Genomic DNA, 113,161 nt, shown 5'->3' with positions numbered 1-113,161 from the left:
TTCCGGCGTGCCGGTGACGTCTCGCCGGGCGTCAGGTCAGGTGGGCGCGGATCTGCCTGATGTGCTCAGGCGTCGTACGGCAGCAGCCGCCGATCAGTGACGCCCCGGCGCGCTCCCACTCCTTGGCGGCCAGGCCGTACTCCACCGGGTCGGACAGGCCCAGCCAGCGGCGCCGCTCGGCGTCCCACGTCTCGCCCGAGTTCGGGTAGACCACGACGGGCAGTCCGCCGGACAGCCGGGCGACCAGCCCGGGGATGTGCCGCGGCGCCGTGCAGTTGACGCCGACCGCCACCACCTGCGGGTTTCCGGAGAACAGCGCGGCGGCCCGGTCGATCGGGGTGCCGTCGTTGATGTGCTCGGCGTCGCGGCAGGAGAAGCTCACCCACGCCTTGACCTCCGGCGTGGCGGCCAGCAGCCCGGCCAGCGCCCGCGCCTCGGCGTAGGACGGGATGGTCTCGCAGGCCAGCAGATCGGCGCCGGCGGCGGCCAGGATCTCCCAGCGCGGACGGTGCCAGGCCAGCAGGCCCTCTTCGTCGAGGTCGTAGTCGCCGGTGTACTCGGCGCCGTTGGCCAGATAGGCGCCGTAGGGGCCGACCGAGGCCGCCACCAGGCCGCGACCGGCCTCGTCGCGGGCCTGCCCGGCCAGCTCGACCGACAGCCTGATCAGCCGCTCGGCCTCGGACCGGTCGAGCCCGCGCCGCTGGAAGCCGGGGATGGTGGCCTGGTAGCTCGCCGTGGTCGCCACGTCGGCGCCCGCCGCGTAGTAGTCGGCGTGCACCCGCCTGATCAGCTCGGGCTGCTCCAGCAGCAGGCGCGCCGACCAGAGCTCGTCGCGCAGATCCGCGCCGAGCGACTCCAGATGGGTGGACAGGCCGCCGTCCAGGACGAGTGTGCTCACCCGTCCAGAATAGGAGGCCGCGGGGGATGGTGGCACATGGGAATGACACGCCTTTTCTTTGGGACGCCTGAATATCGCGGCTGAGATATCGCCGGGCGTGGAATTCATAATGGGTCGTGGGGGTGCGGGGATCATTCGTGCGCCGGTACGCGGGTGTGCCGGGTCGTTCGCGGCGCGGGGGCTCGTCCTGGGATGCCGCCGGCCTTCGGGTGCCCACCGCAAGGCCCGTCACGTCGGGGATCGCGGGTTGTCGGGATGATTAAGCAGTAAATCGGCGAAGAATCCGGATTTCCCGCCTTTGATGGAAACAGTGTTTTTTGGAAACACCGATGCCGTCAAGTCCGGTCCAGCCCAACCGGCCCCGCTGCCCGCCGATTCGCCACACCCCACCAGCGCACCGCCGGACCGCCGGACCGCTGGGCTGTTGGGCGGTTGAGCCGTTGGGGGGTGGGGCGCTGCGGTGCGCTTCCGCGTCGGGCCGTCTCTGGATGGTGGTGGCAGCGCTGCGGGGTGGCGCAGCGCTGCCGGGGTCAGCTGAGCGTCAGCTGCGTTTCCAGAAGGGGCGGCGGCGCTTGCCGGGGTCGGGGTCGGCTGCGGGAGAGGAGCCCGGGATGTCGGGAGGGGTCGGGTCGCCTGGGGCGAGCGGGCCGTCCTTGGGCAGCGGGTCGCCTGGGGCGATGGGGTCCTCCGGCGGGGTGGGCAGAGTGGGGTCGGCGGGGGTGCCGGTGAGGGTGGCCAGGGTTTGGACGGCGTGGTCGTGCAGGGCGCGGATGTCCGTGCCGGGGCGCTCGGCCGCTTCCAGGTCGCGGGCCAGCGCCGCCAGCACCTCGTTCCCGCCCAGGTACGCCGCCAGCGCCGCCAGACGCGAGCCCAGGTCGGCCAGGTACAGCGCGTCCGGTACGCCCATCGCCTTGAGCCGGTCCAGTTCGGCCTGCAGTTGCGGCCTGACCGACTCCAGCCGGTGCGCGGGGCGCGGCGACGACGGAGGCGCGAACTTGGGCGAAGCCCCGGACCCAGGGCCGCCACCGGAACCGGGCGCGGACGGCGTCCCGCCGCCGGGGGCGGGAGGCGGGGGACCGGCAGGACCGCCCGCGAGGGGCGGGGCCGGGAAGGGGGCGTCGGCCGGAGAAGGGACGCCGAGCGGAGGCGGCGCAGAGAAGCCCTGGTCGAAGGAGGACGGGGCCGGCGGCATCATGCGGGGAGCGCTCGCGGGCCGCGCCATCGTCATCGCCTGCGCCACGAACCCCCCGCCCATGGACGGGTTCGGCGGCAGCTCCCACCCGCTGGGCGGCTCGACCGGCTGGATGACCCGGTGCTCGGGCGCGCCCTCCGCGACCTGCCTGGTGTCGATCGCCACGTACGCCGTGAACCGGCACAGCACGCCGTTCTCCAGCGAGACCTCGACGATCCGCGACTCCAGGCCGTGCTCGCCCATGGCGTACCGGTCCTCCAGCTCACGCAGGTGGGCGCGGGCCCAGACGGCACGGAGGGCGGGACCGTCGGTGGTCACCCCCGTGACCCGCTCCTCCCACGGCCCCTCGGCCGACGTGCCGCGGACGGTGACGGCCTCGGCGCCCTCGCGGCACCGTCCGTACACACGGAGCGGCACCCCAGGGAAGATCGAGCCGAGGTGGGTCACCGTGCCGGGCTCGGTCTCCAGCCCCTTCAGGGACAGGTCCGTCACCAGCGGCGCGCCGATCCTGCGGTGGATCTGCTCCATCGCCGCGTCGAGCCGGTCCTCGGACTCGACCAGCTCGCACCGGCCGGCGCCCAGCCCGGCGAGCCGGCCGAGGAACCCGGCGTTCACCGCCCGGTCGATGCCGACCGTGTGCACCCGCATCGCCGACAGCGCGCCGCCGGCCTGCTCCAGGATCTGGTCCTCGTTGCCCACCTGGCCGTCGGTGACCAGCACCACCACCCGCTCCCTGCCGCCGGGCGCGCCGAGGAGCGCGATGGCGCGGCGCAGCGGTTCGAGCAGCTCGGTGCCGCCGCGCGCGTCGACCCGCGCGAGGTGCTCGACCGCGCGGTACCGGTTGCGGTCGGACGCCTCCACCAGCCCCTCGAACGCCGCCTCGACCACCGAGTCGAACGTCAGCACGTTGAAGCGGTCGTGGGCGGTCAGCGTGTCGACGATGCGCGCCGCCGCCCGCCGCGCCGCGACCATCTTCCAGCCGCCCATGCTGCCCGAACGGTCGAGCACCAGCACCACGTCCCGCGGCGCGCGGGCGGCCTGGAGGGCGGGTGGGACGACGGTGAGCGCGAACGTCCCCCGCCCGTCGAACTGCAGGGACGTGGACGCCTCGAACGACAGGCGCAGGATGAAGTCGCGGTCGAGGCGCTCGCCCGGACGCAGGCGCACGGTGTGGCCGTCCTCCTCGACCACGTGCAGGCTGGAGGCCAGCTCCCGCAGGTCGAGCCCGGAGGCGTCGACGCGGGCGGTGAGCGAGAGCCGCACGGGGCTGGGGAAGCCGGGCAGCAGCACCGGCGGCGTGATCCTCGACGCGTCGGGCACCGCGTCGGTGTCCGGCGCCACCCCGGAGCCCGCCGGTTCGCCGTCGAGCGGGGTGCCCGGGACGTACCGCGGGGCCACGACGAGCGGGAACCGGAACGTCGCCGCGCCGTCCTCGTAGGGGAGGGGCTGGCTCATCGTCAGCCGGACCGAGACGCGTTCGCCGGGCAGGATGTTGCCCACCCTGATGGTGAACACGTCGGGCCGGTCCTCCTCGGCGATGGCCGCCCGCCTGCCCTCGCGCAGCGCCTGGTCGTAGTCGGCCCTGGCCTGGCCGCGCTCCTTCAGCACGCCCTCCACGACCCGGTCGTCGGCCTCCATCCTGAACCCCGTCACCGCCGCCCGGTCGGGCAGCGGGAAGACGTAGGTCGCCTCCAGCGTGACGTCGAACGGGTTGCGGAACCCCTGCTCGACCTCGACCCCGGCGACGAGCCCGGCGATGTCGGCGTGCACGTCCACGCTGTCCAGCGGCAGGTTTCCGCGCTCGGTCAGCAGCGCGCCGAACCCGGCGTCCGGCACCGGCAGGCACCGTGCGGGCTCCAGCGAAGTGATCTTCACAGCAGTCTCCTCTCTACGAGCACCGCGAGCAGCGGCCCAGCCGCCGCCAGCACCGCCTGAACGTCGTCCTCGGACGGAGGCCGCCCCCGTCCCACATCACCCGCACACCGTCCGCGAGCACGACCCCCGCGACCGGCCCACCTCCGGCGCGCTCGCCTTCCGCGCCGGCGCCGCCGGGCCGTTCGCTCTCGGCCGGGGCGCGGCGGCCCGGCCGTTCGGCCCAGAAGCGCTCGCGGCCCGGTTCGCCTCCGGCCCGCCCGCCCGGCTGGCCGTCGAAGGTCCCGTTCGTCGTCGCGGTGACGGACGCGGGCCCCGCGAAGGCCGGGCCGTCCAGCGGAGGACGAGGAACCGCCCGACCCTCACCCGCGGACGGCCCGTCGGCGAGGCCGGCGGCCGCCGCCAGCGTGGCGTTCGTCGCGCCGGCCAGCGCCGTCTGGATCTCGGCGATCGAGTGCCCTTCCGCCTGCATGCGCTTGACGGCCACCAGTTGCAGCAGGTGCCGCCGGCCGTAGCGGGCGATCCTGCCGCGCCGGGTCAGGGGCGGGTCCACGAGGCCGATGGTGGTGTACCACCTGATCAGGCGTTCCCCTGGCACGTCGCGGACCCGGCCGTTGACCGGCTGGGCGCCCGCGCGCAGCGCCTGCGCCGCGTGCTCGGCCAGCTCGCCGATGGTCCAGGTGTCGCTCATACCTCCACAATGACACTGTCACTATTACACTGTCAATGATGGAAAGATCGGAAGAATCCAGCCGCGGATGACGTTGTAACCAGGCATAAGCACCACTGAAGGGGAGGAAATACGACATGGCTACGATCACCGGTCCGCTCTCGGGTGAAGCCAAGAACACTGTCGCCGAAGCCCTGCAGGGCGCCCTGGTCGATCTGATCGATCTGTCGCTGATCGCCAAGCAGGCGCACTGGAACCTCGTCGGCGCCCATTTCCGCCCGATTCACCTCCAGCTCGACGAGCTGACCGACCTGGCCCGTACCCACATGGACACCATCGCCGAGCGGGCGGTCGCCCTCGGCGTGAACCCCGACGGGCGTTCGGCGACCGTCGCCAAGTCCACCCAGCTCCAGCAGCCCGAGCGCGGCTGGCTTGAGGACGGCAAGGTCGTGGCGACCGTCACCGACATCCTCGACGGCATCAGCAAGCGCATGTACGAGCGCATCCGCGCCACCGACGAGGCCGACCCCGTCAGCCAGGACCTGCTCATCGCCGTGACGCAGGACATCGACAAGCAGCACTGGATGTTCCAGGCCCAGCGCTGACCGCGCGCGGCCGCCGGCCGCACCACCCGAAAAGCCCGGGCACGACCACAGTGCCCGGGCTTTCGCGTACCCGCCCCCAGGGGGGCGATCTTCGCCCCAGTGGGTACGGACTGTCACGCATCGTCCAGGGGCCGCCGGCGATCCCGCGCCACGACGGAGCGCGGGGTTTGCGCAGAGTTTGATGTCACGAGTCCTTGCCATTCATGTCGGTGCGGTCGACTAGCGTGGCACCTAGAGGGAGGCCCCACGATGTCCCACAAGACTCTCCTCCGCACGGGCCCGCTCTTGCAGGGCGGCATCAGCCCGTACGGGCCGCTCACGCCGGCGTCCGCCGACGGGCTCGCGCTCCCGCCGGGCTTCACCGGCCGGGTGGTGGCCCGGTCGGGTGACAAGGTGGCCGGGCTCACCTGGCACGCCGCGCCCGACGGCGGCGCCTGCTTCCCCGACGGCGCCGGCTGGATCTACGTCTCCAACTCCGAGCTGCCCCTGCTCGGCGGCGCCTCCGCGGTGCGTTTCCGCGCCGACGGCACGGTCGCCGACGCGTACCGCATCCTGTCCGGCACCGACCTCAACTGCGCGGGCGGCGCCACGCCGTGGCACACCTGGCTGTCGTGCGAGCTCGGCGACCGCGGCCGCGTCTTCGAGTGCGACCCCTACGGCGCCCGCGCGGCCCGCCCCCGCCTGGCCATGGGCCGCTTCCGGCACGAGGCCGCCGCCTGCGACCCCGAGCGGCGCGTCGTCTACATGACCGAGGACGAGCACGACGGCTGCTTCTACCGCTTCCGTCCCGGCGACTGGGGCGACCTGACGGAGGGCACGCTGGAGGTGTTGTGCGCCTCGGGTGGATGGCGGCCGGTGCCGTCCCCGGCCGCGCTGCTCACCGCGGCCCGCCACCAGGTCGAGGACGCCCGCCACTTCGACGGCGGCGACGGCTGCCACTACGCGGGCGGCGTCTGCTACTTCACCACCAAGGGCGACACCGGCCTGTGGGCCTACGACGCGCAGACCTCCACGCTCGACCGGCTGTGCGAGGGTGTGCGCGCCATCACCGCCGCCCCCTCGGGCGACCTCTACGTGGCCAGGGAGACGACGGAGATCGACGTCATCGCGCCCGACCGGGCCGTCACGCCGTTCCTGCGGCTCACCGGGCACGACGGGGCCGAGCTCACGGGGCTGGCGTTCTCGCCGAGGGGCGACCGGCTCTACTTCTCGGCCAGGCGCGGCCGCACCGAGGGCCACACCTTCGAGGTCCGCGGCCCCTTCCGCCCCTGACCACACCCTCTCGGGCGCAGACCGGGCCCCGGGCTCAGGTCAGGTAGCGGACCAGCATGAGCTTGAGCTCGGCCACGAGCTCCGCGCCGCGCTCCGGCGTCGCCGGTCCCAGCATGGGCAGCACCGCCTTGACCATGGCCAGCGCCATCGTCGCGTTGAGCAGCGCCCGCTCCTGCGGCAAGCCGGGCGAACGCCGCCGCAGCAGCGCCGCGATCCGCTGCGCCAGTGAGGCGTGCATACGCTGCGCGGCCGCCGCGAGCCGGTCGCCGGTGGCCGACCCGTACAGCAGCGACCAGTACGCCGGCGACTCGGCCTTGAACGCCACGCTCTCGTCCACGAGCTGCCCCACCAGTGCCTCCAGCGGGACGTCCGGGGTGACCGCGGCCAGCCGGGCCGCCCAGAACTCGTCCCGGTCGTCGGTGTAGCGGGACACCAGGCCGTCCAGGATCTCCTCCTTGTTCCGGAAGAACTGGTACAGCGACCCGGGGGAGAGCCCGGCCCGCGCGGCGACCTGGTTCGTCGTCATGTCCGGATAGCCGATCTCGGCGATCACCGACTCCGCGGCGTCGAGGATCTCGGCCATCCGCTTCAGGCCGCGCGCCTGCCTGCGGACCGCGCGTTCAGGCATGGGTCACCTCGTTGACAAATACGAGCATTTACTTGTATTTCTGGTCTCGACAGCGAAACACGAGCAGTTTACCGAGTTTCATCGGGAGATCCCATGCGAACCTGCCCATCGGGCCCTGCGCGGGCGGTGCCCGCGTGGCCGTGAACGTCGCCACCCGTGGCCCGCGCGTCGCCACCGAGCCGCCGCTGCGCAGGCTGGGCCACCTCCTCGTCCGCCGCCGCCGGATCGTGCTGGCGCTGGCCGCGCTCGTGCTCGTCGTCGCGGGCGTCCTGGCCGCCGGCACGGTGTCCCGTCTCTCCCTGGCCCGCTTCGAGGCGCCGGGCTCGGAGTCCGACAGGGCCCAGGCCGAGCTCGTCCGCCGGTTCGGCACCGGCAGCCCCGACCTGGTCTTCCTGGTCACCCCGAAGTCGGGCACCGTCGACGACCCCGCGGCCGAGGCGGCGGGCCGCGCCCTCACCGACCGGATCGGCCGCTCGGACGGCGTCGCGGAGTCCTCCTCGTACTGGACCAGGGGCAGGCCCGCCACCCTGCGCAGCCAGGACGGCCGGCACGCGCTGATCGTGGTGCGCGTCCCCGGCGACGCCGACCACGTGCGGACGCGGGTGCTGCCCGAGCTGGTGCCGCGGATCGTGGGCGAGCAGGGCCCGCTCCAGGTGCGGGCCGGCGGAGGGGAGGAGGTGTTCCGCGAGACCGTGCCGCTGGCCAGGCAGGACTTCGTCCGGGCCGAGCTGGTGATCTTCCCGCTGGCGTTCGTGCTGCTCTGGCTCTACCAGCGGCGCGTGATGGCCGCCCTGGCGCCGATCCTGGCCGGGGTGGTGGCCATGATGGTCGGCCTGGCCCTGCTGCGTGGCGTCCTGGTGTTCGCGGAGATCTCCACCTTCGCCCTGAACCTCACCCTCGCCATGGGCCTCGGGCTCGGCATCGACTACTGCCTGTTCGTCGTCCAGCGCTTCCGCGAGGAGGTGCGCGACGGACGCGACCGTGCGGCGGCCGTCGCCGGAGCCGTCGAGCACGCCGGGCGGACCGTGCTGTTCAGCGGCCTCACGGTGGCCGCCTCTCTGGCCGTGCTGTTCGCGCTGCCCTTCGACTTCCTGCGCTCGTTCGCCTACGCGGGCATCGCGGTCGTGGCCGGCGGCCTGTTCGCGGCGGTGGTCGTGCTGCCCGCCGTGCTGGCCTCGGCCGGCGGCACGATGCTGCCCAGGCCGGGGCGTCCCGGGCGCGGCGCGGGCGTCCGAAGCGGAGGACGGGCCGGCGGCGCCGGGTTCTGGCACGGCCTGGCCGTCCGGGTCATGCGCCGGCCGATGGTGTCCGGCGGCCTGGCGGCGGCGCTGCTGCTGGTGCTCGCCTCGCCCTTCCTCGGCCTGCGCTTCGGCACGGCCGACGACCGCATCCTGCCGCCGGAGGCGTCCTCGCGGCAGACCCAGGAGGTCATCCGGCGGACCTTCCCGGCGGAGGAGACCGACGCCATCCAGATCGTCTCGGCGGGGGCGGCGCGGGCCGCCGACGTCTCGGCGTACGCGATGCGGCTCTCGCAGGTTCCCGGGGTCGCCCAGGTCGACTCCGCCGCCGGCGCCCATGCGGCCGGGCGGCGGGTGGGCGACGGCGACCCGGCCCGCTTCCGCGGGCAGGGCGCCTGGCTGTCGGTGGTGCCCTCCGCCGCGGCGCTGGCCGGTGACCCCGTCCGGCTGGTGGAGGCGGTACGGGCGGTGCCGCCGCCCTTCGAGGTCCTGGTCGGCGGCTATCCCGCCGAGCTGGCCGACTACCGCGCCTCGGTCGTGGACCGCCTGCCGCTGGTGCTGGCGCTCATGCTGGGCGTCACGTTCGCCGTGCTGTTCCTGATGACCGGCAGCCTGGTGCTCCCGCTCAAGGCGACCCTGCTGAACGTCCTCAGCCTCGGCGTCATGTTCGGCGCCCTCGTCTGGGTCTTCCAGGAGGGCCACCTGGCGGGCCTGCTCGGCTTCACCCCGACCGGCACGCTCGACCCGAGCATCCCGATCCTCATGCTCTGCGTCGCCTACGGCCTGTCGATGGACTACGAGGTCTTCCTCCTGTCCAGGATCAAGGAGGAGTACGACAGGACGGGCGACACCGAGCAGGCCGTCGCCACCGGCATGCAGCGCGGCGCGCCGCTGATCACCGCGGCGGGCGGCATCCTGGCGCTCACCTTCGCCGCCTACGCCACGGCGCGCGTGGCGTTCGTGCAGATGCTCGGGGTCGGCATGGCCGTCGCGGTGCTGGCGGACGCCACCGTGATCAGGGCGGTGCTGGTGCCGAGCCTGATGCGCCTGGCCGGGCCGCTCAACTGGTGGCCGCGAGGTCGAGCGACCACATCTCCTCGGTGACCTCGGCGCCGTTCTCCACGCCCTGCTCCGCCGACTCCAGCTGGAACCCGGACGCCTGGTAGATACGCCGCGCGCTCACCAGGCAGTCGCGCGTCCACAACGTGATCCGCCGGTAGCCCCTGGCCCTGGCGTGGCGCAGGCACTCGGCCACCAGGCGCCGGCCGATCCCGAGGCCCCTCGCCGACGGCTCGACCAGCAGCATGCGCAGCTTGGCCGTCGTGTCGTCCTGGTGCACGCAGAACACGCATCCGGCGCGCTCGCCGTCGACCTCGGCGATCCAGCCGGCGTCGCGGGCGGGGTCGTAGGCGCCCACGATCCTGGCCACGAGCTGCTCGAACTCGGTGCCCCAGCCGTACTCCTCGCTGTAGAGGGCGCCGTGCCGGTAGGCGACCCAGCCCAGGTCGCCCGTCCGCGGGGGCCTGATCACGTACGACCGGGCGGCGGGCTCGCCGAGCAGCCGCCTGATCGTCGCCATGCTGCCGACCAGCAGCGCCCGGTCCGCCTCGGGCAGGCCGCCGAGCAGGCGTTCGATCTCCTCGGCCGAGCGGCGGTCGAGCCCGGCGAACGTGGCGGCGCCCGCCTCGGTCAGCCGGACGAGCTGCTTGCGGGCGTCGGCGGCCGACCGCTCGCGGGCGATCAGCCCGTCGCCCTCGAAACGGGCGAGGATCCGGCTCAGGTAGCCCGCGTCGAGGTCGAGCAGGCCGCGCAGCTCGCCGGTCTCCATGCTCTCGGCGTGCGCGAGCTCGAACAGCACCCTGACTTCCGTCAGCGAGTAGGGCGAGTCGAGCATGCCTGCCTGGAGGACGCCGATCACTTTCGTATAGAACCGGTTGAAGGCTCTGACCTCAGAAACCCTTGCCTCCGTCAACGAACTCATTGCCCCAGTCAACCATAAGAAGGATCCCGTTGTGAACCTCTACATAGGCGGCTACGGCCCCGGCATCGTCACGGTGGGCGGCGAGCTGACCCGCGTGGCCTCGCCGTCGTTCCTGGCCGCCCACCCCGCCCTGCCGGTGCTGTACGCGGCCGGCGAGCTGCAGCGCGGCTGGCTCACCGCCTTCACCACCGAGGGCGGCCTGTCCCCGCTGGACGAACGGTCCAGCGACGGCGACAGCCCCTGCCACGTCGCCGTCCACCCCTCGGGGAGCCTGCTGGCCGTGGCCAACTACGGCGACGGCACCGCCGGCCTGCACCACCTGGACGAGCGGGGCGCGTTCACCGGCGACCCCGTCGTCCTGCGGCACGAGGGCTCCGGCCCCGACCCCGACCGCCAGGCCGGATCGCACGCCCACATGTGCGTCTTCCACGGCGACGTCCTGCACGTCTCCGACCTGGGCACCGACGAGATCCGCCGCTACCGCCTGGACGGTTCCCCGCTCGACCCGATCACGCTGGCCCCCGGCACCGGCCCCCGCCACTTCGCCTTCGCCGGCGACCGCCTGTACGTGGCCGGCGAGCTGGACGGCACCGTGACCCTCGTCGAGGGCGAGCGCCGCACCGTCGTGCCCGCCTCGCGCGCCGGGGGCGACAACGCGCCAAGCCACCTGCAGCTCGACGGCGACCTGGTCTACGTCGCCAACCGCGGGCCCGACACGGTCTCGGTGCTGCGCGCCGCCGACCTGTCCCCGGTGGCCGAGGTGCCCTCGGGCGGCGCCTGGCCCCGGCACTTCGCCATCGCCGGCGACCGCCTGTACGTCGCCAACCAGAACTCCGGCGAGGTGACCGTGTTCGCGCTGGAGGACGGGGTGCCCGTGCCGGCCGGTCAGTCGTACGAGGTGCCCAGCCCGTCCTGCGTGCTGCCCGCGTAGGAACGCCGGGAAGGGCGCGGCCCGGTGTAAGGATCTGGCCAAGTCGTGGCCCGGCCCCGTGGCGGGCCACGACGATGGCCGGGTGCGCAAGCTCCTGCTGCTCCTCGCCCTGCTGATCGCCGTCCTGCCGGCCGCCGGATGCGGCGGCGGTCCCGTGCGGCCGGCGCCGTCCGCGTCGCCCGCGCCGCCCGTCCCGCAGCCCTCGGAGACGGGCCGGCCGTCGCCGCCGCCGGTGAACGCGGGGGAGTCCTGGCGGATCACCACCCGCGGGGCCGACCACGAGATCGAGGGCTACGCCGACCACGTGAGCGTCCTGCCCGGCCGGCCCTTCGCCCTGCACGTCTCCACCACCGCCCCGCGCTTCACCGCCGGCGCGTTCAGGATGGGGGCGCATCCCGCCAAGGTGTGGGAGTCCCCGCAGGTGGAGGGCGTGCGCCAGCCTCCGGCCAGGACCGTGGACGGCACGGTGACCGCCGCCCACTGGAAACCCTCGCTCACCGTGGACACCCGCGGCTGGACGGAGGGCGCGTACCTGATCAGGCTCGACGCCTCGACCGGCGCCCAGCGGTACGTGCCGATCACCGTCCGCTCGGCCTCCACCCGGGGCCGCGTGGTGATGGTGAACGCGGTCACCACCTGGCAGGCGTACAACCTGTGGGGCGGCCGCAGCCTGTACCTGGGCCCCGGCGGTTTCGCCGGCCGCTCGCGCGAGGTCACCTTCGACCGCCCGTACGACGGCGGCGGCGCCCGCCTGTTCCTCGACTTCGAGCAGTCGGCCCTGGCCGTGGCCGAGCGCAGCGGTGTGCCCCTGGCCTACCTCACCAGCCTTGACCTCGGCCCCGGCGTGCTGGACGGCGCGCGGGCCGTGGTCTCGCTCGGCCACGACGAGTACTGGTCGCCCGCCATGCGCACGGCCGTCACCAAGGCCAGGGACAGCGGGACGAACCTCGCCTTCCTCGGCGCGAACGCCGTCTACTGGCGCATCGCGATCAAGGGCAGGACGGTCGCCTGCGACAAGGAACGGCTCTGCCCGCTGTGGCGGGACTCCCGCCCGGAGAGCGCCCTGGTGGGCCAGATGTACGACTGCTTCCCCGCCCAGGGCGCCTACACGGTCCGCAGGCCGGGCCACTGGATCTTCGCGGGCACCCGGGGCCGGCGCTTCCCCGGCATGGTCGGCCCGGAGACCGACAAGGTCTCGCGCGGCTCGCCGAAGGGCGTGGAGGTGCTGGCCGACTCGCCGTTCTCGTGCGGGGGACGGGGGACGACGTCGCAGAGCACGTACTACACGGCGCCGAGCGGGGCGGGGGTGTTCGCGTCGGGCACGATGCGCTGGGTGTGCGCGATGCGGGGCAAGCGCTGCGGCCACGGCGTCCCGGAGTCCGCGGCCGCCTTCACCCGCCGCGCCACGGCGAACGTGCTCACCCGGTTCGCCGCCGGCCCGGCCGGGCTCTCCGAGCGCCCCGCCCACCCTCCGCAGGGCCGCGCGGGCCCGCCGGGGAACGCCGCGCCCGGAAGCGGCCCGAGGGCGGCTCGGGGGCGGCTATGAGTGGCGCTCGCGCAGGATCGCCGCCAGCCGGTCCCTGATCTCCCGCTCGGCCGCCTCCTTGTGCACGCCGAGGTCGGCGAGGGCCCGCACCACCGGGCCCTCCTCCAGGGAGAGCACGCCGAGCAGCAGGTGCTCGGTGCCGACGTAGTTGTGCCCGAGCCGCAGGGCCTCGCGCAGGGTCAGCTCCAGCGCCTTGGTGCTCTGCGCGGAGAACGGCAGGGTGACGGGCGACTGCCCGCCGCCGGGCCCCATGGCCGCCGTGACGGCCTCCCTGACCGCCTCGGGGGAGGCCCCGAGCGTGGCCATGGTCGAGGCCGCCAGCGCCTCGGGCACGTGCAGCAGCCCGAGCACCAGGTGCCCGACCTCGATGTGGTCGTGCCCCGCCAGGCGCGCCTCCTCCTGGGACTTGACCACCGCGACCCGGGCCTTGTCGGTGTAGCGGGCGTAGTTGCGCAGGTCGTCGGCCAGTGAGCCGCTCTCCTTGACCACGAACCGCTTCTGCGCGGCCTGCTTGGTCACGCCCATGCTGCGGCCGATGTCGGTCCAGGAGGCGCCGGAGTGGCGGGCGTGGTCCACGAAGTGGCCGATCAGGTGGTCGGCCACCTCTCCGAGGTGCTCGCCCAGCGTGACGGCGTCGGAGAGCTGGCCGAGCGGGTCGCCGTCCGGATGACGGCTCTTGATGGCGGCGATGAGGTCGTCGAGACGTACGGTTTCATCCATGCGTCAACCATAGGTTGACGGTGCTTCATCGTCAACCCTGGGTTGACGGCCTCTCCTGTCAGGAAATGATCGAGGGCCGGGCGTTTGGTCTAGACCACTGAGCGCCGCGGCAGGCACAATGCGAGCTGTCACCGAGCAATGGTTCGTGAACCCCATCGGGAGGAACCCGCCATGCGTATAGGAGTGCTCACCGGAGGCGGAGACTGTCCGGGTCTCAACGCCGTCATCAGGGCCGTGGTGCGTAAGGGGGTGAGCACGTACGGCCATGAGTTCGTGGGGTTTCGCGACGGCTGGCGCGGGCCCCTGGAAGGCGACACGATGCCGCTCGACATCCAGGCCGTACGAGGCATCCTGCCGCGGGGCGGCACCATTCTCGGATCCTCCCGCACCAACCCGATCAAGATCGAGGGCGGCGTCGACCGCATCAAGGAGAACCTCGCCGCCACCGGCGTCGACGCCCTGATCGCCATCGGCGGCGAGGACACGCTCGGCGTGGCCAAACAGCTCTACGACCGCGACGTCAAGGTCGTGGGCGTGCCCAAGACCATCGACAACGACCTGTCCGGCACCGACTACACCTTCGGCTTCGACACCGCGGTCAACATCGCGATGGAGGCCATCGACCGGCTGCACACCACCGCCGAGTCCCACCACCGCGCGCTGATCTGCGAGGTCATGGGCCGCCACGCGGGCTGGATCGCGCTGCACGCGGGCATGGCCGGCGGCGCGAACGTGATCCTCATCCCCGAGAAGCCGTTCGACATCGACCGGGTCTGCGAATACGTGGAGTCCCGCTTCCGCACCCGGTACTCGCCGATCATCGTCGTGGCCGAGGGCGCCCACCCGATCGAGGGCCAGATGGAGCTGCAGACCGGCACCCTCGACGCGTTCGGGCACGTCCGGCTCGGCGGCATCGGCGAGGTTCTGGCCAAGGAGATCGAGAAGCGCACCGGCAAGGAGGCCCGGACGACCGTGCTCGGCCACATCCAGCGCGGCGGCACCCCGACGGCCTACGACCGGGTGCTGGCCACCAGGTTCGGGCTGCAGGCGATCGACGCCGCGCACGAGGGCGACTACGGCACGATGGTCGCGCTGCGCGGCACCGACATCGTCCGGGTCGGGCTCGACGAGGCGACGGCCGAGCTGAAGACCGTGCCGGCGTCCCGGTACTCCGAGGCCGAGGTGTTCTTCGGCTGAGGTGTTCTTCGGGGTGAGGCTCGCTACGGCTGGCTGAAAGCGGCTTGCAAGCGCCGGGCCGTACCTTCTGGGCAGCGGGGTTACCGCTTACAACCCCCCTCGGGGTACGGCTTGGGGCGCAGCGAGTCGGCGGCCCACTTTGCGCCGCAAGCCGTACCCAGGAGATAGCTCGATCGCGGGGCGCGCCGAGGTGATCCACCTCCGGCGCGCCTTCGTCGTGTCCGGCCCCGTCCGGACGCTCCACGCCGAGCGCTACCTGCGGCGCGTGCGCATCATCTGCTGCTGTTGGGGGCGGGCGCCGGCCGGCGGCGTGGGGTAGGCCAGGCGCTGCTGCTGCTGGGCGGTGCGCCGGCGCAGCTCCAGGCGGGCGACCATCTCGGCGTCCTCGTGCAGCTCCTCCTCCGAGGGCGCGAGGATCACCATGAGCAGCATGGTCAGCGTGATCAGGCTGATCACGGTCATGAGCGGGACGAGGAAGTCGAGGGCGTCGGCGCCGGTGACCATGCCGGGCTCGGCGTCGACGGTGACCCGCATGGCGTACATGCCGGTGTAGTGCATGCCCGAGACGGCCACGCCCATCACCATCGCCGCGCCGGTGATCCAGACCGGCTTCTTGACCCGCAGCGTGAACCAGAGCGCGGCGGTGGCGGCCACGACGGCGATCACCACGGACCCGGCCACGATCGTGCGGTCGTAGGAGACGTGGGCGCTCATGTTCATGGCGTACATGCCGAGGTAGTGCATGCTGGCCACGCCGAGCCCGGTGAGCAGGCCGCCGCCGAGCAGCGCCAGCGCCCGGCCGCGGCCGTAGGAGACCAGGAACAGCCCGGTGCCGACCACCACGATGGCCACGGCGGCCGAGGCGACGGTGAGCGGCACGTCGTACTTGATCTGCGTGCCCTCCACCGCGAAGCCCATCATGCCGACGAAGTGCATGACCCAGATGCCGGTGCCGCCGATGGAGATGGCCGCGCCGATCAGCCAGCGCACCCGCGACGCGCCGCGGCTGGCGTGCGCCTGTGCGGTGAGCCGCAGTCCGAGCATCGAACCCAGGCACGACATCAGGTACGCCAGCAGCGGTGTGAGCGGTCCGTGGGTGAAATGATTAACAGCGGTCATATATCGACATTCCTTGTGATTAGGGGTTGACGGATTGTGTCATCCGATCCGTCCCTTCCGCATGGATAACGCAACTATCTGTCAACCGGCGTGTCGGAAACGTGAGAGGGTCTCATGAGCATCGAGGGGCCCTTCTGGCGCGCGATCGCGGTCTTCCGCGCCGCGTCGTTGCTGTACGCCGCCGTGCTGATGGCCCAGTCCCGCGGGTACGAGCAGCCGGTCGCCGGCTGGCTGGTGATCGCCCTGATGGCGTTGTGGACGGCCGCGGCCACCTACGCGTACGCGTCCGAAAAGCTGCGCGGGTGGCCGCTGCTGGCCGTCGACCTGCTGGTGGCCCTGACCTGCCTGCTGACCTCCCCGTACGTGGAGGGCGCCCGTCAGGGCATGGCGGGCACCATGCCCGTGCCCGCCACCTGGGTCGCCGCCCCCGTCCTGGCCTGGGCCGTGTACGGCGGCAGGCGCGCGGGCGCGGTGGCGGCGGCCCTGGTCGCCGCCGCGGACCTGTGGCTGCGCGTGCGCGCCCCGGACGCACCCGTGATGATCAACGGCGCGGTCCTGCTGTTCCTGTCAGGAGTGGTTGTCGGACACGTGGCCCGGCTGGCCAAGGAGGCCGAGGAGCGCATGCAGCGCGCGGCCGAGATGGAGGCCGCCCAGCGCGAACGCGACCGGCTGGCCCGCGACCTGCACGACTCCGTCCTCCAGGTGCTGGCCCTGGTCCAGCGGCGCGGCCGGCAGATCGGCGGCGAGGCGGCCGAGCTGGGCCGGCTGGCAGGTGAGCAGGAGGCCGCGCTGCGCGAGCTCATCGCCGCCCGTCCCGCCCCGACCGGCGCCACGGACCTGCGCTCCCTGCTCATGCGGCACGGCTCGCCGCTGGTGACGGTCTCCACCCCGGCCACCCCGCTCGTCCTGCCCACGCCGGCGGCCGAGGGCGTGGCGGCCGCGGTCGGGGCCGCCCTGGACAACGTGCGCGAGCACTGCGGCGCGGACGCGCGGGCCTGGGTGTTCGCCGAGTCCTGCGACGACGTGGTCATGGTGACCGTCCGCGACGAGGGCCCCGGCATCCCGGAGGGACGCCTGGAGCGGGCCGCCGCCGAGGGCCGTATGGGCGTCGCGCAGTCCATCCGCGGGCGCGTCGCCGACCTGGGCGGGACGGTCGCCGTCGCCTCCACGCCGTCCGGGACCGAGATCGAGATCAGTCTTCCCTGCGGATAGGCGCGGATAGGCGGGGACCGGCCCGGTTAGAGTGACGTCATGGTGCGGGTCATGGTGGTGGACGACCATCCCATGTGGCGCGACGGCGTGGCCAGGGATCTGTCCGAGGCGGGCTACGAGGTCGTGGCCGTGGTGGGGGAGGGGCGGCAGGCGATCAGGGCGGCCGCGGCCGTACGTCCCCAGGTCGTCGTGCTGGATCTGCACCTGCCCGACCTGTCCGGCGCCGAGGTGGCCGCGGGGCTGGCCGGGGCCGAGCCGGCGCCCAAGGTCCTGGTGTTGTCGGCCAGCGCCGAGCAGGACGACGTGCTGGCCGCCGTCAAGGCGGGCGCGTCCGGATATCTGGTGAAGTCGGCGAGCCGGGAGGAGTTCCTCGACGCCGTCCGCCGCACCGCCGAGGGCGACGCCGTCTTCACGCCGGGCCTGGCCGGGCTGGTGCTCGGGGAGTACCGGCGGCTGGCCGCGCGTCCCGCCGCCGGACGTGCCGCCGACGACGGCCCGAGGCTGACCGAGCGCGAGACGGAGGTGCTCAGGCTGGTCGCCAAGGGCCTGACCTACCGGCAGGTCGCCGACCGCCTGGTGCTCTCGCACCGCACGGTCCAGAACCACGTGCAGAACACGCTGAGCAAGCTCCAGCTGCACAACCGGGTGGAACTGGTCCGATATGCGATCGAGCAGGGCCTCGACGCGGACTAAACTCGACAGGTCGCGGCGTTGCCTTCCTACGGCCGCGCTTTTCCCCGTCTTCCCCGGAGGTTCCACCATGACGATGTCCGCCCTGGGCGAGCCATGCGTTCTGCTCAAGCTGGGCGAGATCGTTCTCAAGGGCAAGAACCGTGAGCTGTTCGAGCGCCGTCTGATCGACAACATCCGCTTCGCGCTCCAGGATCTCGACCTCAAGACGGACGTGCGCAGGCGCCACGGCGTCGTCGCGATCTTCCTGCCCGAGGGGTCGGACGTCGAGCAGGCCGACGCGGTCGCCCAGCGGGTCGCCGACGTGCCCGGCCTGGTGTGGATCCACCGCGCCTGGCGGGTGGCCAAAGACCCCGACAGCGTGCTCAAGGCCGGCCTGGAACTGATCCGCGACCGCGAGGAGGTCGCGCGCGGGGCCCGCTTCGCGGTGCGCTCCCGCCGCCGCGACAAGCGCTTCCCGCTGCGCTCCAACGAGCTCGACCGGCTCGTCGGCGGCGCGATCAACGACGAGTACCACCTGCCCGTCGACCTGAAGAACCCCGAGCTGACCGTCTTCATCGAGGTCGACCGGGACGAGGTGTTCGTCTTCACCGACGGCATCCCCGGCCAGGGCGGCCTGCCGGTCGGCAGCAGCGGCCGGGCGCTGGTGCTCATGTCGGGCGGCATCGACTCGCCGGTGGCGGCCTACCGGATGATGAAGCGCGGCCTGCACGTCGACTTCCTGCACTTCTCCGGCATCCCGTTCACCACCTCCGAGTCGATCTACAAGGCGTACGCGCTGGTCAGGAAGCTCGACAGGTTCCAGGGCAGGTCGCGGCTGTGGGTGGTGCCGTTCGGCAAGGCGCAGCAGTCGATCCGCAACTCGGGCCAGGACCGCCTGGCCGTGATCGCCCAGCGGCGGCTCATGCTGAAGACGGCCGAGGAGGTCGCCCACCGCATCCGCGCCGGCGCGCTGATCACCGGCGACGCGCTCGGCCAGGTCTCCTCCCAGACGCTGGCCAACATCACCGCCCAGGACAACGCGGTCGAGCTGCCGATCCTGCGCCCGCTCGTGGGCTGGGACAAGACCGAGATCATGGCCGAGGCCCGGCGCATCGGCACGCTGGAGATCTCGGAGCTGCCCGACGAGGACTGCTGCTCCCTGCTGGCTCCCAAGCGCGCCGAGACGCGGGCCAAGATCGACGACCTCAAGCAGATCGAGAAGCGGCTCGACGCCGAGGAGCTGTGCGTGCAGCTCGCCGACTCGATCCAGGAGTACACGCTGTAGCTCAGGCCGCGTCGACCTTGAACGGGTCGTGCTCGGCCAGCAGCTTGTCCAGCCTGGCCTGGTCCACGCGGTTGGTGACCTCCGCCAGCTCCTGCCGGTCGCGTACGACCTTGCACAGGTTGACCGTGGAGGTGACCACGTACAGCAGGCCGAGCGCGAGGAACGCCCTGATCCAGCCGGAGGCCGGCAGGTAGATCAGGGCGATCACCACGGACGACACGGAGACGGCGAACGACAGGACCGCCTGGACGTAGAACGCGGCGGTCTGCGTGGGACGGATGGGCTTGCTCATGAGTTCATGGTGATCTCGCAGGCCAGGCCGTCGCATGGGGTTTCGTACTCAAGTTACTCCTGAGTACGAAAGGCCCGTCCCCAGCCCCGGACGCGGGGCGCGGGCGGGCCGATGGCAGGATGGCCCAAGACGCGAGATCGGTGAGGGGAGTGATCGTGGAGGAGTCGCGCCTGCCTCCAGGCCAGTACGTCCCGCGCGGCCGCCCCGTGATCCACTACGGCAGGGTGCCCGCGTTCAAGCCCGACAGCTGGGACTTCCGCGTCTTCGGCGCCACGGCCTCCGGCGAGGAGCACTGCCTGACGTGGGCGGACTTCGAGCTGCTGCCCCGGGACACGCGCATCGCCGACTTCCACTGCGTCACCAAGTTCTCCCTCATGGCCAACGAGTGGCGGGGCGTCACCCCGGCCACGATCATGAAGCTGGCGCCGCCCGACCCCGGCGTGCGCCACGTCATGATCTGGGCCGAGTACGGCTACAGCGCCAACCTCCGCATGACCGACTTCGCCGCCCCCGACACCCTGTTCGCCACCGAGCTGGACGAGAAGCCGCTCAGCCCCGACCGCGGTTTCCCCGTGCGCATCGTGGTCCCCCACCTGTACGCGTGGAAGAGCGTCAAGTGGGTGCGCGCCGTCGAATACCTCCTGGAGGACCGGCGGGGCTTCTGGGAGGAACGCGGATACCACAACCTGGCCGATCCCTGGCGCGAACAGCGCTACTCCTACCAGGAGGAACCCGGCGAGGGCCCCCCGTAGACTTCGCTCCGGGTTTCCACCCGAACACGACCGGTTATTGGCTACGGTTTGGCGCATGCAGACCACCGCATGCGTGGCGCTCTCCCTCCTGCTCTTCCTCCTCGGTTACGCCTGCGCCAGGACGCGCCGCCCTGCGCTCCCCGACGGCGGCAAGCACGAGGCCACCTTCACCGCGTTGCACGTCGCGGGGCTGGCCGCGCCCGCCCTGCGCGCCGGGCTCGACCGCGACTCGGCGCGCAAGGCCGTCCGTCACCTGCACGCGCTGCTCGGCACCCGCGCCGTCGCGATCACCTCCACCGACGCCGCGCTGGCCTGGGACGGCCCGTGCACCGACGACGTGCTCACCTACGCCCGTACCACCCTGGCCGCCGGGCGGGCGCAGGTGTTCGCCGGGCGGCCGTACGGGGCCGTGGTGGTGCCGCTGACCGTGGACGACACGGTCGTGGGCACGCTGGCGGCCTTCGACGAGGAGGTCAGCGCGGCGCTCGTGCGCACCGTGACCGAGCTGGGCCGCTGGGTGTCGGGGCAGCTGGAGCTGGCCGACCTCGACGCCTCCCGCAGGCGGGCGCTGGAGGCCGAGATGCGCGCGCTGCGCGCCCAGATCTCGCCGCACTTCGTCTACAACGCGCTGACCACGATCGCCTCGTTCGTCCGGACGAACCCCAAGCGCGCCCGCGAGCTGCTGCTCGACTTCGCCGACTTCTCCCGCTACGCCCTGCGCAGGGCCCACGACTTCACCACCCTGGCCGACGAGCTGACCTGCGTCGACCGGTACCTGCTGCTGGAGCGCGCCCGCTTCGGCGACAAACTGCGCTTCAGCCTGCAGGTCGCGCCCGAGGTGCTGCCGGTGCCGGTGCCGTTCCTGTGCCTGCAACCGCTGGTGGAGAACGCCATCAAGCACGGCATGCGCGGCCGGCGCGGCGGCGGCGAGGTGCGGGTCGTGGTCCGCGACGCCGGCCCCGAGGCCCACATCACCGTCGAGGACGACGGCACCGGCATGGACCCCGAGTGCGCCCGGCGCATGCTCGACGGCGAACCGGCCCGCGAGGGCGGCGGCATCGGCCTGGCCAACGTGGACCTGCGCATGCGCCAGATCTACGGCGACGGCTACGGCCTCGTCGTGGAGACCGCCCTCGGCGCCGGCACCCGGGTACGGCTGCGCGTACCGAAGACACAATTTAGCTCATTGTAGCCAATTCATTACCCTGGGCTGGCGTGTCGCTTGTGACCTTTGCTTTCATACGGCAGCGTGGAGGCCATGCTGAGGGTCCTGGCAGTCGACGACGAGGTGCCCGCTCTTGAGGAGCTCGCCTACCTGCTGCGCCAGGACACGAGAATCGAACACGTCGCGACCGCGGCCGACGGCGTCACCGCGCTGCAGGACATGGTGCAGATGATCGGCGGCGGTGAGCGGCTCGACGCGATCTTCCTCGACATCCGGATGCCGGGCCTCGACGGGCTCGACCTCGCCCGGCTGGTCGGCGGCTTTCCCAGCCCGCCCAAGCTGGTGTTCGTCACGGCGCACGAGGAGTGCGCGGTGCAGGCGTTCGAGCTGGAGGCCGTCGACTACCTGCTCAAACCGGTCCGGGCCGAGCGCCTGGCGGAGGCGGTCAGGCGGCTGGAGGTGGCCTCCGCGCCGCTCGCCGAGCCGAGCCAGGACGACGTGATCCCGGTCGAGCTGGGCGGGCGCACCAGGTTCGTGCCGCAGCAGGCCGTCTGGTTCGCCGAGGCCAAGGGCGACTACGTGCGGCTGCACACCGGCGACGGCAGCTACCTCGTCCGCATGTCGCTGGCCGCGCTCGAACGTCGCTGGTCGGAGGCGGGGTTCCTGCGCGTCCACCGCAGCACCCTGGTCTCTGCCCGGCACGTCAGCGAGCTGCGCTTCGAGGGCGGCCGGGTCACGCTCACCGTCGGCACCGAGACGTTGCAGGTCAGCCGGCGGCACAGCCGCCAGGTGCGCGAACAGCTCGTCCGCCAGCATCGCGGCGTCTTCTCCTGACCGCCCGCCCGCGGGCGTCCCTACGGGCTGGTGCCAATGGGTAGGCGTGAAGCTGGGCGTGTCCGGCCGGTGCCGGGCCCCGGCGGCCGGACGGTCGTGCCGCCGCGATGGTAAAGGATTTCCCAGGTCACGTCGGGGTCTGGCCCTTGGGGCCGGTTCCTGCGTTGCCCTTCGGGTACCCGCCGGGCTCTGGGGAGGACCCATGAACCTGCCGTTCGTCGCGCCCCGGTGACCGCTCGCCGTCCGGCCACCCTCCGTATGTCGATGACTACAGACCGTTCAGCGAGCTGGACGTGAACAGGGTTTCGCCCACAAGATCGCGACCGTAGTGTTTCGGCATCGGAAGCCACCCGGCGCATCGGGGGGGACGGGCCGCAAGGTCCAAGCAAGGGCCTGATGCGCCGGCTTCATCGGTGACCAGCCAGGTCACCACGGCTGTCGGGCCTTTGACCGGGGGGTAGGGCCCGCCTGCCGATCAGGTGAAGGGGCGCCTGCGGAGGCCACGGACCCCGGCCCCGCGATCCGGCCTTCGGGGGCGGCCGGATCGTGCGAGCAGGCGCCCCTCTCACGATCGACGACCAGGGCTTTCGCCCCCGTCACCGGGGACGGGCCGGGTCAGCCCTCGTCGCGGAGCTTCTTCAGCAGCTCGATGTCCTCGCGGTGCTTGTCGGCCTTGCCGGGCGTCTCGATGCAGATCGGCACGCCCGCCACCGCCGGATGCCGCATGATCTCGGCGAACGGCCGCGCGCCGATGTGGCCCGCGCCGATGTTCTCGTGACGGTCCTTCTTGGCCCCGCACACGTCTTTGCTGTCGTTGGCGTGGATGAGCTTGAGCCGGCCGGGCGCGAGGGCGTGCAGGGCGTCGAACGTCTCCCGCACCCCGCCCTCGGCGGCCAGGTCGTGGCCGGCGGCGAAGGCGTGGCAGGTGTCGAGGCAGACGCAGGCCCGCGGGTGCCAGTCGAGCGCGGCGAGATAGGGCTCCAGGTCCTGGACGGTTGCGCAGAGCATCGCGCCCTGGCCCGCCATGGGCTCAAGCAGCAGGTCGGGGCCGCCCTCGGGGATCTCGTCGAGCAGCGGGAGCAGGGTCTCGTGGATCTGCCGCAGCGCGTCGTCGCGCGACTGGGTGACGGCCGAGCCGGTGTGGACCACGACGCCCTTGGCGCCGGTCTCGACCCCGCGCCGCAGCCCGTGGCGCACGACCGCGATGGAGTTGGCCAGCGTCTCGGGGTTGGGCGAGCCGAAGTTCACCAGGTAGGGCACGTGGATGAACGCGGTGACGCCGGACTCGGCCAGCTTGGCGTCCTCGGCGGGCTTGCCGTCGTTGAGCGCCCAGCCGCGCGGGTTGGTGACGAACACCTGGATCATCTCGGCGCCGATCTCGGCCATGTACTTCAGGCCGCCGGTCGCCAGGCCGCCGGTGACGGACACGTGCCCGCCGATCTGGGATGTCAAGGTCATGATGGCTCCCAGTGTAGGCGCAGCTCAGGGGCGTCCCGGCCGGGGCCGGGTTGGAGCATGACACGAAAAGTCCTGGCCATCCCGTTGCGTACTTGGGAGTTCTCACGGATGGACCGGGAACCAGGCCCGTGTGTGTACTGCTGACATGTCCAACTCCCTGGCCGGGTTCAACCGGCGGCCGCGCGAGGAGGCGGAGGCGGAGCTGCTGGCCTGCTGCGCCTCCCGCGCGTTCGCGGCGGCGGTGGCCGCCCGCAGGCCCTACGCCGCCCGCGAACGGCTCGCCGAGGCCGCCGAGACGGCGGTGCGCGAGCTGAAGTGGCCCGACGTGCTGGAGGCGCTGGCGGCCCACCCGCGCATCGGGGAACGACCGTCCGGGGACGGCCGGGAGTCGCGCTGGTCGCGCCAGGAGCAGGCGGGCGCGCAGGAGCACGCGCCCGGCGGTGAGGACCTGCGGGCCGCGCTGGCCGCGGGCAACCGCGCCTACGAGGAGCGGTTCGGGTACGTCTACCTGGTCTGCGCCACCGGCCTCAGCGGGGCCGAGCTGCTGGCCCGGCTGCGCGCCCGGCTGGACAACGACGAGGAGACCGAGCGCGGGGTCGTCCGCGACGAACTGGCGAAGATCACCCGGCTTCGGCTGGGGAAGCTCATGGAAGGGGAGGGGAGATGAGCTTCTCGACGCACGTCCTGGACGCGGTCTCGGGCCGCCCGGCCGCCGGGGTGGGCGTCCGGCTGGAGCACGAGGGCCGCGTGCTGGCCCGGGGCAGCACCGACGACGACGGGCGGATCAAGGGCTGGGACACCGAGGAGGGCGTGCACCGCGTCGTCTTCGACACCGGCGCCTACCTGGCCGACACCTTCTACCCCGAGGTCGTCATCGCCTTCACGGTCACCGACCCCGGAGCCCACCACCACGTGCCGCTGCTGCTCAGCCCGTACGCCTACTCCACCTACCGAGGGAGCTAGATGACCGTCAAGCTCGGCCCCAACCGCTACGGCAAGGCGGAGACCAGGCTGGTCCGCGTGGTCAGGGAGGGACCCGTCCACCATCTCAAGGACATCAACGTCAGCACCTCGCTGTCGGGCGACATGGAGGAGGCGCACAGGAACGGCGGCAACGCCGCCGTCCTGCCCACCGACACGCAGAAGAACACCGCCTACGCCTTCGCCAAGAAGCACGGCGTCGGCGAGATCGAGGACTTCGCCCTCTTACTGGCCCGCCACTACGTCTCCGCGCACCCGTCCATCCACCACGCGCGGGTGGAGATCGAGGAGTACGCCTGGAACCGCATCCCCGGCGAGTCGCGGCACTCCTTCGTGCGCGACGGCGGCGAGGTGCGCACGTGCGTCGTCCACCACGACAGGGACGGCCGCACCACCGTCGTGTCCGGCCTGACGGACCTGGTCGTGCTGAACTCGACCGGCTCGGAGTTCCACGGCTACATCGTGGACGAGTACACCACCCTCCAGCCGACGACCGACCGCATCCTGGCCACCGCGGTCACCGCCCGCTGGCGGCACACCGGGACGGGCGAGCGCCCGCCGTACGCGCGGGTGCGCGCCTGCCTGCTGGACGCCTTCGCGCAGACGCACAGCCTGTCATTGCAGCAGACCCTGTACGCGATGGGCGAGCGGGTGCTGACGACCTGCCCGCAGGTCTGCGAGGTCCGGCTCACGCTGCCGAACAAGCACCACTTCCTGGTCGACCTGTCGCCGTTCGGCCTGGACAACGAGAACGAGGTCTTCTACGCCGCCGACCGTCCCTACGGGCTGATCGAGGGCAGTGTGCTGTGTGAGGACGCACCCGACGCGGGATTCGCCTGGGAGTGAGGACGATGGACTTCTTGCGGCCCACCACGTGGGCTGAGGCGCTGGCCGCCAAGGCGGACCGGCCCGGAGCGCTGCCCGTCCAGGGCGGCACCGACGTGATGGTCGAGATCAACTTCGACGTGCGCAGGCCGGAGGCGCTGCTCGACCTCAACCAGGTGGCCGAGCTGCGCGAATGGGGCATGACCGACGGGGTCTGCCGGATCGGGGCTGGGGTGACGTACGCCACGGTCGTCGACGAGCTGGGCGGCGTGCTGCCGGGGCTCGCGCAGGCCGCGCGCACGGTCGGCTCGCCGCAGATCCGCAACCGCGGCACCGTCGCCGGGAACCTCGGCGCGGCCTCGCCCGCGGGCGACAGCCATCCGCCGCTGCTGGCGGCGGGCGCGGTCGTCGAGGTCGAGTCACGAGAGCGCGGCACCCGGCTGATCCCCGCCGCCGAGTTCTACCTCGGGGTCAAGCGCAACGCCCTGGAGCCGGACGAGCTGATCAGGGCCGTGCGCGTCGAACCCGCCCAGGGGCCCCAGTACTTCTCCAAGGTCGGCACGCGCAACGCCATGGTGATCGCGGTGTGCTCGTTCGCGGTCGCGCTGCACCCGGGCGAGCGGCGGGTCGGCACCGGGATCGGCTCGGCCGCGCCCACGCCGCGCCGCGCCCTGGAGGCGGAGGACCTGCTGGCCGGGGAGCTGGACTGGCACGCCCCGCTCGACCCCGCGCTGCTGGCCCGCTTCGGCGAGCTGTGCGCGCGGGCCGCCGCGCCCATCGACGACGTGCGCGGCACCGCCGCCTACCGGGTGCACGCGATCGGCGTGATGGCCCGGCGCACGCTCACCTGGGCCTGGAACGACCACCTCGCGAGGAGGGCCGCCTGATGCGCCTCAACGTCACCGTCAACGGCCGCGCCCACAGCGTGGACGACGTCTGGGAAGGGGAGAGCCTGCTGTACGTCCTGCGCGAGCGGATCGGGCTGCCCGGCTCCAAGAACGCCTGCGAGCAGGGCGAGTGCGGCTCGTGCACGGTCTATCTCGACGGGCTGCCGGTCTGCTCGTGCCTGGTCGCCGCCGGGCAGGCCGAGGGGCGGCGGGTGCGCACGGTCGAGGGGCTGGCCGCGGGCGACCGGCTCGACCCGGTGCAGGAGGCGTTCGTCGAGTGCGGGGCCGTGCAGTGCGGGTTCTGCACTCCCGGGCTCGTCGTACAGGCCCATGACCTGCTCGAACGCGTGCCCCGGCCGTCCGACGCGGAGATCCGCGAGGCGCTGGCGGGCAACCTGTGCCGCTGCACCGGCTACGAGAAGATCCTGGACGCGGTCCGGCTGGCCGCCGCGCGGAAGGCGCCCTGATGACCCTGCTGATCGAGAACGTGCACATCGCGCCCGTCGTCGGCCCCGAGATCCCCTCGGGCCACCTCGTCGTCGAGGGCGACCGGATCGCCGCGCTCGGCCCCGGCCCCGCGCCCGCCACCCCCGGCGTCCGGCGCGTGGACGGCTCCGGCTGCCTGGCCACCCCGGGCCTGGTCAACACCCACCACCACCTCTACCAGTGGGCCTCCCAGGGGCTGGCCCAGGACGCCACCCTGTTCGAGTGGCTGGTGGCGCTCTACGACGTGTGGGCGGCCATGGACGCCGAGGTCGTCAGGGGCGCGGCCACGGCCGGGCTCGGCTGGCTGGCGCTGGCCGGCTGCACCACCTCCAGCGACCACCACTACGTCTTCCCCAAGGGCCGGGGCGACCTGCTCGCGGCCGAGGTCGAGGCGGCGCGGGAGATCGGCCTGCGCTTCCACCCGGCGCGCGGCTCGATGGACCTGGGCCGCTCGCAGGGCGGGCTGCCGCCGGACGAGGTGGTCGAGGAGCTCGACGACGTGCTGGCCGCGACGGCCGAGGCGGTGGACGCCCACCACGACCCGTCGCCGTCCTCGATGGTGCGGGTCGCGGTCGCGCCGTGCTCGCCGTTCTCGGCCAGCGCGGAGCTGATGACCGAGTCGGCGGCCCTGGCCAGGGCCAAGGGCGTCCGCCTGCACACCCACCTGGCCGAGACCCTCGACGAGGACGAGCACTGCGTCGAGCAGTTCGGCGTGCGTCCGGTCGACTACATCGACAAGCTCGGCTGGCTGGGGCCCGACGTGTGGCTCGCGCACGCCGTGCACCTCAGTGACGCCGACATCGCCAAGCTCGCCCGCACCGGCACGGGCGCGGCCCACTGTCCCTCCTCCAACGGCCGCCTGGGCGCCGGGATCGCCCGCGTGTCGGAGATGCTGCGCCAGGGCGTGAACGTCGGCCTCGGCGTGGACGGCAGCGCCTCCTCCGAGCTGACCTCACTGGCCGGGGAGATGCGGCAGGCCCTGCTGTTCCAGCGGGCCAGGTACGGCCCCCGCGCGCTGTCGGCCCGCCAGGCGCTGGAGCTGGCCACCATGGGCGGGGCGCGCAACCTGGGCCGCGAGGCCGAGCTCGGCTCGCTGGAGCCCGGCAAGCTGGCCGACGTCGTCCTGTGGCGGACCGGCGGGCCCTTCACCGCCGCCGTGGCCGACCCGGTGTGCGCGCTGGTGTTCGGGCCCCCGCCGCCGGTGGCCCGCGTCCTGGTCGGCGGCCGGACCGTGGTCGAGGACGGCGAGCTGCGGACGACGTCCCACGACGCGGCCGGACGGGCGGGCGCCGAGGCCCACCGCAGGCTGATGCGGCTGGCCGCCGAGCGCGGGCACTCGGCGGGCAGGGAGATCCAGCACTAGGGTGGTGAATGTCCGGAACGTGGCATTCAGTACCGAAAGGCGGTCCCGTGTCGGCAGAACTCCCCGGTGAGCGGCTGGCGCAGCTCAAGAGCACCTTCGCCGAGATCGACACCGACGGCGACGGCTTCGTCAGCGAGGCCGAGCTGAAGCGGCACTTCCCCGACCTGCCCGCCGAGGCCCTCGGGGCGCTGAGCCAGGAGGCCGACTCCGACCAGGACGGGCGTTACTCGCTGGAGGAGTTCATCCGCGTGGTCTCCTGACGGCCTACTCCGCGAGCGCGCGCTCCAGAGGCGTGCGGAAGCGGGGCGTGATCCGCACGCCGCCGAGCCAGGAGGCCAGACCGGCGATCTCGGCCTCCACGGCGGCCACGGCGTCCGAGCCCAGGTCGGTGAGCGCCCGCCACACGATCTCGCCGCCGGGCCGCTGCCCCCAGCCGCCGACGACCTGCCCGTCCCACCACACGGTCGGGCCGACGTTGCCGCTGCGGTCGAACAGCTCGGCCCGGTGCTCCTTCGGCAGGTACCAGTCGCGGCCCTGCCAGCCCATCGGCGTCGGGTCCAGGGCGGGCAGCAGCGCCGCCCACGGCCCGCGCTCGGGCGTCCCGTCCAGGTCGTCAGGCAGGACGTATCCCGCGCCCTCGTCGAGCTCGACCTCGACCGCGCCGACGGCGGCCAGCGCGGCGCGCACCTCGCGCAGCGTCCAGCCGGTCCACCACTTGACGTCGGCCTCCGTGCCGGGGCCGAACGCGGCCAGCCAGCGGCGCACCAGCTCCGCCTGGGCCTGCGGGACCGTGGTCTCGTCCATGGGCGGGGCGACGGCCCACAGGTGCTGCGTGCTCGTCCACGAGCCGGACGGGCGGCCCTGGCGGACGAGCCGGCCCTCCATGCCCATCAGCGTGATCAGCCGCTGACCGACGCTGTGCACGGCCTCGTACGGCTTGCCCACGGCCACCCGGAACTGCTCGCGCAGCCGCGGCTCCAGCACCCCCAGTCGGGCCGCCGTCGCCGTGCCCTCCTCCGCCAGGACGCGCAGCACCGACGACTCCACGTCGGCCAGCCACGGCTCGTCCCAGCCGCCGGCCGCGGTGAGCTCCTTGACCAGCGCCTTGCGCACCCTCGTGGCGACCGCGAGCGTGGAGGAGTGGTGCACGACGGGCACCAGCGCGGCCGGGACCACGAACACCGTGCGCCGCATCCCGTGCATGCGCACCAGCGTGCGGTCCTCGTACAGGGCCCGCTCGACCGGCTCGGTCCCGGGGGCGGTGAGCCGGGCGCCCGCCGACAGGAACACGGTCGCCGGGTCGGTGGCGTGCAGCGCCACCACGGACGCCGTCGCCTCCTCCGGGGTCGCCGCCTTGGCCGCCAGGCTGTGGCGCACGCCCAGCCGGCGCCGCCTCTCCCGCTCAGATATGCGCATGAAACGCCTCCTTACGGGATGTGAGCCTAATTGGAGGATCACACACCTCAGAACCCGTCAGAACCGCTCAGGTTCGTGCTCGCGGCCCCTGGGCGGCGGGTGCGGGCGCCTGTTTCACTGAGGGCACCTACCCTCGGCCGCCGCCGGCCGGGGGCTGATGTGATGATGAGTCACGCCTTCCTGCCCGCTCGCACCGGGCAGGAAGGCGTGTCCGGCCATTGTTCAGCATCTTGTGGGAGTTCGTAGTGGTAAAGCAGGTTCTGGTGGCACCCGACAAGTTCAAGGGCTCCCTCACGGCCGCCGAGGTCGCGGCGCGGGTGTCGGCGGGGCTCGGGGTGCCCACGGTCGAGCTGCCGGTCGCCGACGGCGGCGACGGCACCGTCGAGGCGGCCGTGGCCTGCGGGTTCGACCGCGTCACCGTGGAGGTCACCGGGCCCACCGGCGAACGCGTGAGCGCCGCGTACGCCTGGCGGACGGCCGGCGGCACGCCGACGGCCGTGGTGGAGCTGGCCGAGGCGTCCGGGCTGCGGCGGCTGTCCGCCGGGCCCGCCCCCTTGACCGCCACCTCCTACGGCACCGGAGAGCTGATCGCCGACGCCCTGCGCAGGGGCGCGCGGCGGGTCGTCCTCGGGCTCGGCGGCAGCGCCTCCACCGACGGGGGAGCGGGCATGGTCCGCGCGCTCGGCGCCCGCCTGCTGGACGGCGACGGCGCCGAGCTGCCCGACGGCGGCGCCGCGCTGCGCGGGCTGGCCCGCATCGACCTGTCCGGGTTCGCCGACGTCTCCGGGGTGGAGTTCGTGGTGGCGGGCGACGTGGACAACCCGCTGCTCGGCCCGCACGGAGCTTCCGCCGTCTACGGGCCGCAGAAGGGCGCCACCCCCGAGGACGTCAAGGTGCTGGAGGCGGGCCTGTCCCGGCTGGCCGCCGTCGCCACGCAGACCCACGGCCTGCTCGGCGCCGTCGAGCACGACGACACCCCGCGCGCCATGGGCGTGGCCGGAGCCCCAGGGGCGGGCGCGGCGGGTGGCGTCGGGTTCGCCGCGCTGGCCTTCCTCCACGCCGAGCTGCGGCCCGGCATCGAATACCTGCTCGACCTGCTCGGCTTCGGCGCGCTCGTCCAGGACGCGCGACTGGTGATCACCGGCGAGGGGTCGCTCGACGAGCAGTCCCTGCGCGGCAAGGCGCCGATCGGCGTGGCCCAGGCCGCGGCCAGGGCGGGCGTGCCGGTGGTCGCGGTCTGCGGCCGGCGCACCCTCGGCGACACCGAGCTCAAGGACGCCGGCATCGAGGCCGCCTACGCCCTGACCGACCTGGAGCCCGACCCGGCCCGGTGCATGGCCGAGGCCGGGCCGCTCCTGGAACGCCTGGCCGCCCGCGTGGCCGCCGAGCATCTGGAGGGCAGATGACCGACCACGACCTCGTCGTCCGGTCCCGCAGGGTGGTCACGCCCGAGGGGGAGCGGGCCGCGGCCGTGGTCGTACGGGGCGAACGCGTCCAGGCCCTGTACGACTACGCCGAGCCCCTCGACGCCGCCGAGGACATCGACCTGCGCGACCTGCCCCTGCTCCCCGGCCTGGTGGACACGCACGTGCACGTCAACGAGCCGGGCCGGACCCACTGGGAGGGCTTCGCCTCGGCCACCAGGGCGGCCGCCGCGGGCGGGGTGACCACGATCGTGGACATGCCGCTCAACTCCCTGCCACCGACCGTCAGCGTGGAGGCGCTGGAGGCCAAGCTGCGGGCCGCCCGCGGGCAGTGCCACGTGGACGTGGCGTTCTGGGGCGGCGCGATCCCCGGCAACCTCAAGGAGCTGCGGCCGCTGCACGAGCGCGGCGTCCGGGGCTTCAAGTGCTTCATGTCCCCGTCGGGCGTCGAGGAGTTCCCGCCGCTCGCCACGGCCGAGCTGCGGGCGGTGCTGACCGAGGTCGCCGGGTTCGGCGGGCTCGTCGTGGTGCACGCCGAGGACCCTGAGCTGCTGGCCGAGCCGGGCGGGCCGACGTACCGGGAGTTCCTGGAGTCGCGGCCGGGAGCCGCCGAGCGCAGCGCGGTCGAGCGGGTCGTCGCGCTGGCCGCCGAGACCGGCGCGCGCGTGCACATCCTGCACGTCTCCAGCGCCGAATGCCTCGACGTGCTGGCACGGGCCCAGGCCGACGGCGTGGCGGTCACGGCCGAGACCTGCCCCCACTACCTGACGCTGGAGGCCGAGCAGGTGCCCGAGGGGCGCACGTCGTACAAGTGCTGCCCGCCCATCCGCTCGCGGGCCAACCGCGAGCTGCTGTGGGAGGGCCTGGCAGGCGGCGTGCTGAGCAGCGTCGTCTCCGACCACTCGCCCTCGCCCGCCGACCTGAAGGTGCCCGACTTCGCCGCCGCCTGGGGCGGTGTCGCCTCACTCCAGCTCGGCCTGTCCGCGGTCTGGACGGAGGCCGCCCGGCGCGGGCACACGCTCGCCGACGTCGTCCGCTGGATGTCGGCCGCGCCCGCCGAGACGGCCCGGCTCGCCGGCAAGGGCGCGATCCGCCCCGGCGCCGACGCCGACCTGGTCGCCTTCGACCCCGACGCCGACAACCCCGTGGACGCCGCCCGCCTGCATCACCGCAACCCCGTCACCCCCTACCACGGCCGCCTGCTCAAGGGCGCGGTCCTGACCACCTGGCTGCGCGGCCGTCCCGTGGACGGCGAGCCGCACGGCCGCCTCATCCTGGGGGAGCAGTAGATGCCCGGCTTCACCACCCTGCCCGACCTGGCCCTGCGCACCCTCGGCGGCGCGGTCGTGGCGGCCAGCGACGAGTCCTTCGCCGAGAAGGAGAGCCTGATCAGGCCGGGCCGCCCCGGCTTCCGCGCCGAGACGTTCGGCAACAAGGGGCAGGTGTACGACGGCTGGGAGACCCGCCGCCGCCGCACGCCCGGCCACGACTGGGCCCTGGTGCGGCTGGGCCTGCCGGGCGCGATCCGCGGCGTGGTGATCGACACGGCCTGGTTCAAGGGCAACTACCCGCCGTACGCCTCGGTCGAGGCCGCCGCCGTGCCCGGCCATCCCTCGCCCGCCGAGCTGGCCGCCGCCGAATGGACGGAGATCGTCCCGAGGACCGCGCTCAAGGGCGACGCCGAGCACCACGTCGAGGTCACCGGCGACGACACCCGCTACACCCACGTACGCCTGAACATGTACCCCGACGGCGGCATCGCCCGCCTGCGCGTGCACGGCGAGATACGCCCCGACCTGTCCGTCTACGAAGGGCTGAGCCTCGACCTGGCCGCCCTCCAGAACGGCGGCCTGGTCACCGCCTGCTCCGACGAGTTCTACTCCGCGCCCAACAACGTCATCGCCCCCGGCCTGGCCCGCCACCAGGCAGAGGGCTGGGAGACCGCGCGCCGCCGCGAGCCGGGCAACGACTGGCTGCTCATCCGCCTGGCCGGGCCGGGCCTGGTGCGCCTGGCCGAGATCGACACCACGAACCTGATCTTCAACGCCCCCGGCCACGTCGCGCTCACCGGGCTGTCCGGCGGGCGCGAGGTCACGCTGCTGCCGAAGACCCGCCTGCAGCCCGACGCCCCCCACCGCTTCCGGCTCGGCCACCCCGAACCGGTCACCCACGTACGGGTCGACATCTACCCCGACGGCGGGCTGGCCAGGGTGCGCCTGCACGGCCACCTGGCCTGACCCGGCGGACTACTGCCAGAGGAAGACGGTCGCGCCGGGCGGCCGCTCACTGTTCGGTAACGGCCGCTGGTACTGCACGACGCCGCCGTTGGCCAGCCGCTGGATCCGCACGCGGAAACCCAGCGACTCCAGCTCCGACTTCGCGTCCTTGACGTTCTTGCCGATGACCGCGGGCACCAGGCGGAACTCCTGGTCGTCGCGGGCCTCGTTGTCGCCCTTGAACCAGTCCCAGAAGTCGGTCTGGCAGCGCGCCACCGTGATCATCGCGGGCGTGCCCTTGTCGACCTCGGACTTGGCCTTCGGCGCCTGGGCGATGACCGTGCACGGCTCGGCGTCGTCGTCGACCTCGTTGACCTGCACCTGGAAGCCCTGGCCGCCGAGGTAGGCGGCGGCCTCGTCCTTCGGCATGCCGGTCACGTCGGGCATCACCATGCCGGCGCTCACGAAGATGCCGACCTTGGCGCCCTCCTTGACCTTCTCGCCGGCCTCGGGGGAGCTGCGGATCACCTTGTTCCGCTCGACCTCGCCGTTGGGCAGGCGCTTGACGCTGCCCACGGTGAGCCCGGCCTCGGCGATCTTGATGCGGGCCTCGTCGCTGGTCAGGCCCTTGACGCTGGGGACGATCACCCGCTTGGGGCCGAGCGAGGGCACCAGCGTGATCGTGCTGCCGCTCTCCAGCTCGGTCTTGCCCTCGGGGTCGGTACGCAGCACCAGCCCCTCGGCGGTGTCCTCGTCGTACTCGCCGGCGACCTTGTGGACCTTGAAGCCCTTGCTCGTGGCGGTGCGCTCGGCCACCACCATGTTCTGGCCGACCAGGTCGGGCACCAGCACGTATTTGGTCTGGGAGAAGTACCAGCCGGTCAGCGCCACCGCCACGACCATGACCGCGGCGAGCGCGACCAGGAACCAGTTGGGCCTGAACGAACGCTTGGACGGCGGCGGCGGCGGCGACCCCGGCGGCGTCACCTCGGCGCGCGGCTGGATCAGCGTGTGCGCCGGCGCGGCCAGCGGCATCGACGGGGCGCCCGCGCCGCTCGGCCGCGGCGGCATCGACTGGTTGAACACGGCCGTCATGGCCGGCGGGGTGCTCAGCCGGGGCAGCATCCGGTGGGCGTCGACCGCCTCGACGAGCATCGCCGTGGCGTCGGCCGGGCGGTCGTGGGGCTCGCGGGCCGTGGCGTGCCCGACCAGCGTGTCGATCAGCGGCGGCACCTCGGGCACCAGCGACGACGGTGGCGGCACCGTGTCGTGCACGTGCCGGTAGGCCACCGACATCGGCGTCTCGCCGTCGTAGGGCTGCTGCCCGGTCACCAGCTCGAACAGCATGATGCCCGCGGCGTAGACGTCGCTGCGCACGTCGGCGCCGCCGGTGGTGACCTGCTCGGGCGACATGTAGCCGATCGTGCCGATCATCACGCCGGTACGGGTCTGGTTGGTCGCCTCGATCGCCCTGGCCAGCCCGAAGTCGACGACCTTGACCCGGCCGTCGTCGGTCATCAGCACGTTCTCGGGTTTCACGTCGCGGTGGACCATCCCGGCCTGGTGGGCCGCGCCCAGGGCGGCCAGCACCGGGATCATGATCTCCAGCGCCTCGCGGGCGGGCAGCCGGCCGCGCTCGCGCAGGATGTCGCGCAGCGTGCGGCCGGGCACGTACTCCATCGACAGGTAGACGACGTCGGTGTCGGTGCCCTGGTCGAAGACGTGCACCACGTTGGGGTGGGACAGGCTGGCCACCGACTTGGCCTCGCCGATGAACCTGCGGACGAAGGCCGGGTCCTCGGCGAGCGAGCGGTGCATGACCTTCAACGCGACAGTGCGATCCAGCCGGACGTCGAGCGCCAGGTAGACGGTCGCCATACCGCCCCGGGCGATCCGGCTCTCGATGCGGTAGCGCCCATCGAGGAGCCGCCCGACCAGGGGGTCCGCAGTCGTCTTATCCACCACCCCCCTGAGTTTACGGGCGTTTTGCCACCGGCAGGGCCCGCGCGCCCGAAACCGATGCGGAGACGTTCTCGCGAGGGCGGCCCCGACCGGCGGGAGGGCCGGCGCGAGCCGGCCCTCCAGTGGATCTCAGGGGATCCCGAGGGGTCGTCGGCTCCAGTGGGTCAGGGGATCCCTACGGGGTCGTCGGCGAGGACGCCTCGGCGTAGCGACGGCGCGGGATCCGGCCCGCCTGCCGCGCCTGGCGTCCCGCCACCACGGCCGCCCTCATCGCCGAGGCCATGAGCTCGGGGCGCTGCGCCCGGGTGACCGCCGTGGCCAGCAGCACCGCGTCGCAGCCCAGCTCCATGGCCAGGGCGGCGTCGCTGGCCGTGCCGATGCCGGCGTCGAGGATCACCGGCACCTCGGCGGCCTCCACGATGAGCTCGATGTTGTGCGGGTTCCTGATCCCGAGCCCCGAGCCGATCGGCGCGCCCAGCGGCATCACCGCCGCGCAGCCGGCCTGCTCCAGCCGCCGTGCCAGCGCCGGGTCGTCGCCGATGTACGGCAGCACCACGAACCCGTCGGCCACCAGCCGCTCGGCCGCGTCGAAGGTCTCGATCGGGTCGGGCAGCAGCGTGCGCTCGTCGGAGATGACCTCCAGCTTGACCCAGTTCGTCCCCAGGGCCTCGCGGGCCAGCCGGGCCGTCAGCACGGCCTCGCCCGCGGTGAAGCAGCCCGCGGTGTTCGGCAGCACCTTGATGTCGCGGCGGCGCAGCACGTCGAGGACCGAGCCGCGGGCGCCGGGGTCGAGCCGCCGCATGGCCACCGTGGTCAGCTCGGTGCCCGAGGCGACCAGGGCCTGGTCGAGCACCTCGAGGGAGGGCGCGCCGCCGGTGCCCATGATGAGCCGGGAGGCGAACTTCTCCCCGGCGATGATCAGCTCATCCACCCTGCACCGCCGTCAGCACCTCGACGCGGTCGCGGTCGCCGAGCGCCGTCGTCTCCCACGTGCTCCGCGTGACCACCTCGTCGTTCACGGCCACGGCCACCCCGGTGGTGGCCGTGGTCAGCGTCCGTACGGCCTGGGCCACGGTGGTGCCGTCGGCCACCTCGTGCGGGGCGCCGTTGATCGTCACAATCATGAAATATCCCGAAATCTCGCGGGCGAGCACAGCGCGGCCAGCTCGCCCTCCTCACCCGTCAGAATCCCCGCGCCCGTCGAAAGCCCCGCCTGGGCCGCTGTCTGGGCCGCTGTCTGGGCCGCTGTCTGTGTTGTTGTCCGGGCCGTTGCCAAGGCCGTCGTCGGGGGCGCCGTCGTCGTCACCGGGGTCGTGGCCGGGGTCGTCACCGCCGCCGTGACCAGGGCGGCCGTGAGGGGCGCCAGCAGCACCCCGCCCCGGTGGTGGCCGGTCGCCAGCACCAGCCCGGGGACCTCGCCCGTCCCGATGATCGGCAGGTTGTCGGGGGTGCCCGGACGCAGCCCGGCGACCACGTCGGCGACCTCCAGCTCGGTGACGCCCGGCACCAGCTCCCTGGCGTCGCGCAGCAGCTCGTAGAGCCCGCCCGCGGTCACCCGGGTGTCGAACCCGAGCTCCTCCTGGGTCGCCCCCAGCACCAGCTCACCGTCGCCCCTGGGGACGAGGTAGACGGGCGCGCCGTGCACCATCCCGCGTACGCACCGCCCGAGCAGCGGCTGCGGCGAGCGCAACCGCATGATCTGCCCCTTCACCGGCCGGACGGGCACGTCGGCCAGCTCCCCGCTCCACGCCCCGGCGGCCAGCACCACCCGCTCGGCCGCGATCTCCCGCACCGCCGGCTCAGGCTGACCGGGCACGGGCTCGAGCCGCACACCGGTCACAGCACCCGCCGCAGCGCCTGCCGCACCGCCGGTCCCGCCGCCGGTCCCAGCGCCGGTCCCAGCGCCTGTCACGACGCCTGGAGCGGTGTCGCCGTCGCGCAGCAGCCTGGTCACCCGCGCCCGCACCACGGGCACGCCCAGCCGGTCGAGCGCGGCCAGCAGCGCCGCCGTGACCCGGCGCGGATCGACCCAGGCGTCACCGGGGGCGAGCAGCCCGCCGCGCACCGAAGGCGCCAGCATGGGCTCCAGACGGCGGCACTCGCGCCCGGTCAGCCGCTCGACCCGCAGCCCCAGCTTGTCCATGAACGCCGCCAGGTCGTCGAGCGCCGCGAGGTCGTCGGCCCCGAAGGCGACGTCGAGCGTGCCGTCGGCGCGCAGGTCGAGCGCACGACCAGCGGCCCCCTCCGGCCCGATCATCCCGAACGTGCCCCCGAACGCCTCCCGGGACCTCGTCCCGGCCCCGCCGCCCAGGCCCGCGCCGAGACCTGGCCCGAGGCTCGCGCTGAGGCCCGCACTGAGGCCCGCACTGCGGCCCGCGCTGAGGTCCGGGCCGAGGCCCGCGTCGGCGGCCAGTTCGGCGGCGAAGGACGGCCACCGGCTCAGCGAGGCGGCCCCCAGCCGCAGCAGCGGCTCCTCGGTGTAGGCGACCTCGCTGACGGGCGCCAGCATCCCGGCCGCCGCGTAGGAGGCCCCGCGGCCCGGGGCCGGGTCGACCACCGTGACGGGCAGCCCCTCGCGGGCCAGCCGCCAGGCGATCGACAACCCGACGACCCCGCCGCCCACGATCACATTCATCCGCGCTCCCTTCGCCGGCATGATCCGGATCAGGTGTCTTGCGGTCGAAGGCCCGCTCAAGCCTTCCTCTCAGCCCGGTGACGGCCGGACTCCCGCGCGTCTTGCGCCTCCAGCCTACGGCCTCGGCGCGACGCACCGGCACCGCCCCCGTTATGGTCATGAACGTGAACCATGTCGTAGTGGTGGGAGCGGGCCTGGCCGGGCTGCGCAGCGCGGAGGCGCTGCGCGGGCGCGGCTTCACCGGACGGATCACGCTGATCGGCCAGGAGCGCCATCGGCCCTACGACCGTCCGCCGTTGTCCAAGGCCGTGTTGTCCGGCGCGGCCGACTCCAGCTTCCTGGAGGCCGACCTCGACGCGCTGGAGGTCGACTTCTGGCCCGGCGTCACCGCCAAGGCCCTGCGCGAGGGCGTCGTGGAGACCACCGAGGGCCAGCTCGGCTACGACGGCCTCGTGATCGCCACCGGCGCCGAGCCGATCACCGTGCCCGGCGACGGCCCCCAGCACGTCCTGCGCACCCTCGACGACGCCCACGAGCTGCGCGCCGGACTCGTGGCCGGGGCGCACGTGGCGATCATCGGCGCGGGCTGGATCGGCGCCGAGGTCGCCACCGCCGCCCGCAAGGCCGGCTGCTCGGTGACCGTCATCGAGGCCGGCCCCACCCCGCTGGCCAACGCCGTGGGCCCGGAGATCGGCGCCCGCACCCGACACTGGTACGACGGCATCGACCTGCGCCTGAACACCATGGTCGACGAGGTGGACGAGGGCGGCGTGCGGCTGGTGGGCGGCGAGTTCGTCCAGGCGCACGTGGTCGTCACCGGCATCGGCGTGCGCCCGGCCATCGAATGGCTGGCCGGCTCCGACATCGACCTGCACAACGGCGTCGTCACCGACGAGCACCTGCGCACGTCCATGCCCAACGTGGTCGCCGCCGGCGACTGCGCGGCCTGGTGGTCGCGCCGCTACGGCGTCCGGCTCCGCGTCGAGCACTGGGACACCGCGCTCGGCTCGCCCGAGGTCGCCGCCGCGACCCTGCTGGGCGAGGAGGCCGTCTACGACCCGGCGCCCTACTTCTGGTCCGAGCAGTTCGGCCACATGGTCCAGTACATCGGCCACCACCCCTCCGGCGACCGCCTGCTCTACCGGGGCGAGCCCGAGGGCAAGTGGTCGGCCGTCTGGCTGACGTCCGGCGACACCCTCGCCGCCGTGCTGGCCGTCGACCGGCCTCGGGACTACGTGCAGGGCCGTAGGATCATCGAGGGCGGTCATCGCCTCGACACAGAACGCCTGGTAGATCCAGAGGTCCCCCTACGGGATTGTGTTGTTTGAGCAAGGACGGCATGTGGTAGTTGTGGTTTCGTGACGCTTTCTGTTGCACAGATCGACCGGGAGACCGACCAGCTCGTCGACGAGTGGCTCACTCTCCCCGAAGTGGCCTCACGCCTGGATCTCTCGATCGGGCGGGCCAAGCAACTCCTCAAGGACCACAAGCTGCTCGGCGTGCGCCGCGGCGGCGGCGGGCCACAGGTTCCCGCGGTGTTCATCGACGGGAAGGACGTGATGAAGGGCCTGCCCGGCACACTGACCGTGTTGCAGGACGCCGGCTACGACGACGTCGAGTCGCTGCGCTGGCTCTTCACCCCAGACGAGTCCCTGCCGGGGTCGCCCATCGAGGCGATCAAGGCCGGCCGTCACACGGAGGTCAAGCGGCGTGCCCAGGCCCTCGGTTTCTGAGGCCCGCCTCTATCTCTGCACCGACGGCCGCCGCGACCGCGGCGACCTGGCAGAGTTCCTCGACTCGGTGCTGGCCGGCGGCGTGGACATCATCCAGCTGCGGGAGAAGGGCCTGGAGGCACGCGAAGAACTCGCGCTCCTGGAAGTCTTCCGCGACGCCTGCGACCGGCACGGCAAGCTGCTGGCCGTCAACGACCGGGCGGACATCGCCTTCGCCGCCCGTCCCGACGTGCTCCACCTGGGGCAGGACGACCTTCCCGTGACGGTCGCGCGAGAGATACTCGGCGACGACATCGTCATCGGCCGGTCCACCCACTCCGTCGCCGAGGCGTCCGCCGCGGCCGTGGAGGAGGGCGTCGACTACTTCTGCTGCGGCCCGATCTGGCCCACGCCGACCAAGCCGGGCCGCCACGCGCCCGGCCCGGCGCTGCTGCGGCACGCGGCCTCACTGGGACCGGCCCCAGGGTCGGCCCCGGGGTCGGGCGCGGCGCGGCCGTGGTTCGGGATCGGCGGCATCGACCTCGCCAACCTCGACGAGGTCATGTCGTACGGCGTGAGCCGCGTGGTGGTCGTACGCGCGATCACCGACGCGGAGGACCCGGGGGCGGCGGCGGCCGAGTTCGCCAAACGCCTGACCCCCTGACACGACCGGGCGCCCGTCCACGACGGGCGCCCGAGCCCCGCGCCGAAGCCGCACGCCGAAGCCGGATGCGCGTGCCGGATGCCCATCCCCGGATGCCCGCCCCCGGAAGCGTGCTCAAACCGGACGCCCAGACCCGGGCGCGCGCTCAGGCCGGCCGCCGGTACCGGAGGCCGAGGTCGGAGGTCCGGAGCCAGAGGCCCGGGGTCAGGTCTTGCGGGAGGTCGCGGCGATGGCCAGCTCGGTCAGCGCCGTGCGCGACTCGGCGGTGACCGGCGCCTCGTCGAGCGCGGCCAGCGCGTCGGTGAGATAGCCGGCGATCAGGTCCTCGCACTCCCGCAGCGCGCCGCTGTCCGTGATGATCTCGCGCAGGGCGCTCACCCCGTCCTCGTCGAGCGCGGGGTCGCCGAGCAGCCTGCGCACCGTCGCGGCCGCCTCCGGGGCCGCCGCGGCCAGGGTGCGGGCCACCAGCATCGTGCGCTTGCCCTCCCGCAGGTCGTCGCCGGCCGGCTTGCCGGTCTGGGCCGGGTCGCCGAACACGCCCAGGATGTCGTCCCTGAGCTGGAAGGCGATGCCGACGCGGCGGCCGTAGCCGGTGCACAGCTCGTCCATCCACGGCTCCAGCCCGCCGGCCGCGAGCACCAGGCCGAGCCTGAGCGGCTGCTCCACCGAGTACTTGCCGCTCTTGAACAGCGCCACCCGCAGCGCCGACTCGAAGGTGTTCTCGCCGTGGGCCTGCTCCAGCAGGTCGAGGTACTGGCCGCACATCAGCTCGGTGCGCATGTGGTCGTGGACGGGCTGGGCGGCGGCCAGCGACGCCGGCGGCAGGCCGCTGGTGCGCCACATCTCGCCCGACCACACCAGCAGCAGGTTGCCCAGCAGGATGGCGGCCCCCTCGCCGAACTGCTCGGGCGAGCCGTGCCAGCCCTCCTTCTCGTGCAGGGACTGGAAGCGGCGGTGGGCGGCCGGCATGCCCCTGCGCAGGTCGCTCTTGTCCATCACGTCGTCGTGCACGAGCGCGCTGGCCTGCAACAGCTCCAGCGACGCGGCCGCGGTGAAGATCTCGGGCACGTCGGTGCCGCCCGCGCCGCGCCAGCCCCAGTAGCAGAACGCGGGACGCAGGCGCTTGCCGCCGGCCAGCAGGTCGCCCGCGGCGGCGCGCAGCGGTTCGAGCTCGGCGTCGCCCGAGGCGGGCAGCTGCCGTTCGACGAACTCCCCGAGGGCGCGCTCCACCTGGGTGCGCAGGGCGTCCATGCTCGCGGCGTCAGTGGTCATGCCTTGAGACTAGTGGGCGTGGACTCGGGGTCGGGTCCCCGGTCTAGGGGCGGCCGATCCGGACACCGGCCTGTACGCTTGCTCCATGGCGCTTGGTCGACCCTCCATCCTGCCCGATCGTGTCCCCACCGTCCGCGAGCTGCTCGCCACCGGTGGCCGGTCGTTCTCCTTCGAGTTCTTCCCGCCGAAGACCGACGAGGGCGAGCGGCAGCTCTGGAAGGCGATCAGGGAGCTGGAGTCCCTGCGCCCCACGTTCGTCTCGGTGACCTACGGCGCCGGCGGCTCGACCCGCGACCGCACGGTCGACATCGTCGAGCGCCTGGCCCACGACACCACGCTCACCCCAGTGGCGCACTTCACGGCCGTCAACCACTCGCTGCGTGAGCTGCGTCACCTGGTCGGCCGCTTCGCCGACGCGGGGGTGCGCAACATCCTGGCCGTGCGCGGCGACCCGCCCGGCGACCCGACCGCCGAGTGGGTGCGGCATCCCGAGGGCGTGCTCTACGCCGAGGAGCTGGTGCGGCTCATCCGGCAGGCGGGCGAGTTCTGCGTCGGGGTGGCGGCGTTCCCGTACAAGCATCCGCGCTCGCCGTCGATCGAGTCCGACACCGAATACTTCGTGCGCAAGTGCCGCGCGGGGGCCGACTACGCGATCACCCAGATGTTCTTCCAGGCCGACGACTACCTGCGGCTGCGCGACCGGGTGGCGGCCCAGGGCTGTGACACGCCGATCATCCCGTGCATCATGCCGGTGACCCAGATGAGCACGATCGCGCGGTCGGAGCAGCTGTCGGGGGCGCCGTTCCCGGCCGAGGTGGCGGCCCGCTTCGAGGCGGTCGCCGACGACCCGGCCGCGGTGCGGGCGCTCGGCATCGAGCACGGCGCGGAGCTGTGCCAGCGGCTGCTCGACGAGGGCGCGCCCGGCATCCACTTCATCACGTTCAACCGGTCCAGCGCCTCGCGCGAGGTGTTCCAGCGCCTGACACCGGTCGCCGCCACCGCCTGACCGGCCCCGCCACCCTGACCCCGCACGAGCGGATGCCCGTCACCCGCCCGCAGGGGGACCGGGCGGGTGACGGGCAGGGGGTGGTATCCAGTCGGTAACGTGTCCGTCACTTTCTGTCATGAAGATGCCCTCGGGCATGACCCGGCAAACCCTGCAAGTACGGGCTTTACCTGCGGTGATGTGCGGCGCCCTCAGTCGAGGGGGAGCGGGCGGCCCACGATCGCGTACTCCTCGTAGCCGCCGGGGAAGACGAAGCGGGTCAGCAGGTCGGTGAAGCCCATGTCGGCGTAGAGGTGGCGGGCGGCCGTGGGGCGGTCGTGCGTGGACAACACGGCCGAACGCTCGGCGCGGCCGGCGCACAGAGTCCGGATCATGGCCCGGCCGATGCCCTTGCCCTGGTGGTCGGGGTGCACATGGATCTCGGCCAGCTCGAACGCGTGGCCCATCCAGGCGCGCGCGGCCTCCTCGCCCGCCTCGTCGGCCAGCGCCCTGATCACCACGTCGTGCCACCACTGGCCGGTCGCGCCGCGGAAGCCGTACGCGAAACCGACGATCTGGGGGCGCGCCACGCCGGTCGGGTCCCGCAACTCCGCGAAATAGCACTGAAAATGGGGATATGTGCCGTGGTTTCGCATGATGGTCTTGCGGCCGGAGATCTGCTCGGGGGCGGGTTCATCGCCGCCGTGTAGACGTCGATCACCGTGTCCAGGCGTTCGGTGAACTCGGCCGGGCCCGCCCCGCGAAACTCGATCACCCGTCGCACATTACTCGACGTCACTCGACGTCGACCGGAGTGCCTCCGGTGATCGCCAGCAACTCCTCGAACGTCGTCGGGAAGACCGTCAGCGGGTGGCCGCCGGCCGCCCACACCACCTCGTGCTTGCTCAGCCAGTTGTCCACCAGGGTGCGGACCGGGGCCGGATGGCCGACCGGGGCCACCCCGCCGATCGGCTGACCGGTCGCGGCCCTGACGAACTCCGGCGTGGCCCGGCGCACCTCGGCGACGCCGGCCGTACGGGCGACGAGTTCGACGTTCACCCGGTGGGCGCCGCTGGTCAGGACCAGCAGCGGCGCGCCGTCGGCGTCGAAGATCAGGCTGTTGGCGATCGCCCCCACCTCGCAGCCGAGCTGGGCCGCCGCGGTCGCCGCGGTCGGCGCCTTCTCGGGCAGGACGACGATCTCTCCGGTGGCGCCCGCCGCGCGCAGGGCGGCCTCCACGACGACGGCGTTCGCCGGCAACTTCTCGGACATGAGGACACTCTAAACAGGTTGACCGCCTTATTACCTGTTCATGGTGGGTGGTGTAGGGTCCATCGATCCGGATAGTTCGTGATAAAAGAGGTGGTACCGGTGGGGGCTCGACGGCTGCCCGGAGTGGCTGCTCTGCTGACGGCTGGGGCCGTCGTACTCACGGGCTGCGGCGCGCGGACGGACACACTCGCCGCGACGACCGGCATCGCCGGCGCGGCGAGCACGCCCGGCACACCCGGCGCGGCGGGGGCCAAGGCGGGCCCGGCGGCAGCAACCGTCACGGCGCCGCGCAAGACGCTGAAGCTGGGCGCGAAGGGCACGTCCGTCACCTGGCTGCAGCGGCGCCTGGCGGCTCTGGGCTACCTGCCCGGCAAGGCCGACGGCCGCTACGGCGGCACCACCCTCGCCGCCGTCTGGGCCTTCCAGAAGGTCAACGGCATCACGCCGACCAGCACGATCGCCCGCAGGACGTGGGAGGCGCTGGAGCAGCCGAAGACCCCGAAGGTGCTGGTGGGCAACGGCAAGCCGACCCGCGCCGAGGTCAACCTCACCAAGCAGATCATGGTCCTGTACGTCGGCGGCCAGGTGCGGCTCATCACCCACATCTCCTCCGGCAGCGGCGTCCCGTACTGCGAGACGACCACCTGGCAGGGCAAGGAGCAGCGCTTCTGCGGCTCGGCCCGCACGCCGACCGGCGACTTCCGCACGACGTGGCGGGCGAGCGGCTGGCACAAGTCGTACCTGGGGCAGCTCTACAACCCGATCTTCTTCAACGGCGGCATCGCCTTCCACGGCGCGCTGTCGGTGCCGCTCTCCCCGGCCTCGCACGGCTGCGTGCGCATGCCGATGAACGTCGCCGAGGTGCTGCCCGGCCTGCTCGGCAAGGGTGTGCCGGTGCATGTGAGAGGCGCGTTCAGGCGCGCGTAACGTCCGCATAACCGGATCCGGTGACGGCCGGGTTATCCGCCTCTTGCTGGACTTCCCCCGACTTCAGGGGGGATTCCATGACGACGACGTCGTTCGCCACTCGTGTTCCGGCTCCCACTCCGTACATGCGGCGCGGGGGCCGGTCGCGTTCGTGGTGGTTCCTGGCGATCGGGTGGGTGGCACAGGTCGCGCTGCGGATGTGGTTGTTCCGGCAGCACGCCGGGCCCGTGGCCAATCCGGACGAGACCGGATACCTGATCGCCGCCCGGTGGCTGGCCGGCGGGCCCGGGGCGGATCTGACCGGCTTCACCTTCTACCAGGGCGGTTACCCGCTGCTGCTGGCGCCGGTGTTCTGGTTCACGTCGGATCCGGTGGTGGCCTACCGGCTGGTCGTCGTGGTGGGGGCGATGGTGGCGGCGGGGGCGTTCCCGCTGGCGTACCTGCTGCTGCGGCGGCTGGGGACGGGGCCGCGGGCGGCGATGGCGGCGGCGTTCGCGGGCGGGTTGTCGCCGTCGCTGCTGCTGTTCTCGGGGCTGGCGCTGGCCGACGCGGTCCTGCCCACCCTCGTCCTGGCCTGGCTGGTCGCGTTGCACGACCTCGTGGCCAGGGGGTCGGTCAGGGCGGGGGTGCTGGCGGGCGGGCTGGCGGGGTTCGCCGTGGCGGTGCACCTGCGCGGCACCGTCGTCCTGGCGGTGACCGTGCTGGCGATGGCGGGGATGCTCATCACGCGCCGCCGGGGCATGGCGGGGGTGTCCGGCGCGCGCGGCCGGGGCGCCGCGGCCGGGCTGGTGGCCGCTGTGGTGGTGGCCGGGGCTGCGACGGCGCTCAACCGGGTCCTGTCCGCGGCGCTGTACCCGGGCGGGGCGCGTGACCTGTCCGGCCTCCTGGCCGAGCGGGTGAGCGGGCTCGACGGGCAGGCGTGGGCGCTGGCGGGGGCGGCCGGGCAGCTCTGGTACCTCATCGCCGCGACCTGGGGGCTGGCCGGGGTCGGGCTCGCGGGCGCCGTCGCCGTCGTGGCCAGGCGGTCGGCACCGGGACCGCGGCGTGTGCTCGCGGCCGTCCTGCTGGCCACGACCCTGGGCATCGCCTACGCCTCCTCGGCCGCGCTTCCCGACGAGCACCGGGTCGGCAACTACGCCTACGGCCGCTACCTGGCCTGCGTGGCGCTCGCGTGGACCCTGGCCGGGCTGCTCGTGCTGGCCAGGGCCGGCCGCGGGGCCGTCGTGCGGCACGTGCTCGCGGCGGCCGTGCTGCTCGCGGCGACCGGCGGCGTGGTGGTCCGGTACGCGGGGGACCGGCTCCAGCGGTACGCGTTCATCGCCTTCGACTTCCCCGAGGTGATCTTCCTCAGCCGGGTGCGGGACTCCTTCGACCTGGTCGCCGCCTCCCTCGCGGCGCTCGCCCTGCTGGCGTGCCTGGCGGGAGCGGCGCTGCTGACCGCCCGCCGGGGATGGCCGGCGGTCCTGACCGTGCTGGCGGCCGTCAACCTGGTCTTCGCCGCCGGCCTGGCGCCGAAGTCCGCGCCCGCCGCCGGGCCCGACTGGCTGCCGGTCCTCACGGCCCCGGGACGCGTGGCCGTGGATCGGCGGGTGCCGTGGAACGTCCGGGCCCCGCTGGCCTACCGCGTCTCCTGGACCGAGCTTGAGCACTACGACCGTACGCCGCCGGCCGGCGCCTGCACCGCCGTCGTCCCGCCCGACTCGGGGCCGCCGCCCGCGGGATGGGCCGCGACCGGCGCGGGCGGCACCCGGCAGGGCTGGACCACCTGGGTCAGCGACCGCTGCTCCGGCGGGTCATCCCGGGGGCGGTGACGCCGTCCGGGCCAGGGTGTGCGCCCGGACCAGGCCCACGGCCTGGGCCAGGGCCGCCGCCAGCAGGAGCAGCGCCGAGAACGACTGCCATGGCGGGAGCGCGTCGGCGAAGGCCGGATGATCGTAGAAACCGGCCAGCCGCGGCACGGGGTTGTAGACGGCGACCGCGAGCCCGAGCGCGTACGGCAGGATGAGCACGCCCGACGACACCAGCAGCGCGCCGCGACCCCGGGCCGCGCGGCGCAGCAGCAGGCCCACCACGGCGATGCCCACGGCCGCGACGCCCGCCACCAGCGCGACGCCCCTGACGATCCACCAGAGGTCCGAGCCCAGCGACGACAGGCCGTCGGAGGTGATGCGACCGGCCGGGGCGTCGCCGCGCGCCCCGGACGCCGTGCGCAGGGCCGCGTAGTTGACGGCCGCGTACGCGGCCGCCAGTACCGGCCCGGACAGCAGCAGGATGAGAGTGCCCGTCCGTTCTCGCACCGATCCCCCTCGCGCGGCCGCCCTCGTACGGCCGGCCCGTCAGCTGTCCGCCACCCGCGCCGACAGCCTGTCAGACGCGCGCCGTCACCCGCCACCCGCGGGCGCGCCGGCCGGGGCGGCTCAGCGGGGACGGGTCAGCGGGGGAGGCCGTGGAAGGCGACGTCGGCGGCACGGCGGGCGGCGTCGCGGGCCTGCTCCACCGGGAGGCCGTCGATGAGCGTGGTCATCACGGCCAGCTTCACCGCGCCGATCAGCGACCCCACGGCCGCCGCCGCCTCGACCCGGCCGAGCCGTCCGGGGTAGGCCGCCGACAGCGCCTCCGCCAGCCGGAGCTGGCTGTCGAACAGCAGGTGCAGCGCCCGCGCCTGGAGGGGCGGCTCGCGCATGATGAGCTCCAGGCGCCGCGCCGACTGCTCCGACCAGGTGTCCTGGCCCTCGTGCGGCGTCGACAGCGTGTCCTCGATGAAGGCGCGCAGCAGGTCGGCAGGCGTCTGGCCGGGGGCGGGCGCGGACAGGAACGCCAGCGCGCGCTCGATCTGGTGCTCGGAGTCGTAGAAGAGCACGTCCTCCTTGCTGGCGAAATAGCTGAAGAAGGTGCGCGTGGAGACCTCGGCGGCGGCGGCGATCTCGGCCAGCGTGGTCTCCTCGTAGCCCTTCTCCCCGAACAGCCGGAGCGCGGCCTCGATCAGCGCCCGGCGCGTGCGCTGCTTCTTGCGCTCCCGCAGTCCTACCATGACGGAACTCTACACCGATATACGAATTTCATGCATTGAAGTTTTACATCGGTTGAGGTTTTCTGGATGGTGAGCTCGGAAAGGAGCCAGCATGTCCGACCTGACCTTTCCCATCACCCGCCTGCGGCCGTTCGATCCGCCCGAGGAAGCCACGGCCCTGCGACATCAGGGCGCCATGCACCGCATGACCTTCGCCGACGGCCACCTCGGCTGGCTGGTCACCGGCTACTCGGCCGCCCGCGCGATCCTGGCCGACCCCCGCTTCAGCAACCGTCCGGAGCGGCTGCACCCCGTCGTGCCCGCCCGGGTGCAGCTCCAGCGGGAACTGCCGCCCGGGTTCTTCCTGCGCATGGACGCGCCCGAGCACACGCGTTACCGCAAGCTGCTCATGGGGCAGTTCACCGTCCGGCGGATGAAGGCGCTCGAACCCAGGATCGAGGAGATCACCCACTCCTGCCTCGACGCCATGCAGGCCGCCGGGCCGCCCGCCGACCTGGTGCAGTCCTTCGCGCTGCCGATCCCGTCGCTGGTCATCTGCGAGCTGCTCGGGGTGCCGTACGAGGACCGCGCGGTGTTCCAGGAGGAGACCAAGATCCTGGTCAACCTGGAGACCAAGGCCGACGACGCCCTGGCCGCGTTCACCAGGATCGGGGCGTACCTGGCGGAGCTGATCGGGCGCAAGCGGGCCGAGCCGGCCGACGACCTGCTCAGCGGGCTCGTCGAGGAGCTGAGCCACGAGGAGCTGACCGGGGTCGCGTTCCTGCTCCTGCTGGCCGGGCACGAGACGACCGCCAACATGCTGGGACTGGGGACGTACGCGCTGCTCACCAACCCCGACCAGCTCGCCGCCATGCGCGACGACCCCTCGGTGGTGGACAACGGCGTGGAGGAACTGCTGCGCTACCTCACGATCATCCACCTCGGCCCGGTGCGCAGCGCCCTGGAGGACGTCGAGATCGAGGGCCACCTGGTCAGGGCGGGGGAGTCGGTCGCCTTCCACCTGCCCACCGTGAACCGCGACCCCTCCCGCTTCCAGGACGCCGACCGCCTCGACGTCCACCGGCCGGTCGGCGGGCACCTCACGTTCGGCCACGGCATCCACCAGTGCCTCGGGCAGCAGCTCGCCCGGGCCGAGATGCGCATCGCGTACCCGGCGCTGCTGCGGCGCCTGCCTGGCCTACGCTTGGCCGTAACGCCTGAGGAGGTGCCGATGCGTTCGGACATGAGCGTCTATGGAGTGCACCGCCTCCCTGTCACTTGGTAGGTCACGATGAAGATCACAGCGGATACGACGGTGTGCATCGGGGCGGGCATGTGCGCCCTGACGGTGCCGGAGGTGTTCGACCAGAGTGAGGACGAGGGCACGGTGGTGCTGCTGCACGAGGTGCCCGAGGAGGGGCAGGAGGAGGCCGTGCGGCGCGCGGTGTCCCTGTGCCCGTCGGGGGCGCTCTCCGTCTCCTGAGCCGCCGTCTCGTCCGATCTGACCGTCCCGCCGCCGCCACCGCCCCCGGTGGCGGCGGCTTCGTGCGCTCCGGGCCCCCCGCGGGTGGCGATCTCATGCCCGAACGGAGGGACGTCGCGGGACGGATCGATCATTTCGCTCCATGGTCATCGAACCTGTGTTCGTGGAACAGGTTGACACCGAGCGTGATCGAAATTATGTTCGACCTAGTGGCGGTGAGGCTCGCGGCTCAACGTCACCCAAGGGCCCGGCCGCGGGCCGTTCGCTTCCCCAAGCGATTCCCACGGCCAGGCTCCACGGGCGAAGGGCGCGTCCTCGTCGTCGGCGGAGACGAGTGGGCGTGTCCTGGCCGGACGGGGAGAGGGGAAGCTCCTCGTCCGGCCGGCTCGGCGGAAATGTCGGTGGCGTCTGAGAGTGTTGGCCTCACCGGCGGAGACGCCGGCCGCCGCCCACGACTCCAAGGAGGCGCGCAAGATGGCACCACGGCCTAGAGAAACGCCCGGGCCCCGGCTGTCGCCTGCGGTTCGGGCACATTTAACCGATTCACGTTCCTGCCTGGCGGAGGCGACCGCCGCTCGCACCCCGGCATCCCGATATGTGGCCGCTCACCTGGCGGCTCTTCGTGCGGCTGCGGCGATCCTGGCCGCCCGTCCCCGTCCCATGGAGGGCCGCAGGCGTCGCCTGCGCAGCGCGTGGGAGCTGCTGCCCGAGGCCGAGCCCCACCTCGCCGAGTGGGCCGCCTACTTCTCCGTGAGCGCCGCCAAGCGCGCGGCCGCGGAGGCGGGCGTGGTCCGCGGCATCAGCGCGGCCGACGCCGCCGAGATCCTGGCCGAGGCCGAGACGTTCGTCTCGACGGTGGAAGACCTGCTCGGCGTCCCCGCCCAGCCCCAGCTTCCGGTGGACGTGCCGCTGGCGGGCTGACCCCGCCGCCCGGCTCTCCAGGCGACGCCGCCGCGCGGAAGAGCGCGGGTGGCGGGGTCTAGCAACGCCGATGACGTAGCGAGGCGGCTGTCGCTGACACGCGTGCCCAAAAGGGGCAGGGGACGGTCCGCATCGCCTGTGAGGGCGGAGCTCGGCTCCCGCGCTGCCCGGTAGCCACGCGCCCAGGCAGTGCTACAGGCAGGCAGTCTCAGGGCGGGCCGTCTGCTCAGGCCCGGCGGTGTTCGGTTTCCCGACGGGTTGCCTCGGTGGCGTTCGGTTCACGTAGTGCGGTTCCGAGGGGGCACGTTCCGAGCTGCCTTCGCCGGCTCCCCATAAGCGGATTGTGGTTCCGGCTCTTTGGTGGCGAAGGGGGGTAATGGTCGTGTTCGCCGAATAATTGAAAGTTCATTTTCGGACGAGTACGACGGAGGGCCCGCCAGGGGAATTGGCGGGCCCTTCGGGGGTGAAGCGGTGGTTCTAGAACGACTCGACGGCCCGGCGGGCCTCGGCGTCGAGCACACCCCAGCTGATGAGCTCCTCGGTCAACTCGCTGGGCGACTTGTCATAGATCACAGCCAACGAACGCAGGTCCTCCTGGCGGATCGACAGGACCTTGCCGTTGTAGTCGCCACGCTGGCTCTGAATGGTGGCGGCGTAACGGGCGAGCGCTCCGGCCTTCTCCTTCGGCAGTGTCGCCAGGCGCTCCAGGTCGATCACAAGCTTGGGAGTGGGCCCGAGCGGGCTCGGCGCGGCGCCTCCGGGCAGCAGCTCGGAGACGGGCACCCCGTAGAAGTCGGCAAGCTCGGCAAGTTTCTGCACCGTGACAGCTCGGTCGCCACGCTCGTAAGAGCCCACGACCACGGCTTTCCACCTGCCGCGCGACTTCTCTTCGACTCCATGCAGGGACAGCCCCTGCTGGGTGCGGATGGCGCGGAGTCGTGCACCCAGCGACTTTGCGTACTCAGACGGCATCGTGTGGCCCCCCGGCTCTCGTATGTATCGCTCTTAGTAGATTGTGCTCCCTTGCGGCATATGCCCCAGCCACCGGGGGGTACGGTGCCAGGCTCGGCACCATCGGTAGCCGTGGCCCTGGGTTTACCCCAGAACGCCGCGCGGTGTGGTTACGCACAGTGACGGTAAAGGGGTGGGAGCCTAAGGTCAAGCTGATTGGAAAAAAGATGCCGAATCCGGTCCGGGAGGGAACGCAACAAACGCCCCTCTTGTACCGGTGGCAACACTACTTCGTCATAGTTTGACGAGTGAAATCGAGCGTCAGGTCTCGCGGGTCAGAATCATGACGGGGCAGGTCGCGGCCTGGACGATCTTGATGGACGTGTCGCCCAGGAAGACCCGGCGCAGCGGCCCGGCGTCGCTGGAGGCGCACACGAGCAGCTCTCCCGGCAGCCACGTGGTCGTGCCGAGCGCCTGTGCCACGTTCCGGCCCTCCAGGAGCTCCACCTCGACCTGGAGCCGGCGCCGCTGCCCCCGCGCCGCCGCGCGCAGGTCCGCGGCGGCCTGGTCGCGCAGCCGTACGAGCATGTCCTCCTCGACCTGGACGCGGCGGCCGGTCCTGACCACCAGCGTGACCAGCCGCAGCGGGATGTCCAGGGTGACCGCGGCCTTGGCCGCGCCCCTGACGGCGGCGTCGGCGCCGGGCCCGCGGCGGTAGGCGACGGTGATGCGCTCGAACGCGGCCGGCGGGTCGTCGACGTAGCCGCGCGGGGCGAGCAGCACGGGCACCGGCGAGGAGTGCAGGAGCTGGTCGGCGGTGCTGCCGACGGTGATGCGGGAGCGCGTGCCGCCGGGCGCGGAGCCGATGACCACGACGTCGGCGCCGCGCCTGCGGGCCACCTCCACCAGGCCGCGCCCGCTGGCCTTGTTGGTGTGGCGCACGTACTCGGCCTGGTCGCCGGCCAGCTCGCGGGCCTGCGCGAGCGCGGTCTCGGCCTGCTCGCGCAGGTAGGAGCGCCAGGCGCCCTCGTCGGCGCGGGCGGGGCCCGGCGTGGTCGTCACGGGCGGCTGGACGGTCGCGACCGTCAGGACGGCCCCGGTCTGCCGGGTCAGGACGACGGCCAGCGCGAGCCCGTCCCCGCCGCGCGGCTCGGCGATGTACCCGGCCAGCACCTTGTCGAACTTCATGTCACCGCACCTCGGCATTCAGCCGTGAATGCCCGTAGCCGTACAGGAAATAGCAGATCAGGCCGACCAGCATCCACAGGCCGAAGGCGGCCCACGTGACGCCGGCCAGCCCGGCCATCACGATGACGCAGAAGATCGCGCCGAGCACCGGGGTGAGGGGGAAGAGCGGCGTACGGAAGCTGCGCGGCAGCTCCGGGCTGCGGTAGCGCAGGACCAGCACGCCGACGTTGACGATGAGGAAGGCGAACAGCGTGCCGATGCTGGTGGCCTCGGCGAGCTGGCCGAGCGGCACCAGCCCGGCCAGGACCGAGATGAACAGGGCCACGATCAGCGTGTTGGCGACCGGCACCTGGTGGCGCGGGTTCACCCGCTGGAAGATCCGGGGGATGAGCCCGTCGCGGGACATCGCGAACAGGATGCGGGTCTGGCCGTAGATGACCGTGAGCACGACGCTGGCGATGGCGATCACCGCGCCGAAGGAGACGATCACGCCCGGCCAGGTGGCGCCGGTGGCCTGGTCGACGATCTGCGACAGGCTCGCCTCGGTGCTCTCCGGGTCGAACTCGGTCCACGGCTTGGCCCCGATGGCGGCCACGGCGACCAGGACGTACACGGCGGTGACGATGAGCAGGGACAGCAGGATGGCCAGGGGCAGGTCGCGCTTGGGGTTCCTGGCCTCCTCACCGGCGGTGGAGGCGGCGTCGAAGCCGATGTAGGAGAAGAACACCTGCGAGGCGGCCGCGGTGATCCCGGCCACCCCGAGGGGCGCGAACGGGGTGAAGTTCCCGGACTGGAACGCCGTGAACGCCACCACGCAGAAGAACACCAGCACCGCGATCTTGATCAGCACGAACACCGCGTTGGCCGTGGCCGACTCCGAGGCCCCGTAGAGCAGCAGCCAGGTGGCCAGGAGCACGATGACGATCGCGGTGACGTTGACCACGCCGCCGTCCTGGCCGGGGGAGCGGGTGATCGCCTCGGGCAGCGTCCAGCCGAACAGGCTGCGCAGGAACGCGTTGAGGTACTCGCCCCAGCCCACGGCCACGGCCGCGACCGACACGGCGTACTCCAGCATGAGGCACCAGCCGCACACCCAGGCCACCAGCTCGCCCAGCGTCGCGTACGCGTAGGAGTAGGACGACCCGGACACCGGGATCGTCCCGGCCAGCTCGGCGTACGACAGGGCCGAGAACAGCGCCGTGACCGCCGCCAGCACGAACGCCAGCACCACCGCCGGCCCCGCCTTGGGCACCGCCTGGCCGAGGATGACGAAGATGCCGGTGCCCAGCGTGGCGCCCACGCTGAACAGCGTGAGCTGCCACAACGTCATCGTGCGCCGCAGCTCGCCGCCCTCGCCCTGCCCGCCCTCGGCCACGATGCGCTCGGTCGGCTTGGTGCGCAGCAGCCGTGCGGCCAGTGTCACGTCGGTCTCCTAGAGGGTGCTCGTCAACGGCCACATCCCGTTGGGCGTGACAATCGTGCCCGCGGAACCGGCGAGTATGTCCTGGGCCTCGTCGAGCCTGCCGATGGCGGCCATGTCGCCGGTCGTCTCGACGAACCGGCACACCGCCTCGACCTTCGGTCCCATCGACCCGGCCGGGAAGCGCAGGCCGCGCAGCTCGTGCGGGGTGGTGCAGGCGATCTCGCTCTGGCCCGGGGTGCCGAAGTCGCGGTACACCCGGGGGACGTCGGTCAGGATGAGGAAGGCGTCGCACTCCAGCGCCTCGGCCAGCATCGAGGCGGTCAGGTCCTTGTCGATGACGGCCTCGACGCCCGCCAGGCGGCCGCGCGCGTCCCGCACGACCGGGATGCCGCCGCCGCCCGCGCAGACCACCACGACGCCCTCGCGGATCATCTTGCGGATCAGCCGGGTCTCCACGATGCGCTGCGGCGTGGGGGAGGGGGACGACGCGGCGCCAGTGGTCGCCGTCGGGCTTGACCGTCCAGCCGTACTCGGCGGCCAGCTTGCGGGCCTCGTCCTCCTCGTAGATCTGGCCGACGAACTTGGTGGGGTCGTCGAAGGCCGGGTCGACGGCGCTGACCAGGGTCTGGGTGACCATGGCGAGCACCTGCCGGCCGGGCAGGGCGTTCTGCAGCGCCTGCTGCATCCAGTAGCCGAGCATGCCCTGCGTCTGCGCGCCGAGCGTGTCGAAGGGGTAGGGCCGGCTCAGGTTCGGGTCCGCGGCGCTCTCCAGGGCCAGCATGCCGACCTGGGGGCCGTTCCCGTGGGTGATGACCAGCTCGTGCTCGCCGGCCAGCTGGGCCAGCGTCCTGACGGCGGTGGCGATGTTCTCCCTCTGCACGTCGGCGTCCGGCTTCTGGCCGCGCTTGAGCACCGCGTTGCCGCCGAGTGCGACGATGACCCGCATTCAGTCCCCCAGGGTTGCGACCATGACCGCTTTGATGGTGTGCAGCCGGTTCTCGGCCTCGTCGAAGACGATGGAGCGCGGCGACTCGAAGACCTCGTCGGTCACCTCCAGGGCCTCCAGGCCGGTCCTGGCGTAGATGTCGGCGCCGACGCCGGTCTCCCGGTTGTGGAAGGCGGGCAGGCAGTGCATGAACCTCACGTCCGGATTGCCGGTGGCCCGGACGACGTCGTCGTTCACCTGGTACGGCAGCAGCAGCTCGATCCGCTCGTCCCAGACCTCCTTCGGCTCGCCCATCGAGACCCACACGTCGGTGTAGAGGAAGTCGGCGCCCCTGACGCCCTCGGCCACGTCCTCGGTGATGGTGATCCGGGCGCCGGTGGACCTGGCCAGCTCCTCGGCGGGCCGCACCGCGAGGTCCCGGTCGGGCCGCAGCGCCGCCGGGGTGACCAGCCGGATGTCCAGGCCGAGCAGCGCGCCGGTGACCAGCAGCGAATGGCCGGTGTTGTTGCGCGCGTCCCCCAGGTAGGCGAGGGACACCTCGCGCAGCGGCTTGTCGCTGTGCTCCTGGACGGTGAGCATGTCGGCCAGCATCTGCGTGGGGTGCCACTCGTCGGTCAGGCCGTTCCACACCGGCACGCCGGACAGCGCCGCCAGGTCCTCGACGTAGGACTGCTTGCTGCCCCGGTACTCGATGCCGTCGAACATCCGGCCCAGCACCCGCGCGGTGTCCCTGACCGACTCCTTGTGCCCGATGTGCGAGCCGGCCGGGTCGAGGTAGGTGACGTGCGCCCCCTGGTCGTGGGCGGCCACCTCGAAGGCGCAGCGGGTGCGGGTGGAGGTCTTCTCGAAGATGAGCGCGATGTTCTTGCCCCTGAGCCGCTGCCGTTCGATCCCGGCGTACTTGGCGGCCTTCAGCTCCGCCGACAGGTGCAGCAGGAAGCCGAACTCCTCCGGCGTGAAGTCCAGTTCCTTGAGGAAACTGCGGTTGCGCAGGTTGAACGCCATGTCACCCCTTCCCTGAAGCCGTTCCGGTGCCGGCCGGACGTCCGCTAGATGCCGTCGCGCTCCAGCGGGCAGCTCATGCACCGCGGGCCGCCGCGCCCTCTGCCGAGCTCGCTGCCCCGGATGGTGATGACCTCGATGCCGTTGTCGCGCAGGTGATTGTTCGTGGTGGTGTTGCGCTCGTAGGCGATGACGACGCCGGGCTCGACGGCCAGGCCGTTGCAGCCGTCGTCCCACTGCTCACGTTCGGCGGCGTACACGTCCTGGTGGGGGGTCAGGACGGTGATGTCGTCCATGTCCAGGGCGCGGGCGATGGCCTTGTGCATGTCCTCGGGCGGGTGGTCGGTGACCTTGAGCTCCTTGGAGGTCTCGCCCGGCTCGATGGTGTACGTCGGCAACATCCCGAGCCCGGCGTACTTGGTGAACACCCCGACGTCGAGCATGGTCATGACCGTGTCGAGATGCATGAACGCGCGCGCCTTCGGCATGTCCAGCGCCACGATCCGGGTCGCGGACCCGGCGCTGAACAGCCGCTGGGCCAGCATCTCGACCGCCTGCGGCTGGGTGCGCTCGCTCATCCCGACCAGCACCGCGCCGCGCCCGATGACCAGCACGTCGCCGCCCTCCAGGGTGGCCGGCGCCATCGCGTGGCCGGGCAGCCAGCAGTGGAAGCCGCCCTCGTAGGGCCGGTCGAAGCCGGCGGCGAACATCGGGTGGAACCGGTAGACGGCCTCCAGGTTGACCGTCTCGCGCATGCGGGCCTTCTTGCGCATCGCGTTGATCGACACGCCGTCGTAGATCCAGCAGGAGGTGTCGCGGGTGAACAGGTGGTTGGGCAGCGGCGGCAGGACGAAGTCGTCGTCGGCGGTGGTGTGGAAGGCCACCGACTTGGGGTCGCACCCCATCGCGACCAGCTCGCGCTTGGTGATGCCGCCGGTCAGGTGCATCTGGAGGGTGCCGGCGTCCATGCCGTCGAGGGTGTTGCGGATGTCGTCGATGGCGGTCGGGCCGAGCCAGCGTTCGTCGATGACCGCGTCCAGGATGTGCTTGCGGGCCTCGGGGATGGCGACCACGTCGCGCAGGAGGTCGGCCAGCATGTGGACGACGATGCCGCGCCCGCGCAGCACCCGCTCGAACTCCTCGTGCTCCTCCACCGCGCGCTGCACCCACAGCACGTCGTCGAACAGGAAGGCGTCCTTGTTGCTGGGCGTCAGCCGCTTGAGGGCCAGCTCCGGCTTGTGCAGCAGGACCTGGCGCAGTCGGCCGACCTCTGAATCGACATGAAAGGTCATTTTTCAGATATCCCCTCAGCGCGCCGGACATCACGCGGGCCGTACTCGCCGTGCCTGGCCTTCAGCCAGATGTAGACGGGCACGCCGACCAACATCATCAGCGTCCCGCCGAGCACGGCGGGGGCCCCGAGCCGTACGCCATCCAGAACGAGAACAGCAGCGCGAGCACCGCGACGGCCAGGTCGCGGGCCAGCCGCCCGCGGTTGATCCGCCGCTCCCGGGTGACCAGCCAGAACAGTTGCGCGGCCGCCGAGAAGAAGTAGGGGATGACCGTGGTGAAGGAGGCCAGCAGCACGATCGTGTCGAAGGCGTTGGCGGAGGCGTAGCCCACCAGCAGCATGAGCGAGGTGAGGACGGTCCCGGCCAGGATGCCCGTCAGGGGCGCGCCGCGGCGCGAGACCACGGAGAAGGCGGGCGGGAACATGCCGTCCTTGGCGGCGGCCAGCGGCATCTCGGCGACCAGCAGGGTCCACCCGTTCAGCGCGCCGATGCCGGAGACGACGGCGCAGACCGCCATGAGCAGCCCGCCGCCGGTGCCGCCGAACATGTGGTCCAGCGCCGCGGCGAAGGGCGCGGCGGACCCGACGAGCTCCTCCTGCGGCACGGTGCCCATGACGGCGACCGTGCTGAGGATGTACATGACGGCGCAGGCCAGCACGCCGATGACGCTGGCCCGGCCGATGGTGCGGGCCGGGTCCCTGACCCGGTCGGCCGCGATGGCGGCGCTCTCCACGCCCGAGTAGATGAACAGCGTGACCGCCCCCGCCAGGGAGATGGCCGAGACCCAGCTGCCGCCGCTGGCGTTGAACGCCGGGTAGTTGGCCTTGTGCACGAAGAACAGCCCCACGATCGCCACGAACAGCAGCGGCGTGAACTTCAGCACCGTGGTGACCACCTGGAAGGCGGCCGCGTTGCGCACGCCGGCCAGGTTCACCACGGCCGGGATCCACAGCCCGGTCAGGCCGATGAGGGCGGCGCTGAGCGTGCTGCCCCAGTCGAGCCCGAACAGCCCGTGGGCCAGGTACTGGACGTAGCCCACCCACGCCACGGCGATGGCCGCGTTGCCGATCCACGCGGTCAGCCAGAACGACCAGGCGATCCAGAACCCGGCGAACTCCCCGAACGCCTCGCGGGCGTAGGCGTAGGGGCCGCCCGCCGCGGGGATGCGCCCGCCCAGGCGGCCGAAGACGATCGCCATCGCGAGGGCGCCCGCGGTGACCAGGACCATGGAGAGCAGGCTCACCGTGCCGAACGCGGCCAGCGAGGCGGGCAGCAGGAAGATGCCGGTGCCCACGACGTTCCCCATGACCAGCGCGACGGCCGCGCCGAGGCCGAGACCGCCGGCGGGCCCCGGGCGCGTCCCGCGCGCCGCCGTGGTCACGCCTTCCGAGGGCGGACGTGGTTCCCCCATGCGTGCCCCCCGCGCGAGTCCCCAGGAAGAGCCGCCGCCGAGCGCGTACGGCCCTCGGGGACGTGCCCTACGCGGAGGACGCCGACACGGGGAGTGGCGGGGGTTTTACCTGATCACGGCGTGCGGCAGGGGGTCGGGTGAACCCGTCACCAGCAGCACGACGGCGAACACCGCCAGGCACAACGCCATCAGCGCCAGCGGCCAGGCCAGCGATGCGGGGGCGCCGTGCCGGGACATGGCCGCGTACAGCTCGGGGTCCTCGTCCCTGACCTGACGGGCGATGGCCTTGAGCACCGACCGCTCGCGTGCCGACTGCGCCATGTGAAACCTCCCCCGAGAAGACTTAGAGCAGGTTTTATACCGATATGTCGGCAATTGCCAAATTCGCCGGGCCGGCCGGGACGAACGACCGGCCAGGACGCCCGCCACACCCGGACGGCAGGGCGGGGCGCTCACGTTGTACCAGGTAGCCCCTGGTACTGTGTGTCCCGACCAACACCCTTTTAAGACCCGTCCCGTGAGGCGGGAAAGGTGGTGAGATCCCTCCATGTCCGATTCCAGGGCCGTGCTCGAAGGCCCGGACATCCACCGGGCGCTGACCCGTATCGCGCACGAGATCCTCGAACGCACCAAGGGCGCCGGTGACGTCGTCCTCCTCGGCATCCCCACCCGCGGCGCCACGCTCGCCCGCCGGCTCGGTGACCGCGTCGAGCAGTTCGAAGGGCTCAAGATCCCCGTCGGCTCGATCGACATCACCATGTACCGCGACGACCTGCGCCGCGGCCCCGTCCGCCCGCTCGGGCGCACCGAACTGCCGCCCGACGGCATCGACGGCAAGGTGGTCGTCCTCGTCGACGACGTGCTCTACTCCGGCCGCACCGTCCGCGCCGCGCTCGACGCGCTCAACGACCTCGGCCGCCCGACCGCCGTGCAGCTCGCCACGCTGGTCGACCGCGGCCATCGCGAGCTGCCCATCCGCGCCGACTACGTGGGCAAGAACCTGCCCACCGCCAAGAGCGAGAAGGTCAAGGTCTACCTCTCCGAGATCGACGGCCGCGACGCCGTCCTGCTCATGAAGGAGGACGACAGGTGAACCGGCACCTCATCTCGGCGGGCGACCTCACCAAGGACGACGCGCTGCTCATCCTCGACACCGCCGAGGAGCTGGCCAGGGTCTCGGAACGATCCATCAAGAAGCTGCCCACGCTGCGCGGCCGCACGGTGGTCAATCTGTTCTTCGAGGACTCCACCCGGACCAGGATCTCCTTCGAGGCGGCGGCCAAGCGGCTCTCGGCCGACGTCATCAACTTCTCGGCCAAGGGGTCGAGCGTCTCCAAGGGCGAGTCGCTCAAGGACACCGCGCTCACCCTGGAGGCCATGGGCGCCGACGCCGTCGTCATCCGCCACGGCTCCTCCGGCGCGCCGCACCGGCTGGCCGGCTGGGTGCGCGGCAGCGTCGTCAACGCCGGCGACGGCACCCACGAGCACCCCACGCAGGCACTGCTCGACGCCTTCTCGATGCGCCGCCGCCTCGGCGGGCTCGACGGCCGCCGGGTCACCATCGTCGGCGACGTGCTGCACAGCCGGGTCGCCCGCTCCAACGTGCTGCTGCTCAACACGCTCGGCGCCGAGGTCACCCTGGTCGCGCCGCCCACGCTGCTGCCCGTCTCGGTCGGCACCTGGCCGTGCGAGGTGTCCTACGACTTCGACGCCGTGCTGCCCAAGTCCGACGCGGTCATGATGCTGCGGGTGCAGAAGGAGCGGATGAACGCCGCCTACTTCCCCAGCGAGCGCGAGTACTCCCGGCGCTACGGCCTCGACCGCGACCGCTTCGCCAAGATGCCGGACGAGGCCATCGTCATGCACCCCGGGCCGATGAACCGGGGCATGGAGATCGCCGCCGAGGTGGCCGACTCACCGCGCTCCACCATCGTGGAGCAGGTCGCCAACGGCGTGACCATCCGCATGGCCGTCCTGTACCTGCTGCTCGGGGGAGAGATCCAGTGATCATCAAGAACGTGCGGATCCTCGGCGGGGAGCCGGTGGACCTCCGGATCGCCGACGGGCGCATCGCCGAGATCGGCACCGGCCTCGAGGCCGGCCCCGGCGGCGAGACCGTCGACGGCGGCGGCGCGATCGCGCTGCCCGGCCTGGTCGACCTGCACACCCACCTGCGCGAGCCCGGCCGCGAGGACGCCGAGACCGTCCAGACCGGCACCCGGTCCGCGGCCCGCGGCGGCTACACCGCCGTGCACGCCATGGCCAACACCTCGCCCGTCGCCGACACCGCCGGCGTGGTCGAGCAGGTGTGGCGGCTCGGCCGTGAGTTCGGCCACTGCGACGTGCAACCGGTCGGCGCGGTGACCGTCGGCCTGGAGGGCAGGCAGCTCGCCGAGCTCGGCGCGATGGCCGACTCGGCCGCCCGGGTCCGGGTCTTCTCCGACGACGGCAAGTGCGTCAGCGACGCCGTGCTGATGCGCCGCGCCCTGGAGTACGTCAAGGCGTTCGACGGCGTCGTCGCCCAGCACGCCCAGGAGCCCAGGCTCACCGAGGGCGCCCAGATGAACGAGGGCGTCGTCTCCGGCAGGCTCGGCCTGACCGGCTGGCCGGCCGTGGCCGAGGAGGCGGTCATCGCCCGCGACTGCCTGCTGGCCGCGCACGTCGGCTCCCGCCTGCACGTCTGCCACGTCTCCACCGCCGGCTCGGTCGAGATCATCCGCTGGGCCAAGTCCAAGGGCTGGAACATCACCGCCGAGGTCACCCCTCACCACCTGCTCCTCACCGACGACCTCGTCGAGGAGTCCCCGGTCGGCGCCTACAACCCGATCTACAAGGTCAACCCGCCGCTGCGCACGCACGCCGACGTCCAGGCGCTGCGCGCCGCGCTGGCCGACGGCACGATCGACGTCGTCGCCACCGACCACGCCCCGCACCCGGTCGAGGACAAGGAGACCGAGTGGCCGGCCGCGGCCATGGGCATGATCGGCCTGGAGACCGCGCTGAGCGTCGTCCAGGAGGCCATGGTCGAGACCGGGCTGCTCGACTGGGCCGGGGTCGCCGAGCGCATGTCGATCACCCCCGCCCGCATCGGCCGCCTGGCCGGCCACGGGCGGGCGCTGGAGCCGGGCGCGCCGGCCAACATCACGCTGTACGACCCGTCGGCCCGCACCGAGGTGGACCCCTCCGCCTACGCCTCCAAGAGCAGGAACACCCCGTACGAGGGGATGACGTTGCCCGGCCGGGTGGTCGCCACGTTCCTGCGCGGCACGCCGACCGTTCTCGAAGGGAAGCTGGTTTGAACTCCGCGGTGCTCGTCCTGGAAGACGGCCGCGTCTTCCACGGAACCTCTTACGGCGCCGAAGGCGAGACGTTCGGCGAGATGGTCTTCAACACCGGCATGACCGGCTACCAGGAGACCCTCACCGACCCCTCCTACCACCGGCAGATCGTCGCCATGACGGCCCCGCACATCGGCAACACCGGCGTCAACGACGAAGACCCCGAGTCGGGCCGCGTCTGGGTCGCCGGGTACGTCGTGCGCGAGCCGTCCAGGATCGTCTCCAACTGGCGGGCCGACCGCTCGCTCGACGACTACCTCAAGCAGCAGGGCGTCGTCGGCATCGCCATCACCGGCACCCGCGCCCTGACCCGCCACCTGCGCGAGCGCGGCGCGATGCGGGCCGGCATCTTCTCGGCCCCCTCCGCGACGGTCGAGGAGCTCGTCGAGCGGGTGCGGCGCGCGCCCGCCATGGAGGGCGCCGACCTGGCCGCCGAGGTGGCCACGGCCGAGCCCTACGTCGTGCCCGCCGCCGGCGAGCGGCGCTTCACGGTCGCCGCCGTCGACCTCGGCATCAAGGGCATGACCCCGCAGCGCATGGCCGAGCGCGGCTGCGAGGTGCACGTGCTGCCCGCCACGGCCACGTACGAGCAGATCATGGCCGTCGAGCCCGACGGCGTGTTCTTCTCCAACGGCCCCGGCGACCCCGCCACCGCCGACGTGTCGGCGCTGCGGAGCGTCCTTGCGGCCAGGGTGCCGTTCTTCGGCATCTGCTTCGGCAACCAGCTGTTCGGCCGGGCGCTCGGGCTGTCCACGTACAAGCTGCGCTACGGCCACCGCGGCGTCAACCAGCCGGTCCAGGACGTGCGCACGGGCAAGGTCGAGATCTCGGCCCACAACCACGGGTTCGCCGTCGAGGCGCCGATCGGCGAGCCGTTCGAGACCCCCTACGGCCCGGCCGAGGTCAGCCACGTCAACCTCAACGACCGCTGCGTGGAGGGCCTGCGCCTGCTCGACGGGCGCGCCTTCAGCGTCCAGTACCACCCCGAGGCCGCCGCGGGGCCGCACGACGCCGCTTATCTCTTCGACGAGTTCTGTGAGGTCATGAGCCGTGCCCAAGCGTGAGGACATCCGGTCGGTCCTGGTGATCGGCTCCGGCCCGATCGTGATCGGCCAGGCGTGCGAGTTCGACTACTCGGGCACCCAGGCCTGCCGCGTGCTGCGGGCCGAGGGCTTCCGGGTCATCCTGGTCAACAGCAACCCGGCCACGATCATGACGGACCCGGAGTTCGCCGACGCCACGTACGTCGAGCCGATCACCCCCGAGTACGTCGAGAAGATCATCGCCAAGGAGCGCCCCGACGCGCTGCTGCCCACCCTGGGCGGCCAGACCGCGCTGAACACCGCGGTCGCCCTGCACGAGTCGGGCGTGCTGGAGAAGTACGAGGTCGAGCTGATCGGCGCCGACTTCGACGCGATCCAGGCGGGCGAGAACCGCGAGAAGTTCAAGGAGATCGTCGCCAAGGTCGCCCGCGAGCACGGGCTCAACGCCGAGTCGGCCAAATCAGTCATCTGCCACACGATGCAGGACTGCCTGGCCGCCGCCGGCGAGCTGGGCTACCCGCTGGTCGTACGGCCCAGCTTCACCATGGGCGGCGTCGGCTCCGGCTTCGCCTACGGCGAGGACGACCTGCGCCGCATCGCCGGCGCCGGCCTCGACGCCTCGCCGACCACCGAGGTGCTCCTGGAGGAGTCGATCCTCGGCTGGAAGGAGTACGAGCTGGAGGTCATGCGCGACAAGGCGGACAACGTCGTCATCGTGTGCTCCATCGAGAACATCGACCCGATGGGCGTGCACACCGGCGACAGCGTCACCGTCGCGCCCGCGCTGACCCTGACCGACCGCGAGTACCAGAACATGCGCGACGTGGCCATCGCGGTCATCCGCGAGGTCGGCGTCGACACCGGCGGCTGCAACATCCAGTTCGCCGTCGACCCGCGCACCGGGCGCATGATCGTCATCGAGATGAACCCGCGCGTCTCCCGCTCCAGCGCCCTGGCCTCCAAGGCCACCGGCTTCCCGATCGCCAAGATCGCCGCCAAGCTGGCCATCGGCTACACCCTCGACGAGATCCCCAACGACATCACCAAGGAGACCCCGGCCTCCTTCGAGCCGACGCTCGACTACATCGTGGTCAAGGTGCCGCGCTTCGCCTTCGAGAAGTTCCGCGGGGCCGACCGCACGCTGACCACGCACATGAAGTCCGTCGGCGAGGCCATGGCCATCGGCCGCTCCTTCACCGAGGCGCTGCAGAAGGCGCTGCGCTCGCTGGAGAAGAAGGACTCCGCCTTCACCTGGGCGGGGCCCGTCCAGGACAAGGACGAGCTGCTGGCGGCCTGCCGCACCCCGCACGACGGGCGGCTGCGCACGATGCAGCAGGCCGTGCGCGCGGGCGCGACCGCGGCCGAGCTGTTCGAGGCCACCAGCGTCGACCCCTGGTTCCTCGACCAGCTCCTCCTGCTGGACGAGGAGGCCCAGGAGATCGCCGCCGCGCCCGAGCTGACCGCCGGCGCGCTGACCCGCGCCAAGCACCACGGCTTCTCCGACGCGCAGATCGCCGAGATCCGCGGCGTCGAGGAGGCCGACGTGCGCGCCCTGCGCCACGCGCTCGGCGTGCGGCCGGTCTACAACACCGTCGACACCTGCGCCGCCGAGTTCGCCGCCAGGACGCCGTACCTGTACTCCACCTACGACGAGGAGACCGAGGTCCCCTCCGGCGAGCGGGAGAAGGTCATCATCCTCGGCTCCGGGCCCAACCGCATCGGTCAGGGCATCGAGTTCGACTACGCGTGCGTGCACGCCTCCTTCGAGCTGTCGCGGGCCGGGTTCGAGACCGTCATGGTCAACTGCAACCCCGAGACCGTCTCGACCGACTACGACACCTCCGACCGGCTCTACTTCGAGCCGCTCACCCTGGAGGACGTCCTGGAGGTCGTGCACGCCGAGCAGCAGACCGGCCCCGTCGTGGGCGTGATCGTGCAGCTCGGCGGGCAGACGCCGCTCGGCCTGGCGCAGGCGCTGAAGGACGCGGGCGTGCCCGTGGTCGGCACCTCGCCCGAGTCCATCCACCTGGCCGAGGAGCGCGGCGCGTTCGGGCGGGTGCTGGCCGAGGCCGGGCTGCCCGCGCCCAAGCACGGCACCGCGCTGACGGTGCCCGAGGCGCTGGAGATCGCCGGGGAGATCGGCTACCCGGTGCTCGTCCGGCCCTCGTACGTGCTCGGCGGGGCCGGCATGGCCATCGTCTACGACGACGAGACGCTGACGACGTACATGGCGGCCCAGGAGGGCGGCCACCCGGTGCTGGTGGACAAGTTCCTCGACGAGGCCATCGAGATCGACGTCGACGCGCTCTACGACGGCCAGGAGCTGTTCCTCGGCGGCGTCATGGAGCACATCGAGGAGGCCGGCATCCACTCCGGCGACTCGGCCTGCGCGCTGCCGCCGCTCACGCTCGGCAGCCACGACGTCAAGCGCATCCGCGCCGCCACCGAGGCCATCGCGGCCGGGGTGGGCGTGCGCGGGCTCCTGAACGTCCAGTACGCCATGTCCGCCGGCGTCCTGTACGTCCTGGAGGCCAACCCGCGGGCCAGCCGTACCGTGCCGTTCGTGTCCAAGGCGACGGCCACGCCGCTGGCCAAGGCGGCGGCCCGGGTGATGCTCGGCTCCTCGATCGCCTCGCTGCGCGCGGAGGGCATGCTGCCGGCGACCGGCGACGGCGGCACGCTGCCGCTGGAGGCGTCCATCGCGGTCAAGGAGGCCGTGCTGCCCTTCAACCGCTTCCGGGGCGTCGACACCGTGCTCGGGCCCGAGATGCGCTCCACGGGCGAGGTCATGGGCATCGACGCGTTCTTCGGCGTGGCGTTCGCCAAGTCCCAGGCCGGGGCCTACGGCGAACTTCCGACCAAGGGACGCGCGTTCGTGTCCGTGGCCAACAGGGACAAGCGTGCGATGATCTTCCCTGTGAAGGCACTGGCCGACCTCGGCTTCGAGATCCTCGCCACCGAGGGCACGGCCGAGGTGCTGCGCCGCAACGGTGTCCATGCCAAGATCGTGCGAAAGCACAGCGAGGGGACCGGGCCCGGAGGTGAGCCTACGAGCGTGCAGGCGATTCTCGACGGCGAGGTGGACCTGATCGTCAACACGCCGTTCGGCAGCCCCGGCCAGTCCGGGCCGCGCCTGGACGGCTACGAGATCCGCACCGCGGCGGTGCTGCGCGGCATCCCGTGCATCACCACCGTCGCGGGGCTGGCCGCCGCGGCGGCCGGGATCCAGGCGATCGTCCGCGGCGACGTCGGCGTGCGTTCACTCCAGGAGCACGCACAGGCACTACGCGGCTGACCCCGCGGGAGGTGAAGACGACTGGCCGGCACACCTGTGCAGGTGACGGGCACGGTGCTGACGACGCGCCGGGTCGACGCCTACCATGCGCTCACGGTGGTGGCGCCCGGCATCGCCGAGCGTTACCGTCCCGGCCACTTCGTCTCCGTGGCGGTCGGCGGGGCCCACACGTCGATGGTGACGCGCCGCGCGCTGTCCATCCATGACGTCAAGTCCGACTACGGCGGCACGGTCGAGCTCGTCTTCACCGCCGCCGGGCCGGGCACGTCCTGGCTGGCCGAGCGGCGCGCCCGCGACACGCTCGACCTGGTCGGGCCGCTCGGCCGGCCCTTCCCGCTGCCGCGCGACCCGGTCAACTGCGTGCTGGTCGGCGCCGAGTACGGCTCGGCCGTGCTGTTCCCGCTGGCCGACGCGCTGCTGGCGCGCGGCTGCCGGGTCGACTTCGTGCTCGGCGGCGCCGGGGCCGACCGCGTCTTCGGCGCCATGCGGGCCCGCCGCATCGCCGAGACGACGACCCTGACCACCGAGGACGGCTCGCTCGGCCTGCGCGGCAAGGTCACCGACGCGCTGCCCTCGGTGATCGCCGACACCCGGGCCGACGCCGTCTACGCCTGCGCGCCCATGCCGGCGCTGCGGGCGGTGACGGCGGTGGCGATGGAGTTCGACATCCCGGTGCAGGTGGCCGTCGAGGAGTCGATGGCCTGCGGCATCGGGGTGTGCATGACGTGCGTCATCCCCGTCATCGGCGACGACGGCGCGACCAGGATGGTCCGCGCGTGCGCGGAGGGACCGGTGTTCCGGGGGAGCGGGTGCGCTTCGAGGACGTGGGAACGATCCCGTTCGACGCGCTCGGCGCCCCCGGAGGCGGTGCACGACATGTCAGTTGATATGCGTACGTTTCTGGCGCACGTCGAGCTGGCGAACCCCGTCACCACGGCCGCCGGCTGCGCGGGCTCCGGACGCGAGCTCGCCCAGTTCTTCGACCTCCACCGGCTCGGCGCGCTGACCACCCGGTCCATCACCATGGCCCCCCGGGCGGGCAGGCCGACCCCGCGCATGGCCGAGACGCCCTCCGGCATGCTCAACGCCGTCGGGCTCCAGGGGCCGGGCATCGAGGCGTTCCTGGAGCGCGAGCTGCCCTGGCTGGCCCAGCGCGGCATCAAGACCATCGTCTCGATCGGCGGCGGCACCGTCGCCGAATACTCCGAGCTGGCCCGCAGGCTCGCCGACGCGCCCGGCGTGACCGCGCTGGAGGTCAACCTTTCTTGCCCGAACATGGAGGACAGGGGGCGTGTCTTCGCGCGCGAGGGCAGCGCCGCGGCCGAGGTGATCGCCTCGGTGCGCTCCATCATGCGCTACGACGTCCCCGTGGTGGCCAAGCTGGCGCCCGACGTGGCCGACATCGTCTCGGTCGCGCGCGCCTGCGTGGACGCCGGGGCGGACGCCCTGTCCATGATCAACAACCCGCTCGGCATGGCCATCGACACCGAGGCGCTGCGCCCGTCGCTGGCCGCCGTCACCGGAGGGCTGTCGGGGCCCGCCATCCTGCCCCTGGCCGTCCGGTGCGTGTGGCAGGTGCACGCGGCCCTGCCCGGGGTGCCGCTGATCGGCATGGGCGGCGTGATGACCGGCAGGGACGCCTTCCAGCTCATCCTGGCGGGCGCCTGCCTGGTCGGGGTGGGCACCGCGCTGTTCCACGACCCCTACGCGTGCCTGCGCATCGAGCGCGAGCTGGAGGACCTGCTGCGGGCACGCGGCTTCCAACGCCTCGCCGACGCCGTCGGCCTGGCCCACCGGCCGCCGGGGAGCGCTCCCCGGCACCTTCCAGTCGACTCCGAGGAGAGCTCCCCTTGACGCCCGCACCCATCGCCGTCGCCCTCGACGCCCCCGACCTGGAGACCGCCGCCAGGTGGGCGAGCCTGGTGACGCCGCACGTCAGCACCATCAAGGTGGGCCTGGAGCTGTACCTGCGCTACGGCCCCGACGTGATCGCCTCCGTGCGCGGCGCCAGCGGCGTCCAGATCTTCCTCGACCTCAAGCTGCACGACATCCCCAACACCGTCGCGGGCGCCGCCAAGGCCGTCGCCCGCCTGCGTCCGGCCATCCTGACCGTGCACGCGGCCGGCGGCGCGGCCATGATCCGGGCCGCGGTCGAGTCCGCCCCGCAGACCAAGATCGCCGCTGTGACGATCCTCACCTCGCTGAACGAGTCCGACCTCGACCGCATGGGCCTGGCCGGACCGGCCGACGAGGCCGTGCGCCGCCTGGCGGCCCTGTCGGTCGAGGCCGGGGCCACGGCGCTGGTGTGCTCGCCCAACGAGGTCGCGGCGGTACGGGCCGAGGTGGGGCCCGGCATCACCCTCATCACGCCGGGCGTGCGCCCCCAGGGGGCCGACGTCCAGGACCAGGTGCGCGTGGCGACGCCCGAGCAGGCGCTGGCCGACGGCGCCGACCTGCTGGTCATCGGCCGTCCGATCACGGGCGCGGCGGACCCGGGAGCGGCCGCCGCCGCCATCGCCGCCTCACTGCGCCGCACGACCGCCTCCTGAACCGCCGCACGACCGTTGCCTGAACCCGCGCCCGGGGCACCCGCCTCGGGCGCCCGTCTGCGGCCGCGGGAGGCGGGGGCAGGTTCTCCGCGCGTGGAGACGTGCCTTCCCGCGCGGGCCGAGGCCGGCTTCTGGGGCGTGCGGAGGTGAGCCTGCCCGCATGGGCGGGACACGCGCCGTGCGTACGCGGAGATGCGCCTGTCCGCGTGGGCGGAGGCGCGCTTCCGGCACGCGCGAAGGTGAGCTTCTCCGCGCGGGCAGAGACGCTTCCGGCATGCGGCGGAGGTGTTCTTCTCCGCGGGCGGGGACAAACTCTTCGCGTGCGCGGAGGTGTTCTTCTCCGTGCGGGCGTGGGCATGGCGGCAGGTGTCGCCGGACCGTTCGCGCAGCCCTCGCTCACAAGATCGTAATGCATCCGCCGGACGTTCGCGCACGCTTCGCGATTCTGGTTTCGGTCCTGGTCCGGCCCTGGTTTCGGACATCGTCCGGGGCCGCGCGGGCGATCTTCGCCCTGCTCCGGGACGCCGTCCGGGGCGGACGCGCGAAGCGGGAAGTGAGGGCGATTTGATCAGCAGTGTGTAATTTTACGCTCACGGACAGTGATGAAGTGGATTTTGTGAGGAGAGAAACCGCTCTTGACGTTGCTTAGGGGGCGATGACCAGCTAGTTTCCCTTCCCGTCCGAGTACATCGACAGAAATTCGAGGTGACCCGGCGTGGCTCTTCCTCCCCTGACCCCTGAGCAGCGCGCCGCAGCCCTTGAGAAGGCTGCCAAGGCCCGTAAAGAGCGTGCCGAGGTCAAGAACCGGCTCAAGCATGGCGCGGTTTCTCTGGCTGAGGTGCTCAAGGATGGGCAGACCGACGACGTCATCGGCAAGATGAAGGTGTCGGCCCTGTTGGAATCGCTCCCCGGCGTGGGCAAGGTCCGCGCCAAGCAGCTCATGGAGCGGCTTGCCATCGCCGAGTCCCGCCGCGTGCGGGGTCTCGGCGCGAACCAGAGGGCTTCCCTCGAGCGCGAGTTCGGTGGCAACGAGAGCTAATCTCTGTTCCACAAGAAAGCGCAGGTTCAACGGGGGGTAGGAAGTGACCGACAGGTCCTGGTCCGGCGAAGCAAGGGCCCATGAGGCAGTCGGATCGGGAGCGAAGGTCGGCTTCCTCCCCCTGAGCAGGAGGCGTCTGACGGTCCTGTCAGGGCCGTCGGGCGTCGGCAAGTCCACGGTCGTCGCCGAGCTCCGGCGGGCACACCCCGAGGTGTGGCTGTCGGTCTCGGTGACCACCAGGAGGCCCCGTCCCGGCGAGGTCAACGGGGTCCACTACTTCTTCGTCGACGGCGAGGAGTTCGACCGGCTGGTCGAGGCCGGCGAGCTGCTGGAGTGGGCCGAGTTCGCGGGCAACCGCTACGGCACCCCGCGCGAGCCGGTGCTGGACAAGCTCGCCCAGGGCGTGCCGACCGTCCTGGAGATCGACCTGGAAGGCGCCAGGCAGGTGCGCACCACCATGCCCGACGCGCTGCTGGTGTTCCTTGCCCCCCGACGTGGGAGGAGCTGGAGAAGCGGCTGCGCGGCCGCGGCACCGAGCCGGAGGACGTCATCGAGCGCCGGCTGCAGGCCGGGCGGGTCGAGATGGCGGCCGAGTCGGAGTTCGACCTCACGCTGGTGAACACGAGTGTCCATGAAGTGTGCCACCGGCTGATAGCCTTGATGACTGACCCTCAGGGGGTCACCACCACCATCAACCGAGAGGTCTGACAATCGTGGCAGGCACCACCCCGGCCGCGGAGGGCATCACCAACCCGCCGATCGACGCGCTGCTCGACATCGTCGACAGCAAGTACTCCCTGGTGATCATGGGCGCCAAGCGCGCCCGCCAGATCAACGCCTACTACTCCCAGCTCGGCGAGGGCCTGCTGGAATACGTCGGGCCGCTGGTCGAGACGCACGCTCAGGAGAAGCCGCTGTCCATCGCGCTGCGCGAGGTCTCCGAGGGCCTGCTCAACGCCGAGCCCATCGAAGGCGCGGTCTGACCCCTTCGATGAAGGTCGTCCTCGGCGTCAGCGGCGGCATCGCCGCGTACAAGGCATGTGAGCTGCTGCGGCTGTTCACCGAGTCAGGTCACGAGGTGCGGGTCGTGCCGACCCGCGAGGTCCTGCGTTTCGTGGGCGAGCCCACGTGGGCCGCCCTGTCGGGCAACCCCGTGACCGCCGACGTCTGGGACGACGTTCACGAGGTGCCCCACGTCCGCATCGGCCAGCGCGCCGATCTCGTCGTGGTGGCGCCGGCGACCGCCAACACCCTGGCCAAGGCGGCCCACGGGCTCGCCGACGACCTGCTGACCAACACGCTGCTGACGGCGCGCTGCCCGGTCGTGTTCGCCCCGGCCATGCACACCGAGATGTGGCAACATCCGGCCACCCGCGCCAACGTCGCGACCCTGCGCGAGCGTGGGGCCGTCGTCATCGACCCGGCCGTGGGGCGCCTCACCGGCGCCGACACCGGCCCCGGCCGCCTGCCCGACCCCGCCGAGATCTTCCAGGTCTGCCTGCGCGTGCTGCGCGGCAGGCCGCGAGACCTGGCCGGGCGCAAGATGGTGATCTCCGCCGGGGGCACCCGCGAGGCGATCGACCCGGTGCGCTACATCGGCAACCGCTCGTCAGGCCTGCAGGGGTACGCCCTGGCCCGCACGGCGGTCGCGCGCGGCGCCGAGGTGACCCTCGTGGCGGCCAACGTCGCACTCCCCGATCCCGCGGGGGCCGCCGTGGTGCGGGTGGGGTCCACGGCCGAGCTGCGCGAGGCGGTGCTGGCCGCCACGGAGAAGGCCGACGCCGTCGTCATGGCGGCCGCGGTGGCCGACTTCCGCCCGGCGTCCCGGCACGAGACGAAGATCAAGAAGACCGACGGCGAGCCCGACCCCATCCACCTTACGAAGAACCCCGACATCCTGGCCGAGCTGGGCCGGCTGCGGCGCGAGGGCGGCGCGGGTCCCCGGGTGATCGTCGGGTTCGCGGCCGAGACCGACGACGTGCTCGCCAACGGGCAGGCCAAGCTGGCCAGGAAGGGCTGCGACCTGCTGGTCGTCAACCAGGTGGGGGAGGGGCTGGCGTTCGGCACGCCCGACAACGCCGCCACCGTCCTCGTCGCCGGCGGCGAGCCGGTCGAGGTGCCGCGCGGCCCCAAGGACGACGTCGCCGACGCCGTCTGGGACCTGGTCGCGCCCCGCCTGTCCTGACGCGCGTTTCGCGCAAGAACGATTACCTGATCGCCAGTTGCGGCACCCCGGACGCCTGCCGATACTTGGGGGCAAAGGGGGACGGAATGCCGGTGGGTTCCGCTGTCAGGGATCGTTGCAGGAGATTGCTGGAAGATCAGGGAGGTATCCGTTACGTCTTCCCCGCGTTGTCCGTGGGGCCGACGGGAACGGGCCACTTCCTCATCGTCGTCACCGATTCGTCCGTCTCGGTGCTCACCACCAGGACCCTCAGGAGCGACCGGCCGGTCGCGGTGTTCGCCACGTACCCGCGGCACACCAGGCTCGGCCCGATCCTGCCCGGCCCGTTCATCGAGCTCGGCAACACCGTGTTCGAGTTCGACGAGGAGTACGCGGCGGTGGTGTCCGCCGCCGACGCCGAGGTCTTCGCGCCGGAGACGCTGCCGCCGGATCCCCTTCCCGACCTGTGACCGCAGACGTGGCCGGACACGTGACCGGACACGGACACCGGACGGTTTCGCGACCGGACGCCGGGTGGGGCTAGACTTCGGCGAGGCCCTGGCGTGTTCTTCCGTCCCGGGCCCAACATCCGTCAGCAGCCGCTGCATGAGGAGCCACTGAGTTGTCACGTCGCCTGTTCACCTCCGAGTCGGTCACCGAAGGCCACCCGGACAAGATCGCCGACCAGATCAGTGACGCGATTCTCGACGCCATGCTCAAGGACGACCCCAAGAGCCGGGTCGCCGTCGAGACGCTGATCACTACCGGCCAGGTCCATGTCGCAGGCGAGGTCACGACCGAGACCTACGTCGACATCCCCGGCGTCATCCGGGAGAAGATCCTGGAGATCGGCTACGACGCTTCCCACAAGGGCTTCGACGGCGCCTCCTGCGGCGTGTCGGTGTCCATCGGCGCGCAGTCGCCCGACATCGCCCAGGGTGTCGACGACGCCTACGAGCACCGCGTGGGCGGCGACGCCGACGAGCTCGACCGCCAGGGCGCCGGCGACCAGGGCCTGATGTTCGGCTACGCCTGCCGCGAGACGCCGGAGCTGATGCCGCTGCCGATCACGCTCGCGCACCGGCTCGCCCAGCGCCTGTCCGAGGTCCGCAAGACCGGCAAGGTTCCCTACCTGCGCCCCGACGGCAAGACCCAGGTCACCATCGAGTACGACGGCGACAAGCCCGTCCGCCTCGACACCGTGGTCGTCTCCACCCAGCACGCGGCCGAGATCGACCTCAAGGAGATGCTCGCCCCCGACATCAAGGAGCACGTGGTCGACCCCGTGCTCGACGGGCTGGAGATCGAGACCGAGGGCTACCGGCTGCTGGTCAACCCGACCGGCCGCTTCGAGATCGGCGGCCCGATGGGCGACGCCGGCCTGACCGGCCGCAAGATCATCATTGACACCTACGGCGGCATGGCCCGCCACGGCGGCGGCGCGTTCTCGGGCAAGGACCCGTCCAAGGTCGACCGCTCGGCGGCCTACGCGATGCGCTGGGTGGCCAAGAACGTCGTCGCGGCCGGGCTGGCCGATCGGTGCGAGGTGCAGGTCGCGTACGCGATCGGCAAGGCGCAGCCGGTGGGTCTGTTCGTCGAGTGCTTCGGCACCGAGAAGCTGCCGGTGGAGCAGATCCAGGCCGCCGTGCTGCGGGTCTTCGACCTGCGTCCGGCCGCGATCATCCGCGACCTCGACCTGCTGCGCCCGATCTACTCCGAGACCGCCGCCTACGGGCACTTCGGCCGTGAGGGCTTCTCCTGGGAGTCCACCGACCGCGCCGAGGCTCTTCGGACGGCTGCCGGTCTCTGACCTACCCGGTCTCCGGTTTCTTGCAGGTGCCGCATCCGGCCCGTTGAGGGTCGGGTGCGGCACTTGTCGTCGGCTGGGGTGGTTCGGTGCGGGCGTCGGGCTGATCTCTCGGGGGGTCCCAGGCTCGCCGGCGACTGTCGGCTGACCTCTCGGGAGCCCGGGCCCGTCGGCGACTGTCGGCTGACTTGCTCTTCCGTCTTGCCTGGGGGTCGGTGGCGATGCCGGGCTGGTTCCTTGGGCGTCGGAGTCGGTGGGCGGGCGTCAGGGTTCGTCGGCGGTGGTCGGTGTGGGGCGAGGGGAAGGCGGCTTCTGGTGGGGGCCTCGCTTCTTCGGTGAGGCGGGCTGGTCCGCCTTCGCGAGGTCGTGTCCGTCGGTGGGCGCGGTTCTGCGTGCTTGGCCCGTCCTGTGCGCTGTCGGCCCGTGGGGGCGGTGTTCCTGGCGGGGAGCGCCTTGGCGTGCGGCAGGCCCCCTTGGGGGATCTCCGAGGGGTTCGTGTGGTGGGCGTTGTCCGGGGCGTTCGGGCTGGTGGGCTGCTCGGATGGCCGGTGGGGGCCGGTCGCCGGGGTGGTGCGGGGCCGTGCGCCGGTGGTGTGGGGATGGCGGGGCGCGGGGTCTGGTAGACGTTAGTGCGTGACCCACTCCGACGACGCCCTCCTGCCGCTCGACGCCGTGCGGCCTCCTGCGTCGTCCAAGGACACCAAGGGGGCGGTGGTCGCGGCGCCCGAGCGGCCCGTGGCGCGGGTGGTCGTCGACAGCCCGCTGCCGCACCTCGACCGGCCCTTCGACTACCTGGTGCCCGCCGCCATGCACGAGGCGGCCCGGCCGGGGGTGCGGGTGCGGGTGCGGTTCGCGGGCAAGCTGATCGACGCGTTCCTGCTGGAGCGGGTGGACGAGAGCGATCACGAGGGCAAGCTGACGCCGCTCGAACGGGTGGTCTCTCCCGAGCAGGTGCTCACGCCGGAGATCGCCGGTCTGGCGCGGGCGGTGGCCGACCGTTACGCCGGCACCCTCACCGACGTGCTGCGCCTGGCCGTTCCGCCACGCCACGCCAAGGCCGAGGCCGAGGTCCCGCCCCCGCTGACCCGGCCCCGCCGCCCGCCCCCTCCGGCGCGGCGGCGCAGAGTGCTTCTCCCACCGTGGCGCCGGCCGTTGGCAGCGAATCTCCTGCCGTGACCCATGCTGCCGGGAGCGGGTCTCCCGCCGTCGCGGTCGCGCAGGTCGCTCCGGGCGCGCCTGCTGAGGACGGGGGAGCGCAGGGCGTGGCGGGCTCGTCCTTCTCGGGACGGGTGCCGGAGCCCGCGGCGTCGCCTCCGGTGAACGAGCTGGCCGAGCAGGACGGCGCCCGGCAGGCGGCGACCCGCGTGCACGGCCGGGCGGCGGCCGGTCCGGCCCACGTGAACGGGGACGCCCCCGAGCGGGCGGCAGAGGGCCGCAAGAGCGCCTGGGACGCCTACCCGACCGGCCCCTCGTTCCTGGACGCGCTGCGCCACGGCCGCGCCCCCCGGGCCGTGTGGTCGGCGCTGCCCGGCGCCACGGGATGGGCCGGGGCCATGGCGGAGGCGGTGCTCGCCACCCTCGACGGCGGGCGGGGAGCGGTCCTCGTGGTGCCCGACGGCAAGGACGTCGCGCTGGCGGACGCCGAGTTCGAGCGGCTGCTCGGCCCCGGCAGGCACGTGGCGCTCACGGCCGACCTCGGACCGGCCGAGCGGTACAGGCGATGGCTGAAGGTCCTCAGAGGCCAGGTGCGCGCCGTCGTGGGCACCCGGGCCGCCATGTTCGCCCCCGTCGCGGAGCTCGGCCTGGTGGCCATCTGGGACGACGGCGACGACCTGCACGCCGAACGCCTGGCCCCCTACCCCCACGCCAGGGAGGTCCTCGGCCTGCGCGCCCACCGGACGGGCGCGGCCATGCTGATCGGCGGCTACGCGCGTACAGCCGAGGCCACCCAGCTCATCGCGGCGCGTTGGGCCAGGCCGATCGTGGCCGCCCGCACCATGATCAGGAGTTTGGCCCCGCGGGTGCGTCCTGCCGGTGAGGACGCCGAGCTGGCCAAGGACCAGGCGGCCCGGCAGGCGAGGCTGCCCAGCCTGGCCTGGCGGGCGCTGCGCCAGGGGCTGGAGAGCGGGCCGGTGCTGGTGCAGGTGCCCAGACGCGGTTACCTGCCGGCGCTGGCCTGCCGCCACTGCCGTGCCCCGGCGCGCTGCGTCCTGCCGCCCACCAGAGTCGCCCCGCACCTGGCCGCACCGCCGGCCCTGGTCGAGGCGGGAGCACGCGCCGAGGCGGAGCCGGAGGCCGGGACCCTGGCCACCGCCACGGACGCACCGGGCGCGACGCCGGAAGGACACGGGAGCGGGGAGTCGCAGTGCCACGGGCCGCTCGCGCTCAGGGCCGGGCACGCCGCCCCCTACTGCCGCTGGTGCGGCCGGGTCGACGCCGACTGGCGGTGCCCGTCCTGCGGCAGCCCCCGGTTGCGTGCGGTCGTCACCGGCGCCAGGCGCACCGCCGAAGAGCTGGGCCGGGCCTTCCCGTCGGTGCAGGTGCGCACCTCGGGCCGCGACGGCGTGCTGGCCGGTGTGCCGGCCGCGCGCGCCCTCGTGGTCGCCACGCCCGGCGCCGAGCCGGTGGCCGAGGGCGGCTACGCGGCGGCCGTGCTGCTCGACGGATGGGCGCTGCTCGGCCGGGCCGACCTGCGGGCGGGGGAGGAGACGCTGCGCCGGTGGATGAACGCCGCCGCGCTGCTGCGGCCGTCCGCCGAGCTGGTGGTGCTCGGGGACGCCGGGCTGCCGGCCGTGCAGGCGCTGCTGCGGTGGGACCCGATCACGCACGCCGAGCGCGAACTGGGCGACCGGGCCGAGCTGGGGTTCCCGCCCGCGGTGCGGATGGCGACGCTGACGGGTTCGGCGAGCGCCGTCCGGCAGATGCTCGACGAGGTGCGCCTGCCGCCGGACGCCCAGGTGCTCGGCCCCGTCCCGGTGGACGAGTCGGGCCTCGAACGGGCCATGATCCGGGTACGGCGCGGCGGCGGGGCGGCGTTGTCGGCCGCGCTCAAGGGAGCCAGTGGGGTGCGTGCGGCGCGTAAGACACCAGATGTCGTGAGGGTGAGTGTCGACCCACTCGACCTGATTTAGACCGTTTCCCCGATTCGCTCATCTGTTGGTCAGCCGTTAGCGTGCCCCTGTGTCGATCGAATGGGTGAACCAGGCCATCGACGACCTGCGCGCATGGGGGCGCGCGCGGGAAGTCGAAGTGGACGCGGACGAGGTCCGCCTGCTCTGCGACTACGCCAGCGACTATCTCAACGTCAACGAACTGCGCGACTTCACGCCGGAGACCTTCGACGAGCTGCTGCTGTCCATCTACCCGCGCAAGGTGATCGCGCCGCCGGAGAGCGCGCCCGAGACCGTGGCGGCCGCCCGCACTCTGGTGGACTACCTCGGCGAGGCCGGCCACGTCAGCCCGGCCACCGTGGCCGGCATGCGGGCCCGGCTCGACGACATCGGCCCCCGCATGCCCGAGGCCCTGGCCGACCCGGCCAACTTCGGCATGGCCAAGAGCCTGTTCAGCTCGATCGGGCCCGAATCGCTCGAACAGGCGGTGCCGATCCCGTCCGGGGAGCTGCCCGACCTGGGCGAGGCGCCCTGCGACTGTCCGGGCTGCACCCCGCTGCCCGCCGTCCGGCTGGCCTCGGAGGAGGAGCTGGCCGAGGCGCTGCGGACCGTTCCGAAGCTGGCCGGCGGCCCGCCACCGGGCGACGGCGAGCCGCTGGGCGCCTGGGCCGAGACCGTGGCCCGCCTGCTGGAGGACGACACCGGCGGCGAGATCACCGGCCACGCCGAGCTCGACGAGGGCCTCTACGACCTGTTCGACATGCTCTACCGCCTCCAGGCGCCGGTGCCGCTCCAGGTCGTCGCCGACTACCTGGAGGAGGTCTCGGGCGAGGGCGGCATCGACGTGGCAGGGGCGCTCGACCGGCTGGCCGGGTGGGGCATGGTCCGCCTCGACGGCAAGGCGGCCGAGCTGACGCCCCTGGCGGTCTGGGGGCTGCGCGAGCACTACCTCTCGCTCGGCCTCGACGCCCCGATCGCCCCCGACCTGGGCGAGGCCGACGCGCGCGGCCTCATCGAGGGGCTGCTCGAAGGGCTGCCCGCCGAGCTGGCCGAGCAGGACATCACCCGCTGGCTGTCCGGCCGCGCGCCGGGGGAGGCCGCGGCCGAGCTGCTGACCGCCGCCTCCGGCGCGCCCGCCGTGGCCCGCGGCATCGCGATCACCATCGTCGACCGGCTGGGCGCCGAGGCCGAGCCGCAGGTGCGCGACCACCTCGACGAGCAGGAGCTGCGCCCGCACGTCATACACTGGCTGGCCGCACGTGGTCTGGGCGCGCCGCCGCTCACCCAGGACGAACTGCTCTGGGTCAGCGTCGACATGCTCGCCCTGGCGATGCCGGCCGCGCGGGAGGATCCGGAGATCTTCGCCGAGAACATGGCGGCGTCCGGTCCGCCGGCCCATCTCATCGAGGAGATGTGGCGGGTCGACCACCCCGACGTCGTCGAGGTTCTGGAGCTGCTCGGACGCTCCATCCCCGACGACACGGTGGCCAAGGCGGCGCGCAAGGCGGCGTTCAAGGCGCGCTCCCGGGCCATCCGTTGAGTACGCCCTTGTGACTGCTGTGCAGTAAGTTTCCTGGGTGGCAAACAATGTCTTCGACCTCGCCGAGCTGCGCAAGCTGATCGATGAGCAGGCCGCCGTGCCTCCACGGCCACCTGAGGAGACCTCCGTGGAGCACGAGGCGCTGACCTTCCCGCCCGTCCTGCTGGCGAGCGACGCCGAGCTGGCCCGCGCGGTGCCCGCGGTGCCGCTCGTCGCCGACGCCATCCGCCTGACCGCCTGGACGGGCAGCCGCGAGGTGGGCGCCGACGGCATGCTCGGCGAGTCCGACGCCAGGGCCGCCGCGGAAGAGCTGGGGCTCCAGGAGTCCCGGCTGCGGCTGATCTGGATCGTCGCGGTCAACACCGGCCTGCTGCGCATCCTCGGCGGCCGGGCCTCGCGCGGCCCGCTGTCGATGCAGCTCACGGTCGAGGCCACGCTGGAGTTCTGGGACGGCGTGGTGATGGACGTCCTCGACCGCGCCGACGAGGGCCTGACCGGCTCCTCCGTGGTCGACGACCACCTGGCCGAGATGCTGGCCACGATCTACTCGGTGCGCTCCGGCGTCGCCGTGGGCAACCTGGCCAGGGGCATCCTGCAGTCGCACGAGGTCGCCTGCGCGCCGGGCCAGGTCGAGATGCGCAGGCTGGCCGCCGCGCTGCCGGCCGAGTTGCTGGAGGCGGTCTCGCTGCTGACGTACTGCGGGCTGGTGGAGCAGACCGAGGCCGGGCGCACGGCGCTCACCCCGCTCGGGGTCTGGGCCGTCCGGCGCGACCTGCTGCGCGAGGGCCACGACGCGCCCACCGCCGCCGAGGTGCAGGTCTTCGCCGACCTGTCGGCCGCCGAGCTGGTCGAGGCGCTGGTGAAGGGCACCGCCACGCAGAGCGCCGTGGCGGGCTGGCTGGAGCGCCGGCCCCCGAGGCGGCCGCCCGCGAGCTGATCGAGATCGCCGCCTCCGGCACCGCCGGGCAGCGCGGCGCGGTCGGCGCCATCCTGGAGGAGCTGGGTCCCGAGGCCGAGCAGCCCGTGCGGCAGGCGCTCGACCACCCGCTCACGCGCCGCTACGCCGCCTCCTGGCTGCACATCCGCGACCTGGAGGCCCCGCCGCTCAGCCCCGAGGACCACACCTGGATCGCGGTCGACAACCTCGCCGCGCTCATGCACCTGTCCGGCCCGGCCGCGGGCCGCCTCGACATGCCCGAGCCGGGCGAAGACCTGATCAAGCTCGTCCGCGAGATGCCCGCGGTCGGCCACCCCGACACGCTGGCCGTGCTCGACATGCTCGCCGGCACCCACGACGACCGGGCGGTGGCCAAGGCGGCGCGCAAGGCCGCCATGAAGGCCCGCTCCCTGCGCCACGACCGGCCGCCGGCCCACCGCCGGTAAACTGGGCTGATCCACGTTCGAGAACAGGAGTGAGCCCCTTGGCGATCCAGTCGATCCGGCTGTTCGGAGATCCGGTGCTGCGCACCCCGGCGGCCCCGGTCGTCGACTTCGACAAGGAGCTGCGCAAGCTGGTCAAGGACCTCACCGACACGATGATGGACGCCCCGGGCGCGGGCCTGGCGGCCCCGCAGATCGGCGTCGGCCTGCGGGTGTTCACCTACTACGTCGACGACCGGCTCGGCCACCTCATCAACCCCGACCTCGACCTGTCCGCCGACCTCGACGAGGAGGGCGAGGAGGGCTGCCTGTCCTTCCCCGGCCTGTCCTACCCGACGCCGCGGGCCGTCCGCGCCGTGGCCAAGGGCTTCGACATGCACGGTGAGCCGGTCACGCTGGAGGGCACCGACCTGATGGCCCGCTGCTTCCAGCACGAGACCGACCACCTCGACGGCATCCTGTTCATCGACCGCATGGACCCCAAGCAGCGCAAGCTGGCCATGAAGGCCATCCGCGAGGCCGAGTGGAGCGGCCTGTCCGCCCCCGTGATCAAGATGTCGCCGCACGCCACCGGCGGAAGGGCGCTCTGACGATGCGGCTGGTCTTCGCGGGCACACCCGAGACGGCGCTGCCGTCGCTGCGCATGCTGATCGACTCACCGCGGCACGAGGTCGTGGCCGTCATCACCCGTCCCGACGCCCAGTCAGGGCGGGGGCGCAAGGTCCACCCCTCGCCGGTGGCCGAGCTCGCGGAGGAGGCCGGCATCGAGGTGCTGCGCCCGGCCAAGGTCGGCGACCCCGCCTTCCTCGACACGCTGCGCGCGCTGGAGCCCGACTGCTGCCCGGTGGTGGCCTTCGGCGCGCTGTTGCCGCAGTCGGCCCTCGACGTGCCCCGTCACGGCTGGATCAACCTGCACTTCTCGGTCCTGCCCGCCTGGCGCGGGGCGGCGCCCGTCCAGCACGCGGTGCTGCACGGCGACGAGATCACCGGCGCGACGACGTTCCAGATCGTCAAGGAGCTCGACGCGGGCCCGGTCTACGGGGTCGTCACCGAGGAGATCCTGACCCACGACACCAGCGGCGCCCTCCTCGAACGCCTGTCGGTCTCCGGCGCCGGCCTGCTGGCCGCCACGCTCGACGGCGTCGAGGACGGCGCGCTGGAGGCACGTCCCCAGCCGCTCGACGGCGTGACGATCGCGCCGAAGATCAACGTCGCCGACGCGCGGGTCGACTGGTCCAAGCCCGCCATGCGGGTCGACCGCCTGATCCGCGCCTGCACCCCCAGCCCGGGGGCATGGAGCGAGTTCAGGGGCCAGCGGGTGAAGCTCGGCCCGGCCAAGGTCGCCGTCCAGGCCGACCGGCTCGCGCCCGGCCGGATCCTGGCCACGAAGAGCCACGTGCTCGTCGGCACCGCCACCGACCCGGTCGAGCTGGGCGAGGTGCAGCCGCAGGGCAAGCGGGCGATGGGCGCGGTCGAGTGGGCGCGCGGCGTCCGGCTTGCGGGTGACGATGTCTTCGCGTGATCCCCGCCGGGTGCCGGGCGGGCCCACGGGCACCAAGCCGCGCGGCGCCGGCCGTCCGCGCCGACCGGCCCGCGACCACGCCCGCAACGCCGCCTTCGACCTCCTGCGGGCCGTCGACGAGCGCGACGCCTACGCCAACCTGCTCCTGCCGCGAATGCTGCGCGAGCGCGACATCCGGGGGCGCGACGCGGCGCTGGCCACCGAGCTGGCCTACGGCACGCTGCGCGGCCTCGGCACCTACGACGCCATCATCGAGATGTGCAGCGACCGCGCGCCCGACCCGGCCGTGCGCGACGCCCTGCGGCTGGGGGCCCACCAGCTCCTGCGCATGCGCGTCCCGCCGCACGCCGCCGTCGGCACCACCGTCGATCTCGTACGCCTGCGCATCGGGCAGGGCGCGGCCAAGTTCGTCAACGCGGTGCTGCGCAAGATCGGCTCGCGCGAGCTGGAGGACTGGATCCCCATCGTCGCGCCCGACTCCGACCAGGACCCGGTCGGCCATCTGGCCGTCGCCTACGGGCATCCCCGGTGGATCGTCTCGGCCTTCCGCGACGCGCTGGGCGGTGGCGGGGAGCTGGCCGATCTGCTCGACGCCGACAACGTCCGGCCGCTGGTGACGCTGGTCGCCCGGCCGGGGCGCAGCTCGGTGGCGGAGCTGGCCGAGGCCGGTGCCGCGCCCGGCCGTTACTCGCCGTACGCGGCCTACCTGCGCGAGGGCGACCCCGGGCAGATCGAGGCCGTGGCCGAGACCCGCGCGGCCGTCCAGGACGAAGCCAGCCAGCTCGTGGCGCTCGCCCTGACCCGCGTGCCGCTCGACGGCGAGGACGAGCTCTGGCTGGACATGTGCGCCGGGCCGGGCGGCAAGGCGGGCCTGCTCGACGCCGTCGCCACGTACGGCGACCTGGCCGGCCTCGACGGCGAGCGCCGCACGGGCGACGGCCCGGCGGCGGGCGACGGCGGTGCGGCGGGCAGTGGTGCGGCGGGCGACGGCCTGGTGGCGTTCCCCGGCGGGGCGCGGGTGCTGGCCGCCGACGTGCAGTACCACCGGGCGCGGCTGGTCTGGCAGACCACCAGGAGCGCCTCGGTCGTCACCGCCGACGGCACCGAACCCGCCTGGCGGCCCGGGGTGTTCGACCGGGTCATGCTCGACGCCCCCTGCACGGGACTGGGCGCGTTGCGGCGGCGTCCGGAGGCCCGGTGGCGGCGCGACCCGGCCAGCATCGCCGAGCTGGGCGCGTTGCAGCGGCGGCTGCTCGGCACCGCCCTCGACGCCGTGCGCCCGGGTGGGGTGGTGGCGTACGTGACCTGCTCACCGCACCTGGCCGAGACGCGCGTCGTGGTCGGCGACGTCATGGGCCGCAGGGACGACGTGGAGCAGCTCGACGCGCGCGACTACCTGCCTGAGGTCGACGGGCTCGGCGACGGCCCGCACGCGCAGTTCTGGCCCCACCGCCACGGCACGGACGCCATGTTCCTCGCCCTCCTCCGCAAACGTCCCTGACCCCCTCCTCGCCCGCGTGCCCGTGTGGTGGCGGGGGCGAGGCGGTGGGAGGGGGCGTCGAGGGGGAGCGGGCGGTTCAATAGACTGGCGCATCATGGCCGTACAGATCTCGCCCAGCATCCTCGCCGCCGACTTCGCGCGGCTGGCCGACGAGGCCGCCGCCGTGCCGAACGCCGACTGGCTGCACGTGGATGTCATGGACTACCACTTCGTGCCCAATCTCACCCTCGGGCTGCCCGTGGTGGAGTCCCTGCGCAAAGCCACCCAGACACCCCTCGACTGCCACCTCATGATCGCCGACCCCGACCGCTGGGCCCCCCAGTACGCCGAGGCCGGGGCGGGCAGCGTGACCATCCACGCGGAGGCGTCCAAGGCGCCGGTGCGGACGTTGCGCGAGATCCGGTCGCTCGGCGCCAGGGCGGGGCTCGCGCTCAACCCGGCCACGGCGGTGGAGCCGTTCGAGGGGCTGTTCGGTGAGATCGACATGCTGCTGCTGATGACGGTCGAGCCGGGGTTCGGGGGCAGAAGTTCCTCGACATGGTGCTGCCGAAGGTGCGGGCGGCGCGGGCGATGATCGAGCGGCACGGCGGATCGGTCTGGCTGCAGGTCGACGGGGGTGTGACGGCCGAGACGATCGAGCGCTGCGCGGAGGCGGGCGCCGACGTGTTCGTGGCCGGCAGCGCCGTCTACGGGGCCGCAGACCCGGTGGCGGCCATCGACGCCCTCCGCGCCGCCGCCACCCGCTGACTGCTCCTCAGCACCCGCTAACCGTCCCCCGCCATCCGCCGACCTTTCCCCACCACCGTTGACCCTTCCCGCCACGGGCGTGCCTCGCGCGCTCCCGTGGCCCCTCCACCCCTCGGTGAGGTGTCCTCCGCGCAGGGCCGTTGCTCCATCGCCTCTCCAGGAGGCGTGCCCGCGCGCTGGTGCGGAGCCTTTGCGAGGTGCTCGGGCACTCCCGTGGCCTGTCCGTGAGGTGCGCACCGCAGCCCTGCCGCAGCGCCTCGGCCCCCGTCTGTCAGGTGCGGGTCCATCGGGGTGCGGCCCGTTGCGGGCGCGGGCCCAGGGAGGGTGCAGGTCCGCTCGGGGTGCGCGCTCACTGGGGGCGCGGGCTCACTGAAGGTGCGAGTCCGCTGGGGGTGCGCGCTCACTGGGGGGTGGGTCCGCTGGAGGGGCGGGCTCACTTGGGGGAGGCGGGCCTGCTGGGAGTGTGAGGTCCGCTCAGGGTGCGGGGCTCGGCGGGTGGGAGGCGAGCTTCCGCGGAGGGATGGCGGAGGGGCGGGGCCGGGGTGGTGAGCGGAGCGTGAGCGTGGGGTGATCGTCCCGGGGACGCCTTCGGGGCGGGCGGCAGCGTGCCCTCGGACCGATCCACTTCGGTCACCCGCCTGAGATCAAAAGCCGCGACGTCGCGAAATATCAATCCCCGACCTATTGATCAGTATGACGTGCGTCACTTTGAGATTGGGTTATTTTTTGTCAGGATTCTGTGACATACGTTGATCCGATAGCGCCGGTTACCGATCTTGATAGTGCACGTTTCCCCTGGTCAGCCCCCATATAGGGCCATGATCGACGGCCGGGTGCCGCAGTGCTTAGTGACCTTACCGTTATGTCGAACTATTGCTGACTGTGATGTTTGGCTAGATATCCTGCGTTTTGATCGCCGTTCCGCGTCATGACTTTTCGCGGCGTAAGACGGTCTTTTTCCATTGCGGGGGTCTTCTCCTACCGGGGTTTCCGGGCCCTCGTTCAGTGCGAACGGAGGGTAATGGGCAAGTACCTGCTCCGCAGGTTGGCGATCAATCTGATCTTGGTCGCGATCGCGGCCAGCTTGGCTTACATGCTCGCCGCGACGACCATGAACCCCCGCGGCGCGTATGAAGGCCGCCAACCTCCCGTCGCCGAGGAAGTCATCGACGCCACCCTCGACAGCTACAACCTCAACGACAAGACGCCCGTCCTGGAGCGCTACGGGACCTGGGTCAAGGGCGTCGTCACGGGGGACTTCGGCAAGACCTGGAACGGCGGTTCGGTCAACGACGAGATGGGCCGGCGGATCTTCGTCAGCCTCCGGCTGCTGCTGGTGGGCACGATCCTCGGGTTCGTGTTCGGAGTGGCGCTCGGCGCCCTGTCGGCGATCAAGCAATATCGGGTGACCGACCGGGTGATCGGCGTCGGCTCGTTCGTGATCATGGCGATTCCGGTGTTCGTGCTGGCCACGCTGCTGGCGATCAGCGCGTACAACCTCAACCGCGGGCTCGGCTTCACGCTGATCGAGTTCACCGGCGAGTACAACCCCAAGCTGTCGGGCTGGGACCAGTTCGCCAACCGGCTGAACCACCTGATCCTGCCGACCATCTCGCTGAGCCTCGGCTCGATCGCCTTCTACAGCCGCATCCAGCGCAACATGATGCTCGACGTGCTCGGCCAGGACTTCGTCCGCACCGCGATGGCCAAGGGCCTGCGGCGCAGGACGGCGCTGGTCAAGCACGCGCTGCGCACCGCGCTGATCCCGGCGGCCACGTACTTCGCCTTCGCCTTCGGCACGATGCTCACCGGCGCCACCTTCACCGAGAAGATCTTCGCCTGGAACGGCATGGGTGCCTGGCTGGTCGACTCGATCAACCAGAACGACGTGAACTCGGTCGCCGCGGTCAGCATGTTCGCCTCCGTCTGCGTCCTGTTCGCCGGCTTCCTGTCGGACCTGCTGGTGGCGGCCCTCGACCCACGAGTGCGGGTGAGCTAAGTGCGTTCCAAGGTTGTTCTCGGGCGGATGCTGCGTAACCGGCAGGCCCGCTACGGCTTCATCGCCCTCCTGCTGCTGGTGGCGCTGGCCTACATCGGCCCCTTCTTCGGCGCCTACGACTGGACGGACAAGGACTTCCTGTCCTTCCTGTCGGCCCCGTCGTCCGACCACTGGTGGGGCACCACCACGATCGGCCAGGACATGTACGCCGTCACCCTGCGCGGCATGCAGAAGTCGATCATCATCGGCCTGCTCGTGGCGCTCATCTCGACCGGCCTGGCCGCCATGGTCGGCGCCTTCGCCGGGTACTTCGGCGGCTGGGTGGACCGCGTCCTCATGTGGGGCGTGGACCTGCTCCTCGTCCTGCCCAGCTTCCTGATCATCGCGATCGCCTCGCCGCGCCTGCGCGGCGCCTCCTGGCTCTGGTTCGTGGTCCTGCTGGCGGCGTTCGCCTGGATGATCACCTCCAGGGTGGTGCGCAGCATGACGCTCTCGCTCCGTGAGCGCGAGTACGTGCAGGCGGCCGTCTACATGGGCATCCCCCGCTGGAAGATCATTTTCCGGCACATCGTGCCGAACCTGTCCTCCTTGCTGATCATCGACGCCACCCTCAACGTGAGTGGCGCGGTCATCGGCGAGGCCGCGCTGTCCTTCTTCGGCTTCGGCATCCAGCCGCCCGACGTCTCGCTCGGCACGCTGATCGCCGAGGGCTCCCGCAACGCCACCGGCTACCCCTGGCTGTTCGCCTTCCCCGCCGGGCTCCTGGTGCTGCTGGTCCTGAGCATCAACCTCATCGGAGACGGCCTGCGCGACGCACTCGACCCGGGGAGCAACTCATGAGCATCCTGGAGGTTCAAGACCTCACCGTGACGTTCCCCGGCGGCATCGAGGCCGTGCGCGGCGTCAGCTACGAGGTGGCCCGCGGCGAGGTCCTGGGCATCGTGGGCGAGTCCGGTTCGGGCAAGTCCGTCACGTCCCTGGCGATCATGGGCCTGCTGCCGCGCAACGCCCAGATCAGCGGCTCGGTCAAGCTCCACGGCCAGGAGCTGATCGGGATGAAGGAAGACGACCTGGTCAAGGTCCGCGGCAAGTCGATGAGCATGATCTTCCAGGATCCGCTGTCGGCCTTCACGCCCGTCTACACGATCGGCGACCAGATCTCCGAGGCGCTGCGCGTCCACCAGAAGCTGAACAAGGACAAGGCCGCCAAGCGCGCGGTCGAACTGCTCGACCTGGTCGGCATCCCGCACCCGGACGTCCGGGCCAAGGCGTTCCCGCACGAGTTCTCCGGCGGCATGCGCCAGCGCGCGATGATCGCGATGGCCATCGCCAACGACCCCGACCTGCTGATCTGCGACGAGCCGACCACCGCGCTCGACGTGACCATCCAGGCCCAGGTGCTGGAGGTGCTCAAGACCGCCCAGCGCGAGACGGGCGCCGGCATCGTCATGATCACGCACGACCTGGGCGTCGTCGCGGGCATGGCCGACCGGGTGCTGGTCATGTACGCCGGCAAGCCGGTCGAGCAGGGCAACGTCGACGACATCTACTACCGGCCGCGGATGCCGTACACGATGGGACTGCTCGCCTCGATCCCCAGGATCGACGGCGAGGAGGGGCCGCTGGTGCCGATCGAGGGCAACCCGCCCTCCCCGGCGGCGCTGCCGCCGGGCTGCCCGTTCGCGCCGCGCTGCCCGATGAAGATCGACTCGTGCGACGACGAGGAGCCCCCGCTCACCGACGTCGGCGGCGGCAGGCACGTCGCCTGCATCCGCTCCCGCGAGATCGAGTACAAGGGCCTGACCGGTACGGACGTGTTCCCGGTCCCGGTCATCCCGGTCAGCGAGGTGGTCCGCGTGCCGCGCGAGCAGCGCGCGACGGTGCTGGAGCTGGACAACCTCATCCGGCACTACCCGCTGATGAAGGGCGCGGTGTTCAAGCGCCGCGTCGGCACCGTGCACGCCGTGGACGGCATCAGCTTCGACATCGCCGAGGGCGAGACGCTGGCCCTGGTCGGCGAGTCGGGCTGCGGCAAGACCACGACCCTGCAGCAGATCATGCAGCTAGCCCCGCCGCAGAGCGGCCGGATCGTCGTGCTCGGCCAGGACAGCGCCAAGCTCGGCCCGTCCGGGCGCAAGGCGCTCAGGGGCGACCTGCAGATCGTCTTCCAGGACCCGATGGCGGCGCTCGACCCGCGCATGCCGGTCGGCGACATCATCGCCGAGCCGCTGCGCGCCCACGGGCGCAAGAACGTCAAGCAGCGGGTCGCCGAGCTGCTCGAACTGGTGGGCCTGGCGCCCGAGTACGCCGAGCGCTACCCGCAGAGCTTCTCCGGCGGCCAGCGCCAGCGCATCGGCATCGCCCGCGCGCTGGCCCTGGAGCCCAAGCTGCTCGTCCTGGACGAGCCGGTCTCGGCACTGGACGTGTCCATCCAGGCCGGCGTCATCAACCTGCTGGACGAGCTGAAGAACACCCTGGGGCTGTCGTACCTGTTCGTGGCGCACGACCTGGCCGTGGTCCGGCATCTGGCCGACCGCGTCGCGGTCATGTACCTCGGCAGGATCGCCGAGATCGGCACGGTCGAGGAGGTCTACGACCGCCCCGCGCACCCCTACACGCAGGCGCTGCTGTCAGCGATCCCGCTGCCCGACCCCGAGATGGAGCGCACGCGCAAGCGGATCCTGCTCGAAGGCGACCTGCCCAGCCCGGCCGACCCGCCATCGGGTTGCCGGTTCCGCACGCGCTGCCCCAAGTTCGCCCTCCTCACCGAGGCCGAACGCCGGCGCTGCGTGGACGAAGAGCCCTCGGTTGCCCGGCTCGCGACCGCCGTGGACCACGGCGCCGCCTGCCACTACGCGGAGGAAGTCGAGGTCATCACGGCCTCGGACGATCAGGAGGAAAAGTGAAGGTTCGTTACCGGGCGGCGGCGGGAATCGCCGTCCTCGCCATGGCCGCGGCGGCTTGTGGCGGTGGTGGCGGCGAGGCCAAGAAGCCGAGCGCCGAGCAGTCGCAGCAGGCTCAGCAGCAGATGTCGCAGACCCCTGGCATCTCGATCAACCCCGTCGCGTACGAGCAGGTCAAGGACGGCGGCACGCTCACCCTCTCGGTCGGCCAGTGGCCGAGCCAGTGGAACGGCAACCACGTCGACGGCAACCAGCGCGACACGGCGGACATGCTGGACTCGCTGATGCCGCAGCTGATGGTCGCCGACTCCGAGGCCAACTTCAAGGCGAACCCCGACTACCTCACCGACGTCAAGATGGACCTGTCGTCGGGCAAGCAGGTCGTCACCTACACGCTGAACGAGAAGGCCCAGTGGTCGGACGGCACGCCGATCACCTGGAAGGACCTCGAGGCGGCGTGGAAGGCCAACAGCGGCAAGGACAAGAAGTTCAAGCCGGCCTCCACCGACGGCTGGGACCGCATCGAGTCGATCACCAAGGGTGACAGCGACAAGGTCGCCATCGTGACGTACGGGAAGAACTACCCCGAGTGGATGGGGCAGTTCTCGCGCTCGCCGCACCTGTACCCGGCCTCCCACATGGAGACCCCGGAGAAGTACGAGAAGGACTACCTGCAGAAGATCCCGGTCACCGCCGGGCCCTTCAAGGTCGAGAGCATCAACGAGGGCACCAAGACCCTGACCGTGGTGCGCGACGACAAGTGGTGGGGCAGGAAGGCCAAGCTCGACAAGGTCATCTTCCGTACCATCGAGACCCCCGCCGCGCAGGTCAACGCCTTCGCCAACGGTGAGCTCGACGCGGTGGAGATCCCGCCGGGCAGCCCGGCCGACCTCAAGCGGGCCAAGGAGGTCCCGAACGTCGACGTCCGCAAGGCGCTCAGCCCGAACTGGCGGCACATCACCGTCAACAACCAGAGCGAGTTCCTGAAGGACAAGTCGGTCCGCCAGGCCGTCGCGTACGCGATCAACCGTGACGTGATCACGCAGTCCGACCTCAAGGACATGGACTGGCCGCTGCAGACGCTCGGCAACCACGTCTTCATGAACAACCACAAGGCGTACGTCGACAACTCCGGCGAACTGGGCAAGTACAACCTGCCCAAGGCCAAGGAGCTGCTCGACGCGGCCGGCTGGAAGCAGGAAGGCGACGTCCGCAAGAAGGACGGCAAGGAGTTCTCGCTGAACTTCGTCGTCCCGGCGGGCCTGCCCTACGCCAAGACCGAGGGCGAGCTCACCCAGGCCATGCTCAAGGAGGCCGGGATCAAGCTGACGATCCGCCCGGTCCCCGATGACAAGTTCTTCACCGACTTCATCATCAAGGGCGACTTCGACCTGGTGCCGTTCTCCTGGATCGGCACGCCGCTGCCCCTCGGCGGCCTGCCCCAGATCTACAAGACCGGCTCCGAGTCGAACTTCCCCAAGGGCAGCGACCCGGCGCTGGACGCCGCGATCGACGCCGCGGTCAGCGAGATGGACCCGACCAAGGCCTACGAGCTGGCCAACGCGGCCGACAAGCTGATCTGGGACCAGGTGCACACCATCCCGCTGTACCAGCGTCCTGACATCCAGGCCACCAAGAAGACGCTGGCCAACTACGGCGCCTTCGGCTACCAGGCCGCCGACTACACGGCGATCGGCTTCACCGGCTGATCTCCGTAGCCTCGTCGAAAACCCCTGGCCGGTTCCCGGCTGGGGGTTTTTGGCATGGTTTGTCGTCCCACTGGGTAACTGTTCACTTATGGACGACGACTATGGGATCTTCGGCCCCGAGTCGGTGACCTGGCGGGTGATGGGGGAGCCGATCCAGCTCGTCGGCGGCTTCCGGGCGCTGCTGATGCAGGGGCTGCACCCCAGGGCGATGCGCGGCGTGCTGCAGAACTCGGCGCTGCTCGACCCGGCCGAGGCGTGGTCGCGCTTCCTGCGGACCAGCGAGTTCGTCCGGGTGCGCACGTACGGCACGCGCGCGGAGGTCGAGCGGGCCGGCCGCCGGGTGCGCAAGATCCACGCCACGCTGACCGCCCGCGACCCCGACACCGGCGAGACCTACCGCCTCGACGACCCCGAAGCGCTGCGCTGGGTGCACGTCGGCGAGGTCGACTCCTACCTGACGGTGGCCCGCCGCGCCGGCGTGCGGCTGTCCGACGCCGACGCCGACCGGTTCGTCGCCGAGTGGCGGCGCGCCGCCGAGGTCGTGGGCCTGGACCGGGACGACGTGCCCGGCTCGGTGGCCGAGCTGCGCGACTACATCGACGGCCGGCGTCCGGGGCTGCGGCTCGTGCCCGAGGCCGCCCATCCGCTGCGGTTGTCGCTGCACACGCCGCTGCCCGGCGCGCTGTCCGCGCTGCGGCCCGCCGTGCCCGCGCTGACCGTGCTGGCCCTGGCCACGCTGCCGCGCTGGGCCCGCCGCCTGTACGGCCTGCCCGCCACGCCCGTGGGCGACCTGTGGGCCTCGGCCACGCTGCGCGCCCTGCACACCGGCATCGGCCTGGTCCCCGAGCAGGTCCGCTACGCGCCCTCGGCCCGCCGGGCGCGCAAGCTGATGGCTGCCTGAGCGAGCGCTTGTTCAAAAAGCACGGGGGCGGTCGCGCTTTCCGTAATCGGCATGGCAAACTGGTACAAGAAGAGAGCTAGCGTGCTCCGGGGTCGGTGAAAGTCCGAACCGGCGGTTACAGTCCGCGACCCGGCCGATGCCATCGGCCGGTTGACCTGGTGAAATTCCAGGACCGACGGTTAAAGTCCGGATGGGAGGAAGCGCGCGAGGTGTCCGGCGTCCCAGCCGGGCTCCTGACGTGGTGCCGTGACGGCACCAGAAACCCCCGGGGCCCGCCGTGGCTTGAAGCTACTGGCGAGTAGGAGACCCGGGTGGACATCTCAGCCGCCGACGCCGCGCACATGGCGCGCGCCGTCGAGCTGGCCGCGCGAGGACACGGCGGCACCAGCCCCAACCCCGTCGTCGGCTGCGTCGTGCTGTCGGCCGCCGGGCAGGTCGTCGGCGAGGGCTTCCACGCGTACGCGGGCGGGCCGCACGCCGAGGTCGTGGCGCTGGCGCAGGCGGGCGAACAGGCGCGGGGCGGCACGGCGTACGTGACGCTGGAGCCCTGCGACCACACCGGCCGCACCGGGCCGTGCAGCCGGGCGCTGCTGGCCGCGGGCGTGGCCCGGGTGGTCGTCGCCGTGGCCGACCCCAACCCGAAGGCCGCCGGCGGCGCGGCGCGGCTGCGCGCGGCCGGGGTGAGCGTGACGCAGGGGGTGCTGGCCGAGGCGGCCGAGCGGGTCAACGAGGAATGGCTCACCTATGCCCGGCTCGGCAGGCCGCACGTGACCTGGAAGTTCGCCGCGACCCTCGACGGCAGGTCGGCCGCCGCCGACGGCACCAGCCAGTGGATCACCTCGCCGCAGGCGCGGGCCGACGTGCACCGGCTGCGCGCCGCCTCCGACGCGATCGTGGCCGGGATCGGCACCGTGCTCGCCGACGACCCCCACCTCACCGTCCGCCTGCCCGAGAACGTCGCGGCGGGCACCGGGGCGGACGCGGCGGAGGGCGACGCGGGGGCGCTGCTGGCCGGCAGCCCGCCGCTGGCCGGCCGGCCCCTGGGCGCCCGGCCGCCGCTGCGGGTCGTCGTGGACACCGAGGGCAGGACGCCGCCCGCGGCCCGCGTCCTCGACGACGAGGCCCCCACGCTGGTCGCCGTCGCCGACGACGCCGTGACGGGGCTCAAGGCCGGCCTGCTGCGCCTGCCCCGGCACGCGGAGGGCGGCCTCGACCTGCACGCCCTCCTGCGCGAGCTGGCCGCCCGCGAGGTGGTCGGCGTGTTCCTGGAAGGCGGTCCTGCCCTGGCCGGCGCGTTCCTGCGGCAGGGCCTCATCGACCGCGTGATCGCCTACCTCGCCCCCGCCCTCCTCGGCGAGGGCAGGGCCGCGCTCGGCCCGGCGGGCGTCGGCACGATCAGCGGCGCCCACCGCCTCACCTTCGACGAGTTTTCCCCCATCGGGCCGGATCTGCGGCTGACCGCGCGGCCCGCTCCGCATCAAGGCAGGGAGAAGTGATGTTCACCGGAATCATCGAGGAGAAGGGCGAAGTCGTCGCCATCGAGCCGGCGGGCGGCGGCGCCCGCCTGTCCGTACGCGGCCCGCTCGTCACCTCCGACGCCGCCCACGGGGACTCGATCGCCGTCAACGGCGTCTGCCTGACGGTCGTCGAGGTCAAGGACGACGTGTTCACCGTCGACGTCATCAGGGAGTCGCTCGACCGCAGCTCGCTCGGCGGCCTCACCGCCGGCTCGGCGGTCAACCTCGAACGGTCCGTACGCGCCGACCAGCGCCTCGGCGGCCACATCGTCCAGGGCCACGTCGACGGCACCGCCCGCCTGCTGTCCCGCGCCCCCGGCGAGAACTGGGACGACCTGCGCTTCTCCCTGCCCGGCCCGCTCAGCCGGTACGTGGCCGAGAAGGGCTCGATCGCCATCGACGGAATCAGCCTGACCGTCACGACGGTTGACGACGACAGCTTCGGCGTGAGCCTCATCCCGACCACGCTGAAGCTGACCACCATGGGCGACCGCCAGGTGGGCGACGTGGTGAACCTCGAGGTCGACGTGATCGCCAAGTATGTGGAGAGGCTGGTGGGCACCCGATGAGCTGGGTGGACGCATCGATTGACATCTTCGGTCTGCCGGTGAAGTGGACCGACCTGCTGGGCAACGTGTTCGCCCTCGCCACGGTGGCGTTCGCGATGCGCAAGTCCATGTGGACCTGGCCCGTGCAGTTCACCGGCTCGGTGCTGCTGTTCCTCGCCTCGATCAGCGCGCACGTCACCGGCAACGCGCTCAAGCAGGCCCTGTTCGCCGTGCTGGCCGTCTACGGGTGGTGGAAGTGGCGGCAGGGCACCCAGGAGCACGCCCTGTCCGTCCGGCCCGCCACGGGCGGCGAGCGGTGGCGGATGCTGGCGGCGCTCGCGGTGGGCACCGCGGTGGTGACGGTCCTGTTCAAGGCGTTCGACCTGTCGTGGTACCCGGGCGCGCCGGTGGCCGTCGTGGCCTCCGACGCCTACATCTTCGTCGGCGGCGCGGTCGCCACCTGGGCGCAGGGCCGCGCGCTGGTCGACTTCTGGATCGTCTGGGTGCTGGTCGACCTGGTGGGCGTGCCGGTGGCGTTCAACTCCGGCCTCTACGTCTCCGGCGCCGTCTACGCCGTGTTCTTCGTCATGGTCCTCACGGGCTTCGCCAAGTGGCTGCGCGAGTACCGCGCCGCCCGTCCGGAACTGGTGGCAGCGGCATGAGCGAGTTCAAGCTCGACCCGATCGAGCGGGCCATCGAGGACATCCGCAACGGCCGTCCCGTCGTGGTCGTCGACGACGAGAACCGCGAGAACGAGGGCGACCTGATCTTCGCCGCCCAGAAGGCCACGCCGGAGCTGTGCACGTTCCTGATCCGGCACACCAGCGGCATGATCTGCGTGGCCATGGACGGCAAGGAGCTCGACCGGCTCGGGCTGCCGCTCATGGTGGCCCAGAACCGCGAACGCCTGCGCACCGCGTACACGGTCACCGTGGACGCCCGTGACGGCGTCACCACCGGCATCTCCGCCGCCGACCGCGCGAGGACCATCCGCACCCTCGCCGACTCGGCCACCGAGCCCAACGAGCTGGTCCGGCCCGGCCACGTCTTCCCGCTGCGCTACCGCGAGGGCGGCGTGCTGGCCCGGCGCGGCCACACCGAGGCGGCCGTCGACCTGGCCAAGCTCGCCGGGCTCTCGCCGGCCGGTGCGCTGGCCGAGGTGGTCAACGACGACGGCACCATGGCCAGGCTGCCCCAGCTGCGCCGCTTCGCCGACGAGCACGACCTGGCGCTGGTCTCCATCGAGCAGCTCGTCGACCACCGCCGCCGCGCCGAGAGCATGGTCACCAGGGTCGCCGAGACCCGGCTGCCCAACGCGTACGGCATGTGGCGGGCCTACGGCTACGCCAGCGCCCTCGACGGCGGCGAGCACGTCGCGCTGGTCTACGGAGACCTCGGCGGCGGCGACAACATCCTGGTCAGGGCCCATTCCGAGTGCCTGACCGGCGACGTGTTCGGTTCGCTGCGCTGCGACTGCGGCGTGCAGCTCGACCACGCCATGGGCGCCATCGCGCAGGAGGGCCGCGGCGTCGTCGTCTACCTGCGCGGCCACGAGGGCCGGGGCATCGGCCTGCTGGCCAAGCTCAAGGCCTACAGCCTCCAGGACAACGGCAGCGACACCGTCGACGCCAACGTCGAGCTGGGGCTGCCGGTGGACGCCCGCGAGTTCTCCAACGCCGGGCAGATCCTGGCCGACCTGGGCGTGCGCTCGGTGCGGCTGCTCACCAACAACCCGGCCAAGCTCAAGGGCATGGACGGCTACGGCATCAAGGTGCTCGGCCGCGAGCCCATGCCCGTGGCCCTGAACCCGCACAACGAGCGTTACCTGGAGGCCAAGCGCGAGCGGCTCGGCCATGACATCGCGGACATCGCGGCGGGCGTCCCGCACGACATCTCGGAGGCATCATGAGTGGCGAAGGCCGTCCCGGCGTGGCCGTGGTGGACGCGGCGGGCCTGGTCGTGGGCGTGGTGGCGGCCAGCTGGCACGCCAAGATCACCGACCAGCTCGTGGCGCGGGCCGTGCAGGCGTGCGACGACAGCGGCGCCACCGCGACCGTGGTCCGCGTGGCCGGCTCGCTGGAGATCCCCGTCGTGGCCCAGGCCCTGGCCCGGCGTTGTGACGCGGTGGTCGCCCTCGGCGCGGTCATCAAGGGCGAGACCGCCCATTTCGACTACGTCTGCGACTCGGTCACCAGCGGCCTGACCCGCGTCTCGCTCGACGAGGAGACGCCCGTCGGCAACGGCGTGCTCACCTGCGAGACGATGGACCAGGCGCTCGACCGCTCCGGGCTGCCCGGCAGCAAGGAGGACAAGGGCTACGAGTCGGCCCTGGCCGCCCTGGAGACCGCCCTCCTCCTGAGGGACCTCCACTGACCTGCGGTAGGTTTCCCTCGTGCCCGAGCCCGTGACCCCGCCGCCCCTGCCCGTGACCTGGCGTCCCCGCCGGGGCCGGATCGTGCCCTACGCCTTCGCCCTGGTGGTGGTGGCGGGGGCGGTTCTCATGGCGGTCTTCATCGCCGACCCGTTCAAGCTGCCCGACCGGGTGGCGATCGTGGGCTTCGGCCTGGCGGTGGCGTACGTGCTGCACCTGCTGGGCCGGGTCCGGGTGGAGGCCGACGAGAAGGGCCTGACCGTCGTCAACGCCCTGCGCGTCCACCGCTACACCTGGCCCGAGGTCATCGACGTGACCCTCCTGGTGGGCGACCCGTGGCCGAAGATCGACTTCTCCGACGGCCGGACGATCGGCGCCATGGGCATCCAGGGCTCGGAGAAGGCCCGCGCCCGCCGGGCCACGGCCGAGCTGGCCGCGCTGATCCACGAGCGCGGCGAGGCGTCCGAGTCCGGCGACTGAACCGCGCGACTGAAACCTGTTCCGAGGGCGAGCCGATATCGCCGGAGCGGGGTTGCGACGTAGCCTGAAGGCGTGCTGCGGCGGACAATCAGGGCAATGGACATCGAGTCGCCGGACAAGCTCATCGAGCTGCTCGACCGGCACGACTACCTGGCCGACCGGGGGCTGGCCACGGCCGCCTTCCTGGCGCTGCGGATGGGGCGGCCGCTGTTCCTGGAGGGGGAGGCGGGCGTCGGCAAGACCGAGCTGGCCAAGACCCTCGGGACGCTGCTCAAGGCCCCGCTGATCCGGCTGCAGTGCTACGAGGGCCTCGACGCGTCCCAGGCGCTGTACGACTGGGACTTCGCTCGCCAGCTCCTCCACCTCAAGGCCGCCGAGGCCGCCGGGATCACCGACGCCGCCCGGCTGGAGGGGGAGATCTACGACCGCCGCTTCCTGATCGCCCGTCCGCTGCTGAAGGCCGTGGAGACCCAGCCGAGCGTGCTGCTGGTGGACGAGATCGACCGGGCCGACGACGAGTTCGAGGCGTTCCTGCTCGAAGTGCTCTCCGACTTCACCGTCTCCATCCCCGAGCTGGGCACGATCAGGGCCGCGACGCCGCCGGTCGTCGTGGTGACCTCCAACCGCACCCGCGAGGTGCACGACGCGCTCAAGCGGCGCTGCCTCTACCACTGGCTGGAGCACCCGAGCTTCGACCGCGAGGTCGCGATCCTGCTGCGCCGCCTGCCCGGCTGCACCGAGGAGCTGGCTTTGCAGGTGGCGCGGGCGGCCGAGCGGCTGCGGCGGGCCGACCTGGTCAAGCCGCCGGGCGTGGCCGAGACGCTCGACTGGACCGAGGCGCTGCTCACGCTCGGGGCCAGGGAGCTCGACCCCGACCTGGCCGCGGCCACCCTGGGCGCCGCGCTGAAGTACCGCGAGGACGTCGCCGCCGTCCTGGCCGACGGGCTGCTGTCCGGTGGATGAGCTGGTCCGGACCGTGACGGGCTTCGTCAGGACCTTGCGCGCGGCGGGCGTGGACGCCGACCACGAGCGGACGCGCAGCCTGCTGCAGGCCCTCGGCCACCTCGACGCCGGTGACCGGGACGCGTTCTACTGGGCCGGCCGGCTCACCCTGTGCGCCACGCCCGACGACCTGCCCCGCTACGACCGCTGCTTCGCCGCCTACTTCGGCGGGCGGCGGGCGGCGCCGGCCCGTACCGGGACGACCAGCGTCACCCGGCACCTGGCGGCCGGCGACGGTGAGGAGGTGGGCGCGGGCGAGGACGCCGCCGCCCCGGCCACGGTCAGCCGCGCCGAGGTGCTGCGGCACCGGGACGTCGCCCGGCTCACCGAGGCCGAACGGGCCGAGGTGCACCGCATGCTGGCCCTGCTCGGCCGCGGCCGGGCCGCGCGCCGCTCACGCCGTTTCGAGCGGGCCCACCGGGGCAGGCTGGACCAGCGTCGCACCGTGCGCGAGGCGCTGCGCAACGGCGAGGTGGCCCGGCTCCGCCGCCGCCGGCACACGACCAGGCCCCGGCAGGTGGTGCTGTTCGTGGACGTCAGCGGGTCGATGGCCCCCTACGCCGAGACCCTGCTGCGCTTCGCCCACGCGCTGGTCAGGAGCGAGCCGCGGGCCACGAGGGTCTACTCGGTCGGCACCCGGCTCACCGAGGTCACCGCCGAGCTGCGCCACCGCGACCCGGGTACGGCGCTGAACGCGGCGTCCGCGGCCATCCCCGACTGGAGCGGCGGGACCCGGCTCGGAGAGGAGTTCAAGGAGTACCTGATCCGTCACAGCGCCCGGGGGGCGATCGTGGTCATCGCCTCCGACGGCTGGGAACGCGGTGACCCCGCGCTCCTGGGCGCCCAGCTCGCCAGGCTGGCCCGGCAGGCGTACCGGCTCATCTGGGTCAATCCGCACAAGGGATATGAGGATTACCAGCCGCTGACCGGAGGCATGCGGGCCGCCCTGCCGTATCTGGACGATCTGGTGGCCGGGCACAGCCTGGCCGCCTACGAGGAACTCAGCGAAAGGCTCGCCCATGCGTGACGTGCTCCCGGAGATCATGCGGTGGTGGAGGTCGGGGCTCAGGTTCGGGCTGGCGACCGTGGTGAGCACGTTCAGCAGCGCGCCACGCCCGCCGGGCGCGGCGATGGCGGTGCGCGGCGACGAGGTGGTGGGCAGCGTCTCGGGCGGGTGCGTCGAGGGGGCGGTCTTCGAGCTGGCCTCGGAGGCCGACACCCCCGTCCTGCAGCGGTACGGCGTCAGCGACGACGACGCCTTCGCCGTCGGGCTGACCTGCGGCGGCATCATCGACATCCTGGTCGAGCCGGTCTCCATCGAGACCTTCCCCGAGCTGGGCGAGATCTTCGCCTCGGTCGAGGCGCACCAGCCGGTCGCCGTCGCCACCATCGTCGCCGGCCCCGGCCCGATCGGCGCCCGCCGGATCGTCTGGCCCGGCCGCTCCTCGGGCACCCTGGGCCTCGACCGCCTCGACGAGGCCGTGGACGACGACGCCCGCGGCATGCTCGCCCAGGGCCTGACCGGCATCAGGCACTACGGCGGGCACGGCGAGCGGCGGCTGGACGACCTGTCGGTGTTCGTCCAGTCGTTCGCGCCGCCGCCGCGCATGCTGGTCTTCGGCGCGATCGACTTCGCCGCGGCCGTCGCCAAGGTGGGCAAGTTCCTCGGCTACCACGTCACCGTCTGCGACGCCCGGCCGGTCTTCGCCACCCCCAAGCGGTTCCCCGAGGCCGACGAGGTGGTGGTCAAGTGGCCGCACGACTACCTGGCCTCGGTGCAGGTGGACGAGCGCACGGTGATCTGCGTGCTGACCCACGACCCCAAGTTCGACGTGCCGCTGCTGGAGGTGGCCCTGCGGACCGGGGCGGGCTACATCGGGGCCATGGGCTCGCGCCGTACGCACGAGGACCGGCTGGCCCGCCTGCGCGAGTCGGGGCTCACCGAGGCCGAGCTGGCCCGGCTGAGATCGCCCATCGGCCTCGACCTGGGCGCCCGTACGCCGGAGGAGACGGCCGTGTCGATCGCCGCCGAGCTGATCCAGCTGCGGTGGGGCGGCTCGGGCCGGCCCCTGTCGCAGACCGGCGGGCGCATCCACGGGGAGCCGGCGTGATCGCCGGGCTGCTGCTCGCCGCGGGGGAGGGCACCCGGCTGGGCACGCCCAAGGCGCTCGTGGAGTTCGGCGGTGAACGGCTGGTCGACCGCGGGGTGCGCCTGCTGGCGGAGGGCGGCTGCCATCCGGTGGTGGTCGTGCTGGGCGCGGCGACCGTACAGGTGCGCGGGGCGGTCAGCGTGCGCAACCCGGACTGGCGCACCGGCATGGGGTCCTCTCTGCGCGCCGGGCTGGCCGCGCTGCCGCCGGAGGCGACGGCCGTGGTGGTCGCGCTGGTGGACCAGCCCCTCGTCCGGGCGGGCGCGGTGCGGGCGCTGGCCGGCTCGGGGGCCGGGCTGGCGGTGGCCACGTACGGCGGGCGGCGGGCGAACCCGGTGCTGATCGCGCGCGAGCACTTCGCCGGGGTGGCGGAGCTGGCGGTGGGGGACGTGGGGGCGCGGGCGTTCATGAAGGCGCATCCCGGGCTGGTCACCGAGGTCGCCTGCGACGAGCACGGCGACCCGGCCGACATCGACACGCCGCGGGACCTGGAGCTGCTGGAAGGCCGCTAGAAACGCAGCGAGGCGATCGCCGCGCGGTGGTCGCTGCCGGTCGCCGGGGCCACCCCCGCCCTGGTCGCCGTCATGCCCCTGAACAGGATGTGGTCGGGCCGGGTGATCGGGAACTCGGCCGGCCAGGTGAACCCGAACCCGTCGCCGGCCACGCTCTGGGCGTCGGTCAGCGGCGGGGTCAGCCCGCGCATGCCGCGGTCGGTGGTGGCGGTGTTGAGGTCGCCGAGCAGCAGGACGCGCTTGCTGGGGTCGGCGTCGACGAGCCGGCGGGCGTGGGCCAGGGAGGCGTCGCGGGAGGCGGTGTGGCCGGGCCTGGCCGAGGCCAGGTGCATGACGTAGACGGTGACCTTGCCCTTGGGGGTGCTCACCACCGCGCGCAGCGCCCGCGGCCAGCCCATGCCGACGTCGAGCGGGCGGGTCTCGCTGATCGGGTATCGGCTCCACAGGCCGACCGTGCTGACCGGGTAGTGGTAGCGGAACATCTTGTTGAGCTGCTTGGCCGCGGGCCCGCCGGGGGTCAGCTCCTGGGCGGCCAGCAGGTCGAGCTCTTCGGCGATGGCCTTGACCGCCTCGCCGGACGCGCTGTTGCGCACGCCCACGTTGACCGTGCCGACGGCCAGGTCGCTGGGGCCGCCGGGCGGCGCGGCGAGCAGCGTGGAGCCGAACATCGCCGCCCACACCAGGCCGGGCGCCAGCGCCGCGAGCGCGGCCGCCCTGGACCGCGCCAGCAGGGCGAGGAGCAGCAGCAGCGGCACCGCCACCCCCATCCAGGGCAGCAGGCTCTCCAGGACGGGCGTGAACCCGCCGAGCGCCGGGATCAGCGAATGACCCGCCAGGGCCAGGGCGACCACTGCGGAGGCGATGACGACGACCCGGCTCAGCACCCGAACCAGGCTAGTGCTTCGCCGTGCGACACGCCGACACGCTAACCTGTTGACGTCGCAACGGAACAACATTCGGTTCATCGGGAGCCCGGCATGCGCATCGGTATGGCACTCAACTACTCGGGCGGTTTCAAGGAGACGGTCGCCGAGCTGGCCGACTACGAGAAGGCGGGCCTCGACATCGTCTTCGTGGCCGAGGCGTACAGCTTCGACGCCGTCAGCCAGATGGGGTACATCGCGGCCAAGACCGAGCGGGTGCAGATCGCCTCGGGCATCCTGCCGATCTACTCCCGTACGCCGACGTTGCTGGCCATGACCGCCGCGGGCATGGACTTCGTCTCCGACGGGCGGTTCACGCTGGGCATCGGGACGTCGGGGCCGCAGGTCATCGAGGGCTTCCATGGGGTGCCGTACACCGCGCCGATCGGGCGTACCAGGGAGGTCATCGAGATCTGCCGCAAGGTGTGGCGGCGCGAGCGGCTGGAGCACGCGGGCCGCAACTACCAGGTGCCGCTGCCCGCCGGGGAGGGCACCGGCCTGGGCAAGCCGCTGAAGATCATCAACCACCCGGTGCGCCCGCGCATCCCGATCGTGGTCGCCGCCATCGGCCCCAAGAACGTGGAGATGACCGCCGAGCTGGCCGAGGGCTGGGAGCCGATCTTCTACTACCCGGAGAAGGCCGCCGACGTGTGGGGCCCCTCGCTGGCCGCCGGCCGGGCGAAGCGCGACCCCGAGCTGGGCGAGCTCGACGTGATCGCCCAGGCGGCGCTGGCCATCGGCGACGACGTGGCCGGGCTGCGCGAGTTCGGCCGGGCGATGGCGGCCCTGTACATCGGCGGCATGGGTGCCAAGGGCAAGAACTTCTACAACGACCTGGCCCGGCGCTACGGCTACGAGAAGGAGGCCGAGCAGATCCAGGACCTCTACCTGGAGGGCAAGAAGGACGAGGCCGCCGCGCTGGTGCCCGCCGAGCTGCTGGAGAACATGTCGCTGATCGGCAGCGAGGGCTTCGTCCGCGACCGGATCGCGGCGCTGAAGGAGTCGGGGGTGACGACGCTCAACGTCGCGCCGCTCGGCCGTACCCATGAGGAGCGCGTCCGTCTGCTGGAGAAGGTCAAGGAGCTGGCCGCCTGATCGGACGGGCTCCGGAAGGGGTGTGACGCACGTCACAATGCCGGGCGGGAATATGCCCCGTTTCGCATGGTGTTGTACGTCCTCGTGAGGTTCTCTGTGGTCATCGTGCGGCTCGTCGAGCGTCTGCACGTGGATCTGTGCCGTCTGCACGGATCCCTCTGTCGCTGATCGGCGCGTCCCCCAGACTCCCCCTTCCTCACCCGCATGCCCCCCTCTGCTGTGGCATGCCCGACTTCCGGAGCCTTCCTCCCGTGAAGAGATTCACCTTCTCCCTTCAGCTGCTGCTCGGCCTCGCGGCCGGCGTCGCCCTGGGGTTCGTCGCCAAGATCTGGGACGTGGCCTGGCTGGCCGAGACGCTGACCCAGGTCGGCAAGATCTTCGTCCAGCTCCTCAAGCTGGCCGTGCCGCCGCTGGTGTTCACCGCCGTGCTGGTCAGCGTGGCCAACCTGCGCAACGTCAACGGCGCCGCCCGCCTGGCCTCCAAGACCCTGCTGTGGTTCCTGATCACCGCGTTCGTCTCGGTGGCCTTCGCCATCGCGCTCGGCCTGATCATCAACCCGGGCCAGGGCGTCACCCTCGACACCGGCGCGGCCAAGGCCGTCGACACCGAGGGCGCCGGCACCTGGCTCGACTTCGTCACCGGCATCCTGCCCACCAACATCGTCACGGCCTTCACCGAGGTGAACGTCCTCCAGATCGTCTTCCTGGGGGTCGTCCTCGGCGCGGCGGCCCTGGCGGTGGGCGAGAAGGCCGAGCCGTTCCTCAACCTCAGCCGTTCGGTGCTCGAACTGGTGCAGAAGGCCCTGTGGTGGGTCATCCGCCTGGCCCCGATCGGCACCGCCGGCCTCATCGGCAAGGCCGTCTCCACGTACGGCTGGGACCTGCTGGCCCCGCTGGCCAAGTTCAGCGTCGGCGTGTACGTCGGTTGCTTCATCGTCCTGCTGGCCGTCTACCCGACGCTGCTCGCGGTCTGGGGCAAGGTCAACCCGATCACGTTCTTCCGCAACGCCTGGCCCGCCATCGAGCTGGCCTTCGTCTCCCGTTCCTCGGTCGGCACGCTGCCCCTGACCCAGCGCGTCACCGTCGAGCGCAACGGCGTGGACCGTGACTACGCCTCCTTCGCGGTGCCCTTCGGCGCCACCACCAAGATGGACGGCTGCGCCTCGGTCTACCCGGCGCTCGCCGCGATCTTCGTGGCCCAGGTGTTCGGCGTGCACCTCGGTGTGGGGGACTACCTGCTGATCGCGTTCGTCTCGGTCGTCGGCTCGGCCGCCACCGCCGGTCTGACCGGCGCGATCGTCATGCTGACGCTCACGCTGAGCACGCTGGGCCTGCCGCTCGAAGGCGTCGGCCTGCTGCTGGCGATCGACCCGATCCTCGACATGATCCGCACCGCGACCAACGTGGCCGGCCAGATGGTCGTCCCGGTCCTGGTGGCCCGCTCGGAGGGCCGCCTGGACGACGCGGTCTTCAACGCGCCGCCGCAGCCGCTCGACGACGCCCCGGCCGCGGCCGCCCGCACGCCGCGCGCGCCGGAGCCCGCGACGGCCTGACCGGAACTGCGCTGAGGGCGGGTGGCCGTACGGCCACCCGCCCTCAGCCGTAGGTGAGCAGGTCCCCGGGCTGACAGCCCAGGGCCTCGCACAGTCGGGTCAGCGTGGCGAAGCGGATGGCCTTGGCGTGGCCGTTCTTGCGTATCGACAGGTTGACGACGGTGATCTCGACCTCGTCGAGCCGGGCCACGCCCCGGCGGCCTGCGCCGCCGTGCCGAGCCCGGCCGACACGAGCGAACCGGCGATCAGGATCCAGCCCGGCCGCCGCAGGTGCCCGGCCGTCACCGCGGAGAACAGCGCCCGGTCACCCGACCGAGCCCTGCGCAACGCGCGGACCACGGTGTACGGCGCGAGCACGCCGTTGGCCGTGCCGAACACGGCGATCAGGACGGTGGCGCCCGCGGCGGTGCGAAGTGTGGATCATGGGGCGGGGAGGGGCTGGAGGGCCCTATGGTGGGTCGGAAATAGCCCACTTTTCGAGTTTTTGGCGGGGATATGTCCGACGCTACGCCTTCGATGGTCGCCGACCGGTACCGGCTTGACGAGCTCATCGGCAGCGGTCCGATGGGTGAGGTGTGGCGGGCCTACGACACCCGCGCCGACTGGGTCGTGGCCGTGAAGATCCTGGGCGCCGGCGCGGCCGGCGAGGCCGCCAGGGAGGCGCTGAAGCAGCACGCCCAGGCGGTGGCCAGGGTGATCCACCCCAACGTGGCCATGGTCCTCGACGTGGGCGACCAGGAGGGCGCCCCCTTCCTGGTGACCGAGTTCCTCACCGGGACCAGCGTGGGGGAGGACCTGGCGGCCGAGGGGCCCATGCCGATCGTCGAGGTGTGCGACCTGGTCGGCCAGGCGGCCGCGGGGCTGGACGCCGCGCACCGCGCCGGGGTGTTCCACGGGCAGATCGACTCCGGCAGCTTCCGGCGGGCTGCCAGCGGCGTGCTGAAGGTCGTCGGGTTCGGGCTGCCGGACGAGGAGCCGTCCCAGGCCGAACGCCGCTACCTCGCCCCTGAGCGGGCCTCCGGCCGTCCCGCCACGGCCGCCGCCGACCTGTACGCCCTCGGCGCCGTCTGCTACGAGCTCCTCTGCGGCCGCCCGCCGGCCGCCACCCCTGACATTCCGGTAACCGGCATGCGCGCCACCCCGCCGCCCTCCGCTGCGTCCCCCGAAGCCGGGGCCCCTGGAGCCGAGGCCCCCGGAAGTGCGGGCGCCGGGCAGGGGGTCGTCCCGCCCAGCGCGATCCGGCCCGAGATCCCCGCCGAGCTGGACCGGCTCGTCCTCACGATGCTCGCGCCCGACCCCGCCAGGCGGCCCTCGGGCGGCGAGCCCGTCCGCCGGGCACTGGCCGCCATCGCCCGGCCCGGCGCGGCTCCGGGAGCGGCCCCCACGGCCCCGAACCCCACCGCCGCGAACCCCGCCGGAGCTCCAGCGGGCCGGCCGGGCGACACGCGGGTCTACGACTTCAACGGAGTTCCGCGGGCCGGCGACACCGCCGTCTACGAGTCGGCCGAGCTGGACCCGGCGCCGCCGCGTACCGGCAACAAGCTGCTGATCCAGATGGGGATCGCCGTCGCGGTCATCGCGGTGGTGACCGTCGCCATGGTGTTGTGGGCCGGCTCCCGCAAGGAGACCCCGGTGGCCGAGCCGAGCGCCAGTACGCCCCCCACGCCCGTCCTGTCCCCGGACGCCACGTTGACCGCCGGCCCGACCCCCGGACTCACCGAGGCCAGTCCCACCGACCTCACCCCGGGCGACACGCCCACCGGCCTGGTCCAGACCGTCGGCCCCAAGGTGACCCTGGGCCGGGGGCAGACCCCGGCGGGCGGCTGGGACCACTGGCTGGTGAAGTTCGACGAGGCGGTGACGGCCCAGGAGGACATCGGCGACATCAACCCCCGCGTCGCCGAGAAGGTCCACGACAAGCTCAGGAAGGCCGCCAAGAAGCTCCAGGACGGCCATTTCGAGCCCGCCCGCGGCCAGATCGCCGGCGTCTACCAGGACCTGCGCAACGCCCAGGCGAAGGGCGACGCCCCCTGTCGGGCCCGCTCGCCTCCTTCCTGAACGACTTCGCCCTCTCCTGACCGGCGCGGGGGAGGGAGACGCGACGCGGGGGGACGGCGCGCACTTTCCCCTCCCTGACCGGGGGTGGGGGAGGGGGTGGGGCGCGCGTACATTGGCGGGATGACCATCGACCACGCGGCGCGCCGGGCACGCCTGGCCGCCGCGCTGCCCGCCCACGAGGTCCCCGCGCTCCTCGTCACCTCCCCCGTCAACGTCCGCTACCTCACCGGGCTGGTCAGCTCGAACGCGGCCGTCCTGGTCAGGGCGGACGGCTCGGCGCTGCTGGCGACCGACAACCGCTACATCGACAAGACCCGCGCCCTCGACGTGCCCGCGGTCGAGGCGTCCGACGTGGCCGGCCGGCTGGCCGCGCCGGGCATGGGCATCGAGGCCGCCGCCATGACCGTGGCCACCTTCCGCCGCCTGGAGGCGGGCCTGGGCGAGGGCGGCAAGGGCGAGGGGCGCGAAGGCGGCGAGGGCGAGGGCGGGGGCCTGGTGCCGCTCGGCCCGGTGGTCGAGGAGCTGCGCGCGGTCAAGGACGAGGCGGAGCTGGAGCTCATCCGCACCGCCTGCGCCCTGACCGACCAGGCCTTCGCCGACGTGCTCCCGCTGATCGCGCCGGGCCTCACCGAACGCGCCCTGGCCCGCCTCCTGGACAACCGCATGACCGAGCTGGGCGCCGACAAGCCGGCGTTCGACACGATCGTCGCCGCCGGCGAGAACGGCGCGATCCCGCACCACGCCCCCACCGACCGCGAGCTGCGCGCCGGCGACCTGGTCACGATGGACTTCGGCGCCCGCTACCACGGCTACCACGCCGACATGACCAGGACGGTCTGCCTGGGCACGCCCGCCGCGTGGCAGCACGACCTGTACGACCTGGTCAGGCGCGCCCAGCGGGCCGGCCGGCACGCCCTGGCCCCGGGGGCCGCGGCCAAGGACGTCGACGCCGCCGCCCGCGGCCTGATCGAGGCGGCGGGCCACGGCGAGCACTTCCGGCACGGCCTGGGCCACGGCGTCGGCCTGGAGATCCACGAGGACCCGTTCCTGGGCCCCTCCAGGACCGGTAGACTAGAGGATCGAGTTCCGATCACCGTCGAGCCTGGGATCTACCTCCCCGAGCGGGGCGGGGTTCGCATCGAGGACACCCTCGTGACCCGTGAGGGCGGGCCGGAACTTTTCACCAAGACCACCAAGGAGCTGCTCGTCCTTTAGAGCGGCCACACGCGGGAGAGAACGAGTGGCGACGACCAACGACCTCAAGAACGGCATGGTGCTGAAGCTCGAGGGCGGTGAGCTCTGGAGCGTTGTCGAGTTCCAGCACGTCAAGCCGGGCAAGGGCGGCGCGTTCGTGCGTACCAAGCTCAAGAACGTCCTCTCCGGCAAGGTCGTCGACAAGACCTTCAACGCCGGCGTGAAGGTCGACGTGGCCAACGTCGACAAGCGCGAGATGCAGTACTCCTACAAGGACGGCGACGACTTCGTCTTCATGGACACCGAGACCTACGACATGGTCAACGTGCCCGCCCGCACCGTCGGCACCGCCGCCAACTACATGCTGGAGAACACCCTCGCCACGATCGCCTTCAACGAGGGCTCGGCGCTCTACGTCGACCTGCCCGCCGCCGTCGAGCTGCTGATCTCCAACACCGAGCCGGGCCTGCAGGGCGACCGCTCCACCGGCGGCACCAAGCCCGCCACGCTGGAGACCGGCGCCGAGATCAAGGTGCCGCTGTTCATCACCACCGGCGAGAAGGTCAAGGTCGACACCCGCAGCGGCGAATACCTCGGCCGGGCCTGAGGTGTCTGCACGCGGCAAAGCACGCAGGCGCGCCCTTGACATCCTCTTCGAGGCCGAGCTGCGCTCGGAGGATCCGCTGAGGATCCTCGCCGAGCGCGTCGAGCGGCAGGAGCCGCCGGTCAACGAGTACACCTCGACCATCGTCGAGGGCGTCGCCCGCCACCATGCCCGTATCGACGAGTTGATCACCACCTACTCCGAGGGCTGGACGCTCGACCGCATGCCCGCGGTCGACCGCAACCTGCTGCGCGGCGGCACGTACGAGCTGCTGTGGATGCCCGACGTGCCGGAGGGCGTGGTCATCAGCGAGTGGGTGCACCTGGCGGGCGAGCTGTCGACCGACGAGTCGCCGCAGTTCATCAACGGCCTGCTGGCCCGGTTCAAGCAACTCAAGCCAAGCCTCACCCTTTAGACAAAGGCCGCGAAGGCCGTTTCGGGGTACGTTCCACTCACACGGTCCGTACGACTCGCGAAGAGGCGGCGGAAGGCGCGCCGGCGCGCGGCCTTCCGGTGCGGCCCCGGCCTGTTCCGCGGGGCCGTGAGCCGGTCCGGAGAAGTGGCGCGTCACCAGCCGCGACGCGCCCTTTTCCGGCCTTGTCCGCCTTTCTGTGTGAACATCGGTCCATGGTGACCGAAGACGAGGTGCGCGCCCTCGCCCTGGCGCTGCCCGAGACCACCGAGAAACCCATGTACGGCACGCCCGCCTTCTACGTGCGCGGCAGGTGGTTCGCCCGGATCACGCAGGAGGGCGACGTGCTCGCCGTGCCGGTGGGCGGCGAGGAGCTCAAGCACGAGCTGATCGCCGCCGTCCCCGGTACGTTCTTCTCCACACCCCACTACGACGGGCACGCCGTGGTGCTGGTGCGTCTGGCGGCCGTGGCGGCCGGCGAGCTGGCCGAGCTGCTGACCGACGCCTGGCGGCTGCGGGCGCCGAAGAGGGTGGCGGCGGCCTTCGACGGTTAGGGTCCGGCCTGCGGGCGACGGCGCGTACGGCGTAGGCTGGGCCCGTCCGCACAGGGCGAGGGCCGCCCGCGGAGGAGAGAGAGGCGAGCCGACGTTGCGAGCAGAAGGCGTCACCACGAAGACCCCGGCGGTGCGCACCGCCGTCGTGTGGGGCGCGTTGCGATCGGTGCTGGCCGAGCGTGCCGAGGCCGTCGGCCGTGACAGGCTCGACATCGTCGACGCCGGCGGAGGCACCGGCGGGTTCGCCGTGCCGCTGGCCGAGCTCGGCCACACCGTCACCGTCGTCGACCCCAGCCCCGACTCGCTGGCCGCGCTGGAGCGCCGGGCCAAGGAGAAGGGCGTGGGCGTGCGCGGCCTGCAGGGCGACACCGCCGACCTCGGCGACCTGCTCGACCGCGACAGCGCCGACCTGGTCCTGTGCCACAGCGTCCTGGAGTACGTCGACGACCCCACCGGCGCGCTGGCCGCCGTCGCCGGGCTGCTGCGCCCGGGTGGCGCCGTCAGCGTGCTGGCCGCCAACCCCGTGGCCAGCGCGATCCACCGGGCGCTGGCCGGGCAGTTCGACGAGGCCAGGGCCGTGCTGGCCGACCCGCGTGGCACGTGGGGCGACCGCGACCCCACGCCGCGGCGTTTCACCGCCGAGATCCTGGCGCAGCTGCTGACCGCCACGGGCTTCACCGTCGGCGCGGTCCACGGCGTGCGGGTCTTCGCCGACCTGGTGCCCAGCCGGCTCGTCGACGGCGAGCCGGGCGCGGCCGACGCGCTCGCGGCGCTGGAGCAGGCCGCCGCCGTCCACCCTGTGCTGCGGGACATCGCCACCCAGGTGCACATCCTCGGCCACCGCCCCTAGTCTGGAACGTCTGTTCGGATAGACTCGCAGGCGTGTCCCGCAAGCAGATCACAGGCATCGGCCCCGCGCCGCGGACCGGGGTCGATGACAGCGGCTGCCCGATTCTCCACGTCGACATGGACGCCTTCTTCGCCAGCGTCGAGCTGCTGGAGCGGCCGGAGCTGCGGGGCCGCCCGGTGATCGTCGGCTCGCCGGCCGGGCGCGGCGTGGTGCTCAGCGCCACCTACGAGGCCAGGGCGTTCGGCGTGCACTCGGCGATGCCGATGAGCAGGGCGCGCCGGATGTGCCCGCAGGCCACGATCATCCCGCCCAGCCACGGCAAGTACTCCGAGGTCTCCCGGGGCGTCATGGAGATCTTCCACTCGATCACCCCGCTGGTCGAGCCGATCGCCTCCGACGAGGCGTTCCTCGACGTCGGCGGCGCCCGGCGGCGGCTCGGCCCGCCCGCGGCGATCGCCGCCATGATCAGGGAGCAGGTCCTCGACCGCTACGGCATCACCTGCTCGGTGGGGGTGGCCTCCAGCAAATTCGTGGCAAAGCTGGCCTCCAAGCAGTGCAAGCCCGACGGGCTGCTGGTGGTGCCCGAAGGGCAGGTGGTCGACTTCCTCCACCCGCTGCCGGTCTCGGCGTTGTGGGGCGTGGGGGAGCGCACCGAGCAGTCCCTCGTACGGCTCGGCATCCGCACCGTCGGCGACCTGGCCAGGGTGCCCCTGAACACGCTCCAGCGCGAGCTCGGGCAGGCCGTCGGCGGCCACCTGGCGACGCTGGCCTGGGGGCGCGACGAGCGTCCGGTGACCGCGCACGTGCCCGACAAGAGCATCGGCAACGAGGAGACCTTCGCGGCCGACGTCGACGATCCCGAGGTGATCCGGCGCGAGCTGCTGCGCCTGGCCGAGCGCGTGGCGGCCCGGATGCGTAAGGGCGGACACGTGGGCAGAACTGTAAGTGTGAAGCTGCGCCGGGCCGATTTCACCACGATCACCCGGTCGCGCACCCTGCGGGAGCCGACCGACGTGGCCCAGGTGATCTACGCCACCGCCTGCGAGCTGTTCGAGGCCGCCGGTCTCCAGCGGGTGCGCCTGCGCCTGGTCGGGGTCCGGATGGAGAACCTCCGCCCGGCCGGCGAGGCCACCCACCAGCTCGGTCTGGGCGAGCGCGAGACCGGCTGGCGCGAGGCCGAACAGGCGATGGACAAGGCGATCCGGAGATTTGGCCCCGATGCGGTGCTCCCAGCGTCGCTGGTACGTGGCAAGCTTGATGAAATAGAGACATGACGCCCATGTCCTACTTGATCGGTCAGTCGGGTAGGAGAAGGATGTCGCGATTTTGGGGGAAGGGGTGCGAGATGGTCCACAATGGAGCCATGACGTCACCTCCGGTTTGGTCTGCGTTGGACGTTTGCTTTCGCCTACGTCTACAGCCTCGTATTCTGGGGATAACCGACCGCGAGGTTCGGACACCCCGTGTCGTCCGTTGCCGTCTTCCCCGTCCTGGGGCTGTCCTTGGGAGGCGCCGTGCCGCTCTCTGAGCACGAGCAGCGCTTGCTCGACCAGATCGAGCAGGCCCTCTACGCCGAGGACCCGAAGTGGGCCAACACCGTAAGGATCAGTGACCCGCGCAGCCATTACAAGCGTCGCCTGATCAAAGCCTCCATCGGCTTTGCCCTCGGCGTCGTGATCATGATGGTCGGCGTGGTCATGAGTCAGATCCCGCTCGGCGTCGGCGGTTTCGTGGTCATGCTCGCCGCGTGTCTGTGGGGTCTGTCCAGCTGGAAGCGCATGAACGGATTCGGCGACTCGCCGCCGGCTCCGGGCGCGGGCGGCGCGGGCAGGCAGGTCCGGCGCGCCAACCGGGGCACCTTCATGGAGCGCATGGAAGAGCGCTGGCGCCGTCGTCACGACGAGCGCTGACCTCCTCCCCGGCGCCGAACCTCCCGCCATACGCGAACGTGCGGCCGTTCCCCTTCCGGGGAGCGACCGCACGCTCGGTCCTGGGCGGGCGGCTCAGGCGCCCTTGTGGGCCGCCGTCCGCCGCAGCCTGATGTTCTCCAGCAGGTCGAAGCCGTCCAGCAGGCGCTCGCCCAGCGTCCGCAGCCGCCGCAGCGTCGAGGGCGGCAGCAGCACCGCCCGCATCCGCCTTCCCCGCGACACCGTCGCCGCCAGGGCCTGCCGCACCTTGCGCAGGTCCTTCTTCATGGGCCCGATCGTGCCCGGGTCCCTGGCGAACAGCACCCGCTCGACCGTCGTCGCGATGGCCGTCATGGCGGCCGCCGACTCGGCGTCGAACTCGTACTGCCGGCTCAGCCGTCTGGCCAGCGCCCTCGGGGTCTCGCTGGCGCCGCGGGCCATGCCGTAGTCGCACAGCACGTCGTCCAGCTCGGCCCACACGGCCGCGATCGACGGGTGGTGGGCGGTCGCGATCCTGGCCGTCAGGTCGTCGGCCGGTCGCGAGACCTTCCAGCCCAGCGCGCGCACCCGCCGGTTCCTGGTGAGCAGCCGCAGCGCCGCCGGGACCAGCAGGAGCAGCAGCAGCGCGCCCGCGCCGATGCCGATCTTGCCGATCAGCGGCATCGAGTCGTCCGGCGGCAGGCCGCCCGTGGCGATCAGGCCCTCACGGTCGAGCTCGCGCGGGTTGCGCCGGGTGGAGGGGTTGATCGGGTCGTCGGCGCCGGACTCGGTCGCGCCGCTGCTCGGCGAGGTGGACGGCGTCGTCGAAGGCGCCGGGGGAACCGTGTAGTCCGGCACCCGCGCGCTGCCCTGTCCCAGCGTCCCCGACGGCGTCGGCTCGAACGGCAGCCAGCCCACGCCCTCGAAGTACAGCTCGGGCCAGGAGTGCGAGTCACCGGTCGTGACCGTCCAGTTGTCGCCGACCTTCGTGCCGCCGGTGTAGCCGATCGCCACCCGCGACGGGATGCCGACGATCCTGGCCAGCACCGCCATCGAGGCCGCGAACTGCTCGCAGTAGCCCGTACGATCGCGCAGCAGGAAGTCCCGCAGCGCGGAGTTGCCGTGCCCCTGCGTCCGCAGGTCGTAGCGGAAGTCGCCGTCCTTGGTGAAGAACTGCTGGAGCTTCACCGCCGCCTCGTAGTTGGAGTTGGTCTGCGCGGTCAGCGAACGCGCCAGCCGGACGATCTCCGGCGGCAGGTTGTCCGGCAGCTTCAGGTACCGCCGGTCCACGCTCGGCTGGACGCCCTCCAGCGACTCCAGCAGCTCCGGCGTGGCGGCCGGCTCGCTGGTGGCGACCTCGTACTCCAGGCCGGCCGCCTCGTCGGGGATGGAGAAGACCATCAGCGTGCCCACGTCGGCGCGCCAGTCGCCGTCCACCCGGATCTGCCGCGGCGGGTACGGCAGCGGCAGGAACTGCAGCCGCTCGATCTCGTCGCTCATCCGGATCGTGGTGACGACGTTGCCGACCTTCGTGCTCGCGCTCAGCCCGGGAGGCGGCGGCAGCGGGCCGTTCTCCGTCCTGTTGTCCGGCGAGCCCTTCGGCTCGGTCATGCCGAACTGCTGGCCGTCGAAGGTGTCCAGCGCGTAGATCCGCAGGTACCTGGGCTTGTTGTCGTTGTTGTTGTAGGTGAGCACCACGCGCCGCTCGGGCAGTTCGAGCTGCCCGCGCAGGCTGGCGATCGGGCTCGCGATGCTGATCGAGTTGCCCTTGCCGCCGCCCCGGCCGCCCACGCCGAACTGGAAGAAGGAGACCGGCTCCATCACCGGCAGCGCCGCGGGCAGCAGCACGGCCAGCGCGATGGCGGCGAACCCGATGCGCTTGCCCGACAGCCGCAGGCCGCTGGTGTCGGCCCTGGCCCCGCCGGTCTCCGGCCGCGGCCCGGTCGCCACCCTGGTCCGGCGGACGAGCACCGCCCGTCCCCAGTGGCCCACCCGCTCGCGCCCGTCGGCGATCAGCAGGCTGACGAAGCCGAGCGCGGCGATGATGAAGGCGGGCCAGCTGATCGGCTCGGCCAGAATCGTCGCCGGGACCGTGGCCAGCGCCAGCAGCGGCAGCCCGGCCAGCGCCGCCCGCCGCAGCCGCGCGGCGAGCAGGTCCACGGCGATCGCGATGACGCCCACGCCGCCCGCGGTCAGCAGCGTGATGCCGTCCGTGGACGGCACGGGCGCGGCGTAACGCTGGATGTCGGCCCAGCCGACGCCCAGCAGCCGGCCCAGCTCCCACACCGACTCCTTGGTCGGGATCACCAGCGCCCACGCCTTGCCGGAGGCGAAGACCACGGTCAGGAAGATCCACAACGCGGCCAGCCCGGCCAGGGGGCGGCCCAGGCGGGCAGCGACAGGCGGGAGCCGATCAGCCCGGCGGCCATCACGGCCAGCACCGCGCCGAGCGACGTCCAGAACCAGGCGCCGCCCTGGAAGAGCGGATAGAGCAGGATCGCCGCGGCGAACGCGGCCACACCCGAGGCGGCCGTCAGCCTCATGCCGCACCTCCCGTGGGGTTGAGCGCGTACCTGCCGCGGTTGGCGGCGTCCGGCCAGACCGAGGCGATGGAGGTGCCGGCGGGCAGGCGGACGATCCGCCAGCCGTAACCGGCCAGGACGCCCTGCACGGCGTCGAAGTTCTCGTGCGAGCCCCGGCCGGCGCCCTCCC

107 protein-coding genes, 4 pseudogenes and 2 riboswitches (1 of these 113 only partly in view) are annotated in these 113,161 nt (G+C 72.4%); of the genes and pseudogenes, 78 read left to right on the top strand and 33 right to left on the bottom strand.

Annotation, left to right across the window (positions count from 1 at the left end; translation table 11 throughout):
- Positions 1-31: 31 nt before the first annotated feature.
- From mmuM to ACNF49_RS42825, 3 genes are all read right to left on the bottom strand, one after another.
- Positions 32-898: a homocysteine S-methyltransferase gene (mmuM, locus tag ACNF49_RS42835; RefSeq protein WP_357967805.1), complete on the bottom strand. Its 867-nt coding sequence runs from the start codon at positions 896-898 to the stop codon at positions 32-34.
- A 541-nt stretch (positions 899-1,439) separates the two neighbouring features.
- Positions 1,440-3,965: a VIT domain-containing protein gene (locus tag ACNF49_RS42830; RefSeq protein ID WP_482941308.1), complete on the bottom strand. Its 2,526-nt coding sequence runs from the start codon at positions 3,963-3,965 to the stop codon at positions 1,440-1,442.
- Positions 3,966-3,978: 13 nt separating this feature from the next.
- Positions 3,979-4,653 carry a helix-turn-helix domain-containing protein gene (locus ACNF49_RS42825; RefSeq protein ID WP_482941307.1) on the bottom strand — a complete coding sequence of 225 codons (675 nt, stop codon included), beginning with the start codon at positions 4,651-4,653 and terminating at the stop codon, positions 3,979-3,981.
- 116 nt (positions 4,654-4,769) lie between these two features.
- Between ACNF49_RS42825 and ACNF49_RS42820 the strand changes: the two genes are divergently transcribed.
- Together ACNF49_RS42820 and ACNF49_RS42815 are read left to right on the top strand one after the other, a co-directional pair.
- Positions 4,770-5,237 carry a Dps family protein gene (locus tag ACNF49_RS42820; protein ID WP_357967813.1) on the top strand — a complete coding sequence of 156 codons (468 nt, stop codon included), beginning with the start codon at positions 4,770-4,772 and terminating at the stop codon, positions 5,235-5,237.
- Positions 5,238-5,486: 249 nt separating this feature from the next.
- A complete protein-coding gene (locus tag ACNF49_RS42815) occupies positions 5,487-6,509 on the top strand; it encodes an alkaline phosphatase PhoX (RefSeq protein ID WP_357967815.1) in 1,023 nt (340 codons plus the stop codon).
- Between the two features lie 34 nt (positions 6,510-6,543).
- On the opposite strand, the gene ACNF49_RS42810 is transcribed toward ACNF49_RS42815, so the two are convergent.
- A complete protein-coding gene (locus ACNF49_RS42810; protein ID WP_482941306.1) occupies positions 6,544-7,137 on the bottom strand; it encodes a TetR/AcrR family transcriptional regulator in 594 nt (197 codons plus the stop codon).
- 134 nt (positions 7,138-7,271) lie between these two features.
- On the opposite strand from ACNF49_RS42810, the gene ACNF49_RS42805 reads away from it, so the two are divergent.
- On the top strand, positions 7,272-9,479 hold the full coding sequence (locus tag ACNF49_RS42805; RefSeq protein ID WP_482941305.1) for an MMPL family transporter: 2,208 nt from the start codon (positions 7,272-7,274) through the stop codon (positions 9,477-9,479).
- Here the strand turns inward: ACNF49_RS42805 and ACNF49_RS42800 are convergent.
- The gene (locus ACNF49_RS42800; RefSeq protein ID WP_482941304.1) at positions 9,436-10,293 is read right to left on the bottom strand and encodes a bifunctional helix-turn-helix transcriptional regulator/GNAT family N-acetyltransferase; all 858 of its coding nucleotides are present in this window, start codon (positions 10,291-10,293) and stop codon (positions 9,436-9,438) included. The genes ACNF49_RS42805 and ACNF49_RS42800 overlap by 44 nt on opposite strands.
- A 94-nt stretch (positions 10,294-10,387) precedes the next feature.
- Between ACNF49_RS42800 and ACNF49_RS42795 the strand changes: the two genes are divergently transcribed.
- Both ACNF49_RS42795 and ACNF49_RS42790 read left to right on the top strand, forming a co-directional pair.
- The gene (locus tag ACNF49_RS42795) at positions 10,388-11,287 is read left to right on the top strand and encodes a lactonase family protein (protein ID WP_482941303.1); all 900 of its coding nucleotides are present in this window, start codon (positions 10,388-10,390) and stop codon (positions 11,285-11,287) included.
- Positions 11,288-11,369: 82 nt separating this feature from the next.
- Positions 11,370-12,833, top strand: a complete 1,464-nt coding sequence (locus tag ACNF49_RS42790; RefSeq protein WP_482941302.1) for a N,N-dimethylformamidase beta subunit family domain-containing protein — start codon at positions 11,370-11,372, stop codon at positions 12,831-12,833.
- On the opposite strand, the gene ACNF49_RS42785 is transcribed toward ACNF49_RS42790, so the two are convergent.
- Entirely contained in the window at positions 12,828-13,553 is a 726-nt protein-coding gene (locus ACNF49_RS42785) for a Clp protease N-terminal domain-containing protein (protein ID WP_482941301.1), read from the bottom strand. The genes ACNF49_RS42790 and ACNF49_RS42785 overlap by 6 nt on opposite strands.
- A gap of 171 nt (positions 13,554-13,724) precedes the next feature.
- On the opposite strand from ACNF49_RS42785, the gene ACNF49_RS42780 reads away from it, so the two are divergent.
- A complete protein-coding gene (locus ACNF49_RS42780) occupies positions 13,725-14,750 on the top strand; it encodes a 6-phosphofructokinase (protein WP_352331196.1) in 1,026 nt (341 codons plus the stop codon).
- A 252-nt stretch (positions 14,751-15,002) separates the two neighbouring features.
- Here the strand turns inward: ACNF49_RS42780 and ACNF49_RS42775 are convergent, their stop codons facing one another.
- Positions 15,003-15,869: an MHYT domain-containing protein gene (locus ACNF49_RS42775; protein WP_357967829.1), complete on the bottom strand. Its 867-nt coding sequence runs from the start codon at positions 15,867-15,869 to the stop codon at positions 15,003-15,005.
- Between the two features lie 114 nt (positions 15,870-15,983).
- Here ACNF49_RS42775 and macS point away from each other — a divergent pair, with 114 nt between their 5' ends.
- From macS to thiI, 3 genes are all read left to right on the top strand, one after another.
- Complete coding sequence (gene macS / locus ACNF49_RS42770) at positions 15,984-17,081, top strand: MacS family sensor histidine kinase (RefSeq protein ID WP_357967832.1); 1,098 nt, start codon at positions 15,984-15,986, stop codon at positions 17,079-17,081.
- 39 nt (positions 17,082-17,120) lie between these two features.
- Positions 17,121-17,774 (top strand): response regulator, encoded by a 654-nt coding sequence (locus ACNF49_RS42765; RefSeq protein WP_482941300.1) that lies wholly within the window; start codon positions 17,121-17,123, stop codon positions 17,772-17,774.
- Positions 17,775-17,841: 67 nt separating this feature from the next.
- On the top strand, positions 17,842-19,038 hold the full coding sequence (gene thiI / locus ACNF49_RS42760) for a tRNA uracil 4-sulfurtransferase ThiI (RefSeq protein WP_482941299.1): 1,197 nt from the start codon (positions 17,842-17,844) through the stop codon (positions 19,036-19,038).
- A 1-nt stretch (position 19,039) separates the two neighbouring features.
- On the opposite strand, the gene ACNF49_RS42755 is transcribed toward thiI, so the two are convergent.
- Entirely contained in the window at positions 19,040-19,330 is a 291-nt protein-coding gene (locus ACNF49_RS42755; protein WP_352330712.1) for a YiaA/YiaB family inner membrane protein, read from the bottom strand.
- A 155-nt stretch (positions 19,331-19,485) separates the two neighbouring features.
- Between ACNF49_RS42755 and ACNF49_RS42750 the strand changes: the two genes are divergently transcribed.
- The 3 genes from ACNF49_RS42750 (at position 19,486) to ACNF49_RS42740 (ending at position 22,081) form a co-directional block, all read left to right on the top strand.
- Positions 19,486-20,082, top strand: a complete 597-nt coding sequence (locus tag ACNF49_RS42750; protein WP_357967840.1) for a molybdopterin-dependent oxidoreductase — start codon at positions 19,486-19,488, stop codon at positions 20,080-20,082.
- A 55-nt stretch (positions 20,083-20,137) separates the two neighbouring features.
- Positions 20,138-21,274: a sensor histidine kinase gene (locus ACNF49_RS42745; protein WP_357967843.1), complete on the top strand. Its 1,137-nt coding sequence runs from the start codon at positions 20,138-20,140 to the stop codon at positions 21,272-21,274.
- A gap of 66 nt (positions 21,275-21,340) precedes the next feature.
- Complete coding sequence (locus ACNF49_RS42740; protein ID WP_482941298.1) at positions 21,341-22,081, top strand: LytR/AlgR family response regulator transcription factor; 741 nt, start codon at positions 21,341-21,343, stop codon at positions 22,079-22,081.
- A 615-nt stretch (positions 22,082-22,696) separates the two neighbouring features.
- On the opposite strand, the gene ACNF49_RS42735 is transcribed toward ACNF49_RS42740, so the two are convergent.
- Entirely contained in the window at positions 22,697-23,539 is an 843-nt protein-coding gene (locus ACNF49_RS42735; RefSeq protein ID WP_482941297.1) for a deoxyribonuclease IV, read from the bottom strand.
- 145 nt (positions 23,540-23,684) lie between these two features.
- Between ACNF49_RS42735 and uraD the strand changes: the two genes are divergently transcribed.
- From uraD to ACNF49_RS42700, 7 genes are read left to right on the top strand one after another with little or no spacing between them, the layout of a single operon-like run.
- The gene (gene uraD, locus ACNF49_RS42730; RefSeq protein ID WP_482941296.1) at positions 23,685-24,206 is read left to right on the top strand and encodes a 2-oxo-4-hydroxy-4-carboxy-5-ureidoimidazoline decarboxylase; all 522 of its coding nucleotides are present in this window, start codon (positions 23,685-23,687) and stop codon (positions 24,204-24,206) included.
- Entirely contained in the window at positions 24,203-24,502 is a 300-nt protein-coding gene (gene uraH, locus ACNF49_RS42725; RefSeq protein WP_357967854.1) for a hydroxyisourate hydrolase, read from the top strand. Before uraD ends, uraH begins: the two co-directional genes overlap by 4 nt.
- Positions 24,503-25,366 (top strand): factor-independent urate hydroxylase, encoded by an 864-nt coding sequence (pucL, locus tag ACNF49_RS42720; protein ID WP_482941295.1) that lies wholly within the window; start codon positions 24,503-24,505, stop codon positions 25,364-25,366.
- 5 nt (positions 25,367-25,371) lie between these two features.
- A complete protein-coding gene (locus ACNF49_RS42715) occupies positions 25,372-26,232 on the top strand; it encodes an FAD binding domain-containing protein (RefSeq protein WP_357967859.1) in 861 nt (286 codons plus the stop codon).
- Positions 26,232-26,699: a (2Fe-2S)-binding protein gene (locus ACNF49_RS42710; RefSeq protein ID WP_357993246.1), complete on the top strand. Its 468-nt coding sequence runs from the start codon at positions 26,232-26,234 to the stop codon at positions 26,697-26,699. Before ACNF49_RS42715 ends, ACNF49_RS42710 begins: the two co-directional genes overlap by 1 nt.
- The gene (locus tag ACNF49_RS42705; RefSeq protein WP_482941294.1) at positions 26,699-28,081 is read left to right on the top strand and encodes an 8-oxoguanine deaminase; all 1,383 of its coding nucleotides are present in this window, start codon (positions 26,699-26,701) and stop codon (positions 28,079-28,081) included. The genes ACNF49_RS42710 and ACNF49_RS42705 overlap by 1 nt, the downstream gene beginning before the upstream one ends.
- A 47-nt stretch (positions 28,082-28,128) precedes the next feature.
- Positions 28,129-28,341, top strand: a complete 213-nt coding sequence (locus ACNF49_RS42700; RefSeq protein ID WP_357967865.1) for an EF-hand domain-containing protein — start codon at positions 28,129-28,131, stop codon at positions 28,339-28,341.
- A gap of 4 nt (positions 28,342-28,345) precedes the next feature.
- Here the strand turns inward: ACNF49_RS42700 and ACNF49_RS42695 are convergent, their stop codons facing one another.
- Positions 28,346-29,497, bottom strand: coding sequence for a winged helix DNA-binding domain-containing protein (locus ACNF49_RS42695; RefSeq protein WP_357967868.1), 1,152 nt, complete (start codon positions 29,495-29,497; stop codon positions 28,346-28,348).
- Between the two features lie 263 nt (positions 29,498-29,760).
- Here ACNF49_RS42695 and ACNF49_RS42690 point away from each other — a divergent pair, with 263 nt between their 5' ends.
- Genes ACNF49_RS42690 through alc form a run of 3 tightly spaced genes read left to right on the top strand, consistent with a single transcriptional unit; the run spans position 29,761 to position 33,158 of the window.
- Positions 29,761-30,903 (top strand): glycerate kinase, encoded by a 1,143-nt coding sequence (locus ACNF49_RS42690; protein WP_482941293.1) that lies wholly within the window; start codon positions 29,761-29,763, stop codon positions 30,901-30,903.
- A complete protein-coding gene (gene allB / locus ACNF49_RS42685; RefSeq protein WP_482941292.1) occupies positions 30,900-32,210 on the top strand; it encodes an allantoinase AllB in 1,311 nt (436 codons plus the stop codon). The genes ACNF49_RS42690 and allB overlap by 4 nt, the downstream gene beginning before the upstream one ends.
- Complete coding sequence (gene alc / locus ACNF49_RS42680) at positions 32,211-33,158, top strand: allantoicase (protein WP_482941291.1); 948 nt, start codon at positions 32,211-32,213, stop codon at positions 33,156-33,158. It begins immediately after the preceding gene.
- Positions 33,159-33,167: 9 nt separating this feature from the next.
- Here alc and pknB read toward each other — a convergent pair whose 3' ends face one another.
- From pknB to ACNF49_RS42660, 4 genes are all read right to left on the bottom strand, one after another.
- Positions 33,168-35,099: a Stk1 family PASTA domain-containing Ser/Thr kinase gene (pknB, locus tag ACNF49_RS42675; protein ID WP_482941290.1), complete on the bottom strand. Its 1,932-nt coding sequence runs from the start codon at positions 35,097-35,099 to the stop codon at positions 33,168-33,170.
- Positions 35,100-35,274: 175 nt separating this feature from the next.
- Positions 35,275-36,030 carry a thiazole synthase gene (locus ACNF49_RS42670; protein ID WP_357967882.1) on the bottom strand — a complete coding sequence of 252 codons (756 nt, stop codon included), beginning with the start codon at positions 36,028-36,030 and terminating at the stop codon, positions 35,275-35,277.
- On the bottom strand, positions 36,023-36,223 hold the full coding sequence (gene thiS / locus ACNF49_RS42665; RefSeq protein ID WP_357967885.1) for a sulfur carrier protein ThiS: 201 nt from the start codon (positions 36,221-36,223) through the stop codon (positions 36,023-36,025). The genes ACNF49_RS42670 and thiS overlap by 8 nt, the downstream gene beginning before the upstream one ends.
- Entirely contained in the window at positions 36,220-37,734 is a 1,515-nt protein-coding gene (locus ACNF49_RS42660; RefSeq protein ID WP_482941289.1) for an FAD-dependent oxidoreductase, read from the bottom strand. The genes thiS and ACNF49_RS42660 overlap by 4 nt, the downstream gene beginning before the upstream one ends.
- Positions 37,724-37,840, bottom strand: a riboswitch (TPP riboswitch). Its footprint overlaps the gene before it by 11 nt.
- A 52-nt stretch (positions 37,841-37,892) precedes the next feature.
- Between ACNF49_RS42660 and ACNF49_RS42655 the strand changes: the two genes are divergently transcribed.
- From ACNF49_RS42655 to thiE, 3 genes are read left to right on the top strand one after another with little or no spacing between them, the layout of a single operon-like run.
- A complete protein-coding gene (locus ACNF49_RS42655; protein ID WP_357967889.1) occupies positions 37,893-39,062 on the top strand; it encodes an NAD(P)/FAD-dependent oxidoreductase in 1,170 nt (389 codons plus the stop codon).
- Positions 39,063-39,092: 30 nt separating this feature from the next.
- Positions 39,093-39,467, top strand: a complete 375-nt coding sequence (locus ACNF49_RS42650; protein WP_357967892.1) for an Rv2175c family DNA-binding protein — start codon at positions 39,093-39,095, stop codon at positions 39,465-39,467.
- The gene (gene thiE, locus ACNF49_RS42645; RefSeq protein WP_357967895.1) at positions 39,445-40,110 is read left to right on the top strand and encodes a thiamine phosphate synthase; all 666 of its coding nucleotides are present in this window, start codon (positions 39,445-39,447) and stop codon (positions 40,108-40,110) included. Before ACNF49_RS42650 ends, thiE begins: the two co-directional genes overlap by 23 nt.
- A 204-nt stretch (positions 40,111-40,314) precedes the next feature.
- Here thiE and ACNF49_RS42640 read toward each other — a convergent pair whose 3' ends face one another.
- On the bottom strand, positions 40,315-41,382 hold the full coding sequence (locus ACNF49_RS42640; RefSeq protein WP_357967897.1) for a polyprenyl synthetase family protein: 1,068 nt from the start codon (positions 41,380-41,382) through the stop codon (positions 40,315-40,317).
- A gap of 85 nt (positions 41,383-41,467) precedes the next feature.
- Here ACNF49_RS42640 and metF point away from each other — a divergent pair, with 85 nt between their 5' ends.
- Complete coding sequence (metF, locus tag ACNF49_RS42635; protein ID WP_357967900.1) at positions 41,468-42,388, top strand: methylenetetrahydrofolate reductase [NAD(P)H]; 921 nt, start codon at positions 41,468-41,470, stop codon at positions 42,386-42,388.
- Positions 42,389-42,579: 191 nt separating this feature from the next.
- On the opposite strand, the gene ACNF49_RS42630 is transcribed toward metF, so the two are convergent.
- Together ACNF49_RS42630 and ACNF49_RS42625 are read right to left on the bottom strand one after the other, a co-directional pair.
- Positions 42,580-42,975 (bottom strand): GNAT family N-acetyltransferase, encoded by a 396-nt coding sequence (locus ACNF49_RS42630; RefSeq protein ID WP_482941288.1) that lies wholly within the window; start codon positions 42,973-42,975, stop codon positions 42,580-42,582.
- Between the two features lie 187 nt (positions 42,976-43,162).
- Positions 43,163-43,639 carry a YbaK/EbsC family protein gene (locus ACNF49_RS42625; RefSeq protein ID WP_482941287.1) on the bottom strand — a complete coding sequence of 159 codons (477 nt, stop codon included), beginning with the start codon at positions 43,637-43,639 and terminating at the stop codon, positions 43,163-43,165.
- A gap of 99 nt (positions 43,640-43,738) precedes the next feature.
- Between ACNF49_RS42625 and ACNF49_RS42620 the strand changes: the two genes are divergently transcribed.
- Both ACNF49_RS42620 and ACNF49_RS42615 read left to right on the top strand, forming a co-directional pair.
- Positions 43,739-44,566 (top strand): L,D-transpeptidase family protein, encoded by an 828-nt coding sequence (locus ACNF49_RS42620; protein WP_482941286.1) that lies wholly within the window; start codon positions 43,739-43,741, stop codon positions 44,564-44,566.
- A 77-nt stretch (positions 44,567-44,643) separates the two neighbouring features.
- Complete coding sequence (locus ACNF49_RS42615; protein ID WP_482941285.1) at positions 44,644-46,377, top strand: hypothetical protein; 1,734 nt, start codon at positions 44,644-44,646, stop codon at positions 46,375-46,377.
- On the opposite strand, the gene ACNF49_RS42610 is transcribed toward ACNF49_RS42615, so the two are convergent.
- Complete coding sequence (locus ACNF49_RS42610) at positions 46,360-46,863, bottom strand: hypothetical protein (protein ID WP_357967913.1); 504 nt, start codon at positions 46,861-46,863, stop codon at positions 46,360-46,362. The genes ACNF49_RS42615 and ACNF49_RS42610 overlap by 18 nt on opposite strands.
- Positions 46,864-46,997: 134 nt before the next feature.
- Positions 46,998-47,597, bottom strand: a complete 600-nt coding sequence (locus ACNF49_RS42605) for a TetR/AcrR family transcriptional regulator (RefSeq protein ID WP_357967916.1) — start codon at positions 47,595-47,597, stop codon at positions 46,998-47,000.
- A 91-nt stretch (positions 47,598-47,688) separates the two neighbouring features.
- On the opposite strand from ACNF49_RS42605, the gene ACNF49_RS42600 reads away from it, so the two are divergent.
- The 3 genes from ACNF49_RS42600 to ACNF49_RS42590 all read left to right on the top strand — a co-directional run bounded on the left by ACNF49_RS42600 (position 47,689) and on the right by ACNF49_RS42590 (position 49,980).
- The gene (locus ACNF49_RS42600; protein ID WP_482941284.1) at positions 47,689-48,861 is read left to right on the top strand and encodes a cytochrome P450; all 1,173 of its coding nucleotides are present in this window, start codon (positions 47,689-47,691) and stop codon (positions 48,859-48,861) included.
- Between the two features lie 6 nt (positions 48,862-48,867).
- The gene (locus ACNF49_RS42595; RefSeq protein WP_352353196.1) at positions 48,868-49,059 is read left to right on the top strand and encodes a ferredoxin; all 192 of its coding nucleotides are present in this window, start codon (positions 48,868-48,870) and stop codon (positions 49,057-49,059) included.
- A gap of 474 nt (positions 49,060-49,533) precedes the next feature.
- Complete coding sequence (locus tag ACNF49_RS42590; RefSeq protein WP_357968486.1) at positions 49,534-49,980, top strand: SAV_6107 family HEPN domain-containing protein; 447 nt, start codon at positions 49,534-49,536, stop codon at positions 49,978-49,980.
- A gap of 477 nt (positions 49,981-50,457) precedes the next feature.
- Here ACNF49_RS42590 and bldD read toward each other — a convergent pair whose 3' ends face one another.
- The 9 genes and pseudogenes from bldD to ACNF49_RS42545 all read right to left on the bottom strand — a co-directional run bounded on the left by bldD (position 50,458) and on the right by ACNF49_RS42545 (position 58,514).
- Positions 50,458-50,952 (bottom strand): transcriptional regulator BldD, encoded by a 495-nt coding sequence (bldD, locus tag ACNF49_RS42585; protein WP_026214021.1) that lies wholly within the window; start codon positions 50,950-50,952, stop codon positions 50,458-50,460.
- Positions 50,953-51,252: 300 nt separating this feature from the next.
- Positions 51,253-52,119, bottom strand: coding sequence for a universal stress protein (locus ACNF49_RS42580; RefSeq protein WP_357967920.1), 867 nt, complete (start codon positions 52,117-52,119; stop codon positions 51,253-51,255).
- Between the two features lies 1 nt (position 52,120).
- Positions 52,121-53,542, bottom strand: a complete 1,422-nt coding sequence (locus tag ACNF49_RS42575) for an amino acid permease (RefSeq protein ID WP_357967922.1) — start codon at positions 53,540-53,542, stop codon at positions 52,121-52,123.
- A gap of 9 nt (positions 53,543-53,551) precedes the next feature.
- Positions 53,552-53,998, bottom strand: coding sequence for an amino acid kinase family protein (locus ACNF49_RS42570; RefSeq protein WP_482941282.1), 447 nt, complete (start codon positions 53,996-53,998; stop codon positions 53,552-53,554).
- Positions 53,999-54,236: 238 nt separating this feature from the next.
- Positions 54,237-54,488, bottom strand: a pseudogene (locus ACNF49_RS42565) (amino acid kinase family protein); the annotation flags it as partial.
- Positions 54,489-55,493, bottom strand: coding sequence for an ornithine carbamoyltransferase (gene argF, locus ACNF49_RS42560; protein ID WP_482941281.1), 1,005 nt, complete (start codon positions 55,491-55,493; stop codon positions 54,489-54,491).
- A 44-nt stretch (positions 55,494-55,537) separates the two neighbouring features.
- A complete protein-coding gene (locus ACNF49_RS42555; RefSeq protein WP_357967930.1) occupies positions 55,538-56,782 on the bottom strand; it encodes an arginine deiminase in 1,245 nt (414 codons plus the stop codon).
- 97 nt (positions 56,783-56,879) lie between these two features.
- Positions 56,880-58,193, bottom strand: a complete 1,314-nt coding sequence (locus ACNF49_RS42550) for an amino acid permease (protein WP_482941280.1) — start codon at positions 58,191-58,193, stop codon at positions 56,880-56,882.
- 105 nt (positions 58,194-58,298) lie between these two features.
- Positions 58,299-58,514: a DUF3040 domain-containing protein gene (locus ACNF49_RS42545; RefSeq protein ID WP_357967935.1), complete on the bottom strand. Its 216-nt coding sequence runs from the start codon at positions 58,512-58,514 to the stop codon at positions 58,299-58,301.
- Positions 58,515-58,740: 226 nt separating this feature from the next.
- On the opposite strand from ACNF49_RS42545, the gene pyrR reads away from it, so the two are divergent.
- From pyrR to ACNF49_RS42360, 37 genes and pseudogenes are all read left to right on the top strand, one after another.
- Positions 58,741-59,286 (top strand): bifunctional pyr operon transcriptional regulator/uracil phosphoribosyltransferase PyrR, encoded by a 546-nt coding sequence (gene pyrR, locus ACNF49_RS42540; RefSeq protein ID WP_352322601.1) that lies wholly within the window; start codon positions 58,741-58,743, stop codon positions 59,284-59,286.
- Entirely contained in the window at positions 59,283-60,200 is a 918-nt protein-coding gene (locus ACNF49_RS42535; protein ID WP_352353188.1) for an aspartate carbamoyltransferase catalytic subunit, read from the top strand. Before pyrR ends, ACNF49_RS42535 begins: the two co-directional genes overlap by 4 nt.
- A complete protein-coding gene (locus ACNF49_RS42530) occupies positions 60,197-61,492 on the top strand; it encodes a dihydroorotase (protein WP_357967939.1) in 1,296 nt (431 codons plus the stop codon). Before ACNF49_RS42535 ends, ACNF49_RS42530 begins: the two co-directional genes overlap by 4 nt.
- Complete coding sequence (gene carA, locus ACNF49_RS42525; RefSeq protein ID WP_357967942.1) at positions 61,489-62,595, top strand: glutamine-hydrolyzing carbamoyl-phosphate synthase small subunit; 1,107 nt, start codon at positions 61,489-61,491, stop codon at positions 62,593-62,595. Before ACNF49_RS42530 ends, carA begins: the two co-directional genes overlap by 4 nt.
- Positions 62,582-65,869 carry a carbamoyl-phosphate synthase large subunit gene (gene carB / locus ACNF49_RS42520; protein WP_482941279.1) on the top strand — a complete coding sequence of 1,096 codons (3,288 nt, stop codon included), beginning with the start codon at positions 62,582-62,584 and terminating at the stop codon, positions 65,867-65,869. The genes carA and carB overlap by 14 nt, the downstream gene beginning before the upstream one ends.
- Before the next feature lie 21 nt (positions 65,870-65,890).
- Positions 65,891-66,756: pseudogene (locus tag ACNF49_RS42515) on the top strand (dihydroorotate dehydrogenase electron transfer subunit).
- Positions 66,746-67,723 carry a dihydroorotate dehydrogenase gene (locus ACNF49_RS42510; RefSeq protein WP_357967948.1) on the top strand — a complete coding sequence of 326 codons (978 nt, stop codon included), beginning with the start codon at positions 66,746-66,748 and terminating at the stop codon, positions 67,721-67,723. Before ACNF49_RS42515 ends, ACNF49_RS42510 begins: the two are co-directional and overlap by 11 nt.
- The gene (gene pyrF, locus ACNF49_RS42505) at positions 67,720-68,418 is read left to right on the top strand and encodes an orotidine-5'-phosphate decarboxylase (RefSeq protein ID WP_357967951.1); all 699 of its coding nucleotides are present in this window, start codon (positions 67,720-67,722) and stop codon (positions 68,416-68,418) included. Before ACNF49_RS42510 ends, pyrF begins: the two co-directional genes overlap by 4 nt.
- Before the next feature lie 715 nt (positions 68,419-69,133).
- A complete protein-coding gene (mihF, locus tag ACNF49_RS42500) occupies positions 69,134-69,457 on the top strand; it encodes an integration host factor, actinobacterial type (protein WP_020541698.1) in 324 nt (107 codons plus the stop codon).
- A 121-nt stretch (positions 69,458-69,578) separates the two neighbouring features.
- A pseudogene (gene gmk / locus ACNF49_RS42495) lies at positions 69,579-70,165 on the top strand (guanylate kinase).
- 5 nt (positions 70,166-70,170) lie between these two features.
- Positions 70,171-70,440 (top strand): DNA-directed RNA polymerase subunit omega, encoded by a 270-nt coding sequence (gene rpoZ, locus ACNF49_RS42490; RefSeq protein WP_043638590.1) that lies wholly within the window; start codon positions 70,171-70,173, stop codon positions 70,438-70,440.
- Positions 70,441-70,448: 8 nt separating this feature from the next.
- Positions 70,449-71,642, top strand: coding sequence for a bifunctional phosphopantothenoylcysteine decarboxylase/phosphopantothenate--cysteine ligase CoaBC (coaBC, locus tag ACNF49_RS42485; protein ID WP_482941278.1), 1,194 nt, complete (start codon positions 70,449-70,451; stop codon positions 71,640-71,642).
- A gap of 125 nt (positions 71,643-71,767) precedes the next feature.
- Positions 71,768-72,091 carry a hypothetical protein gene (locus ACNF49_RS42480; RefSeq protein ID WP_352322592.1) on the top strand — a complete coding sequence of 108 codons (324 nt, stop codon included), beginning with the start codon at positions 71,768-71,770 and terminating at the stop codon, positions 72,089-72,091.
- 152 nt (positions 72,092-72,243) lie between these two features.
- On the top strand, positions 72,244-73,431 hold the full coding sequence (metK, locus tag ACNF49_RS42475; RefSeq protein ID WP_352322591.1) for a methionine adenosyltransferase: 1,188 nt from the start codon (positions 72,244-72,246) through the stop codon (positions 73,429-73,431).
- Positions 73,432-74,057: 626 nt separating this feature from the next.
- Positions 74,058-76,559 (top strand): primosomal protein N', encoded by a 2,502-nt coding sequence (locus ACNF49_RS42470; protein ID WP_482941277.1) that lies wholly within the window; start codon positions 74,058-74,060, stop codon positions 76,557-76,559.
- 49 nt (positions 76,560-76,608) lie between these two features.
- Positions 76,609-78,078 (top strand): hypothetical protein, encoded by a 1,470-nt coding sequence (locus tag ACNF49_RS42465; protein ID WP_482941276.1) that lies wholly within the window; start codon positions 76,609-76,611, stop codon positions 78,076-78,078.
- A gap of 37 nt (positions 78,079-78,115) precedes the next feature.
- Complete coding sequence (locus tag ACNF49_RS42460; RefSeq protein WP_482941275.1) at positions 78,116-79,015, top strand: hypothetical protein; 900 nt, start codon at positions 78,116-78,118, stop codon at positions 79,013-79,015.
- Between the two features lie 86 nt (positions 79,016-79,101).
- Entirely contained in the window at positions 79,102-79,461 is a 360-nt protein-coding gene (locus ACNF49_RS42455) for a hypothetical protein (RefSeq protein ID WP_482941274.1), read from the top strand.
- A gap of 38 nt (positions 79,462-79,499) precedes the next feature.
- The gene (gene def, locus ACNF49_RS42450; RefSeq protein WP_357967963.1) at positions 79,500-80,048 is read left to right on the top strand and encodes a peptide deformylase; all 549 of its coding nucleotides are present in this window, start codon (positions 79,500-79,502) and stop codon (positions 80,046-80,048) included.
- Between the two features lie 2 nt (positions 80,049-80,050).
- On the top strand, positions 80,051-80,980 hold the full coding sequence (gene fmt, locus ACNF49_RS42445) for a methionyl-tRNA formyltransferase (protein WP_357967966.1): 930 nt from the start codon (positions 80,051-80,053) through the stop codon (positions 80,978-80,980).
- Positions 80,967-82,481, top strand: coding sequence for an RsmB/NOP family class I SAM-dependent RNA methyltransferase (locus tag ACNF49_RS42440; RefSeq protein ID WP_482941273.1), 1,515 nt, complete (start codon positions 80,967-80,969; stop codon positions 82,479-82,481). The genes fmt and ACNF49_RS42440 overlap by 14 nt, the downstream gene beginning before the upstream one ends.
- A 163-nt stretch (positions 82,482-82,644) precedes the next feature.
- Positions 82,645-83,228: pseudogene (gene rpe / locus ACNF49_RS42435) on the top strand (ribulose-phosphate 3-epimerase).
- A gap of 1,021 nt (positions 83,229-84,249) precedes the next feature.
- Positions 84,250-85,227, top strand: coding sequence for an ABC transporter permease (locus ACNF49_RS42430; protein ID WP_357967972.1), 978 nt, complete (start codon positions 84,250-84,252; stop codon positions 85,225-85,227).
- The gene (locus ACNF49_RS42425; RefSeq protein WP_357967975.1) at positions 85,228-86,067 is read left to right on the top strand and encodes an ABC transporter permease; all 840 of its coding nucleotides are present in this window, start codon (positions 85,228-85,230) and stop codon (positions 86,065-86,067) included. It abuts the gene before it with no gap.
- Positions 86,064-88,133 carry an ABC transporter ATP-binding protein gene (locus ACNF49_RS42420; RefSeq protein ID WP_357967977.1) on the top strand — a complete coding sequence of 690 codons (2,070 nt, stop codon included), beginning with the start codon at positions 86,064-86,066 and terminating at the stop codon, positions 88,131-88,133. The genes ACNF49_RS42425 and ACNF49_RS42420 overlap by 4 nt, the downstream gene beginning before the upstream one ends.
- Positions 88,130-89,839, top strand: coding sequence for an ABC transporter family substrate-binding protein (locus ACNF49_RS42415; protein ID WP_482941272.1), 1,710 nt, complete (start codon positions 88,130-88,132; stop codon positions 89,837-89,839). Before ACNF49_RS42420 ends, ACNF49_RS42415 begins: the two co-directional genes overlap by 4 nt.
- 88 nt (positions 89,840-89,927) lie before the next feature.
- Complete coding sequence (locus ACNF49_RS42410; protein WP_482941271.1) at positions 89,928-90,740, top strand: oxygenase MpaB family protein; 813 nt, start codon at positions 89,928-89,930, stop codon at positions 90,738-90,740.
- A gap of 77 nt (positions 90,741-90,817) precedes the next feature.
- Positions 90,818-90,948, top strand: a riboswitch (FMN riboswitch).
- Between the two features lie 103 nt (positions 90,949-91,051).
- Positions 91,052-92,236, top strand: coding sequence for a bifunctional diaminohydroxyphosphoribosylaminopyrimidine deaminase/5-amino-6-(5-phosphoribosylamino)uracil reductase RibD (gene ribD, locus ACNF49_RS42405; RefSeq protein WP_482941270.1), 1,185 nt, complete (start codon positions 91,052-91,054; stop codon positions 92,234-92,236).
- Positions 92,236-92,826: a riboflavin synthase gene (locus ACNF49_RS42400; RefSeq protein ID WP_357967986.1), complete on the top strand. Its 591-nt coding sequence runs from the start codon at positions 92,236-92,238 to the stop codon at positions 92,824-92,826. The genes ribD and ACNF49_RS42400 overlap by 1 nt, the downstream gene beginning before the upstream one ends.
- Complete coding sequence (locus tag ACNF49_RS42395) at positions 92,823-93,467, top strand: nicotinamide mononucleotide transporter family protein (RefSeq protein WP_357967989.1); 645 nt, start codon at positions 92,823-92,825, stop codon at positions 93,465-93,467. Before ACNF49_RS42400 ends, ACNF49_RS42395 begins: the two co-directional genes overlap by 4 nt.
- Positions 93,464-94,714, top strand: a complete 1,251-nt coding sequence (locus tag ACNF49_RS42390; protein WP_357967992.1) for a bifunctional 3,4-dihydroxy-2-butanone-4-phosphate synthase/GTP cyclohydrolase II — start codon at positions 93,464-93,466, stop codon at positions 94,712-94,714. Before ACNF49_RS42395 ends, ACNF49_RS42390 begins: the two co-directional genes overlap by 4 nt.
- Entirely contained in the window at positions 94,711-95,178 is a 468-nt protein-coding gene (gene ribH / locus ACNF49_RS42385; RefSeq protein WP_357967995.1) for a 6,7-dimethyl-8-ribityllumazine synthase, read from the top strand. The genes ACNF49_RS42390 and ribH overlap by 4 nt, the downstream gene beginning before the upstream one ends.
- Before the next feature lie 19 nt (positions 95,179-95,197).
- Positions 95,198-95,656, top strand: a complete 459-nt coding sequence (locus ACNF49_RS42380) for a PH domain-containing protein (protein WP_357967998.1) — start codon at positions 95,198-95,200, stop codon at positions 95,654-95,656.
- Between the two features lie 96 nt (positions 95,657-95,752).
- A complete protein-coding gene (locus tag ACNF49_RS42375; protein ID WP_357968000.1) occupies positions 95,753-96,619 on the top strand; it encodes an AAA family ATPase in 867 nt (288 codons plus the stop codon).
- Positions 96,612-97,685, top strand: coding sequence for a vWA domain-containing protein (locus ACNF49_RS42370; RefSeq protein WP_482941269.1), 1,074 nt, complete (start codon positions 96,612-96,614; stop codon positions 97,683-97,685). Before ACNF49_RS42375 ends, ACNF49_RS42370 begins: the two co-directional genes overlap by 8 nt.
- The gene (locus ACNF49_RS42365; protein ID WP_357968006.1) at positions 97,678-98,769 is read left to right on the top strand and encodes an XdhC family protein; all 1,092 of its coding nucleotides are present in this window, start codon (positions 97,678-97,680) and stop codon (positions 98,767-98,769) included. The genes ACNF49_RS42370 and ACNF49_RS42365 overlap by 8 nt, the downstream gene beginning before the upstream one ends.
- Positions 98,769-99,320, top strand: coding sequence for a nucleotidyltransferase family protein (locus ACNF49_RS42360; RefSeq protein ID WP_482945658.1), 552 nt, complete (start codon positions 98,769-98,771; stop codon positions 99,318-99,320). Before ACNF49_RS42365 ends, ACNF49_RS42360 begins: the two co-directional genes overlap by 1 nt.
- Here ACNF49_RS42360 and ACNF49_RS42355 read toward each other — a convergent pair.
- The gene (locus ACNF49_RS42355) at positions 99,317-100,204 is read right to left on the bottom strand and encodes an endonuclease/exonuclease/phosphatase family protein (protein WP_357968009.1); all 888 of its coding nucleotides are present in this window, start codon (positions 100,202-100,204) and stop codon (positions 99,317-99,319) included. The two genes, ACNF49_RS42360 and ACNF49_RS42355, sit on opposite strands and share 4 nt — an antisense overlap.
- 93 nt (positions 100,205-100,297) lie before the next feature.
- On the opposite strand from ACNF49_RS42355, the gene ACNF49_RS42350 reads away from it, so the two are divergent.
- On the top strand, positions 100,298-101,338 hold the full coding sequence (locus ACNF49_RS42350) for an LLM class F420-dependent oxidoreductase (protein ID WP_364331469.1): 1,041 nt from the start codon (positions 100,298-100,300) through the stop codon (positions 101,336-101,338).
- Positions 101,339-101,589: 251 nt separating this feature from the next.
- Positions 101,590-102,891: a dicarboxylate/amino acid:cation symporter gene (locus ACNF49_RS42345; protein ID WP_357968013.1), complete on the top strand. Its 1,302-nt coding sequence runs from the start codon at positions 101,590-101,592 to the stop codon at positions 102,889-102,891.
- A 43-nt stretch (positions 102,892-102,934) separates the two neighbouring features.
- On the opposite strand, the gene ACNF49_RS42340 is transcribed toward ACNF49_RS42345, so the two are convergent.
- Positions 102,935-103,081 (bottom strand): helix-turn-helix domain-containing protein, encoded by a 147-nt coding sequence (locus ACNF49_RS42340; protein ID WP_482941268.1) that lies wholly within the window; start codon positions 103,079-103,081, stop codon positions 102,935-102,937.
- 326 nt (positions 103,082-103,407) lie between these two features.
- Between ACNF49_RS42340 and ACNF49_RS42335 the strand changes: the two genes are divergently transcribed.
- The 8 genes from ACNF49_RS42335 to ACNF49_RS42300 all read left to right on the top strand — a co-directional run bounded on the left by ACNF49_RS42335 (position 103,408) and on the right by ACNF49_RS42300 (position 110,473).
- Positions 103,408-104,949 carry a serine/threonine-protein kinase gene (locus ACNF49_RS42335; RefSeq protein ID WP_482941267.1) on the top strand — a complete coding sequence of 514 codons (1,542 nt, stop codon included), beginning with the start codon at positions 103,408-103,410 and terminating at the stop codon, positions 104,947-104,949.
- Between the two features lie 120 nt (positions 104,950-105,069).
- A complete protein-coding gene (locus tag ACNF49_RS42330; RefSeq protein ID WP_482941266.1) occupies positions 105,070-106,164 on the top strand; it encodes a M24 family metallopeptidase in 1,095 nt (364 codons plus the stop codon).
- A gap of 25 nt (positions 106,165-106,189) precedes the next feature.
- Entirely contained in the window at positions 106,190-106,750 is a 561-nt protein-coding gene (gene efp, locus ACNF49_RS42325) for an elongation factor P (RefSeq protein ID WP_352326968.1), read from the top strand.
- A gap of 1 nt (position 106,751) precedes the next feature.
- On the top strand, positions 106,752-107,162 hold the full coding sequence (nusB, locus tag ACNF49_RS42320; RefSeq protein WP_357968019.1) for a transcription antitermination factor NusB: 411 nt from the start codon (positions 106,752-106,754) through the stop codon (positions 107,160-107,162).
- A 212-nt stretch (positions 107,163-107,374) separates the two neighbouring features.
- Entirely contained in the window at positions 107,375-107,713 is a 339-nt protein-coding gene (locus tag ACNF49_RS42315) for an MmcQ/YjbR family DNA-binding protein (RefSeq protein ID WP_482941265.1), read from the top strand.
- A gap of 94 nt (positions 107,714-107,807) precedes the next feature.
- Entirely contained in the window at positions 107,808-108,563 is a 756-nt protein-coding gene (locus ACNF49_RS42310) for a methyltransferase domain-containing protein (RefSeq protein ID WP_357968023.1), read from the top strand.
- Positions 108,564-108,595: 32 nt separating this feature from the next.
- Entirely contained in the window at positions 108,596-109,837 is a 1,242-nt protein-coding gene (gene dinB / locus ACNF49_RS42305; protein ID WP_357968026.1) for a DNA polymerase IV, read from the top strand.
- A gap of 240 nt (positions 109,838-110,077) precedes the next feature.
- Entirely contained in the window at positions 110,078-110,473 is a 396-nt protein-coding gene (locus tag ACNF49_RS42300) for an SCO2097 family morphological protein (protein ID WP_357968029.1), read from the top strand.
- A gap of 93 nt (positions 110,474-110,566) precedes the next feature.
- On the opposite strand, the gene ACNF49_RS42295 is transcribed toward ACNF49_RS42300, so the two are convergent.
- The 3 genes in view from ACNF49_RS42295 to ACNF49_RS42285 are tightly spaced (each overlapping or abutting the next) and all read right to left on the bottom strand, a layout consistent with a single transcriptional unit that may run on beyond the window.
- A complete protein-coding gene (locus ACNF49_RS42295; RefSeq protein ID WP_482941264.1) occupies positions 110,567-112,807 on the bottom strand; it encodes a transglutaminase TgpA family protein in 2,241 nt (746 codons plus the stop codon).
- Positions 112,792-112,992: a hypothetical protein gene (locus tag ACNF49_RS42290; RefSeq protein ID WP_482941263.1), complete on the bottom strand. Its 201-nt coding sequence runs from the start codon at positions 112,990-112,992 to the stop codon at positions 112,792-112,794. The genes ACNF49_RS42295 and ACNF49_RS42290 overlap by 16 nt, the downstream gene beginning before the upstream one ends.
- On the bottom strand, positions 112,989-113,161 hold the 3' portion of the coding sequence (locus ACNF49_RS42285; protein ID WP_357968033.1) for a DUF58 domain-containing protein. 1,090 nt of this gene lie beyond the right edge of the window; the window shows 173 of its 1,263 coding nt (coding positions 1,091-1,263); its start codon lies off the right edge, out of view — the gene reads right to left on this strand; its stop codon occupies positions 112,989-112,991. The genes ACNF49_RS42290 and ACNF49_RS42285 overlap by 4 nt, the downstream gene beginning before the upstream one ends.

This window comes from Actinomadura sp. ATCC 39365, assembly GCF_054392275.1.
The sequence above is the reverse complement of the archived record's forward strand: the minus strand, read 5'-3'. Positions and strand labels throughout refer to the sequence as shown.

Excerpts from the sequence above, each read along its gene's own strand:
- ACNF49_RS42825 (WP_482941307.1), bottom strand. The coding sequence starts at position 4,653 with ATGAGCGACACCTGGACCATCGGCGAGCTGGCCGAGCACGCGGCGCAG.
- ACNF49_RS42820 (WP_357967813.1), top strand. The coding sequence starts at position 4,770 with ATGGCTACGATCACCGGTCCGCTCTCGGGTGAAGCCAAGAACACTGTC.
- ACNF49_RS42815 (WP_357967815.1), top strand. The coding sequence starts at position 5,487 with ATGTCCCACAAGACTCTCCTCCGCACGGGCCCGCTCTTGCAGGGCGGC.
- ACNF49_RS42810 (WP_482941306.1), bottom strand. The coding sequence starts at position 7,137 with ATGCCTGAACGCGCGGTCCGCAGGCAGGCGCGCGGCCTGAAGCGGATG.
- ACNF49_RS42785 (WP_482941301.1), bottom strand. The coding sequence starts at position 13,553 with ATGGATGAAACCGTACGTCTCGACGACCTCATCGCCGCCATCAAGAGC.
- ACNF49_RS42780 (WP_352331196.1), top strand. The coding sequence starts at position 13,725 with ATGCGTATAGGAGTGCTCACCGGAGGCGGAGACTGTCCGGGTCTCAAC.
- ACNF49_RS42775 (WP_357967829.1), bottom strand. The coding sequence starts at position 15,869 with ATGACCGCTGTTAATCATTTCACCCACGGACCGCTCACACCGCTGCTG.
- macS (WP_357967832.1), top strand. The coding sequence starts at position 15,984 with ATGAGCATCGAGGGGCCCTTCTGGCGCGCGATCGCGGTCTTCCGCGCC.
- ACNF49_RS42765 (WP_482941300.1), top strand. The coding sequence starts at position 17,121 with ATGGTGCGGGTCATGGTGGTGGACGACCATCCCATGTGGCGCGACGGC.
- thiI (WP_482941299.1), top strand. The coding sequence starts at position 17,842 with ATGACGATGTCCGCCCTGGGCGAGCCATGCGTTCTGCTCAAGCTGGGC.
- ACNF49_RS42755 (WP_352330712.1), bottom strand. The coding sequence starts at position 19,330 with ATGAGCAAGCCCATCCGTCCCACGCAGACCGCCGCGTTCTACGTCCAG.
- ACNF49_RS42745 (WP_357967843.1), top strand. The coding sequence starts at position 20,138 with ATGCAGACCACCGCATGCGTGGCGCTCTCCCTCCTGCTCTTCCTCCTC.
- ACNF49_RS42740 (WP_482941298.1), top strand. The coding sequence starts at position 21,341 with ATGCTGAGGGTCCTGGCAGTCGACGACGAGGTGCCCGCTCTTGAGGAG.
- ACNF49_RS42735 (WP_482941297.1), bottom strand. The coding sequence starts at position 23,539 with ATGACCTTGACATCCCAGATCGGCGGGCACGTGTCCGTCACCGGCGGC.
- uraD (WP_482941296.1), top strand. The coding sequence starts at position 23,685 with ATGTCCAACTCCCTGGCCGGGTTCAACCGGCGGCCGCGCGAGGAGGCG.
- uraH (WP_357967854.1), top strand. The coding sequence starts at position 24,203 with ATGAGCTTCTCGACGCACGTCCTGGACGCGGTCTCGGGCCGCCCGGCC.
- pucL (WP_482941295.1), top strand. The coding sequence starts at position 24,503 with ATGACCGTCAAGCTCGGCCCCAACCGCTACGGCAAGGCGGAGACCAGG.
- ACNF49_RS42715 (WP_357967859.1), top strand. The coding sequence starts at position 25,372 with ATGGACTTCTTGCGGCCCACCACGTGGGCTGAGGCGCTGGCCGCCAAG.
- ACNF49_RS42710 (WP_357993246.1), top strand. The coding sequence starts at position 26,232 with ATGCGCCTCAACGTCACCGTCAACGGCCGCGCCCACAGCGTGGACGAC.
- ACNF49_RS42705 (WP_482941294.1), top strand. The coding sequence starts at position 26,699 with ATGACCCTGCTGATCGAGAACGTGCACATCGCGCCCGTCGTCGGCCCC.
- ACNF49_RS42695 (WP_357967868.1), bottom strand. The coding sequence starts at position 29,497 with ATGCGCATATCTGAGCGGGAGAGGCGGCGCCGGCTGGGCGTGCGCCAC.
- allB (WP_482941292.1), top strand. The coding sequence starts at position 30,900 with ATGACCGACCACGACCTCGTCGTCCGGTCCCGCAGGGTGGTCACGCCC.
- alc (WP_482941291.1), top strand. The coding sequence starts at position 32,211 with ATGCCCGGCTTCACCACCCTGCCCGACCTGGCCCTGCGCACCCTCGGC.
- thiS (WP_357967885.1), bottom strand. The coding sequence starts at position 36,223 with ATGATTGTGACGATCAACGGCGCCCCGCACGAGGTGGCCGACGGCACC.
- ACNF49_RS42660 (WP_482941289.1), bottom strand. The coding sequence starts at position 37,734 with ATGAATGTGATCGTGGGCGGCGGGGTCGTCGGGTTGTCGATCGCCTGG.
- ACNF49_RS42655 (WP_357967889.1), top strand. The coding sequence starts at position 37,893 with ATGAACGTGAACCATGTCGTAGTGGTGGGAGCGGGCCTGGCCGGGCTG.
- ACNF49_RS42640 (WP_357967897.1), bottom strand. The coding sequence starts at position 41,382 with ATGACCACTGACGCCGCGAGCATGGACGCCCTGCGCACCCAGGTGGAG.
- metF (WP_357967900.1), top strand. The coding sequence starts at position 41,468 with ATGGCGCTTGGTCGACCCTCCATCCTGCCCGATCGTGTCCCCACCGTC.
- ACNF49_RS42625 (WP_482941287.1), bottom strand. The coding sequence starts at position 43,639 with ATGTCCGAGAAGTTGCCGGCGAACGCCGTCGTCGTGGAGGCCGCCCTG.
- ACNF49_RS42615 (WP_482941285.1), top strand. The coding sequence starts at position 44,644 with ATGACGACGACGTCGTTCGCCACTCGTGTTCCGGCTCCCACTCCGTAC.
- ACNF49_RS42605 (WP_357967916.1), bottom strand. The coding sequence starts at position 47,597 with ATGGTAGGACTGCGGGAGCGCAAGAAGCAGCGCACGCGCCGGGCGCTG.
- ACNF49_RS42600 (WP_482941284.1), top strand. The coding sequence starts at position 47,689 with ATGTCCGACCTGACCTTTCCCATCACCCGCCTGCGGCCGTTCGATCCG.
- ACNF49_RS42595 (WP_352353196.1), top strand. The coding sequence starts at position 48,868 with ATGAAGATCACAGCGGATACGACGGTGTGCATCGGGGCGGGCATGTGC.
- ACNF49_RS42590 (WP_357968486.1), top strand. The coding sequence starts at position 49,534 with ATGGCACCACGGCCTAGAGAAACGCCCGGGCCCCGGCTGTCGCCTGCG.
- bldD (WP_026214021.1), bottom strand. The coding sequence starts at position 50,952 with ATGCCGTCTGAGTACGCAAAGTCGCTGGGTGCACGACTCCGCGCCATC.
- ACNF49_RS42580 (WP_357967920.1), bottom strand. The coding sequence starts at position 52,119 with ATGAAGTTCGACAAGGTGCTGGCCGGGTACATCGCCGAGCCGCGCGGC.
- argF (WP_482941281.1), bottom strand. The coding sequence starts at position 55,493 with ATGGCGTTCAACCTGCGCAACCGCAGTTTCCTCAAGGAACTGGACTTC.
- ACNF49_RS42555 (WP_357967930.1), bottom strand. The coding sequence starts at position 56,782 with ATGACCTTTCATGTCGATTCAGAGGTCGGCCGACTGCGCCAGGTCCTG.
- ACNF49_RS42550 (WP_482941280.1), bottom strand. The coding sequence starts at position 58,193 with ATGGGGGAACCACGTCCGCCCTCGGAAGGCGTGACCACGGCGGCGCGC.
- ACNF49_RS42545 (WP_357967935.1), bottom strand. The coding sequence starts at position 58,514 with ATGGCGCAGTCGGCACGCGAGCGGTCGGTGCTCAAGGCCATCGCCCGT.
- pyrR (WP_352322601.1), top strand. The coding sequence starts at position 58,741 with ATGTCCGATTCCAGGGCCGTGCTCGAAGGCCCGGACATCCACCGGGCG.
- ACNF49_RS42510 (WP_357967948.1), top strand. The coding sequence starts at position 66,746 with ATGTCAGTTGATATGCGTACGTTTCTGGCGCACGTCGAGCTGGCGAAC.
- coaBC (WP_482941278.1), top strand. The coding sequence starts at position 70,449 with ATGAAGGTCGTCCTCGGCGTCAGCGGCGGCATCGCCGCGTACAAGGCA.
- fmt (WP_357967966.1), top strand. The coding sequence starts at position 80,051 with ATGCGGCTGGTCTTCGCGGGCACACCCGAGACGGCGCTGCCGTCGCTG.
- ACNF49_RS42440 (WP_482941273.1), top strand. The coding sequence starts at position 80,967 with ATGTCTTCGCGTGATCCCCGCCGGGTGCCGGGCGGGCCCACGGGCACC.
- ACNF49_RS42430 (WP_357967972.1), top strand. The coding sequence starts at position 84,250 with ATGGGCAAGTACCTGCTCCGCAGGTTGGCGATCAATCTGATCTTGGTC.
- ACNF49_RS42420 (WP_357967977.1), top strand. The coding sequence starts at position 86,064 with ATGAGCATCCTGGAGGTTCAAGACCTCACCGTGACGTTCCCCGGCGGC.
- ACNF49_RS42410 (WP_482941271.1), top strand. The coding sequence starts at position 89,928 with ATGGACGACGACTATGGGATCTTCGGCCCCGAGTCGGTGACCTGGCGG.
- ACNF49_RS42400 (WP_357967986.1), top strand. The coding sequence starts at position 92,236 with ATGTTCACCGGAATCATCGAGGAGAAGGGCGAAGTCGTCGCCATCGAG.
- ACNF49_RS42395 (WP_357967989.1), top strand. The coding sequence starts at position 92,823 with ATGAGCTGGGTGGACGCATCGATTGACATCTTCGGTCTGCCGGTGAAG.
- ACNF49_RS42390 (WP_357967992.1), top strand. The coding sequence starts at position 93,464 with ATGAGCGAGTTCAAGCTCGACCCGATCGAGCGGGCCATCGAGGACATC.
- ribH (WP_357967995.1), top strand. The coding sequence starts at position 94,711 with ATGAGTGGCGAAGGCCGTCCCGGCGTGGCCGTGGTGGACGCGGCGGGC.
- ACNF49_RS42375 (WP_357968000.1), top strand. The coding sequence starts at position 95,753 with ATGGACATCGAGTCGCCGGACAAGCTCATCGAGCTGCTCGACCGGCAC.
- ACNF49_RS42365 (WP_357968006.1), top strand. The coding sequence starts at position 97,678 with ATGCGTGACGTGCTCCCGGAGATCATGCGGTGGTGGAGGTCGGGGCTC.
- ACNF49_RS42350 (WP_364331469.1), top strand. The coding sequence starts at position 100,298 with ATGCGCATCGGTATGGCACTCAACTACTCGGGCGGTTTCAAGGAGACG.
- ACNF49_RS42335 (WP_482941267.1), top strand. The coding sequence starts at position 103,408 with ATGGTCGCCGACCGGTACCGGCTTGACGAGCTCATCGGCAGCGGTCCG.
- ACNF49_RS42330 (WP_482941266.1), top strand. The coding sequence starts at position 105,070 with ATGACCATCGACCACGCGGCGCGCCGGGCACGCCTGGCCGCCGCGCTG.
- ACNF49_RS42315 (WP_482941265.1), top strand. The coding sequence starts at position 107,375 with ATGGTGACCGAAGACGAGGTGCGCGCCCTCGCCCTGGCGCTGCCCGAG.
- ACNF49_RS42290 (WP_482941263.1), bottom strand. The coding sequence starts at position 112,992 with ATGAGGCTGACGGCCGCCTCGGGTGTGGCCGCGTTCGCCGCGGCGATC.